We start from the raw sequence: 114,642 nt of genomic DNA on the forward strand, positions 1-114,642 counted from the left end.
ACGTCGCGCTCGGGATCCGGGACACGTACATGTGCAGTGCCCGGCATCATGACGGCGCAGGACCCGGGGCACGGTGGCTGCTACGGGACCAGCCGGTAGAAGCGCCAGAAGCCGAAGTCCTCGATCGGCAGCACGTCCACAGAGGAGAAGCCGGCGCGGGTCGCCTGGTCGCGCACCGTGGACGCGCGGATCACGGTGCCGGTCGCCGCCGACGGCTGGTGCGACATCGAGTCGGGCAGGCACAGCAGCGTGCTGAAGCCGTAGAGCAGCCGCTCGACGTCGCCGGCCGGGGCGGTGAAGGTGTCCTCGGCGGCCTCGTCCATGACGATCACGACGCCGTCCGGGCGCAGCGCCCGCCGGGCCGCGGTGAGGAACTCGACCGGGTGCGGCAGGTCGTGCAGGCACTCGAAGGCGAACACAGCGTCGGCGCCGCGCTCGGGCAGGGTCACCGCGGCGTCGCCGGTGGTGAACGCGACCCGGCCGGACAGTCCGGCCGCCGCGGCGTGCTCGGTGGCGGCCGCGGTGGACGGCGGGTCGACGTCGTAGCCGTGCACGACGGCACCGGGATAGGCGCGGGCCAGCGCGATCGTCGACCAGCCCTCACCGCAGCCGAGATCGGCGATCGCCGCGCCCTCCCGGCCGAGGTGGCGGTGCAGGTCGGGTACGCCGGCGAGGGCACCGGCCAGTTCCCGCTCGTACCAGGGCCGGTTCATATCCGCCTGGCCGGTGCGCGCGTCCGGGCCGAACCGGGCCCAGCTCACCCCGCCGCCGGAGGCGTAGGCCTCGGCCAGCGCCGGCAGTTGCCCGGCGGCCGCGCCGACGAACCGGGCCAGCGGGGCCAGGAAGTTCAGGCTGGCCGTGTCGGTGAGCACCTCGGCCTCGGCCGACCCGATCCGGAACCGGCGCGGAGCGTCCGGACCGTCCGACTCGACCGTGGTGAGGATGCCCGAGGCGGCCTGCTGTTCCAACCACTCCCGGGCGTAGCGGGGGTCGGTGCCGGTGCGCCCGGCGAGCTCGTGCGGGGCCAGAGGGCCCGCGTCGGCAAGCGCGCGGTACCAGCCGAGCCTGTCACCGAGATAGACGTTGAGCACGTCGAACGCACCCAACGCCGCGGTGAGGACCCGTTCGGCGACGGCGTCCGCGCCCGTGCCTGTCTCTGCTACCTCCGCCGGTGCACCCATTCGTCACGCCTCCTGACCACCGGTCCCCGCCGCTTCCGGGCGGGGCCGCAATGGGACCGGACCGTCGAGCGCCGGCGCATCGTCAATCGAGGCGAGACCCGGCTCGGCTACTCGATCGGGCGCCGCATCTCGACGCCGGCGAGCACGGTCCCGTCCGGCAGGAGCACCGGCACCCGGTCGACGGCGGTGAAGCCGAAGGCCGCGTACAGCGGCTCACCGGGCAACGTCGCCATCAGGACCAGGTCGCGGAACCCCTCGGCGCGGGCCGCGGCCCCGCAGGCCACCACCCCACCGCCCGCCTCGTGCACGAAGTACGTGCCGTCGTCGATCAGCAGCGGATCGAGGTCGGCGATGTGGATCGCGGCGCTCGCGGTCTGCTCCGCCGTGTAGAAGCGTGGGAACAGTTCGAGCACCGATGCTCGCATGAGGGCGGCGATCGCGTCCGTGTCCCCCGGCATCGCCGGTCGCAGCAGTGGTGAGTCCATCGTCGTCGTACCCCCTGTCGTCGTGCGGTGTGCCTCCCGGCGGCGCCTCCCGCCGATGCATGACGTGGTGCACGAACGGGAACCCGGTGCGCGGAAAGACGTGGCCGTCGGCCGACATCATCGCCCCCGCAACGACGCGATCCGTACGTCGGCGAGGCGGCGCGCTCCCCGAGCACGAGAGGAGACCACGTGAGCACCGTCAAGCTCGCCGTCATCTACTACTCCGCCACCGGGACCGTCGACGCCATGGCCCGGCACGCCGCCGAGGCGGGCGAGAAGGCCGGGGCCGAGGTGCGCCTGCGCCAGGTCGCCCGCCAGGCGACCGGCGGGGAACGGGAGGCGACCGAGGCACAGGCCGCGCACGCCGAGGTCGCCCCCGCGACCGAGGCCGCCTCCGCCGACGACGTCGTCTGGGCCGACGCCGTGCTGTTCGGCTCGCCCACCCGTTACGGCAACATCGCCGGCCAGCTCAAGACCTTCCTGGACTCGCTCGGCCCGCAGTGGGGCCAGGGCCTGCTCGCCGACAAGGTCTACGCCGGCTTCACCGCCAGCCAGACCCTGCACGGCGGTCAGGAGTCCACGCTGCTCGCGCTCTACAACACGATCCACCACTTCGGCGGCATCATCGTGGCCCCCGGCTACACCGACCCGCTGAAGTTCGTCGACGGCAACCCCTACGGCGCCTCGCACGTGACCGGGGCGAACAACGACGAGCCGCTCGGCGACGCCGACATCGACGCGCTGCGTCACCTCGCGTCCCGGGTCGTGACCGTCTCGGAGCGGCTCGCGAGCTGACCGTCGCGCCGCCCGGGCATGGCGGGTGCCCGGGCGGGTAGACCACCGGCCATGACCGAGCCGAACGACTTCCCCGACGACGATCCGCGCCACCACACGACCCGGCTGCGGGGCCTGCTCGGCGAGCTGGCCGAGCACGCGCGCACCGACGTGGACAAGGTCACCGATCCGGGCGCGCAGGCCCTGTTCGCGACGGTGGCAGAGGTGTGCCGGGGCCTGGCGACCGCGGTGCAGCAGTACGAGGACCGGTCCGGGAACCGCGACGCCTGACGGGCCGCCCTGTCTCCCGGGAGCGCGGTGGGGCACCCTGGGGCCCATGAACCCCCTCTGCCCCGCGGGCCCTCTGACGTGACATCCACCGGCGGGAGCGGGGACGTCGTCTGGCGCCCCGCCACCCGTGATCCCGAGCGCGAGGCCCGCGAGCTCGAAACCGCCATCCGATCGGTGCTCGCCCGCAACCGTCGGCTGGTGGATGGCCGCATCACCGTGGTGGCCGGCGCCGAGGGGGCCGTCCGGCTCACCGGCTGGGTGCCCACGCAGGAACTGCGCCGGGAGGTCGAGCTGGCGTGCTGGACCGTGGACGGGGTGCGGACCGTGCACGACGACCTGGTCGTCGGGCGCGGTGTGACCGGCACCCGTCGTCGTTCCTGACCTGCCGCGTTCCCGACCTGCCGCGTTCCCGACCTGCCGCGTTCCTGACCTGCCGCGCCGGGTACGGCTCGCGACCAGGGCTGCGTAGCTACCCGCGCTCCCCCATGTTCGGGTCGATCGACCCGAGGCCTGCTCCCGGCGAGTGGCGGTCGATGGGCGTCTCTTCCGTGGCGGCGCCGCGGGCGTCCTGGACGGCCCGCCACACCCGCTGCGGGGTGCAGGGCATCTCGACGTCGGTGACGCCGAGGTGGCGCAGGGCATCGAGCACGCCGTTGACGATGGCCGGGGTGGAGGCGATCGTGCCCGCCTCCCCGACACCCTTGACACCCAGCGGGTTCGATGTGGCCGGGGTGACGACGGTGCCGGTGTCGAAGCCGGGCAGATCGGTGGCCGCCGGGATGGTGTAGTCGACGAACGTGCCGGTGACCAGCGTTCCCTGCTCGTCGTGGACGGCTTCCTCGAACAGGGCCTGGGCGATGCCCTGTGCCAGACCGCCGTGCACCTGCCCCTCCACGAGCAGCGGGTTGACGATGGTACCGACGTCGTCCACGCAGACGTAGCGGCGCAGCGTCACCCGCCCGGTCTCCGTGTCGACCTCCATCGCGGCCAGGTGCGTGCCGTGCGGGAAGGAGAAGTTCTCCGGGTCGAACACCGCGTCGGAGTCGAGGGAGGGCTCCATGTCGTCGGGGTAGTCGTGTGCGGTGAACGCCGCGAACGCCAGCTCCTGGATGGTCCTGCCCTTGCCGGTGCCCCGGACGGTGAACCGGCCGGCCGCGAACTCGATGTCGTCCTCGGAGGCCTCGAGCAGGTGTGCGGCCAGCTTGGTGGCCTTGGCGATCACCTTCTCCCCCGCCTTGACGACGGCGACCCCGCCGACGCTGAGCGAGCGCGACCCGTAGGTGTCGAGGCCCTTCGGTGAGATCTGGGTGTCGCCGTGCAGGATCTCGATGTCGTCGAACGGCACCCCGAGCTGGTCGGCGACGATCTGGCTGAACCCCGTCTCGTGGCCCTGCCCGTGCGGGGAGATGCCGGTGATCACCTCGACCTTTCCGGTGGGCAGCATCCGGATGGCTGCGGCCTCCCATCCGCCGGCGCCGTAGTTCAGCGAGCCGAGCAGCCGGGACGGCGCCAGCCCGCACATCTCGGTGAAGGTCGAGATGCCGATGCCGAGCTGGACCGCGTCGCCCGAACGGCGGCGCTCCTCCTGCTCGCGACGCAGGCCTGCGTAGTCGAACTGCCGCATCGCCTCGGCCGTGGCCTGTTCGTAGTTCCCCGTGTCGTAGGTCAGGCCCGCGACCGTGGTGAACGGGAACTCCTCATGGGTGATCCAGTTCTGCTGTCGCAGCTCCATCGGGTCGCGCCCGAGCTCGACGGCGAGTTCGTCGATGATCCGTTCGGCCCCGAACGTGGCCTCCGGACGGCCGGCGCCGCGGTAGGCGTCGGTGGGCACCTTGGTCGTGTAGATGTTGCGGCAGGTGAAGCGGTAGGCCGGGTACTTGTAGATCGCGTTGAACATGAACGCGCCGAGGATCGGGATGCCCGACCCGATCAGGCTGAGGTAGGCGCCCATGTCGGCGAGCAGGTGCACCTCCAGGCCGGTGACCGTGCCGTCGCGCCGGGCGGTGATCGTGATGTCCTGGATCTGGTCGCGGCCGTGGTGCGCCGCGAGCAGCGACTCCGAGCGGGTCTCGGTCCACTTGATGGGCCTGCCGAGCTTCTGCGAGACCACGATGGCGAGCATCTCCTCCGGGATGATGGAGATCTTGCCGCCGAAACCACCACCCACGTCCGGGGCGATGACGCGCAGCTTGCTCTCCGGGATACCGAGGGTGGCCGCGGTCATCGTGCGCAGGATGTGCGGGATCTGGGTCGCCGACCACATGGTGATCTGCTCGCCGCTCGTGTCGACCACGACCGAGCGCGGTTCCATGAAGGCCGGGATCACGCGTTGCTGGACGAACCGTCGCCGCACCACGATCTGCTCGGGATCGGCCTCGGCCGCGGCGATGGCATCGTCCACGCTCGTACCCGTACCGGCTGTGGCGGAGTCGAACACCCAGGTGGCGCTGACGTTCGTGCCCAGGTCCGGGTGGACCAGCACGGCACCGTCGGCCGCGGCGGCCTCCTTGTCCAGGACCGGTTCGAGCGCGTCGTAGTCGACCTCCACCAGGTCCGCGGCGTCCCGGGCGACAGCCGCCGAGCGGGCCACCACGACCACGACGCCCTCGCCGGCGAAGTGCACCGTGCCGACGGCCAGCGGTGGGCGTTGCGGCGCCTTCTGGTCCGGGGTGACCGACCACGCACAGGGCAGGCCGACCGACTCGGTGCCGAGGTCCGCCGCGGTGTAGACGCCGACGACCCCGGGTAGCGCCCTGGCCTGCGAGGCATCGATGCCGGTGATGGTGGCGTGCGCGATCGGCGATCGGACCACGTGGAGATACAGCGTGCCCCGAGGGGTGATCGAGTCGGTGTAGCGGCTGCGGCCGGTGATCAGCCGGGCGTCCTCCTTGCGGGGGCGTGCCCGTCCGACTTCGGGTCCGGCCGGTTCGGCGAACGTGGTCATGTCCGGTTACCTCCTCGAGCCACGGGACACCGTGGCGCGGTCTTCGCGGGCGACATCGAGCACCGGGTCGACCATCGGTGGGTCCACCACGGGCGGTGTCGGATCGCCGGCTGTGGCGGGTGTGGCGGGTGTGGCGCGTTCGAGGAACCGCAGCAGCTCCACCGGGAAGGGCAGCACCAGCGTCGAGTTCTTCTCCGCCGCGACTTCGACCACGGTCTGCAGCAGCCGCAGCTGCAGCGCGGCCGGGTGCTCGGCCATCACCTCGGCGGCCGCGGTCAGCTGCTGAGAGGCCTGGAGCTCGCCTTCGGCGATGATCACCCGGGAGCGGCGTTCCCGCTCGGCCTCGGCCTGGCGCGACATCGAGCGCTTCATCGACTCGGGCAACGCGACGTCCTTGATCTCCACCCGGTCGATGTGGACGCCCCAGTCCAGCGCCGGGTTGTCGATCATCAGTTCCAGGCCCTGGTTGAGGCGTTCCCGGTTCGACAGCAGGTCGTCCAGATCGCTCTTGCCGATGATCGAGCGCAACGAGGCCTGGGCGACCTGACCGATGGCGTGGACGTAGTTCTGCACCTCCACGACGACCTTCACCGGGTCGACGACCCGGAAGTAGACGACGGCGTCGACCTCGACGGTGACGTTGTCGCGGGTGATGCCGTCCTGGGCCGGAACCGGCATCGTCACGATCTGCATGTTCACCTTGTTCAACCGGTCGGCGACCGGTACCAGCACGGCCAGGCCCGGGCTCCGCGTCCTGGGCAGCACCCGGCCGAAGCGCAGCACGACACCACGCTCGTACTCGGTGATGACCCGGACCGTGGATCCGGCCAGAACCAGGACCGCGATCACAACAATCAACGCGATGATCATGTCGCCCTCCGGCGCTCCGTGCGACTACGTCGATCGAGACTCCGGTCCACGGACGAAGACCAGTTCCGCCACCGGCCGGGACACTGCGTCCCTTTCACGACACTGTGCACGCTACCACTTATATCGTGTCACGATATAAATTTAAGACATTCCAAGCGGGAAGGATCTTGCGTTTCCTGCACCTCCGACCGGAGAACTCGACCGGCCCGACCGGCGTACACTGGACGGCGCCGACGACCCCCGTCGGGCACGTCTCCATTTCTCACGCCGGTGCCCTGTTCGACCGATCACCGGCGTTCTCCGATTTCTGCTGCGGTACGGCAGTACCGCTGCGCACGACATCGTCCGCGACGAGCCACCGGCCTGCACCCAGCGGCTCCACCGCGGAGGAAGAACGGAGCGGGACCATGAACCACGCACACCAGGCCGCCCCCGCCCGGGCACCTGCAGCCGCCCCGGCACTCGGCTGTGACCAGCCGCATCGCGCGGGGGACACCGCCGGCGCCCCCGGCGCCGCCGAGACCGTGGCGAGCTCCCGGACTCCGACGCCGGACAACGGCGGGACCGTCGCCTCCGAGCGCTGGGAGACGGACGGCGGGGCGGTGTGGACCGGCTGACGCCCCCGGGTGCGACACGTCGCACCGAGCAACTATATCGTGTTACGATATAGTTTGAGGCCCGGCCCGCGAGGCACTCACGCCGGAATTCGATTCGGCCACGAGATCCCCTGACGCCTCAGCGCTTTCCGATGCCGGTGGCTCGCGAGATCGAGGAGCTGATCACCTGTGGCCACCCCCAATCCCGTTTTCGCCATCGTCGGCGCGGGTCTGGCCGGCGCCACCGCCGCACAGGCACTCCGCGCCGAGGGTTTCGACGGACGCATCGTGCTCCTCGGCGCCGAAGCGCACGCGCCCTACGAGCGCCCACCGCTGTCCAAGGGCTACCTGGACGGCAGCGCCGCCCGGGAGACGGTGTTCGTGCACCCACCGGACTGGTACTCCCGGTACCAGGTCGAGCTCCGGCCCGGTGACCCGGTGACCGAGCTCGACCGCCGCGCCCACGAGATCGTCACCCTCGGCGGAGCCCGGCTGCGCTACGACAAGCTGCTGCTGGCCACCGGAGCCCGCCCGCGCCGGCTCCACATTCCCGGAGCCGACCTGGCCGGCGTGCACTACCTGCGCACCCTCGACGACAGCGACCACATCCGGTCCGCCCTGCGCCCGGACGCCCGGGTCGTGATCATCGGCGCGGGCTGGATCGGGCTGGAGACCGCGGCCGCCGCCCGGAGCGCCGGAGCCCGCGTGAGCGTGCTCGAGCACGCCGACCTACCGCTGCTCGGTGTCCTCGGGCCCCGGATGGCCCGGGTGTTCGCCGGCCTGCACACCGACCACGGCGTCGATCTGCGCTGCGGGGTCACCGTCGCCACCATCCTGGCCCGCGCCGACGACCCGGCCTGCGCCGGCAGCGTCCTGCTCGCCGACCGTACCGAGATACCCGCCGACGTGATCATCGTCGGTGTCGGTGCCACCCCGGACGTCGAGCTCGCCCACACGGCCCGTCTCAACATCGACAACGGGATCCTGGTCGGCGCCGATCTCGGCACCTCCGATCCCGACATCACCGCCGCCGGAGACGTCGCCAACGCCTACCACCCACTGCTGTGCCGCCAGCTGCGCGTCGAGCACTGGGCCAACGCGCTCCATCAAGCACCCGTCGCGGCCAGGACGATGCTCGGAGTGGCCGCCACCTACGACCGGCTGCCCTACTTCTTCACCGACCAGTACGACCTGGGCATGGAGTACACCGGCTACACCGACCACGGCGGCGACGACCAGCTCGTGGTCCGCGGCGACCTCGACGACCGGACGTTCATCGCGTTCTGGCTCGACCGCGGCCGGCTGGTCGCCGCGATGAACGTCAACATCTGGGATGTCGCCGACCCGATCCGCGACCTGATCCGCTCCGGTGCCCAGCTCGACCCCGTCGAGCTGGCCGACCCCGACGTCGACCTGGCCCGGCTGGCCCGGCATGTGGTGGTGAACGGATGCGACGCGACGACAGGGTGTTCATGACGGTGGAAACCCCGCGCCCCGGAGTGCGGTTGCTGTGCGTGGCCGGGCGGCTCGACCGCCCGGCCGCAGCGCGTGTCCTGCGACTGGTCGGCATCCAGCTCGAGCTGATCACCGCCTCCCGCCACTCCCCCGCGTGCCTGGTGATCGATCTGGGTGAGGTGAGCAGCTTCGAGCCCGGCGGGCTGGAGTCACTGCGCCACGCCCCCTACAGCGCCGCGTGCCGCGGGGTCGCCGTGCACCTCTCCGGCTGCGTGGGCCGCACGAACCTGCTTCCCCGCCGCACCCGCGAGCTGCTGCGTGAGTTCAGTACGTTCCCGACCGCGGAGCAGGCGGTGCGGACCCTCGCCGGTGCGGCACCGTGATCCGGACGCCGGCTCAGACCGACTTCGGGTCGTCGTCGGGCTGGGACTCCTCGCCGACCCGCTGAGCCGCGACCTCCGCCACCTGCGCTCGGCGCCCCACGTGCCCCTCCGCCCGGGCGCGCTCCACGAGATGCGGGTAGTGCAGGTCGAACGCCGGGCGCTCGGACCGGATCCGGGGCAGCTCGGTGAAGTTGTGCCGCGGCGGCGGGCAGGTGGTCGCCCATTCCAACGAGTTCCCGAAGCCCCAGGGGTCGTCGTGTTCGGCGATCCGACCGAACCGGTAGCTCGCGAAGACGTTGTAGAGGAACGGCAGTGTCGAGGCGCCCAGCACGAACGCGCCGATCGAGGAGAGCATGTTCAGCGTGGTGAACCCGTCGCTGGGCAGGTAGTCGGCGTAGCGGCGCGGCATGCCCTCGTTACCGAGCCAGTGCTGGATCAGGAACGTGAGATGGAACCCGACGAAGGTCAGCCAGAAATGGACCTTGCCGAGGGTCTCGTCGAGGAACCGGCCGGTCATCTTCGGGAACCAGAAGTAGATGCCGCCGTAGGTGGCGAACACGATCGTGCCGAACAGTACGTAGTGGAAGTGCGCGACCACGAAGTAGGTGTCGGTGACGTGGTAGTCGATCGTGGGGAGTGCGAGCAGGACCCCGGTCATCCCGCCGAACAGGAAGGTGGCCACGAACCCGCAGGCGAACATCATGGGGGTCTCGAAGGTGAGCCTGCCGCGCCACATGGTGCCGATCCAGTTCACGAACTTGATCCCGGTCGGCACCGCGATCATCAAGCTGGTGGCGGCGAAGAACGCGACCAGGACCGCACCGGTGGCGTACATGTGGTGGGCCCAGACCGACGCGGACAGCACCGCGATCGCGACCGTCGCGAAGACCATTCCCTTGTAGCCGAACAACGGTTTGCGGGAGAACACCGGGATGATCTCGGAGACGATCCCGAAGAAGGGCAGCGCGACGATGTAGACCTCGGGATGGCCGAAGAACCAGAACAGGTGCTGCCAGAGGATCGCGCCGCCGTGGGCCGGGTCGAACACGTGCGCGCCGAGATGCCGGTCGGCGAGCAGACCGAACAACGCGGCGGTCAGCGGCGGGAAGGCGATGAGCACCAGGATCGAGGTGACCAGGATCGTCCAGGTGAACAGCGACATCCGGAACATCGTCATACCCGGTGCACGGAGGCAGACGATCGTGGTGATGAAGTTGACCCCACCCAGGATCGTGCCCAGCCCGGACACGATCAGGCCCGCGGCCCACAGGTCGCCGCCGACGCCGGGGGAATGGATCGCACTGGACAGCGGGGTGTAGGCGAACCAGCCGAAGTCCGCCGCGCCGCCCGGTGTGAGGAACCCCGCGACCACGATCAGCCCACCGAACAGGAACAGCCAGTAGGAGAAGGCGTTGAGCCGCGGGAAGGCGACGTCCGGCGCACCGATCTGCAGCGGGATGATGTAGTTGGCGAAGCCGAACAGCGTCGGCGTCGCGTAGAGCAGCAGCATGAGTGTGCCGTGCATGGTGAACAGCTGGTTGTACTGCTCGGTCGAGAGGAACTGCAGCTCCGGTCGCGCCAGCTCGCCGCGGATGAGCATCGCCATCGCGCCGGCGGCCATGAAGAAGGCGAACGACGTGATCAGGTAGAGGATCGCGATGTCCTTCGGATCCGTGGTGCGGAGCATTCGCAGGAAGAGCGATCCCTTGCCGGTCCGCCGCGCGTGCGGTCGCGCAGTGATCGGCTTCGGCTTCGCTGTGGTCATCCTGGCCCGCCTTCCGACCCGCGATCAGATGCTCCGCGCCGAGATGACCGTGGCTCACCGCCGCGGTGCGTGTGTCGGCCCCTCGACGCCCATCGTCGCGCAGACCGGCAGTAGAAACAACGGCGCTTGTGAAAAAGCTCGTCGCGTTGTCAGTCGTCGGCGGACGGCCGGGTCGTCGCACCCTCCGGCGGGCCGAGCCGCAGCTGTGCCACGCACAGGCCGGGCGCGACCAGCGGGTCGAGCGACACGACCTCGACCGGGGCCCGCTGTTCGGCCAGCGCGCCCTGCAGCAGCCCCAGGTGCAACCGGCACACCACGTCGGTGTGACGGGCCGCGACCTCGCCGAACGGGCAGTGCCGGAGCCGGATCTGCGGACCCTCGGCGCTCTCGGCCGGCTCGGGCCGGAAACCCCCGGAGTCGAGCATCCGCTCGAGCCGGGCGATCGCATCCGTGGCGCCGACCCGCTCGTACGGCATCGAGCGCTCGACCAGGTGACGCCCCCACGCGCGTCCGGCCTCGGTGACGGCCTGGCCCGCGTCGTCCAGGGCGGACACGAGGCCGGTGAGCATCTCGGCGAGCCAGCGGTAACCGCGGGTCTCCGGATGCGCGGCCAGGGCCCGGTAGAGCAGGCGCGGACGACCGGGCGAGCGTCGCTGCTCGGCGTCACGCTCGGCCAGGCCCTCCCGCACCAGGATGTCCAGGTGGAAGCGCGCGGTGTTGACGTGCAGGCCGGTCTGCTCGGCGACCTGCGCCGCACCGAGGGGCTCCGCCGACTCCCGCAGCCGGTCCAGCACCTCGGCGCGCCGGTCCTGGACCGGGGGCGCGGGCGCCGGGTCGATCAGGTCGTCGGTCATACCCCGAAGTGTCCTCGGCGGACGGTCGTTGAAACAAGCAGAGTCGAGGATTCTCCTGTTCTCCACAGGTTGATCGTGTTAAATGAGGCCGACCGGCTCGGACCGGTACGCGCCGCGACCGCCGGATGTGCCGGCCGGAGACCAGGAGGCCAGACGTGTCCACCCCAGCATCTCCCGATTCCACCGACGTGGAGGACGAGCTCGACGTCCGGCCGCTCCGGAAGCCGGACAAGCACCCGACGATCTTCACCACGTTCGGCGCGCTGCCGGTCGGTGGATCGTTCGTGCTGGTCAACGACCACGACCCGCGGCACCTGCGGAACGAGTTCGAGGCCGACCTCCCCGGTGGCTACGGATGGGAGTACCTGAACCGTGAGCCGCGGGACTGGCGGATCCGGATCACCAAGCTCGCATCGACCCCGCTGCCGCGGGTCCTCGCCCGCACCGACGTGCTCGGGGACGACACCGACGCCCCGGACGCGACCGGTGCGCTCTGGAAGCTCGACGTGTCCGAGCGAGACCTGGACTCGAACGTCATCGCGCTGCCCCCCGGAAAGGGCATCGCCGCGCACACCGGTCCGGACCTCGACGTCCTGGTCCACGTGCTGGCCGGTTCCGGGCAGCTGACCACCGAGCTCGGGGACCTCGAACTCGTCGCCGGTGCGCTGCTCTGGCTGCCCCGCGGGTCCCGCCGCGCGTTCACGGCCGGGCCGGACGGGCTCCGTTACCTCACCGTGCACCGGCGCCGCCAGGCGCTCGTCCTGGAGGCACCCGAGAGCAGGCCCCGCGGCTGACGGCCGGCAAACCCCCTGGCTCAGGGCCTCCCCGGCCGGGAGTCCGTGGTCCCCCGCCCCGGCCTCCCGTCACCGGGCGCGACCGATGCGCGTCAGAAGAACCCTTCGCGGGCGGCCCCGAACCGCGCGTCCGGCGGCCGTCCCAGGTCCCGGCTCACCCGCTCGGCGGCGGCGAGCACGTGCGGCAGGGCGGTCTCGACCAGACGTTCCGGGGTGGACCGGCCGGTACTGGTGGCGGAGGCGATCGCGGCGACGACGGCTCCCGAGTGGTCACGGACCGGGGCCGCCACCGCCACCAGCTCCGGGTCGAGCTCCCCGACCGACAGTGCCCAGCCGCGGGCATGGACGTCGCGCAGGATGCCGCGCAGCACCTTCGGGTCGGTGACGGTGGCGGGGGCGCAGGCGGGCAGACCGGCGCCGAGGACCTGCTCGATCGTCTCCTCCTCCGCCCAGGCCAGCAGCACGCGGCCCAGCGCGGTCGCGGTCGCCGGCACCCGGGTCCCCGGGGAGATCTCGATCCGCATGATCCGGCGCACGGACACCCGGGCGACGTAGACGGCGTCGTTGCCGTCCAGCACGGCCATCGACGCGGACTCGTCGGTCTTCTCGGCGAGCTCGGTCAGGTACGGCCGGGCGTCCTCGACGATCGAGTGGGTGGCGGTGAACCGCTGCCCGAGCGACAGCACCCGTGGGGTGAGCCGCCAGCGGTTGCCGACCGGCTCGACGTAGCCGAGGTGCTGCAGCGTCAACAGGATCCGGCGTACCGCAGGCCGGGAGAGCCCGGTCGCCGCGGCCACGTCGGAGCTGGTGGGGCGGGGATCGTCGGCGTCGAAGGCGAGCAGGACGGCGAACCCGCGCTCGATGCTCTGGATGCGGTCGCGGTCGCCGGCAGCGCCCGTCGGTTCGCTCATTGTGACGTCCTTCCTCTTGATTCTTCGCGACTCGGTCCTGACGGCACCCGTTTTCGCGGGTCCGCGGCGTTGACCTCCGCGCACACGGCCGCCACAGTGTCCGTGAACGCAGAGCGAACGCTGAGTACGCATAGCGTACAGAAGGGAGTCGATCGATGGCGATCGACCCGCGAGAGCTGCGACGGTGCCTCGGGCACTTCGCCACCGGCGTCACGGTGATCACCTGCCAGGGCGCCGACGGCGAACCGCACGGTGCGACGGTGAACGCCTTCACCGCCGTGTCGCTCGACCCGCCGCTGGTGCTGGTGTCCCTGGACCGCCGCTCGCGGCTGTGCTCGCTGGTCGAGTCCGAGCAGCGCCCGTTCACCGTCAACGTGCTCGAGGCCGCGCAGAAGGACCTCGCCCTGCACTTCGCCGGCCGCCCCGACCAGGAGATCGCGTGGCTGCCCGACAGCGCGTGCGGGGCGCCCCGTCTCGACGGGGCCCTGGCACACATCTCCTGCACCCCGTGGCAGGCCTACGACGGCGGCGACCACGTGCTCTACCTCGGTGAGGTCCAGGAGTTCCTGATCCACGAGGGCGCGCCGCTGCTGTTCCACACCGGCAGGTTCCACCACCTCGGCGACGACCACGAACCACTGCTCTGGGGCGACTGCGCCGACGGCCCCGACGGTCAGGCCTGGCTCACCCGGGCCGCTGCCACCCACTGAATCCCGAACCCCTGATCATCCGATCCCGCGCACCGTGCGGGACCCGACCCGGCACGCCCGGACGACGAAGGAGTCGACGATGACCCTGCAACAGGATTCCGTGTCCATCCCCCTCGACGACGACGGCCGCGCCACGCGGCCCATGACCGGTGACGAGTACGTCGAGAGCCTGCGCGACGGCCGGGAGGTGTTCCTCTACGGCGAGAAGGTCGACGACGTCACCACCCACCCCGCGTTCCGCAACGCGGTCCGGATGACCGCCCGGCTCTACGACTCCCTGCACGACCCGGACAAGCAGGACACGCTCACCGTCCCCACCGACACCGGCAGCAAGGGTGTCACGCACCCGTTCTTCCGGACCCCGCACTCGTCCGACGACCTGCTCAAGGACCGGGACGCGATCGCCGAGTGGGCCCGGATGACCTACGGCTTCATGGGCCGCAGCCCCGACTACAAGGCCAGCTTCCTCGGCACGCTGGGCGCCAACTCCGACTTCTACGACCCCTACGCCGCCAACGCCAAGCGCTGGTACCAGGAGTCCCAGGAGAAGGTCCTCTACTGGAACCACGCGATCATCAACCCGCCGGTCGACCGGCACCGCCCGCCGGACGAGGTCGCCGACGTGTTCATGCACGTCGAGGAGGAGAACGACAACGGCGTCGTCGTCTCCGGCGCCAAGGTCGTGGCCACCGGCTCGGCGATCACCCACTTCAACTTCCTGGCCCACTACGGCCTGCCGATCAAGAAGCGCGAGTACTCCCTGGTCTGCACCGTCCCGATGGGCGCACCGGGCATGAAGCTGATCTGCCGGCCCTCCTACGCCCAGCAGGCCAACACCATGGGCAGCCCGTTCGACTACCCGCTCTCGTCCCGGATGGACGAGAACGACACGATCTTCGTCCTGGACAAGGTGCTCATCCCCTGGGAGAACGTCTTCATCTACGGCGATGCGGAGAAGGCGTCGACGTTCTTCCCGGGCTCGGGGTTCCTGCACCGCTTCACCTTCCACGGCGTCACCCGCCTCGCGGTCAAGCTCGACTTCATCGCCGGCCTGCTGATGAAGGGCCTGGAGGTCACCGGCACCAAGGACTTCCGCGGCGTGCAGACCCGCGTCGGCGAGGTCATCGCCTGGCGCAACATGTTCTGGGCACTCTCGGACGCGATGTGTGCCAACCCCGACGAGTGGGTCGGCGGCGCGAAGCTGCCCAAGCTGGACTACGGCCTGGCCTACCGCTGGTTCATGACCATCGGCTACCCGCGGGTGCGGGAGATCATCATGCAGGACCTGGGCGCGTCGCTGATCTACCTGCCCTCGCATGCCGCGGACTTCCTGTCCCCGGAGGTGCGCCCGTACCTGGACAAGTACGTGCGGGGATCCAACGGCTACGACGCCGTGGACCGGGTCAAGCTGATGAAGTTGATCTGGGACTCGATCGGCTCGGAGTTCGGTGGGCGCCACGAGCTCTACGAGCGCAACTACTCCGGCAACCACGAGGGTGTGCGCGCCGAGCTGCTGTTCAACGCCGAGCAGTCGGGTACTGCCGGAGCGATGAAGGGCTTCGCCGAGCAGTGCCTGTCCGAGTACGACCTCAACGGCTGGACGGTTCCGGACCTGTTCAACCCGGGCGACGTGTCGGTCATCGGCCGCCGCTGACACCCGGCGGGACCTGATCGGCCCGCGGTCCCGGGGGCGCCGTCGTCACGGCGCCCCCGGGCCGCTCCCGCCCCACCTTCTCCGGGACACCACCGACCTCCGAGACCCACCGATCTCCGAGACCCCACCGACCTCCGAGACCCACCGACCTCCGAGACCCACCGATCTCCGGGACCCACCGATCGGAGCGCCACGATGACCGCGACGCTGCCCGCCGCCCCACGCCCGCGCACCGTGCCCGTCCATCGCGACACCGCGGAGGCCGGTGCCGCGACCGGCCCGTGCGTCGTCACCGTCGGGGTCTTCGACGGCATGCACCGCGGTCACCGCCGCCTGGTGGGCCAGGCCCGGGCGGTCGCCGACCGGCTCGGTCTCCCCCTGGTGCTGGTCACCTTCGATCCCCACCCCGCGCGGGTGCTCGGCATCCCCCGCGACACCGCGACGCTGAGCACCGTCGGACACCGCGCCGAGCTCGCCGCCGACGCCGGGGCCGACGCCGTCTGCGTACTGCGCTTCACCCGCGACGTCGCGCGCCGCCGGCCCGAGGAGTTCGCCCGCGAGGTGCTGGCCCGCGACCTCCGTGCCCGGGCCGTGGTGGTCGGCGCGAACTTCACCTTCGGCGCGCGGGGCGGCGGCACCGTCGACACCCTCGCCGAGCTCGGCCCCGGCCTCGGGTTCACCGCGCACGGTGTCCCGCTGCTGCAGGCCGTCGATACGCCGTGCTCGTCCACCCACGTCCGCGCGTGCCTGCGCGCCGGTGACCTGGCCGCGGCCGCACGTGCACTGGGCCGCCCGCACCGCGTCGACGGCCGGCGCTCCGGCCGCGTCGTCGCGCTCGAACCGGACACCGCGCTGCCACCGGCCGGGGACTACGCCGGGCTGGTCGACGGGCGGTCCGCCACCGTCACGCTCGACACCGCGGGAGGGCTCACGATCGACGACGCGGCGGGCCCCGACGGGCCGGTCACCGTCACCTTCCTCGACCGTCGTCACCGCACGTGATCGTCACGGCCGACGGTGCCCCGTCGTTCGTGCCGGCGGCCGTCGGATCGAGCGCGGCGCCGGGTTACGGTCGTGGCCAGGCCGGTTCGGACCGGTCACTGTGAGGGTCGTATGAGCACCGAGGTACCCGTCCCCGAACTCGCCGCCCGGCTGGCCGGGGCCGTCGCGGACCGCACCGCGATCGGCAGGCTGACCGACGAGTTCCCGGCACTCGACCTGCCCACCGCCTACCGCGTCCAACGCCATCTGCGCAGCTCGGCGGGCCCCTTGGCGGGCTGGAAACTGGGCCTCACCTCGCGGGCGAAGCAGCTCCAGGTCGACGTCGACGAGCCGATCTACGGGTTCCTGCCCGCCGGAGCCACCCTCGACCCCGGCGAGCCGCTGGACACCGGCACGCAGATCCAGCCCCGCTGCGAGCCCGAGATCGTGTTCACCCTCGGCCACGACCTCTCCGGACCGGACGTCACCGCCGCCGACGTGCTCGCGGCGACCTCCGCCGTCGCGGTCGGCATCGAGGTCCTCGACTCCCGCTACACCGGCTACCGGTTCACCACCGCGGACGTCGTGGCGGACAACACCTCGGCGTCCCGCTTCGTCATCGGTGCCCCGGTCGACCCGGCCGGAGTCGAGCTGAGGCTGGTCGGGGTCGTGCTGGAGAAGAACGGCGACGTCGTCTCGACCGCCGCCGGCGCCGCCTCGCTGGGCGATCCGGCCGCCGCGGTGGCCTGGCTGGTCCGCACGCTCGCCGCCGACGGCGAGGGCTTGGCCGCGGGGGAGATCGTGCTGTCCGGTGGGTTGACCGCCGCGGTGCCGGTCGGCCCGGGCGACGTCGTGGTGGCGACGATCGACCGGCTCGGCTCGCTCCGCCTGGACTGTCGCTAGGTCCGCGTCGCGAGCGTCACCTGGATCAACGGCATCAGTTCGTCTCCCTGCTCATCGGTGGTCGGCGGTCCGCGGTGCTGTACCCCTCCCGGCCCGACCGGCCGACGCGAGTGACACGGCGAGCACCGCGACGAGGATCAGCATGCCGCTCGGCGCCAGGACCGCCCAGGGTGCGCGTTCGACGTAGGGCAGTCCGTCGGCGAGCAGGCGCCCCCACTCGGGGCTCGGCGGCTGCGGGCCGAGGCCGAGGAAACCGAGCGAGGCGAGCGCGAGCGCCGTGCCGGGCAGCCGGAGCATCGCGTGCCGGACCAGCGGACCGGCCGCGGCCGGCAGGACGTGCACGGCGGTCGCCCGGACCGGGCCGACGCCGAGCACCGGCAGGATCCGCACGTGCGGCTGCGCCCGGATCTCCGACACCAGCGCCGCGGTGTGCGCGGCCAGCGGCGCCCAGCTGACCAGGGCGACGCCGATCGCGGCCCCGATCGCCGAGGGCCCCAGGACGGCGGCGACGACCAGCCCGGCCAGCACCGGCGGGGCGGCGTTGGCGACCTCCGCGGCCCCGGTGGACAGCCGCGGCGCCAGCCCGATCAGCACGCCCAGCACGAGCGAGAACGCGACGACCGCCAGCGCGGTTCCGGCGGTGAGCAGTGCGCCGTGCCCGACCCGGGCCAGCACGTCCCGGCCCACGGCGTCGCTACCCAGCGGCAGCGCGAGCGACGGGGCGGCGAGCCGCGGATGCGCCGAGGTGTACGGGTCGCGCAGCAACCCGGTCGCGGTGACCAGGAGCAGCAGGGCGCCGGCGGTGCCGGGCAGGACCCAGCGGTACCGGCGCACCGTCGTGAGGGCCGAGGCCACCGGGACGTCGCCGGTGCGGGCCGCGCGCCCCAGGATCAGCGTCCGGGCCAGCTGTGCGAGCGCACCGGCGACCGCGGCGACCAGCAGCAGCGCCAGCACCCCGGCCTGCAGCAGCGTCAGGTCCAGCGATGCGGCGGCGCCCAGTGTCGTGCGGCCCAGGCCGGGGATGGCGAAGACCTCCTCGACCGCGACCGCTCCCCCGGTCATGCCGACCAGCACGAGCCCGATCTGCGGGAGCACCGAGGGCAGGGCGCGCCGGAGGACCGCGGCGCCGACCCGCGGGCGGGACAGCCCCGCCGTCTGCCACGTCCCGACCCACGGCTCGCTGAACGCCGAGGCGACGGACTCGGCCAGCAACCGGCCGACCAGCCCACCGGCCGGGAGACCGAGTGCCAGCGCGGGCAGGACCGCGTACTGCGGTCCCGCCCAGCCGTAGGGCGGGAACCAGCCGAGGCCGACCGCGACGGTGACCAGCAGGACCGCGGCGAGCAGGAACTCGGGCAGCGCCGTGAGGGCGGCGGCGAGCCCGCCGCCGTTCCCGACCGTGCCCGCTCCCGCGCCGGCCAGGCCGCGCCGCAGGGCAGGGGCGAGCAGCGCCGCGGTGACGAGGACCGCCACCACCAGGGCGAACCCCATCAACGTCAGCGAGACGCCGAGCCCGGCCAGCACCGTCGGGAGAACGGGCTCCCCCGACACCCACGACGTGCCGAGGTCGCCGGTCAGCACGCCCTGCAGCCAGCGCCCGAACACGCCCCACGGCCCGGCATCGAGACCGAGGTCGGACCGGATCGACGCGAGCGCCTCCGGGGTCGCCTCCCGCTCGGCCGAGCGGGCCCGCAGGACCGCCAGCTCCGGGGACCGCTGCGACAGCCACGGCAGGATCCCGATCAGGAACACCACGCCCGCACCGGCGACCACCCGGGACACCGCACCGACCCACGCGTCCCGGGCGCGGGCGGAGCCGTCCCGGACAGGCGGCGGCGCGTCCTGGCCGGTCACCGGCCGGGCGGTGGTCACGGGGTCGCCCCCACCGTGGTGCCGCTCGTGATCAGGTCCCGCTCCCGCGGGTCGCGCGCGACCCCGTCGACCCGGGCCGACTCGCCCTGGATGACCCGCTCGTGCAGCAGCGGGATCGCCGCGTCGGTGGCGAGCACCGCCGCCTCGGCCTGCATCGTGGCCGCGCGGCGCGCGGGTCCGGTGTCGGTCCCCGCGGCCCGTTCGAGGGCCTGCTGGACTCCGGGTGCGCAGAGCTGGGAGATGTTGAACCCGCCCGCGCAGCCGAAGTCGCTGGTCATGTAGGCGACCGGGTCCCCGGAGTCGAGGACCGTGGCGCGGGAGAGCAGGAAGGCGTCGAACGCGCCGTCGAGGGCGTCGGCCTCGATGAACGCGTACTCGCGCACGTCCTGGGTCACGACGAACCCGGCGGCCTCGAGCTGCTGCTCCAGCAGCACGGCGGTCTCGGGCAGCTCGCTGCGGTCGGTGAAGGTGCCCAGCGTGATCGGCACCCCCTGCACCCGCGCCGGGGCGGGCCGGGCGGCGAGCGCCCGGGCGTAGGCGGGATCGCTCCGCAGGTCGGCGGCCCAGGGCAGCGCCGGGCCCAGCAACCCGGACGCGCTGTCCGCGCGCCCCTCGTAGGCGCCGGCGACGAGCGCGGCGCGGTCGATCGCCTCGCGCGCCGCCGCCCGGACCGCCGGGTCCGCGAACGGTCCGCGGTCGGTGTTCAGGTACAGCGTGTTCGTCCGCGGCATCGGGACCTCGTGCACCAGCTCCGGGTCCAGCAGCGGGACCTGGCCCGGCGGGATCGCCTCGACGACGTCGGCGGTCCCGGTCCGCAGCGCGGCGGCACGGGCGGTGCCGTCCGGAACGTAGGTGACGTCGATGCCCGCGACCCGGGCCGGCTCGCCCCAGTAGCCGTCGTACCGGTCCAGCGTCGCCCCGGACGTGCCCTGGACGGCCGTCAGCCGGAACGGGCCGCTGCCGTGACCGGCCGGGTCCACCCGTCCGTCGGGCCCGTACGCGGCCGGCGCCAGTAGCGACAGCTGCGGGCTGGACAGCCGCTGCGGGACCAGTGGGTCCGCCGTCGCCGTGGACACCAGCACGGCGTTGTCGCCGTCGGCCCGGGCGGTCAGCTCGACGCCGTCCAGGATGCGGGGCGGCGGGGACGCGACCGTCGCCCGGTTGAGGACGTCGGCGGCGTGCGTCGCGGTCAGCTCGGTGCCGTCGTGGAACGTCACGCCGTCGCGCAGGGTGAACCGCCAGGTCCGGGGATCCACCCGGGACCACTCGGTGGCCAGCATCGGCCGGGCGTCACCGGCCTCGTCGAGCTGGACCAGGGTCTCGGCGGTACGCCACCGCGACAGCTTGAACGCGTCGTCGCTGAACGGGGACAGGCCCGAACGCGGCGGCAGCAGCATCGCCACGCTCACCCGGTCGGTACCGCCACCGGGGCCGTTCGCCGGTGCGGCGAAGCAGCCGGTCAGCATCAGAGCGGACGCACTCAGCGCCAGTGCCGCGAGAGGTCGGCGAAATCGGGACGGGGGCACGGGTCTCCTCGGTTCGGTGGGCGGGCGGGTTCGGGTTCGGGTTGGCCCGTCAGATGTCGCCGGCGGGCACTCGTGGGTCGAGGCCGGCGGCCCGGACGAGCTCAGCGGTCACCGGGTGAACGGGACGGGACAGGACCTCGGCGGTGGGCCCGTCCTCGACGACGCGGCCGGCATCGAGGACGACCAGCCGGGAGCACAGCGAGCCGACGACGTCGAGGTCGTGCGCGACCAGCAGCAGCCCGGCCCCGGTCGCGGTGCAGGCCTCGTCCAGCAGGTGGACGACCTGGTCACGCAGCGCCGGGTCGAGCCCGCCGACGGGTTCGTCGGCGAGCAGCAGGCGCGGCCGGACCACCAGCGCGCGGGCGAGCGCGGCGCGTTGCGCCTGACCACCGGACAGCTCGCCGGGGCGGCGATCGGCCAGCTCACCCGTCAGACCGACCCGGTCGAGCGCGGCCCGGACCGCGTCGGCGTGGTCGCCCGGGACGCCGAGCCGGCGCAGCGGTTCGGCCACGAGTGCGCGGATCGTCATCCGCGGGTTCAGCGAGCCCGCGGGATCCTGCGGGATGTACTGCACGGCGCGGCGGAACCATCGCCGGTCCCGGGCGCGGCCACCGCTGATCTCCCGGCCGTCGACCGTGACCGTGCCCCGGTCCGGGCGGTCGAGTCCCAGCAGGATGCGCAGCAACGAGGACTTGCCGGCGCCCGACGGCCCGGCGAGACCGACCCGCTCGCCGCACCCCAGGTCGAGCTCGACGCCCCGCAGCGCCCGGATCGGCTCACCGGCCCGCCGCCACGGCCGCCACGGCCGCGGGTCCGGGTGCACCCGGTGCAGGTCGCACGCCCGCAGCAGCGGTTCCCGCTCCGCCGGGTCGTCCGGGGGCCGGACCGCTGCTCTCGCGTGGCGTGTCTCCCGGGCCGGCGGCGCGCTCCTCGAGCGTCCCTCGGCGAGGTGCACCGACCGCGAGCACAGCTCCTGGGCCGCCGGCACGTCGTGGCTGATGAACAGCAGCGCCGTCGACGAGTCCGTGAGCCGCGCCGCCAGGACGTCCAGGACCCGGCGCCGGTTGACCGGATCGAGCGCGCTGGTCGGCTCGTCGGCGATCAGCAGGTCCGGACGGCCGGCCAGCGCCATCGCCAGCTGCACCCGCTGACGCTGCCCGCCGGACAGCTCGCCGGGCAGCGCGGCCAGCACGTGCCCGGGATCGGCCAGCCCGGTGGCCGACAGCTCCCCCGCGAGATCCACGCCGGAGGGATCGAGCCCGGCGGCACGGACCGCGGCCCGCAGCTGCACACCGACCGGCACCAGGGGGTTCAGCGCCACCCGCGAGTCCTGACCCACGGCCGTGATCCGCACCCGCCGCGACCGGCGGGCGGCCGGGACGGCCAGGACGTCCTCTCCCGCCAGCTCGACGCCGCCGCGCCCGGCTGCGACGGCGGGGAGGCGTCCCAGCACCGCGGCCGCCGTCAGTGACTTCCCGGCTCCCGACGCCCCCAGCAGCGCGACCCGTTCGCCGCGCCGCACCTCCAGGTCCACAGCACGGAGCACGTCTCGTGTGCCGATCGAGACGGTGAGATCGCGGACCGAGAGCAGCGGTTCCCCGGCTACGATCTCACGGGCGTCGGACAGCATCGTCGAAACGATAACGGACACAGTTGTCGTTTATGGTGATCGTGACGGACGCCGCAGCGCCTGATCGGCCCGCTCCCGGCCGGGACCTCAGCGCACGTAGCAGTGCTCCACCTCGATGCCCAGCGCCCGGGGCGGGGCGGCCGGGGCGGCGCCGAGCAGCTGCCGCAGCCCGGGCCCGAGCCGGGTGGTCATGAACGCCTCGGCGTGTTCGCGGGAGTCCCAGATCGCCACCAGGCAGAGCTTGCCGTCCACCATCCCGGCGTACCGGGCCGCGAGGCCGTCGGGCTCGGCGAGGATGTCACTCATCAGCTTGTCGAGGTTCTCGATGCTGCCGGCCGGTGAGTCGTCGACCACGGTCACATAGGTCATGTCGTCCTCCTCGGTTCGCGGCCGCGCCGGCCGCCCTGCGGGACGCTAGGGAGATCCGGCCCGCCGGGCATGGGCCGGATCGCTCATCGTCGTACTCATCCAGGCCGCGATCTGGCTGCGCGAGGTGAACCCGAGCTTGGTGAGGATGTGCGCGATGTGGTTGCCCGCCGTGCGCTCGGAGATCACCAGGCGGGCGGCGATCTGACGGTTGGTGAGCCCCTCGGCGACCAGCGCTGCCACCTCCACCTCCCGCGGCGACAGCCCCTCCCGGCCGGGTCCGAGGCGGCGGAGCAGCTCCGCGCTCGGCTCACGGAGGACGGTCATCCCGAGTGCGTGGATCAGCCCGTCACCGGCGACGGCGAGCTCCCGGGCCCGGGCCCGGTCACCGGGGTGCGAGCGCGCGGCGAGCGCCGTGGCGAGATGGTGGGTGGCCTCGGCGAGGAACCCCGGGGCGCCGGCCCGGTCGCACCGTCGCACCGCGGTCTCCAGATCGGCGACGGCGTCGTCGAGACGGCCCTGGGCGAGCGCGCCGATCCCGAGCGTGAGCTCGGCCGGCCCGCTGTAGCTGACACCGCTGCCGACGATGTGCTCCCCGCGGAACGGCTCCAGGGTCTCCAGCGCCGCGGCGAGCTCGTCCGGCCTGCCGAGCCCGGTCGCGACGAGCACCGCCAGCACCGAGCCCGTCGCGGTGAAGAACACCGGCCACGACCACGCCGGGGGCGGACCCGCCTGCCGGAACTGCGCGTCGGCCTCGTCCGCGCACCCCGCGCGGAGCAGCAGGTAGGCGCGCGACACCCGGCCCATCGTCCGGAACCGGGGTGGCGGCTCGACCCACGTGCGGGCCATCGCCAGGGCCTCGTCCGAGGTCCCGACATGCCGGGCCAGCACCCAGTGGGTGCCCAGGAGCATGCCGGTCGCGGACGCCGGCTCGATCAGCCGCATCCGCTCGTACCCGCGGGCCGCCGCTGCCCGCGCGTCGTCGAAACGGCCCCTGGCCTGCGCGATGCAGGCCCGGACCCGATCACCGTGCCACGCGCTCGCCGGTCCCCCGACCCGCTCCACCGCTACCGTCAGCGGTGCCAACTCGTCCCCGGCGGCGGTCAGCTCACCGCTCTCCACCAGCGCGTCGATCCGCCAGAGCCTGCCCCACATCGCGGTGCGCGCGTCGCCGGTTCGCTCGGCGAGCACCAGCATCTCGCCGGCCAGCGCCAAGCGCGTCCCCTGGCCCGCCGGGCCCGGGCAGGCGTCGTGCCGGGCACGCAGCGAGGCCACCAGCGCCGGGGCGTCGGTACCCGCCCGGGCCAGCGTCAGCGCCGCCTCGCTGGTCGCCCGGGTCAGATCGTGCTCACCGGCGTAGAACGCGAGATGGCTGCGCAGGGCCAGCAGCCGTGCCCGGAGCACGTCCTCGGTGACCGCGGCCAGTGCCTGTTCGCACAGCTCGGTGAGGACCACCGCGATCGCCGGGTCGGGCACCGGCTCCAGAACGAGCGCGGCCTGCGCGAGCAGCTCCGGCCGCCCCGCGGCCCGGGCGTGGCCGGCCGCCGCCACCGCTCCCGCCAGGGCCGTGTCGAGGTCTCCGGCGAGGAAGGCGGCGCGGCCGAGGGCGAGGTGCGCGCGGCACGCCTGCGCGTCGCCGGGCCACGGGACCGCGACATCGAGCGCCGCCCGGTACAACCGCACCCCCTCCTCGAACGCGAGTCGCCGCACCGCCTCCGCGCCGGCGCGCAGCGCCCATTCGCGGGCCTGCACCGCACCCCCGTAGGGCGCGAGCGCGAGGTGGTGGCGGGCCAGCTCGCCGAGATGGTCGTCGATGTCACCGGCCCAGTGCGTCGCCAGCGCCGAGGCGGCGGCCCGGTGCAGGGCGACCCGCTCCGCGGTCGGGATCGACGTGCGGACGGCGTCCCGGACCAGCGCGTGGGCGAAGCGCAGCTCACCGCTGCCGACCTGTGCGAGCAGTCCGGAGGCGACGGCCGCGTCCGCCGTGCCGAGGAGCCGCGGCACCGGAGCGTCGAGCATGCTCGCGACCACCGCGAGCGGGAACTGCCGGCCGATCACCGCACCCGCACGGACGAGCCGCCGGGTCCCGGCGCCGAGCCGTTGCACCCGGGCGCCGATCGCGTCCCGCACGCTCCCCGGCGCGTGGCCGGGCGACCACGTCCCCTCCGCCACCGCTCGTGCCACCTCCCGGACGAAGAACGGGTTGCCGCCGGTCACCTCGTGCACCTGAGCGGCGTCGGCACCGCCGGCGCCGCCGGCGCCGCCGGCGCCGAGGGTGTCGAGCTGCCGCGCCACGTCGCCCGGGCTCAGGCCCGCCAAGCGCAACGACTCCGCGCCCGGCGCCCGGCCCACGTCGGCCAGCACCCCACCGAGCACGTCGGAGGGCCCGGCCACCCGCACCGTCGCCAGCACCAGCAACGCCGAGTCCGCCGCCCGTTCCGCGACGTGGCGCAGCACCAGCAGCGACGCCTCGTCGGCCCACTGCACGTCGTCCAGGACGATCACCAGCGGACGTCGTGCCGACGCGCCCAGTACCGCCCCCGCCACCGCGTCGACGACCCGGAACCGGTCCTGGGGCGACCGGACGTCGCCGGGCGGCGGACCGGCGAGATCCAGCGCGCGCAACACCTCGTGCCACGGCCAGAACGGCGGCGCGCCCTCGGTCTCGGCACACCGACCCCACACGACGGGACCGTCGGCGAGCGCGGCGACCTCCTGCCCGAGCCGCGTCTTGCCGATCCCGGCCTCCCCCGTGACCAGCACGACCCGGCCCCGTCGCGCGCCGGCGTCGGCCAGCCAGGTGCGGAGGGCGTCCAGCTCACGGTGCCGGCCGAGCAGCGTGCCGGCCGACGTCGGGCGACCCGGCATGACGGCTACGGGAAGGGCACCCCGTCGGGCGCGCAGACCGTGCCCGGCGGTGGGGTGGCCAGGTCGACGAGGTAGCGCGTGCGCGCCTGCTCGAGGCACGCGCTCGGGTCCTGGTAGCTCGGGTGGCCGTAACCGTCCATGGTGAGCAGGACCGCGTTCCCGAGCCGCTGCTCGACGGCCCGGGCGTTGCCGTAGCCGGTGGCCGGGTCGTACCGGGCGTTGACCAGCAGGATCGGGTTCTCGGTCGTGGCGTCCCACGGGCCGGTGTAGCGGTCGGTGCTCTGGGCGGGCCAGCCCGACGCGCACGGCGCCCAGAGCCACCAGCCCAGTACCGGCCCCCAGAGCATGCTCGAGCCGCTCAGGTCGTCGATCACCGCCGGCCAGTCGGCCACCGGCCGCTGCGCGGGACCGTCGAGGCAGGAGATCGCCGACGACGTGGTGGACGCGGCGAAGGCCTCGGGGGTGCTCATCTGCCGGGCCGCGGTCTCCAGGGCCGAGGCGTCACCGTTGGCCGCCGCCTCGAGATCCGCGGCGAACTGCGGCCAGGTCTCCGGCAGCCGCAGCGGGGTGAACGTGCTGAGCAGCAGGTCGCCGTGGCTGAGCTCGCCGGGCGGGTCCGCGTCCGGTGCCGGGATCGGTGCCCGCTGCGCCTCGGCGAACACCCGCGCGGCGCGCTGGTCGACGGGTTCGTCGTGCCCGGCCAGCGCGCACCGGGCCGGGCCGGCGGCCGCGCAGAGCTCGAGGAACTTGCCGAAGACCTCGTCGGCGTAGGCGACGTCGTTGGCGGTCCGTTCCTCGGCACCCGCGGTGGTCCGGACCGGGTCGATGATGCCGTCGAGCATCATCGCCCGCACCCGGTCGGGGAACATGCTCGCGTAGGTCTGGCCGATCATCGTTCCGTAGGACAGGCCGACGTAGGTGAGCTTCTCGTCCCCGACGGCCTGGCGCAGTACGTCGAGATCGCGGGCGGTGTCCGCGGTCGAGATGTGCGGCAGGAGGTTCCCGCTCACCTCGCCGCACCGGCGCGCCAGCTCGACCGTCCGGCGTTCGTAGGCCTGCGACTGCTCCGTCGTCGAGGGGATGGACACGCCGTCCCAGAACTGCGCCCGCTCCTGCTCCGTGGGGAAGCACTCGACCGGCGAGCTGGCGTTCGTGCCCCGCGGATCCCAGCCGATCACGTCGAACCGGCCGCCGCCCCACACGTCGAAGCCGTCGGCCCCGTCCCGCACCACCTGCACGCCGCTCTGACCGGGCCCGCCCGGGTTGAGGAACATCGACCCGATCCGCTCCTGCGGCCGGCTCGCGAGATGGCGCAGGACGGCCAGGTCGATGCGCTCACCATCCGGGCGGTTCCAGTCCAGCGGGACCGAGAGGGTGCCGCACTCCAACCCGGCCGCCGGGGGATCGCAGCTCGTCCACGCGATCCCGGGCGCGGGCGCGGATGCCGCCGCCTGCTGCGGTCCGACCGCACAGGACGCCGACAGCATCACACACAGGACGGCGACGACCGCACGCTCGATCACCCGGTGTCCGGCCATCGCGAACCACCCCGTCCGGTGGAGAGAGGACGCGGACCGTACAGCACCGCGGGCGCACCGGACCGGGATCGTCCGTCGAGTTACGACGGTCGGCGGCATGCGCGCCGCGCGATTTCGTCAGAGTGGGGTAGAGCGGTTGACGGCTGTGCCCGTCGTCCGCGTCGCCGCGCTCAGCGGAGCGGGTCGAAGCTGCGCAGCACGTCACCGGTCTCGCCGCGGAGGATCTGCCCGGCGAGCAGCCGCCCGGTCAGCGGGCCCAGCGCGATGCCCCACATCCCGTGTCCACCTGCGACGTAGACGCCCTGGGTCCGGGTGCGCCCCACCAGCGGAAGACCGTCGGTGGTGCAGGGGCGCGAGCCCACCCACTCGTCGCGACGCGCGGCGAAGTCCACCCCGGTGAACATCTGTCCGGCCGCTTCGACGATCGCATCGATCCGGCGGGGGTCGAGCCGGTCGTCGGGGTCGCGGAACTCCATCATCCCGGCCACGCGCAGCCCGTCCGACGACCCGCCGAGCGGCGTGCACGCCACCCGCTGGGTGGGCAGGTAGATCGGGTTGCGCGGCGGCGAGTCGGGCTGCACGGTGAAGCTGTAGCCCCGGCCGGCCTGGACCAGCCGCCGCACGCCGTGCCTGCGGGCGAGCCGGCCCAGCCAGGCGCCGTTGGCCACGACGACCGCGTCGGCCTCGATCGGGTCGCCGTCGGTGAACCGCACCCGGGGCCTGGTGCCGTCCCGGCCCTCGATCTCCGCGACCTCGCGACCGGTGACGATCTCGCCGCCCGCCGCCTTCACCGCATCCGCGAGCGCGTGCACGAACCGACCGGGGTTGATGAAGCGCTGCCCCTCGATGCTGATCCCGCAGCGAGCGCCGGGCCCGAGCGCGGGTTCGAGCTCGTGCACGGCCGCGTCGTCGAGGAGCGAGTAGTCGGTCCGCCCGCCGTCCTCGTTGACCCGGCGGAACTCCTCGAGCAACGCCTCGCGGTCCGTCTCGTTCGCGAAGGCGGCGAGGAACGGGGTGGCCCGGGAGATGCGCTCGTCGACCGCCTCCCCCGTCGCCTCGGTCAGCTCGTCGTAGGCGTCGAGCGCGTGGGCGTTCGCGGCGATGAACACCTGCAGCGCCCTGCGCCACCGCCGATCGGTGCAGTGCCGGGCGAAGCCGGCCAGGAAGCCCAGCAGCCGCGGATCGGCGCGGGGCGGGACGTAGACCGGCGACTTCGGGCTCAGCAGGGCCCGGATGCCGGTCGCGAGGATCGCGGGTTCGGGCAGCGGGAGGGTCAGGGCGGGGGCGAGCCAGCCCGCGTTGCCCCAGGACGATCCGGCCGCGACATCCCGCCGCTCCACGACGGTCACCTCCGCCCCGCCGCGCTGCAGGTGCCAGGCGGTGGAGAGGCCGACGATGCCGGCGCCCACGACGACTATCCGCTGCTCAGCCATACAGCGAGTGTGTCCCGGGCACGCCGCGCGCGGTGTGGTGCTTCGGCCACGCGGCGGGCCGCCGGGTTGTGAGATCCCACAACCTCAGTCGGATCGCCGGGCGGCCAGATGGACCGTCAGCGCGAGCCGGGTGGCCGGCGCGTCCGGATCGACCCCGCACGCCTCGCGGGCCCGGCGCAGCCGGTTCCGGATGGTGTTGGGGTGCACGCGGAGTGCCTCGGCCGCCCGGGCCACGTTCCCCGCGGAGGTGAGGTAGGCGTCGACCGCATCGACCAGCCCGGCGTGGTGCTCGACGTCGTAGCGCTCCAGCGCCACCAGCGGGCTCGCCTCGGCGTGCGCCGTCAGGAATCCGCGCACCCGGTCGACGAGCATGTCGGCGAAGACCTCGCGCAGCTCGGCCACCCGGGGCCCGGTGTCGCGGCCGAGCAAAACCTCGACGATGCTCTCGGCGGTCGCCGCCGACCGTGGCAGCTCCAGCGCCGGCACCGACTCCCCGATGCCGGCGACGACCTCCGCCCGTCCGGAGACGCGCTCCAGGAAGTCGGCGACGATCCGTCGCCCCGAGGATGCGGCGAGGAGCGCGAACAGCGTGTCGTCACGCATCGCGCACACCGAGCGGGGCGCCACGGCGTCCAGGTGCAGCGCCAGGGCGCCCGCCACCCGCTCGAGGCTCCGGCCGCGTACCGCGACCGCCACGAGCCGATCGGGCAACCCCGACTCGGCCGCCTCCCGGACCGCGACCTCCCCGCCGGTCAGCAGGCGCGCGAGCTGCTCGGTCCGCGCCCGGCCTGCGTCGTCCGCGGCGCGGCGCACGGCCCGCAGATGGCGTGCGACGACCGGTCCGGCCGCGCGCAACGCGGCCTCCTGAGCCGCCGACGGGGCGCCCCCGGTCGCCGCCCAGATCGATCCGAGCAGCTCGCCCTCGTCCCGGACGGCGATCACCGCACGCGGACTCATCTGCAGCTCGGACAGTTCGGCGACGACGACGTCGTCGGACGTGCGGAGCCGGTCGAACACCCCGGCACGGTCCAGCGCCCGCCGGACGTCCGGCGGCACCTGACGGTTGAGGATCGTCTCCACCCGCGTCCGGTCGACGCCGGCGTGGTTGCCCCCGTAGGCGACGACGACGGTGTCCGGGTCCTCGATCGTGATCGGACAGCCGATCAGCCCGGCGAGGTCGTTCGCCAGCCCGAACAGATCGGCGTCACCGGACACGGCACCCCCCTGTACGGCACACCCCGTACGTCCCGGACCCTAGGCCGCCGCCACCGGGCGGACCACGTCGACCCCGGCGGGCCCGCCGGTGGTCATCTGTCGAAGTCGACGCCGACGGTCGGGCTGGTCGGGCGGGACTGGCAGGTCAGGACGGCCCCGGCCCGGACCTCGTCCGCCGACAGCGCGTAGTTCTGCTGCATGTCCACGGTGCCGTCGACGACGACGGCGCGGCAGGTCCCGCAGATCCCACCGGCGCAGAGATACGGCACGTCGACCCCGCCGTCGAGCGCGGCCTCCAGAATGGACGCGGTCCCCGCGGTACGGACCTCGGTCCGCTCACCGCGCCGGGTGAGGGTGACGATGGCGGGCACGACGTCGGCGAGGGCGGCGTCGTCGAGCTGCTGGTCGGGGGCGACGAACAGCTCGCGACGGACCTGCCCGGCCGGGACGGCGTGCTCGCCGAGAACCGTCTCCGCGACGTCGAGCATCGCCGGCGGCCCGCACAGGAACCACTCGGCATCCTGCAGGCGGGGCTCGCCGAGGTGCTCCCGGAGCCGCTCGGCGTCGAGCCGGCCGTACCGGATTTCCTCGTGCTCGGTGGCCGTCGCGGCAGCGTCGGAGGTGGCCCGGGAGTGGTAGTGGACGACCGTCAGGCGGCCCTCGAACCGGCGGGTGAGCATGGCCAGCTCGTCGGCGAACATCGTCGACCCCGCGTCGCGGTTGGCGTAGAGCAGCGTCGCCCGGCTACCGGGCTCGGCGTCGAGGGCGCTGGCGAGGATGGAGATCACCGGGGTGATCCCGCTGCCGGCGGCGACGGCGGCGATGTGCCGGCGGGCACCGGGGTCGGGAGTGAGCGTGAACTGCCCGCTCGGGGGCGTGACCACCAGCTCGTCACCAGGTGCGAGGGTGGTGCCGGCGTAGGTCGAGAAGCGACCGCCCTCGGTGAGGCGGACCGCGACCCGCAGCACGCCGGAACCGGCGGTGGTGCAGATCGAGTAGTTCCGGCGGACGGTCTCACCGTCGATCTCGGCGGCCACGACCACGTTCTGCCCGGGCGCGAACCGGAAGGTCTCGCGCAGGTCGTCCGGCACGTCGAAGGTGATCGAGACCGAGTCGGGGGTGAGCCGGCGGATCTCGGCGACACGCAACCGGTGCGGCCGGTGGGACAGGCCGGCGTCACGGGCGTGGTCGGCGGTGATCCGGCGCCAGGCGCGGTACTCGGCGGGCGAGAGCTCGGTGCCCCACGCCGTCGCGATCGGGACGTCGCGGTCGAGGAAGTCGGACTCGGTGCGCCGCCACACCTGGACGTAGCGGTAGAACGGGATGGTCGGGTGGATGTGATGCACCAGGTGGTAGTTCTGGTAGAGCATCAGCGGGTTCATCAACTACTCCCAGCCGACCCGGATCCGGGTGGCCCGGAACCGGTTCGACTTCGCGGTGGCATCGAGCTCGTGATGCGGCAGCCAGTCGAACCACCACGCGAGGACGACGAGGCCGATGCGCTGCGGGATCACGTAGATCACCAGCAGCTCCCAGCCGTGACCGCCGACCACCAGCGCCGTGAACGCGGCCACGACGGCGAGGATCACACCGACCTGCTCGAGCACCTCCGCCCGGGGGCGGCGGGGCATCAGCGGGATGTAGAAGCGGAAGTACCACAGGTCCTGGGTCATCCACCGCAGCGGCAGCTGCCACGGCGGGCCGGCCTCGGACCAGGCATCCGGATCGGTGTAGTAGTCCTCATTGGTGTTGCGGTGGTGCTCGATGTGGACGAAGCGGAACGTCGGGAACGCCGCCCACACGGCGACGAACAGGACCGAGAGCCGGCCGAGGACCTCGTTGACCCACCGGAGCCTGCCCGCGGCGAGGTGGGCCGCCTCGTGCAGCACCGTGAACATCAGGAAGGTCACCGCGGCGTGCACCGGGATCGTCAGCAGCAGCCACCACGGACCCAGGTCGGCGAGCACCAGCCAGGTCGCTCCGCCCCAGATCACCAGGGACACCACGAACAGCGCGAGGGTCGGCGACGCGACCGTCGGCATCGGCACCCGGGGATGGGGAACGCCCCGCCGGATCGCTCGGGACTCCGCCTCGCTGAGCACTCGCCGCTCGTCGGCGGACTCCGCTGTCGTCGTCATCGACGCCTCCAGAAAACATTGGACCGGATGCGACCGCCATGGTTGACAAATGAGCCTCGATTGTCAACGACGGCGACGTGTGCGGCCTTCCTGTAACCTCGTGGCGTGCCGCCCGGGTCGTTCCGTCAGGACATGCGTGCGCTGCTGCGCGACCGGGTGCTCGACGCCGCCCGGGAGATCACGACCGCGCGGGGCTGGTCGGCGCTGACGATGGGCGCCGTCGCGTCCCGGGTCGGGGTCAGCCGCCAGCACCTCTACAAGGAGATCGGCACCAAGGAGACTCTCGGCGCCGCCCTGGTCAGCCGGGAGACCGAGCGCTTCCTGGACGGCATCGTCGCGCAGGTCCGCGCGCATCCCGCCGACCCGGTCGCGGGCCTCGTCGCGGCGGTCGGCCACGCACTCGACGAAGGCTCCACCAACACGTTGCTCAAGGCGATCCTGACCGCCGACGACGCCCGCGGCGAGAGCCTGCTCCCCCTGCTCACGGCGCGCCCGGACGCCGTGCTCGGCTGGGCCACCGAGCGGGTCGCGGCGGTCATGACCTCGCTGTACACCGGTTACGCGCGCTCACCCGCCGAGCTCGGCACGTGTGCCGACGGGATCGTGCGTCTGGTCCTCAGCCATCTCACCCAGCCCTCGGGCCCACCCGAGCCGGCGATCACGCAGGTCCGGTGGCTCATCGGTGGGGTCCTCGACCCGTCGCGCCACACGGGCTCCGGCGGTCCGCCGGCCGAACAGGAGCAGTAGTCCGGGCCGGCGCCCTACCCCGAACCACGCGAGGGCAGCCGGTGAATCACTGCGCGGCGTGCGTCACGGCGTGCCCCGAAGACTGGTGACTCACCCGTTCAGGTGCTAATACATACGACAATCATGTTCATCAGAAGCGTTCTCGGGCTGACCGCAGCACTCGTGGTGTCCACCGTCCTCGCGATCGGGCTGGGCCCGGCCCCCGTTCCCCCTGCGGACACGCTGCGCTACCTCGGTGCGGCCCTGACCGGCGGCACGATCCGGCTCGACGAGCTGCCGACCTACGAGATCGTCTGGCAGCTGCGCACGCCGCGTGTGCTGCTCGCCGCCGTCGTCGGGGCCGGGCTGTCCGCCGTCGGGGCCGGTGTGCAGGCGTTGGTGCGCAATCCCCTCGCCGATCCGTTCGTCCTCGGCATCTCCTCGGGCGCCGCGGTCGGGGCGGTGACGGTGATGGTGACCGGAGTGCTGGCGTTCGCGGGCATCTACGCGCTCTCGGTGGGGGCCTTCGCCGGAGCGCTGATCGCCGCGGGGGCGGTACACCTCGCCGCCCGGCGGCGCGGGCCCGGCGGGACGAGCCCGCTGCGGCTGGTGCTGACCGGCGTCGCGATGGCGTACGCGTTCCAGGCCGCGATGGCACTGCTGATCTACCTGGTCCCGCAGGGCGAGGCGACGGCCACCGTGCTGTTCTGGACGCTCGGGGGGTTCGGCGGCGCCACCTGGGGATCGCTGCCGTTGGTCGCGGTGGTGGTACTGGCCGGGATCGTGCTGCTGCGTCTGCGCGCACGAGACATGGACGTGCTGGCCCTCGGCGACGAGACCGCGGCGAGCTCCGGGGTGGACACCGCCCGGCTGCGTCGCGACCTGTTCGTGCTGACCTCGGTGATGACCGGCGCGACGGTGGCGGTCAGCGGGGCGATCGGGTTCGTCGGGCTGATCGTGCCCCACCTGGTGCGGATGGTCACCGGCGCCGTGCACGCCCGGGTCCTGGTGCTGGCCCCGCTCGTCGGAGCCGTACTCGCCGTCTGGGTCGACCTGCTCTCGCGCACCGTCGTCGCCCCGCGGGAGCTGCCGCTGGGTGTGGTGACCGCGCTGGTCGGCGTCCCGGTGTTCGTGGTGTTGCTGCGTCGTCGCGGCTACGTCTTCGGAGGTGTGTAGATGACCCGCCTCGAGCTCGCCGGGATCACCGTCGCGGCCGGCGGCCGGGAGATCGTCCGGGAGCTGTCGCTCGACATCGCGTCCGGCTCGGTGGTCGGCCTGGTCGGCCCGAACGGCAGCGGGAAGTCCACCGCACTGCGCTGCGTCTACCGCACGCTGCGCCCGCTGCGCGGCACGGTGCTGCTCGACGGCGACGACCTCACCGCCGCCACGCTGCGGACCGGTGCCCGCAGGCTCGCAGCGATGACCCAGGACCACTCGTCGGATCTGGACTTCACCGTCGACGAGCTGGTGGCGCTCGGCCGCGCGCCGCACCTGTCCGGCCACCGCGGCCCGGGCGGCGACGACGCGCGGATCTGCCGGGAGGCGATGGAGCGGGTCGGTGTCGCCCATCTCGCCGGGCGCGGGGTGCTGACGCTGTCCGGCGGCGAGCGCCAGCGGGTACTCGCTGCCCGCGCGCTCGCCCAGACCCCCGAGGTGCTGGTGCTCGACGAGCCCACCAACCACCTCGACATCGCCCACCAGCTCGGTCTGCTCGCGGTGCTGCGCGACGCCGGCACGACGGTGCTGGTGGTGCTGCACGACCTCAATCTCGCGGCGACGGTGTGCGACCGGATCGGCGTGCTGCACGAGGGCCGCCTGGTCGCCGCGGGACCGCCCGCCGACGTCCTCACGACCGCACTGGTCGCCGACGTGTTCGGCGTGCACGCCGACGTCGTCACCCATCCCGTCACCGGCGGGACCCGGCTGCTCTACGCGCTGCCGGGCGCTCCGGTAATCCCGTCCTGATCCTCCGACCTCCCGGGAGACCGTCGTGCGCACCACCCGAGCCGTGCCGTTGCTGCTCGCCACCCTGCTCGCCGCCACCGCCACCGCCTGCGGCGCGCAGGTGGAGCAGTCCACGGCCGAGACCGTCACCGTCGCCCGCTGCGGCGAGCAGGTGCCCTACCGCGCGCCGGAGCACGCCGTGGCCTACGAGGGCGGCAGCGCCGACAAGCTGTTCGCCCTCGGCCTCGCCGACCGGGTACGCGGCTACGTGATGCCACCGGCGAACCCGCCGGTGACCGAGTCACCGTGGGCCGCCGACTACGCCCGCGTCGAGAAGCTCTCCGAGGACCTGCTCAACCGCGAGCTCGTGGTCGACGCCGGTGCCGATCTCGTCGTCGCAGGCTGGCGGTCGGGCTTCTCCGACGAGCGCGGCATCACCCCCGAGCTGCTCGACCGGCTGGGCGTCCAGAGCTTCATGCACACCGAGACCTGCTGGAACTATCCCGGTTTCCCGCAGCGGGTCACCCCGCTGGAAGGCCTCTACGAGGACATGCGCCGGCTCGGCGCGATCTTCCGGGTGCCCGACCGCGCCGAGGAGGTGGTCGCCGGGATGCAGGCCCGGGTGGCCGCGGTGCGGGACGCCGCGCCGCGGACGGCCTCGCCGCCGTCGGTGTTCCTCTACGACTCGGGGACCGACCGGCCGAACAGCGCCGCCAACCAGGTGCCGCCGAACGACATCATCCGGCTGGCCGGCGGCCGGAACATCCTCGACGACGTCGACGGGCGCTGGACCGACGTCGGCTGGGAGACCGTCGTCGAGCGCCGGCCGGAGATCATCATGATCCTCGACTACGGTGACCGGTCCGCCGAGCAGAAGATCGACTTCTTGACCTCGCTGCCGCAGCTGCGCAGCGTCCCCGCGATCGCGAACCGGAACTTCTTCGTGCTCGACTACAACGAGGGCATCAGCGGCCCCCGCAACATCGACGGCCTGGAGCGCTTCGGCGCGTACATCCGGGAGTTCCGCCGGTGAGTGCGGCCCGGACCGTCCTGCGTGATCCCGGGTTCCTGCGGCTCTGGACGGGCACGACCGCGTCCGGCCTCGCGACCTGGGCGCTGCCGTTCGTACTCGGCCTCGGCGTCGTGCAGGGCACGCTGCCGGCGGTCGAGCTCGGGCTGGCCCTCGGGGTCCGGACGGCGGGCTTCCTCGCCGCGATGCCGGCCGGTGGGGTGCTCGCCGACCGCTACCCGCGCCGGGCGACGGTCGGCTGGTCCGGTGCGGTGGCCGCAGCCGGTTCGGCCGGTACGGCGATCGCCCTGACCGACGCCGGCGGGCTCGTGCTGCTGCTCGCCGGCTGCGCGATGGCCGGGATCGGCCAGGGTGCGTGCCGGCCGGCGTTCCAGGCGCTGGTCGCCGAGATCGTCGTCGACGACGGGCGGCGCCAGGAGGCCAACGCAGCGGTGACGTTCGCGGTGCGCGGCACCACGCTGTTCGCTCCCGTGCTGACCGCACTGGCCGCCACCGTGGTGCCGGTCTCCGGGATCTGCTGGGGCATCGCGGGACTGTGGGCTCTCGTCGCTGTCGCTGTCGCCGTCGTCGGGACCGGAGCCGGGGCCGGGGCCCACCGACCGGTCGCGACGGAGGCCCGTCCCGGATTCGTCGCCGAGTTCGTCGAGGGCCTCGCCGAAGCCCGCCGGCACCCGTGGTTCCTCGCCGGGCTCGGCGCGCTGACCGCCGTCATCGCCACCGGCTACTCCGCGACCGGGGTGGCTCTGCCGCTGGTCAGCAGCGAGACCTACGGCGGCTCGACGGTGCTGGCCGCCGCGCTCACCGGCTACACGGCCGGAGCATTGGCAGGCGCGGTGATCGTCGCCCGGTGGCGCCCGGTGGCCCGCGGCCGGGTCGCGCTCGCCGGGCTCGCGCTCTACGCGGTCGCGCCGCTGTCACTGCTGACCCCGCTGCCGGTGTGGGTCGTGGTCGGTGCCTACGTGGTGTGCGGTGTCGGGATCGAGCTGTTCAACGTCCCGTGGTTCACCGCGGTGCAGCGGGAGGTCGACCCGGCGAAGCTGGCCCGGGTCTCCTCGCTGGACTTCCTGCTCTCCTACGGACTCGCCCCGCTCGGCCTCGCCCTGATCGCCCCGGCGATCGAGGTGTTCGGGTTGCAGCCGGTACTGCTGGTGTGCGCGGCGGTGTGCCTGGCCGGCCCGGCTCTCGCGGCGCTCGCTCCGGGAGCGCGGCGGTTCACGGCGTCGACCCCACCTCGACGGGAGTCGTGACGGCCGCGCCCGGGCGGAGGGTGAGCGGCACGAGCGCGTGCACCTCGGAGCGGAGGTCGTCGAGCGCCTCGCGTTCCTGCCCGCACACGTAGCGCAGCAGGGCCTGCTGGAAGACGCCGTCGAACATGCCGTAGACGGCGTGGGAGGTCAGTGCCAGGTCGGTCCCGGCCAGTTCGGCGAAGCGGGTGACGACCCGCCAGACCATGTCCTCGAGGGTGTGGTCGATCTGCTGGACCGCCTCGCGCAGGGTCTCCTCGAACATGCTCTGCGCACGCAGGTCGTACCAGAGCCGGTGCATCGGCGCCTCGTCGACGATCGTCTCGCACAGCTTGTCGGCGAACGCCGACACCAGGCCGTCCGCCGTCGTCGCGCCGGCGACGACGCCGTCGTAGCGGGTGACGCACACGGCCTTGTACTGCCGGACGCCGTAGACGATGAGCTCGAGCTTGTCGCTGAAGTAGTAGTGGACGACCCCGTGGCTGAACGGCGAGTTGTTCGCGATCTCGCGCAGCGACGAGCGGGCGTAGCCGAGCTCGCCGAGAGTGCGCAGCGCCGAGTCCGCGAGGGCACGCCGGCGCTCGTCATGTTTGTCGATCGGGTTGGCCCGCGCCATGCCACATCCCTTCCTCCGCCGGCAGCCAGACCTCACCGTAACCCATTCTCGTGACAGTCGGTCACGGAATCCTTGACACCTGTCCAGGAAAATCTTGACAGTCGGTCAGGGACCCGCAATGGTGTGCCGACCATCACCGCCGATGAAGGAGTGCCAGTGACTCAGATCGACCTGACCGGACGCACCGCGCTCATCACCGGGGGCGCGCAGGGGCTCGGTGAAGGGATGGCCCGCGCGCTGGCCGACGCGGGCGCACGGGTCGTCGTCGCGGACATCCAGGACGATCTCGGGGCCAAGCTCGCCGAGACGCTCGGTGAGCAGCACGGATTCGTCCACCTCGACGTCACCGACGACGCGTCGTGGGAGGCCGCCGTCGCCTCCACCGTCGAGCGGTTCGGCGGCCTGGACGTCGTCGTCAACAACGCCGGGCTCGAGGTCACGCAGCTGCTGGCCGACACCGAGCCCGACGACGTGCGCGGGATGCTGGACGTGAACGTGGTGGGCACCATGCTGGGTATCAAGCACGCCTTCCGGACCATGCGCCCGGGCGGGGCGGCCGGGCAGGGCGGGACGGTCATCAACGTCGCTTCCGTCGCCGCGACCATCGCCTTCCCGGCGATCGGCGGGTACTCGGCCACCAAGTCGGCCATCGACCGGCTCACCCGGGTCGCGGCGATGGAGTCGGGCAAGCTCGGCTACGGCGTCCGGGTCAACTGCCTCTACCCCGGGCTGATCCCGACGGCGATGGGCCAGAAGCTCGCGGTGGAGACCGCAGGCCTCGGCCTGTTCGAGAGCCCGGAGGCCGCCGTCGGCGCCGTGGTGGAGCTGACCCCGTCCGGCCGGCTCGGCGAGGTCTCCGACATCGCGGACGCGGTGGCCTTCCTCGCCTCCGACGCATCCCGCTTCGTCAACGGCGCCGGGCTACCCGTCGACGGCGGAATGGGAATGTGATGCGCCTGACCGACTACCTCGACAAGGGGGCCTCGCTGGACCCCGGCGCGCCGAGCCTGGTCTGTGCCGGTGAGGTGGCGACCTACGCCGAGGTGCAGGACCTCGGCGGCCGGGTCGCCTCCGCGCTGGCCGCGAACGGCGTCGAACCGGGTGACCGGGTCGCGATCCTCTCGGCGAACGACCCGACGGCGTTCACCTGCGTCTTCGGGATCAGCCGGGCCGGCGCCGTGTGGTGCCCGATCAACCCGCGGAACGAGGCGGCGGAGAACCGCGAGCTGCTCGAGCTGTTCGGCTGCTCGGTCCTGATCTTTCAGGCGTCGTTCGCTCCGCTGGTGGACGCGATCCACACCGCGCTGCCGCAGCTGCGGACCCTGGTCTGTCTCGATGCCGACGTGCCCTGGGCCACCGGGTGGGAGGCCTTCCTCGCCACCGGGACCGAGCCGGTCGACCGGCACTGCCCGGACGACGTCGCCATGGTCGTCGGCACCGGCGGCACCACCGGCCGTCCCAAGGGCGTGGTGCTGACCGGGACGAACATCGAGACGATGACGGCGACCACGCTCATGAGCTACCCGTGGCCGTCGGACGGCGGGCGGCCGGTCTATCTCGCGCTGGCCCCGCTCACCCACGCCGCCGGGGTCCTGTGCTTCCCGGTGCTGTGCCGCGGCGGCTCGATCGTGGTCATGCGGGCGCCCGACGTCGGCGGCTTCCTGGACCACGTCGAGCAGCACCGGGTCACCCACACGTTCCTGCCGCCGACGCTCATCTACATGGTGCTCGACCACCCGTCGCTCGACGGGCGCGACCTGTCGTCGCTGCAGTGCTTCTGGTACGGCGCCGCACCGATGTCGGTGACCCGGCTGGAGGAGGCGCTCACCCGGATCGGGCCGGTGATGGCGCAGCTCTTCGGGCAGACCGAGGCACCCATGATGATCTCGACGATGGCCCCGTCCGACCACTTCGGTCCCGACGGGTCCATCGCCCGCGGGCGGCTCTCCTCGGCCGGGAGACCCTCGCCGCTGGTGCGGCTCGCCATCATGGCCGACGACGGCCGGCTGCTCGGCCGCGGCGAGCGCGGGGAGATCGTCGTGCGTGGCTCCCTGGTCATGCGCGGCTACCTCGACAACGAGGCGGCCACCGCGGAGGTCTCCGCGCACGGGTGGCACCACACCGGCGACATCGGCTACCTCGATGACGACGGCTTCCTCTTCATCGTCGACCGGGCGAAGGACATGATCATCACCGGTGGGTTCAACGTCTACTCCTCCGAGGTGGAGCAGGCGTTGATGGCGCACCCCGCCGTCGCCGACTGCGCCGTGGTCGGCCTGCCCGACGACAAGTGGGGCGAGCGGCTGACGGCCGTCGTCCAGCTCCGTCGGGGCAGCGAGCTCGATCCGGCCGAGCTGACCTCGTTCGTCAAGGCCCGCATCGGCAGCGTGAAGACGCCCAAGCAGGTCGCGGTCTGGGCGGACCTTCCGCGATCGAAGATCGGCAAGGTCCTCAAGACCGAGATCCGGGAACAGCTCCTGGACGTTCCGGTCTGACCCAACCTTCGTACTCATCAGACACCGGGCGGCGCGACCGCTCGTCGACACGGCTGGGAGGCCGCGTACATGAAGCTTTCCCTCTACCTTCCGAACTTCCGGGACAAGGTGACCGTCTCCGAGCTCGAGGACCTCACCGCGCTCGCCGAGGACCTCGACTTCGACTCGGTCTGGACGCTCGACCGGATCGTCGTCCCGGAGGCGTCGGACCGCGGGGAGCTGCAGTACTCGTTCGGCATGATCCCCGAGATGCCCAAGGGGCTCCCGGTGTCCTCGCGGGGCCAGTGGCTCCAGGGGATGCCGCTGATCCCGTGGCTGGCGGCGAAGACGTCGAAGGTCCGGATCGGCATGAGCATCATCGACACGCCGTTCCGCGCGCCCGGTGTCCTGGCCGCCGAGATGGCCACCATCGACCACCTGTCCGGGGGCCGGCTCAACGTCGGCGTCGGGGCCGGGTGGATGCCCGAGGAGTTCGCGGCCTCGAGTGCCTCGCACATCTTCCCCAAGCGCAACAAGCACGTGCGCGAGACGATCGAGATCATGCAGGGCATCTGGACCAACGATGTCTTCGAGTACCACGGCGAGTTCGCCGACTTCGACCGGTGCGGGTTCGGCGCGAAGCCCGTGCAGCAGCCCGGCCCGCCGATCTTCTTCAGCGGCCTGAAGGACCCGAAGCGGGCGGCGACCCGCATCAGCCGCTACAACCTCGCCGGCTGGATCGGCATCCAGGACTCCCCCGAGGACATCGCCCGGTGGCGCGGTGAGATCGGGCGCGAGCTCGGCGAGATCGGCAGCGACCGCACGGTCGACGACCTCGAGATCAGCAGCATGCTCTGGACCGTGATCACCGACCAGGAGGTCGACCAGTCGCCGCAGGGCAAGCTCACCAACCTCCTGGTGGGCACCGCGGAGCAGATCACCGACCGGCTGAAGGCCTACAAGGAGGCCGGCATGACGATGCCGATGTTCTGGCCGCCGTTCCAGGACGTGCCGGTCGCGAAGACGCTCGACGACCTCAAGCGCCTCAAGGAGGAGATCCTGCCGAAGGTCGAGGCCGCGTAGTCGCGTCCTCCGATCCACGCGGGTTCGGCCGTGGCCGGGATGGCCACGGCCGAACCCGCACGTGTGGATGACCGTGATTCCGACGGAGTGAAGGTGCTCCCCGGTGCTCGACGGGCCGTCCCGATGCCTCCCGGCGGTGTAATCGAGGCGCTACGTTCGGCGAGTACCGGCAAGGGCGTCGGGAGGAGCGGGCCGTGGCCGAGGACCAGGTCGATGCCTTGACCGTGGCCGAGCAGGCGGCGCGGCTGAACGACCTCGCCGTCCACCGGAGTGCGCAGGGTCAGCGGGACGAAGCCCTGGCAGCAGCGGAGGAAGCCGCAAGGCTGTACCACGCACTCACCGAGCGCTTCCCGGTGCTGTTCGGCACCGACGCCGAGCGCGCCGACGCGCTGGCCACCGCCCTGCGCGAGGACCGGCCCGGGGTCTCGTCGCTGGCGCCCACTCCGGCCGGGTCCGGGCCCACCGGCCCCGGCGCCTCTACGCTCGGCACCGTACGCATACCGGACGAACCCGGAGCCGGAGCGACGCCCGGGCCGGAACCGCCGGCACGTCCGGCCCCCGCAGCAGGTCGTCCCTGCCGGTCACGGCGGCGCACCGTGCTGTCCGCCGCGCTGATGGCGGCGGCGATGACCGTCCTGATCGGGACCGTGGGATCCGCAGACCAGGCGCTGCCGCAGGTACGCACGCCGGCACCGGTGCGGGAAGATCCGCCGCCTGCCCCCGTCCCGCCGCCTGTCCCTGTCCTGTCGTGGACCGCCACCGCCCGCCCCGACGTCGCCCCGACAGGCGTCACGCTGCGTTCCACACCCTCCACCGCCGGAGACCCGGTCGGGCGGCTACCCGCCGGCGCCGACGCCCCGATCCAGTGCGGCGAGATCGGCCGCACGACCTCCACCGAGACCGGCGAGAGCAGCTCCAGCTGGCTACGCACCACCGCCGGGGGCTACCTCTCCGCAGTCAACGTCGAGGTCCGTGGGCCCGACCCCGTGCGGAACTGCACACCCGGACAGCCCCCGGTGCCTCTCCCCCACCACCGGTGACCGCGCAGGGCCGTCGTCGCCCCGGCCTGCCGTTCCGGTGAACGTCGGTGGCGAGGTCCGTACCGGCGGAGCAGAGTGGGAACATGAACACCGCGCCCAAAACTCTCCAGAGCCTGGCCGGTGACATCGGCCTGATGCAGCGCGAGTCGGGGATGGCGATGGCCACCATCACCAGCCTCGACGCCGACGAACTCGGCAAGCCGACCGGGTGCGAGGGATGGACCCGGGCGCACGTGATCGCCCACCTGGCCCGCGACGCGGATGCCATGACGAACCTGGCCACCTGGGCCGTCACCGGCCAGGAGACTCCGGGATACGAGTCGCGGGAGCAGCGGGACGCCGACATCGAGGCGACCGCGACGCTGCCCGCCACCGAACTGGTCGCCGCCCTGGAGCAGGCCAACGCCCGCCTGCTGACGGCGTTCGAGTCGCTGCGGAACGGGGTGCAGGCGGAGACACTGCCGACCTTGTTCTCCGGCGAGATCAACGCGTTCTCGCTGCCGGCCCGGCGCACCACCGAGGTGATCGTCCACCACAACGACCTCGACACCACCTGGGAGTGGCACGAAGCCGACCCCGACGCGATCCTGAACGCGATCGATACCTGCGTGCACCGGCTGCAGGTCAGCCCCGACAGTCCCGGCCTGCAGATCGTCGCCCGCGAGGGCGAGGAGTGGACCGTCGGTGACGGTTCGTTCAGGATCGAGGGCTACTACGAGACGCTGCTGCCGTTTCTGGCGCGTGAGCAGGTGGAAGAAGGTCTGCGGTACGAGGGTGAGTTGCCGAAACTGCCGCCGTGGTGAGGCCTGATTTCGACGAGGTGTTGCCGCGACACCGGCTCAGCACGGCGAAGTGGGAGATGGAGATCGCCCGTACCGGCGATCCCGGAATACTGTGTTTCGGCACCGCCGACATGGACTTCCGATCACCTCCCGCCGTGCGGCGCGCCATTCGCGACGTCGCGGACACCGGCCATTTCGGCTACCCGTTCACACCGCAGTCGTACTACGACGCGATCGTGCAGCACTACGCGCGGCGCGGCTGGACCGTCCCGGAGGAATGGCTCAGCTCGCACGTCGGGATATACGCCTCGATGCAACCGCTCATCGAGATCCTCACCCGCCCCGGCGACGGGGTGGTGTTCCAGAGTCCGGCTCACCACATCTTCGAGGAGCTGATCCGGGCCAACGGCCGCGTTCCCCGGATCAACCCTCTCGCCGCAGCCGGTGACACCTACACCATGGACCTCGACCACCTCGCGTCCGTGGTCGACGATCGGACCCGACTGCTCCTGCTGTGCAATCCGCACAATCCCGTCGGACGGGTCTGGACGCACAGCGAACTACTCGCACTGCACGAGTTCTGCGCGTCGCGCGACATCCGCATCCTCGCCGACGAGGTCTACTACGGACTCCTCTATCCCGGCGTGTCGTTCACCCCGATGGCTTCCATCTCGCATTCGGCGTCGATGAACACCGTGACCGTCACCTCGGCCAGCAAGTCGTTCAACCTGACCGGGCTCACACATTCGCTCGTCATCTGCGAGAACCGCAAGATCCTGGACGCTTATCACGACGAACTGAAGAAGACCAACGTCTACTTCGGTGGTTCGATGATGGGAATCGTGGCGACCGAGGCCGCCCTGCGCCACGGCGACGACTGGCTCCGATCCCTGATGGCCTACGTCGGAGGCAATCTGGACCTGCTTCGTTCCTGGGCGGCCGAGCACGCACCGGGTGTGCGAGTGCATCGGCCCGAGGGCACCTACTTCGCCTGGCTCGACTGCGCAGCATGGGGACTCGACGACGAGGCCGTGGTCGAGTTCCTGGAGTCGGCCGCCCGGATCGTGGTCTCCCCCGGTCATCGTCTCGGCCCCGGCGGCACCGGGCACATCCGGCTGAACCTGGCATGCCCGCGGTCGACCCTCGTGGCCGGGCTCGAACGACTCGGCGCTGCTCTCGCCCACCGGTGAACGGGACTCGCCGAGCCACGAAAGCCTGCCTAGACTCGGTCCGCAAACGTTTTCGCAAGGAGTGACCATGTGTGCACAGTGCCGCGCCCCGAACGCACGTGAGGACTGGTTCGCAGCCGGCGCCCCGGACTCGCTCGCGGGACGCCGCCGGGCCCGCAGCGACCTTGCGCGCGCGGCCACGACACTTCTGGCGGGCCACGGACTGCGGGTCGACGCGCCGCCGGGGGCGATGGCACTGCATTTACGCACTCCGACCGGGCGCAGCGCCATCGTCCATCGCCTCGACGAGGTCGTCGAGGCGGCTCGTCGCCTGACAGTGAGGATGATGTAGGTGAGCCCCGCAGCGGTCGGTCTGACCCACCGCCTGACTGACTCCTGGTCCTCAACCGGATCTGTCGGCCGGTCCGCTGCGGGGCTCGCTTGCACTCACCAGACGGCGGTTGTGACCTCATAGGAGCCTGTGCCAGCAGGCACCCATCACTGTCTTGTCCGCTCGCCCCGGCTGGTGCGTGCCGCCCTGCCCGGTCGAACGAGTACAGGACGGTCATGCCCACGATGACACACCCCCACCCCGCTGACACCGCCGTCCCCGGCGAGCCCCGCCAGGTCACCGGCGGGGTCGACACCCACAAAGACACCCACACCGCCGCCGCCCTCGACCAGGCCACCGGCCAGCTACTGGGACACGCCCAGTTCCCGGCCACCGCAGCCGGCTACGCCGCGCTGGTGTCCTGGCTGCAGACCTTCGGGCTGCTGGTCCGGGTCGGGGTCGAGGGCACCGGCGTCTACGGCGCCGGCCTGGCCCGCCACCTACACACCGCCGCGATCACCGTGGTCGAGGTCGACCGCCCGGACCGCAAGACCCGCCGCTGGCAAGGCAAGTCCGACCCGGTCGACGCCGAGGCCGCCGCCCGCGCCGCCCTGGCCGGACGCGCCACCGGTGTCCCCAAGCAGCGCGACGGACGAGTCGAAGCCCTGCGGGCGCTGCGCGTGGCTCGCCGCTCCGCGGTCGCCGCCCGCGCCGAGGCCCAGACCCAGATCCGATCACTGCTGATCACTGCCCCCGACGAGCTGCGCACCCATCTCGCGCCCATGAGGCTGCGGGAGCTGCTGACCCACTGCGCCACCCGACGCCCCGACCCCGCCCACGCCGACCAGCCCGAGACCGCGACTCTGATCGCGCTGCGCAGCCTGGCCCGCCGCCACCGCGAGCTGACCACCGAGATCGACGACATCGAGTCGTTGATCGCGCCGCTGGTGACCGCGATCAACCCGAGCCTGGCTGCGATGCACGGGGTTGGTCCCGACGTCGCCGGACAGCTCCTGGTCACCGCGGGCGAGAACCCGCACCGACTGCGGTCCGAGGCCGCGTTCGCGATGCTCTGCGGGGCCGCACCACTGCCCGCGTCGTCCGGGCGCACCCACCGCCACCGACTCAACCGCGGCGGGGACCGACAAGCCAACGCCGCGCTCTACCGGATCGTGCTCTGCCGACTGCGCTGGGACCCACGCACCCGCGACTACGCCGACCGCCGCACCGCCGAAGGCATGAGCAAGAAAGAGATCATCCGCTGCCTCAAGCGCTACATCGCCCGAGACATCTACCGCGCCCTACTCACCACCCACGACCTCGAACCCGCCGCTTGACATCCATAGGAGCATCCGGCCGCTCGGTCGACCCGCTCGACCCGCGGCTGCTCGACGAGATCGGCGGAGCGACCGGACAATGATCGAGATGACGCTCGTCAGCGGGTTCCTCGGAGCGGGCAAGACCACGTGGCTCGGTCATCGCCTGCGCCATGATCGCGACGCGGCCGACCTGCTGGTGGTCAACGACTTCTCGAGTACCGGTGTCGACGACCTGACACTGAGCGACGCGAGCATCGCCGGAGGACCACCGGTCGAGTCCGTCGTCGGTGGCTGCCTGTGCTGCGAGAAGCTCGACGACTTCACCGGCCTGCTGCACGAGGCGGTCGGTCGTCGGCACCGGGACTCCGCGGGCGGGCGCGAGGTCCGTCACCTGGTCGTCGAGACGTCCGGCGTGGCCGAGCCCCGGCGGATCGTGGACGCGCTGGATGCCGACCCGGTCCTCCGCGCGAACCTCGTGCTGCGTTCGCTGGTCGTGGTCCTCGACGGAGTCGCCGGTCACCGGCTCCTCCGGCATCGGCCGGCCGTCCGATCACAGGTCGCCGTCGCTGACCGTGTCGTCCTCACCCGGACCGATCTCGCGACGGCGCAGGAAGTCGGCGACCTCGCCGGGGTGGTCCGCCGGCTCAATGCGACAGCGGAGATCATCGGCGCGGCGCACGGGTGCGAGCACGCCCTCGCCGAGGTCCGGCCCGCCGAGAGCGAGGTCTTCGACGACGCCGATGAGGTGTCGGACGTCCGCTCGTGGGCTCTGGACCTCGCCCCCGGCACCAACTGGGCCGAGTACGCACTGTGGCTCGACGCGACCTCGCGCGCCCACCCGGATCGACTGCTCCGCACCAAGGGGCTGGTGCCGACCGCCGACGGTCCGCTGCTGGTGCAGTCGCTGGGGGCCCAGGTGGCCCGCCCGACCCGCGCTCCGGACACGACGGGCACGAGCATGGTCTTCATCGTCGACCAGCTCGACCTCGACGTCCTGGAACGGTCCTTGCGCACCTTCGTCCCCTCCGCCTTCGACGACCCGGCGGGTGTCCGCTCAGCGTGACCCGTGGGGCGGAACGCAATGGTTTGCCTTCAGCTCGAGTGAGCGAGTCGACGTGGCTCGCCAGGCCCGACACTCGCACTGTTGACCAGGCGAGACGGGTCGCATAGATTCTACGCAATCGTTCGTGTTGCCTGAGTCGCAGCAGTCGACCCGCGGCTCCGCGGACGTCACGACCCTGCGAGGCAAGGAGGCCCCATGGCGAAAGAGATCAAGGTCTGCGTCGGCGCCGATATCGACGCGGTGGCCGGCTGGCTGGGTTCGTACGGGGGCGAGGACTCCCCGGCCGACATCCAGCGCGGCATGTTCGCCGGCGAGGTGGGTGTGCCCCGGCTGCTGAACCTCTACCGCAAGTACGGCCTGACGACGACGTTCTTCGCCCCGGGGCATTCGATCGAGACCTTCCCGCATCGCATCGAGCAGATCGTCGAGGCCGGGCACGAGCTGGCGGCGCACGGGTACTCGCACGAGAATCCGATCGCCATGAGCCCCCAGCAGGAGGAGGACGTCCTCAACAAGTCGATCGAGCTGATCGAGAAGTTCTCGGGCAAGAAGCCGCGTGGCTACATCGCCCCCTGGTGTGAGCTCTCCGAGGTCACGGCCGACCTGCTGATGAAGAACGGCTTCCGTTACGACCACAGCCAGGCGTTCCACGACTTCCAGCCGTTCTACGCCCGCACCGGGGACAGCTGGACGAAGATCGACCTGTCGGGCCCCGCAGCGAACTGGATGAAGCCGCTGGTCCGGGGTAAGGAGATCGACCTCGTCGAGATCAACTTCTCGTGGTACGTCGATGACCTGCCCCCGATGATGTTCATCAAGGGCAGCCCGAACAGCCACGGCTTCGTCAATCCGCGCGATGTCGAGGACCTGTGGCGGGATCAGTTCGACTGGGTCTACCGCGAGTACGACTACGCGATCTTCCCGATCACGATCCACCCCGACGTCTCGGGCCGCCCCCAGGTCCTGATGATGCTCGAGCGCTTCTTCGAGCACATCCTGCGGCACCCGGGAGTCTCGTTCGAGAGCTTCGAGACGATCGCGGAGGACTTCCGGCAGCGGTTCCCGTTCGAGCAGAACGCGAAGTACCCGTTCGGCCGAGAACTGCCCTGATCTCCGTCGCACCGTTCTCGCGGACCCGGCCGGTGTCGTGCGCCCCGGCCGGGTCCGTTCCCACCGTCCTCGGAGGAAACCAGTGAGTGACCGGCTGCCGCGCGTCCTCGTCGTCACGCTCGGGGGCACGATCGCGTCGGTGCCCGACCGGGCCGGTCATGACGCGGTCCCCCGGCTCGGCCCGGACGAACTGATCGCCTCGGTCCCGGGCGCGGAGCACGTGGCGACGCTGCGGACCGAGTCGTTCCGCCAGTTCCCGTCGGGCGACCTCTCGGTCGCCGACGTCGTCGCTCTGGCCCAGCTGATCCACCGACGCGGCCCGGACCTCGACGGTGTGGTGGTCACCCAGGGCACCGATACGTTGGAGGAGACCTCCTACCTGCTCGAGCTGCTCCTCGACCGGGACGCCCCGCCGGTCGTCCTGACCGGAGCGATGCGCAACGCCGGGCTCGCCGGTGCCGACGGGCCGGGCAATCTGCTCGCCGCCCTACGGGTCGCGGCGTCGCCCGAGGCTCGTGGGGCCGGGCCGCTGGTCGTGTTCGCCGACGAGATCCACCTGCCCCGATTCGTGCGCAAACAGCACAGCTCACGCGTCCACGGCTTCGGCTCGGTGAACGCCGGGCCCGTCGGCTGGGTCGTCGAGGAGCGGGTACGCATCCCGCTCCTCCCCCGCCGACGCGGGCCGGTCTGTTCGCCCGACTCCCTGCCGGCCGAGCTCCCCGCCGTCGGGGTCATCCGGGTCGGTCTGGGCTCCGGGCCGATCCTCCCCGAGCACGTCACCGGCTTCGCAGGGCTCGTCGTCGATGCCTTCGGCGGAGGCCACGTGCCCAGCCCGATCGTCGCCTCCCTGGCCGCCGTCGCCGAGCGCATCCCGGTCGTCATGGCCAGCCGCACCGGGGCGGGGGAGGTCTACGAGTCGACCTACGCCTTCCCCGGGTCCGAACGCGACCTGCTGGAACGCGGCCTGATCAGCGCGGTCGCCCTCGACGGGATCAAGGCGCGTCTGCAGCTGATCCTCCTGCTGGCATCCGGCGCGGACCGCGACGAGATCCGCGCTCGGTACGAGTCGGCGGTCTAGAGCTCCCGACCGACGTCCTGGCGTCGCCCGCGTGGACCGGCCGGTAAACTCCGCGGCGACGACGAACCCGAGGCTGGAGGGCCCGTGACCGTGTCCGAACCGGTCACCCTGGCCGAGATCGCCAAGCGCGCGGGCGTGCACATCTCCACCGTGTCCCGGGCACTGGCCGGCTCGAGCGGCGTGGGCCGGGGGACGGTCACCCGGATCCGGACGATCGCCGACGAGTTGGGCTATCGTCCCGACCCCGCAGCAGCCACCCTGCGAACCCGCCGCAGCGGCACGCTCGGGATCATCGTGCCCCGGCTCACCGACTACGTACTCGCCCGCATCTACGAAGGCGCCGACGAGGCCGCGCACGACCTCGGCTTCACCACTCTGGTCGCGAACTCCAACGACGATCCCGCCCTGAGGCTGGAACGTATGGAGAAGATGCTGGCACGGCGGGTGGAAGGATTCCTCGTCGGTGACGCCCGCCTGGACGGAGACGATCTGATCAGCGCGCTGCAGCGGCGCCATGTCCCGTACGTGCTGGTCAACCGGCGTCTGCGTGGCCATCCGTCGGTCACCACCGACGACGTGCGCGGCGGACGGCTCGCCGGCGAGCACCTGCTCGCCCTCGGGCACCGGAACGTCGGGGTCGTCGCCGGGCCGACCTACGTCAGTACGTGTGTCGAGCGCACGCACGGGTTCGTCGAGCGCTTCCTGACCGCCGGCGTACCGGTGCCCGACACCCGGATCGAGCCGTCGACCCCCGATGCCGAGGGCGGCCATGCGGCCGCCGACCGCCTGCTGACCCGGCATCCGGACATCACCGCACTGTTCGCCATCAACGACTTCGCCGCGATCGGTGCGATCGGCGCGGCCCGAGAACACGGCCGGACGGTCGGGCGGGACATCGCGGTCATCGGCTACAACGACATTCCGCTCGATGCGTGGCTACCGGTTCCGATGACCTCGGTCCGTTCCCCCATGCTCGAGATGGGCCAGGCCGGAGCGCGGGCACTTCACCGCATCCTCGGTGGTGAGACCGTCGAACCGGTACTGCTCGAACCGACACTCAGCGTCCGGGACTCCACTGCCGGCGTGACCACCGGGTGAGGCTTCCGCCCGATCAGACCTCGCGCACCAGAAGGTGACACCACGAGTCGGTGAGTGTCTGCAGGCAGACCTCCCGCTCGACCGCCCAGCCGACGCGCAGCCACCGCTTGGCCAGGTACTCCAGCTGGCCGAACGCCAGCACCGCGCGGATCCGGCGCGTCCCGGCGTCGAAGCGACCGGCCAGGTCGAGGCCCTCCTGGATCGACCCGGCCACATCCTCGAACCACGCGTCCAGGCCCGCCTGGATCTCGGGCTCGACCGCCGCCACCTGATAGGCAGCCACCAGCTGCGGCCGGACATCGGCCCACTGGTCGAACTTGCGGGACAGCCACGCCTCGACCAGCGCCCGTTCCCCGCGCTCGACGACGGTCGAGAGCGGCGGGTCGTCGGCACCGGTGAAGACGTCGTCGATGTCGCGGATCGCGGCCTGCATCAGCTGCGCTTTCGAGGAGAAGTGCAGGTAGAAGGTCGTCCGGGTGGTGCCGGCGTCGCCTGCGATGTCGTCGATCGTGGTCGCCGCGTAGCCCTTCGCCTGGAAGCACTCCAACGCCGTGTCGAGGAGCAGGCGCCGGGTCCGGAGCTTCTGGGTCTCACGCAGGCTCGCCACCCCGACAGCCTAACGGCACAACACAGAAGACTCTGAGCTTGCATGACGACAGTTCACTTGACAGCTTGTCGTGTGAGGTGCCAACGTGAACACCGTCGTCGCCGACGTCGTCCGAGCGGCGCGATCCCACCGACCGACGACAGTCACGACGTCCAGTCCCGAGGTGTCACATGTCCCTGGCGACGTCCGAGTCGGACCTCTTCGCCGATGAGGTCCTGCTCGACCCCTATCCGGCCTACGCCCGGCTCCGTGAGCTCGGCGGGGTCGTCCATCTGCCACAGAACGACGTCTACGCCCTGACCCGGTACGACGTCATCCGCGATGCCCTCGCCGATCCGGCGACCTTCTCGTCGCGGTCGATCGGGTTCAACCCGGCGGTCAACGAGGCCCTCACCGGGACCTCGCTCGCCTCGGACCCGCCGGATCACGCCCGGCTCCGCACGGCGCTGACCGAGAACCTCTCGCCGCGGGCCCTGCGCGGTCTGAAGCCCCGGATCCAGGCCAAGGCCGACGCCCTGGTCCAGGATCTGGTCGCGCAGGGCTCGTTCGACGCGGTCGACGCCCTCGCCCGCGCGTTCCCGCTCGAGATCGTCGCCGACCTGATCGGTTTCACCGGCCACGTCCGGGACAACATGCTCCGCTGGGGCCAGGCCGCGATGCAGGTCATCGGCCCGATGAACCAGCGGACCGCGGAGAGCTTCCCGATCGCGGGCGAGCTCTACGGCTGGTGCTCCGGAGTCACCGCCGACGACCTCGCCCCCGGCTCGGTGGGCCGCGGCATCTTCGACGCCGAGGCCCGTGGCGACATCCCCGCCGGCACCGCCGGGCACATCATCCACCAGTACCTCGGAGCCGGGGTCGACACGACGATCGCCGCGATCGGCAACGTCGTCGCCCTCTTCGCGGCGAACCCCGGCCAGTTCGACCTGGTCCGCAAGGACGCGTCGCTCGCCCCGGCCGCCTTCGCCGAGGTGCTCCGTTTCTGGGCGCCGATCCACGCGTGGGGACGACTGGTCACCCGGGACGTGGAGATCGACGGCGTCGTGCTGCCCGCCGGCGCCCAGGTCGCGATCCTGTTCGGCGCCGGCAACCGCGACCCGCGTCACTACGACGACCCGGACACGTTCCTGGTGGCGCGCAACCCGGTCGACCATCTGTCCTTCGGCTACGGCCCGCACGGCTGCGCAGGTCAGGGCCTCGCGCGACTCGAGGCCCACGCCGTCATCGAAGCGCTCGTGAACCGGGTCGGACGCCTGGTCGTCGGCGACGAGGTCCGCGTACCGAACAACATCACCCGGAGCATCGAGCAGCTCCCCGTCCTCGAGGTGGTGCCCGCATGAGGATCGACGCCGACCGGGACCGGTGCGAGGGCCACGGCCTGTGCGCCGACGTGGCCCCGGAGGTCTACGACCTCGACGACGACGCCGTCGTGGTCGTCCGGCACGAGACCGTGCCGCCCGAGCTGGAACGCAAGGCCGACGCGGGCGCCCGGGTGTGCCCGGTCGCCGCCCTACGGGTCACGTCGTGAGCGTGCTCAAGATCGTCGTCGCCCTCGACCACCCCACCCGCCCGCGCGGCTGAAACGACTGCTTACTCCGAAAGGACGTGCCGCATGACCGCCGCCACAACGTCGGTCCCCACCCCCTCCGTCCACACGGTCCTCGGACCCGTCCCCGCCGACGAGCTCGGCGTCGTCGCGGTCCACGAGGCGCTGCTCTCCGTCCTGCCCGGCGCCGAGCACGCCTTCGACATCACGATCGACCGCGCGGAGGTCTTCGAGATCCTCGCCCGGAAGCTCACCGAGTTCCGGGAGCAGGGTGGCGGCACGGTCGTCGACAGCACGGGCATGTTCGGCGGGCGTGACCTGCGGCTCTACGAGTCACTGTCCCGCACGACCGGTGTGCACATCGTCGCGTCGACGGGCATGGGGCCCGAGGAGCTGCTCGGCGGTTACTTCCTGACCCCGCAGACGAACCCGCCGACGCCGTGGCCGGCCGAGAAGTTCGCCGGGCTGTTCACCAAGGAGGTCACCGAAGGCATGGTGATCCCGCGCCTGGAGCGGCACAGGGCGGCGGGCATGGTGACCACCGCCGCCGACCGGGCCGGTATGACGCCGACCGAGGAGAGCCTGTTCCGCGGTGCCGCCCGCACCGCGCTGGCCACCGGCGTGCCGGTGTCGATCCGCTACGGCGCCGACGCCGCGGGTGACCTCGGCGTCGTCCTCGACGAGGGCCTCCCGGCCGACCGGGTCGTCGTCGGCGGGCTCGACCGCCGGGACGCCGTCGCCGCCGGGGCGCCGGCGGAGGTCGCCCGCCGCGGCGCCTACGTCGCGCTGGACCACGTCGGCTCGTCCGACGACGACCACCTCACCGACGCCGAGCGCGCCGCCCTGGTGGTCGAGCTCGTCCGGGCCGGTCACGCCGGGAAGATCCTGCTGTCGGCGGGTGCGATCGGCGTGGCGAAGGGCCTGCCGGGCAACGAGCTCCCCTACGGCTACGTCCGGTCGTCCTTCCTTCCCCTGGCCGCCGCGCAGGGCCTGAGCGAGGACGACGCCCACCGGATCCTCGTCGACAACCCGCGCGCGCTGCTGACCGTGCGCTCCGTCCCCGACCACACGAGGTGAGGCAGATGTCCAGAGTGAACACCGTCCTGGGGCCGATCCCGACCGAGGAGCTGGGATTCGTCGCCGTCCACGAGCACATCGGGTACGGCATGCCCGGATCCGAACTGGACTCGGTGTGGTGGCGCACGCCCGAGGAGCGCTACGCGGCGACCGTGCCGAAGCTGCGCCGCTTCCACGAGAACGGCGGCGGCACCTTCGTCGACGTCACCGGCATCTGCAACGGCCGCGACGTCGACCACTACAGGTCCCTGTCCGCCAAGACCGGCGTGCACATCGTCGCCTGCACCGGTTTCGTGGGCGGCGACACCGCGCTGCCGCACTTCGCCCGGGCGGGCGTGGAGTACCTGACCGAGCAGTTCGTCCACGAGATCACCGTGGGCATCGGCGACACCGGCAGCCTGGCGGGCGTCATCAAGGTCGGTGTCAGCCGCGGCGGTCGGATGACCGAACTGGACAAGCGGATCTACCGGGCCGCCGCCCGGGCCGCGCTGCGTACCGGTGTCCCGATCCTGACCCACCTGGCCATCGACGCCGAGAACGCGATCGCGATCTTCAACGAGGAGGGCCTTCCACTGCACCGGGTGCTGTTCGGGCACGTCGACGACGGCGTCAACGCGGAGAAGACCCGCGACCTGTGGATCGCCGAGCAGGGCGGCCGGGTCGGCTTCGACACCTTCGGCTACGAGACCGAGCTCCCGGACCCGCCGTTCTGGGCCCGCCCGCGCAAGGAGCGCCTCGACCACTTCCTCCGCTTCATCGACAAGCACCTGGACGCCGCGCTCGCCTCGGCCGACGCCAACTGCAGCCCGCTCGGCTGGCCCGGGGTGGAGGGCCACACCGTCAACTACCTCTTCGACGACCTCATCCCCGACCTGCGTGACGCCGGGGTCGCGGAGGCCACGATCACGACGATCTTCGTCGACAACCCCGCCGGCTTCCTGACCATCACGAAGGACTGAGGACGACCACGATGGACACCACGGACCTGAGGATCGCCGTCGTCGGCGGAGGGTACGGCGGCGCCGCCGCGGCCAAGGCCCTGAGCCTGCTCGGCGCCGACGTCACCGTCTACGAGCAGGCCCCCCGCATCAGCGAGGTCGGGGCCGGGATCGGCCTACGTCCCTCCACGATGGATCTGTTCCGCCGGATCGGTGTGTTCGACGCGATCGACGCGGTGAGCTCCCGCAGCGACTACTTCGAGATCCTCACCGGCACCTGCGAGCCGATCATGAAGGAGGCCTGGCCGGGCATCGACGAGTTCGAGATCCCGACCCGGACCAACCTGATCCACCGCGGGGACTTCATCGACGCCCTGCTGGGCGTGCTTCCCGACGGCATGGTGCACCTCGGCCGCAAGCTCGAGACCGTCGAGGACCGGGGTGCGACGTCCGTGCTCACCTTCGCCGACGGCGGCACCGTCGAGGCCGACCTCGTCGTCGGGGCCGACGGCATCAAGTCCACGGTCCGCAGGAAGCTGTTCACCGACGCCGAGCCGGTCTTCTCCGGCGAGCACGCCTACCGCGCGGTGATCCCGATCTCCGACGCGCACGGGATGGTCGTCGACGACAACCTGCGGATGTACATCGGCCGGGGCACGAAGATCTACCTGCTCCCGCTGCGCCACCGGGGCCAGGTCTCGTTCGACATCACCTTCCTGAACCCGGACGGCACCTGGGCACCGACCGTCACCCAGGACCAGCTCGTCGCGTCGGTCGAGGGCTTCGACGAGCGTCTCGTCGCCATCGCGCGCGGCCTGGACATGAACGTCGTGAACCTGCGCGCCGTCTACGACATCGACCCGGTCGAGACCTGGCACACCGACTCGGTCACGCTTCTCGGCGACGCGGCGCACTCGATGCTGCACCACCAGGGGCAAGGTGCGAACTCGGCGATCATGGACGCCGGCGCGCTCGCGGACGCCCTGGCCGCCGCGGACTCCGTGCCCGACGCGCTGGCCCGTTTCCAGGCGGTCCGCAAGCCCGTGACCGACGAGCTGCAGCGGATCTCCCGTCAGGGATGGTCCTCCGACGAGATCGACGACGTGTTCCCCGGCCAGAAGACCGCAAGGACGTGACCACATGACACTGCACCCCGAGATCGCCGAGGTCCTCGCGTCGCTGCCCGAGCCGCCGCCCGGTCCGCTCGACCCGGTGGCCATGCGTGCCGGCGAGGAGGCGCAGGTCGCGCCGCTCGACGAGCGCGTCGGGCTGCACGCGGTCGAGGACGCCACCGCGCACGCGGAGACCGGGGACGTGCCGGTGCGGGTCTACACCCCCTCACCCGACGCGTCCGGGTTGCTCGTCTACTTCCACGGCGGTGCCTTCTTCCTCGGCAGCCTCGAGACCCACGACCACGTCGCGCGGGCCCTGGCGAAGGAGACCGGGCTCGTCGTGGTGTCCGTCGGCTACCGCAGGGCTCCCGAGTCGGCGTTCCCGGCCGGCCTGCAGGACTGCTACGCCGCCGTCCGCTGGGCCGCCGAGCGATACGGGTCCGGCGGCGGGACGCTCGCGATCGCCGGCGACAGCTCCGGCGCCGGGTTCGTCGCCGCCGTCGCCGCGATGGCCCATGACGACGCCGTCACCGGTGGACACAGTGACCGGATCACCCACCAGATCATGTTCTACCCGTCGCTGGACCTGGATTTCGACATCGACCGCTACCCGTCGATGCGGGAGAACGCCGAGGGCTACGGCCTCGAGACGGCGGGGCTGGCGCCGTTCAACGCCTTCTACCTCGACAGCGGCGCCGACCCGGCGGACCCGCGGGTCTCGCCGATCAAGCGCGAGGACCTCACTGGGCTGCCGCAGGCACTGATCATCACCGCGCAGTACGACCCGATGCGCGACGAGGGCGAGCGCTACGGCGCCCGGCTGTCCGACGCCGGGGTCGAGACGACGGTGCGCCGCTACTCGTTCGCCAATCACGGGTTCGTCCAGAACTTCTCCTGGATCCCCGAGTGCTACCAGGCGTTCGTGGAGACCGCCGAGTTCCTGGCGGGCAGGCACGCCCGATGACGAAACAGCCGGGGCAGACGGTGCCGATCCATCCGCTCGTCTCGCCGTGGGGGCGGTTCGGGCTCTACAGCTTCTTCATCGACGCCCCCGAGCCGGCGATCGTCGACACCGGGGTCGCGTCCTCCCCGGCCGACGGCATGGCCTCCGAGCTGCAGAAACTCGGACGGCGTATCGAGGACGTCCGCTGGATCCTGCTGACCCACGGGCACATCGACCACATCGGCGGCGCGCACGCACTGTGGGAGATGACCGGGCGCCGGGCGAAGGTCGTCATCAGCGAGAAGGACGCGCACATGCTGCGCGCGCGGCGCGGGCACGTCGAGGAGTACCGGAACGGACGGGCGCGCTACCTCGGCGACCCGGACGGCGAGGCCACGCAGACCGCGACGGCCCGCCACGCCATCTCGGGTGAGCTGGAGCCCGACGTCCTGGTGACCGGCGGCGAGACGCTCGAGCTCGGCGGCGGCGTCACGATGTCGGTGCACAGCATCCCGGGACACACCGCCGGATCGGTCGCCTACGTCGTGGACGGCCAGGCGTCGGTGTTCGTCGGCGACGCCGTCCAGGTCTGCGGGGCGGCCAACGGCTTCCCCGGGTACGCCGACCCGACGGCGTACCGGCGGAGCCTCGAGCACCTGCGCGACGAGGTCGAGCCGCGCCACCTCTACGTCGGGCATCCGTACCGTGGCGCGGACGGCGTCCCGCTCGGCGTCGAGCTCGACCGCGACCAGGCCCGCACGGCGCTGGACGAGAGCCTCGAGATGGAGGCCCGCATCGACGCCGTCACTCGCCACGATCGTCCACAGCAGACGGATTCGGTCTACTCCCCGTTCGCCCGCGCCGCCGAGGAGCTCGGCTACGACCGCGACCCGCGACTCGAGCCGGCCCCCTTCTTCACCACGCTGCACGGCTACGCCGAGAGGAACGGACACACCCATGCCTGACCCCACAGTGCTCGACGCCGGCGGGCAGAAGATCGCCGTGCGCAAGGACCTGCGGGTCCCGATGCGCGACGGCGTCGAACTCGCCGCGGACGCCTACAGCCGGCCGTCCGACGAGCCCCGTCCGGCGCTGATCGCGATGAGCGCCTACGGCAAGGAGCTGCAGGCGCTCGCGCTGACCCTGCCGCCGCAGCGCCGCCCCAGCCCGATGTGGGACGGCTGCATCGAGGCCGGCGACATCGCCCGCGTCGTCGGTGAGGGCTACGTCCACGTCATCGGCGACATGCGCGGCACCGGATACTCCGGCGGCGAGATGATCGGCAACTACAACTTCGGCGGCGTCTCCCAGGGCCAGGACCTGTACGATCTCATCGAGTGGGTCGCCGCGCAGCCGTGGTGCGACGGCAACATCGGCATGATCGGCATCTCGTACTTCGGCTCCATGCAGGTGCTGGCCGCGGCAGAGCGCCCGCCGCACCTCAAGGCGATCTTCGTCAGCGGCGGTCACTTCGACTTCTACGAGACGACCTACCACGGCGGGATCATGTGGTTCATGCCGCGCGCCGCCCGCGAGGGACGCGGCGGCGACTCCGGCATCGCGCACACCGATGTGAAGTCACGCATGATCGAGAGGCACTCCCCCGAGGAGCTGGCCGCCCTCGTCGAGCAGCGGCTGCAGGACCCGGACGTCGTTGCCTGGCCGAATCTCGTCCACGTGCTGAAGTACCCGAAGAACCGCGAGATGTGGTTCGACATCGTGATGAACGAATTCGACGGGGAATGGTACGAGGAACGCAACCCGATCACGCTCGCCGAGAACATCGACATACCGGTCCACCTACAGATCGACCAGGGCCGCGGCTGGACCGTCGACGGCCACATCGAGCTGTTCGAGACTCTGAAGGGCCCGAAGAAGCTGGACATCGGCTCCTACCCGCCGATGCGGTCGCGGCCCTGGGTCGAGGAGCACGACCGGATGTTCCGCTGGTACGAGTACTGGCTCAAAGGCATCGACAACGGGATCATGGACGAACCCGCCGTGCAGGTCTTCGTGGAGGGTTCGCGCGAGGCCGTCACCGCCGCGCAGTGGCCGCCGCGCGAGATCGAGTACCGGTCGCTCTACCTGCGCCCGCGGCACAAGATCTCCGCCGAGCCCGAGCTGATGGGCCCCGAGCACGCCGCACCCGACGGGTTCTTCCAGGCCCCGCTGACGGTGACCGACACGGTGCAGATCCTCAGCTGGAGCACCGCACCGTTCGACGAGGCCACCGAGCTGATCGGCACCGGCGCCGCGCACCTGTTCGCCGAGATCGACCAGCCGGACACCAACTTCATCATGCGGCTCTGGGACGCCGCCCCGGACGGAAGCCGGCAGCTGATCACCACCGGCTTCCTCAAGGCGTCGCACCGCGAGCTGGACGCGCGGACCACCGAGGGCAACCCGTACCACCCGCACACCCGTGCCGTCCCGGTCGAGCCGGGCCGGGTCGAGGAGTACGTGCTGCGCCTCTATCCCTTCGCGAGCACCTTCCTCCCGGGACATCGCCTGGTGGCGGAGCTGTCCAACAATGAGCCGCTCGCCGACGCGCACAACGCGCTGCTGCCCCCGGACGCCTTCCACCTGCCCGTCGGCCGGCCCGTCACCCACAAGATCTACCGCGACGCCCTGCACCACTCCCGGCTCGTGCTGCCGTTCACCACCGGTCGGGCAACGGCGACGTAGCGGGCGGGACGTTCGGGTCGGTCAGCGGTCGAGGACCGGGAGCACCAGTCGGCTCGGTCGCGTTCCGCCGTGGTGGACGGTGGTGTCGGCGACGACCATGTCCTCCAGCGCCTCGGAGGAGATGACGCCGCCGGTGTTGGAGTTGCGGTCGTAGTGCGGGAAGTTGCTGCCCGACACGTCCAACCGGATGCGGTGCCCGGGCAGGAACACGTTCGAGGTGACCGACATGGGCACGGTGACCTCGTAGACCTCCCCCGGGGTCATCATCTCCGGCTCGGACAGGCTGTTGCGATAGCGCAGCCGCAGGATGCCGTCGCACAGGTTGATCGCCCGACCGTCAGGGAACACGTCGACGAGCTTGGCGGTGATGTCGGTGTCCACCGTGGATGACGAAACGAACACCTTCAGCTCCACGAACCCGGTGACCTCCACCGGCTCGGTCAGCACCGGGCCGGTGTAGCAGAGCACGTCGGGGCGGCCGTCGACCACACGCTGGTCGACCGGGCCGACGAGACCGGGCAGGGCCGGCAGCAGCGCACCGCCTGCGGTGGGCAGTGGGTCACGCGGGTCGTAACGGAATCCGTCACCGGCTTCAGTGACGGGGACGTCCCGCTGCAGGGTCCCGTCGCCGTCGCGGGTAGTGGCCGCCCCGCCGCCGGCCAGGTGGAAATCGGTGTACTGCGTGTCGGGCAACGGCCAGTCGGCCTCCTCGCGCCACTGGTCGACGCCCATCACGAAGATCCGCACCCGCGGGGCGGGGGTCGCCGGCGGCAGGTCCCTGAGGTGCTGGTCGAAGAACTCGACGTGCGAGGGACCCAGATCCTCAGCAGCCAGCACCCCGAAGAATCGGTCGGGGTACTGACCGGTGAGGTTGATGTGGTCCCACGGTCCGATCACCAGCCGGGACTGCTCCCGGGCCTCCTCCGAGCCCCCGTGGGTGCGGAGACGGACGAAGTCGGCGACCTGCTCGTGCACCTTCAGGTCGTACCAGCCGCCGATCTCCAGCACCGGTACGGTGACCTCGCTGATCCGCGCCGACCAGTCCTGGGCCTTCCAGTACTCGTCGAAGTCGGGGTGGGCCAGCCAGCCGTCGAACCAGCGGCCCTTCCCGAGCAGCTCCAGGTCGGCGACGGGCGTGGCGTCGTTGAGGGCCAGCGGGTCCAGCAACGTCCCGCCGAGCCGCACCAACGCCGAGGGGTCGGACGTCTCACCGCGCTGCAGGGCCCGCTGCTCCTCGGCGGCGTACATCATGGCGTTCCAGTACGTGACCAGGCTCAGGCACAGGGCACCGCCCTGGGAGTACCAGAGGCCGGAGTACCAGTTCGCCGATGTCTCGGTGGGCGCGATCGCCTTGAGGCCGCGGGAGTCGCCGAGGGCCAGGGCCCACTGCGTCATGCCCAGGTAGGACGCGCCGTAGGCGCCGACGGTGCCGTCGTACCAGTCCTGCTCGGCGATCCACGCCATGGTGTCCTCGCCGTCGGCGATCTCGTTGACCTTGGGTTCGAAGACGCCGTCGGACTCGTATGCCCCGCGGACGTCCTGCCAGACCATGGCGTAGCCGGCATTGAGGAAGGACAGCAGTGGGGGGATCGAGTTGGTGGGCCCTCCGGCGAACGGGCTGGCTTCCTTGTTGTACGGGTGACGCACGAGCAGGGTGGGTGCCTGCCCCTCCAGCGGCCGCCACACGTTGGCCCGCAGGGTCACCCCGTCGCGGGTGGTCATCGGGACGTTGCGCTCGTAGACGTGCTTCATCAGGTCTCTCCTCGTCGAGATCACCGCGGGTGCAACGGCCGACGGTGTGCCGGGACCGCTGTCGTGCAAGGTGGAGCTAGGACGGTGCAGGGGTCCGCTGGTCCGGACACGTGGAGATCAGCGGATGGAGGAGCCGATGGAGATGCCGCCGTCGACGTCCAGGACGACGCCGGTGATGTAGCCGGCGGCCTCCGACGCCAGGAACGCGGCGGCCTCGGCGATGTCGGTGGGCCGGCCGGTGTGCCGCATGGGGACCTTGGCGGTGAGCTTGTCCCGGGCCGGGCCGTTCATCGAGGCCAGCATCGGGGTCTCGATGAGGCCGGGGGCGATGACGTTGGCGGTGATGCCGTACCGCGCGCCCTCCAGGGCCAGGGTGCGGGTGAGCCCCACGATCCCGGCCTTGGCGGCGACGTAGTTGGACTGCCCGAAGTTCCCCCGCCAGGACATGGAGGAGAAGCTGACGATCCGGCCGTAGCCGCGCTCCTTCATGCCGGGGAAGACGGCGCGGGCGCAGTAGAAGGAGCCGCCGAGACTGACGTCGAGGACCGCGCGCCAGTCCTCGTCGGTGATGTCCTCGATGCGGTTGTCCCGGATGATGCCGGCGTTGTTGATCAGCACGTCGATGCCGCCGGTGTCGGTCCGGACGGCGGCGACCCAGTCGTCGATCTCGGCGGAGGCAGTCACGTCGACGACGTCGGTGCGGACCACGGCATCGCTCTGCTCCCGGATGCCGTCCCCGGCTGCGGTGAGGGCCTGCTCGGAGACGTCGGCCAGGACCAGGTTCGCGCCCTCGGCGGCGAACCGTCGGGCCATGGCCAGGCCCAGGCCCTGGGCGGCGCCGGTGACGGCGACGACCCGGCCTTCGTAGCGAGCCATCAGGTGGTGCCTCCAGGGGTGCGAGGGGTCAGGAACGCCTCCAGGGCGGCGGCGACCGGTCGGGTGGTCCAGTTCTCGGCGAAGGCGTCGAGCTCGGCCCGCAGCGCAGGCTCGGGTTCGGTGCCGGCGATGCGGTGGAGCAGGCCCTTGAGGGCGGACTGGGCGGGGCCGGCGGCGTCGGCGAGCTGCCGGCACACCTGCATCGCGGTGTCCTCCAGCTCGGCCTCGGGGACGACGCGGTCGAGCCAGCCGCCGGCCGCGAAGGCGGGAGCCGGGAGCAGCTCCCCGGTCAGCAGCAGCCTGCGGGCCAGGCCGTGGCCGACGGCGGCGGGCAGCCGCACGCTGGACCCACCGGCGGGCAGCAGGCCGTGGCGCAGGTGCCCGTCGCCGATGAGCGTGGTGTCGGCGGCGACGACCAGGTCGCAGGCCAGTGCGAGCTCCAGTCCGCCGGCGACGGCGTGCCCGTGCAGGACGGCGACCCACGGGGTGGTGGCGGCGGCGATGCGGGTGAAGCACGCCGACACGTCCTCCAGGAACCGGACCGGGTGGGTGCCCTCGCGGTCCAGGGCGAGGAACTGGTGGAAGTCCCCGCCGGCGCAGAAGCTCGGTCCGGCACCGGCGACCGCCACGACGGCGGTGCCGGGGTCGGCGTCGGCAGCGGTGATCTGCTCGTCGAGGGCGGCGACGAGCGCGATGTCCAGGGCGTTGCGCCGGTCGGGCCGGTTGAGGGTCAGCCACCGCACGTCGCCACGCTGCTCGACCAGCACCGGGGGTCCGGTCACGAGGCGCTGCCCGGGCGGTTGCGCAGCAGGTAGCGCTGGATCTTCCCGCTGGGGGTCTTGGGCAGCGCGTCGCGGAAGTGCACGGTGCGCGGGTAGGCGTGCGCGGCGTAGCGGGTCTTGACCAGCTGCTGCAGCTCGACGGCGAGCTCGGGGGTGCCGGTAGTGCCCTCGCGGAGCACCACGTGGGCCTCGATGACCTCCCCGCGGACCTCGTCGGGGGCGGCGACGACGCTGCACTCGGCGACGGCGGGGTGCTGCGCCAGCACGGACTCGATCTCGAAGGGGCCGATCCGGTACCCGGCCATGATGATCACGTCGTCGTCCCGGGAGGAGAAGAAGAAGTCCCCGTCGGCGTCGACCCGGCTGGAGTCCCCGGTGAGGTACCAGCGCCGGTCGGCGCTGAACTTCGAGTCCGCCTGTCCCGGCGTCCGGTACCCGGTGAACGTCATGGCCGGGCTGGCCGGGACGTCGACCGCGACCCGTCCCAGCACGCCGGGTCCGGCGGGCACGTCGGCGTCCTCGGCCAGCACGGTGAGCTCCCAGCCCGGGATCGCCCGGCCCATCGAGCCGGGCTTGAGCGGGCGGGCGAGGTCGGGGTGGTGGCAGTTGGACAGCACCATGCCGACCTCGGTCTGCCCGAAGTGGTCGTGCACCTGCAGCCCCAGGGCGCCCGACGCCCACTCGTTGACCTCGGGGGTCAACGGCTCCCCCGCGCTGGACAACCGCTGCAGCGCCAGCTCCGGCGGCACCGGGACCGAGGAGGAGCGCAGACCGCGGTACACCGTCGGGGCGGCGGTGAAGTCGGTGACCCGGTGGTCGGCCAGCACCCGCCAGGTGCCCGCCACCGAGAACCCGCCCGGCACCAGCACCGTCGAGAGCCCCGCGGACAGCGGTGCGGCGATCGCCGCGTAGAGGCCGTAGGCCCAGCCGGGATCCGCGGCACACCAGTAGGTGCTCTCGCGTGGGACACCGAGCGCGAACTCCAGGTATCCCTGCCAGCCGGCCAGGTAGGCGACCGGGTGCACGACGCCCTTGGGCTTGCCCGTCGTCCCCGAGGTGAACATGTGCACCAGCGGTCCGTCACCGCCCACTGCCACCCGGGGCAGCGGTTCCGCCGAGGCGACCGCGACGACGTCGGCCAGCAGCAGGTCCCCGTCGTGCTCGGGTGCCTGTGTCCCGGTGACCAGGACGCGACGGTCCGGGTCCTCGGCCAGGTCGGGGCCGGGCACGAGCTCGGCCCGCTGTCCGGGGTCGACGACGACGAGCCGGCACCCGGAGCCCTCCAGGCGCATCGCGATCGCCTGCGGGGCGAAGGCGGTGAACAGCGGGACGTACACCGCGCCCAGCCGCCAGACCGCCACGATCAGCACGACGAGGTCGGTGCTCTTGTCCATCAGCGTCGCCACGCGGTCACCGCGGCCGACCCCGAGGCCGGCCAGGGCCCGGGCACAGCGGGTGGAGCGCTCGGCCAGCTCACCGTAGGTGAGTACCTCGGCGGTGCCCGTGGGGTCGGCGACGGTGACCGCGACCGCGTCGGCGGGGTGGTCGTCGCAGAGCAGCGCGGCGACGTCGGCGGCCGGGTCGGTGAACCGGTCCCGGAGCTCGAGCACGCGCGCCTCGACGGCGGTGCCGGTGACAGGCGACGGGGAAGACGGCACGGGGAGCTCCTCGGTGGACGTTCGGTCGACGGCGACGCGAGTCATGGTGGGTACGATACGCAGAACTCCAGTACCCAAGTCAATACCCGACGTGGGAGGCTGCGCGGCATGCCGGTCCAGCTGCCCTCGTTACGGTGGGCCGGTGATGCAGCGATGAGCGACGAGCCCACGCAGACGGCCGGCGTGGCCCGGGTGCGCTCGTCCGTGGCGGTACCGGGGAGCTCGGTGCGCCGCCGGCGGGTCGACCAGGAACGCCGCCTGGAGCTGCTGACCGCCTTGGAGGAACTGCTGCTGCGCGAGGGGTTCACCGCCCTCACCGTCGACGACATGGCCAGGCGGCTGCACTGCTCGAAGGCGACGCTCTACAGCGTCGCCGGCAGCAAGGAGCAGCTGGTCATCGCCCTGACCAAGCACTTCTTCCGGAAGGCGACCGCGGAGATCGAGCAGGCCGTCGCCGCCGTCGAGGACCCTCGGCGCCGGATTCCCACGTACCTCGCCGGCGTGGGGACGGCGATGAGCCGCTGCTCACCGGTCTTCTACGCCGACATGGTCGGCTACGCCCCCACCGCCGCCGTGTACGCCGCCAACTCCGACGCCGCGGCCCGCCGGGTCCGCGAGCTCATCGACTCCGGCGTGCGGGCCGGGACGCTGCGGGCGGTGGACGGCACCTTTGCCGGCCAGCTCGTCGCACTGGCCATCGAGGGCATCCAGTCCGGCGCCCTGCTCAGCCCGACCGGGCTCAGCGCAGGCCAGGCCTACACGGAGATGGCCGACCTGCTGCTGCACGGCCTCACCGCGACCCCGGGCGCCTCGAGCGACTGAACGGCCCGTCCGACCATCCCACCGGCCCGCGCCGCTGCTCGGTTCATGTGGTGTGGTCGTGCCGGTCGGAGCCGTGGACGAGCACGCAGCAGCGCCCGGGGCGGGGATGCAGGGCAGCGCGCTGGGGCGCCTGCCCCGCTGCCTCGAGCAGCCCGGCGATCAGCTCCAGGTTCAGCCCGCACACGAGCTCGGTGTGTTCACGGGCGAGCCGATGGAACGGGCAGTTGCGCAGCTCGATACCCCCGTCAGGGTCCGTGGCCGGCTCGTATCCGTGCGCACGCAGGGCATCCATCAGATCGGTAGTGCCCGCCGCCTGCCCGGCCGCACGCGCGGCCGCGTCGACCGCAGCACGCACGGTGCCCGTGGTGTCGGCGGCGACCGCCGTGGTCACGAGCGTCGCCAGCAGCGCATAGTTGCGGGGCGGAATGGTGACTGCCATCTCCTGCTGCGTACGCGTGTAACGCTTGGCCGGCCGTCCCGCTCCAGGACCGCCGCGGCCGGGCGGCCGCGCATAGTCGACGGTCAGCAGCCCGGCCTCGGCCAGCTTGTCCAGGTGGTACGCGGCCAGGCTGCGACCGATGCCGGTCGCAGCTGCGGCGTCGTCGCGGGTGATCGCCTCGTCGCGAGCAGCCACGCAGTCGTACAGCCGGCGCCGCACGGGATCGCCCAGGCTGCTCAGTCCCGCCACGGAGTCGCGATCAACATCGTCGCCGATATCCACCGCCGCACTCTAACACCAAAATTTCTTGACAAAGATGGTAGCGAGGGCAACTCTTGAACCAAGATGACTTGGCGCTAGAAGGAGGATGCGATGACCCACTCGACTCTCGGATCGCACGGACCGGCCGAACTCTGGCAACGAGCTCGGAGGGACCCGGCCTACGGTGCGTTCGTGCTCCTGCGCATCGGCTACGTCGTACTGCCCGTGTGGATGGGCATCGACAAGTTCATCAACTCGATGACCGACTGGCCGGGCTATCTGGCCCCGTGGGTCGTGGCGTTGCTGCCGTTCTCGGCCCAGACCGCGATGTATGTCGTGGGGGCTGTCGAGATCGCCGCTGGAGTGGCGGTCGCGCTCGCCCCCCGCTACGCCGCCTATGTCGTCACGCTCTGGCTGGCCGGCATCATCATCAACTTGCTGACCTACTCCGGGTTCTACGACGTCGCCCTGCGCGATTTCGGCCTCTTGGTCGGCGCCCTGGCCCTGGCGTGGCTGGCAGCCGCCTACGGCCGAGGACGGTCCAGCTCGTCGGCCGGGGTGGACGGCGACAACGCGCTCACCTGATTGTGGCCGTGCTCGTCTCGCCCGCGGTCTCTGACGGTGCGAGGCGATGAACCGTGATGGCCTTCGGTCCGGGTGGGCGCACCAGGAACCCCACCCGGCCTGCAGTGGGTACGTTCTGGTCCCGCGACGTGGACTCCGGCGTAGAACAGCAGATCGCCGTCTGCGGACGAGATTCGCGGGACTCGGCGCTGTGCCGCAGCATGAGCAATGCGGAGAATCCGTCGAATCGCGACACTGTGCACTCGTGGAGTCGCCACTGCCCGATCGCCGACAGGATCACCGACCGCATGCGCTGCCGGTACAGGTCCGCGGTCGTCACAACGCGGGCGCCATCGGCGACCTGCGCGCCGAGCTTCACCAGCCACAACTCGGCCGCACGCTCAAACGTATGCTCCGGCCGCAGCGGCGCGACAGCGACACCGCGAGTCCGAGCGCATCTCATCTTGGACCGCCCGTGACGCCGCCGCCTTCGTCGAGCCGGCACGCTCGATCCAGCGGGTGACGCCGTCGAAGTCCCGAAATCTGCAGCGCGCGACGTCGCTTCCACCCCACGGATAGCTTCCGGGCACCGTGCTGACCGGTGGCGCTCCGGCGGTGCTCAGCGAGCTGGTCGTGGCGGCAGGCATCGCGACCCGCGCCCTCGTCGAGGTCCCGACAGACGGCGTCGACCTGATCCTCCGTCCGGTCTGGCCTGCGACGGTGCGGCGGTGCGGGCCTGCGGCGAGCCTGCTCGGGCGCACTGAGATCATAGGTCCGCGGTGCGTCGCTTGCTGTCGATGGCGTCGGCGATGTCGAGGGTCGACGACATCGAGACAGGACTTCCCCCGAGACCGGCACGCTCCTGCGCCTGGTCGTCGGCGCGGTCCTCTGCTCACGATGTGCCCGGACAGCACGCCTCGCGGGCTCGTCGCCGGCCACGGCGGAACCGGGTCGGACGAACGGCGGCGCACCGACGACGAACGGCGCTTGCGGTGTCACGAGAGGGAACGCGGGTCCCGTCGCCACTGCCTGATTCCGGCACCGGCCCGTAGGTGAGCTGCCGCACACCGTTCGTGCGCGTGCGGCGTGCGTTCGTCTGCCGCGGCTTGACCACGCATACCGCAGTGCCCAATCTCGCTGCGTACCGCGAGTCGTAGGCCAGCACGAGAGGATGAAACCAATGGTGCTCCCATCCAAGATGCCTCAGCTTGCCGACCTCGATTTGCTGCTGTCGGTCGAGAGTCACGGCAGCGTAGGAAAAGCAGCCCAGGCGCACAGCCTTTCCCAGCCGGCCGCCAGTATCCGGATCAGCGCGATGGAACGCAGGCTCGGCCTTCGGCTGCTGGAACGCTCTCCCGTCGGTTCGAAGCTCACCGAGGACGGGGAGATTCTCGCGAAGTACGCCCGCAACGTGATGCAGGCGGCGCGGGAGCTGCTGGAATTCGGCTCCGGTGCCCGGCCCTCCGAGGCGAAACGGCTTCGGGTCGCGGGCAGCCCGGCGATCTCCGAGCACCTGCTTCCCGAGTGGCTGAACCGTTCCCGGTTCTCGTTCGGCGAGGTGCGGGTCGAGGTGCAGACCGGGAGCGTCGACGCGCTGCGCCAGTTGATCCTGGCGAGCCACGTCGATCTCGCGTTCATCGACGGCTGGTGTCAGGCGGGCGACCACGGGCAGCAGCTGGATCGCGACGACCTGGTGACCCGGTACATCTGTGACGACGAGCTGGCCGTCGTGGTCGGCTCGAGCCATCCGTGGGCCGCGCGCACCACTCCGTTGACGGTGCCCGAGCTGGCGGCCGCGCCCCTGGTGCTGCGTGAGCGCGGCTCCGGGCTCCGGGAGTTCACCGATGAGCTGCTGGGAGCCGCGCGCGGCCCACAGAGCTACGTCGAGCTGCCGTCCAGCGCCGCGATCAAGCAGGCGGTCGCGACCAGCCGGCGGGTGACGGTGCTGAACGTCTCCACCGTGCGGGCCGAGCTCGCGGAAGGGCGACTGCACCTGGTGGCCGTCGACCAGGAGATGCCCGCGAAACCCATTTACGCGGTCTGGAGCGAGCGCCGGGGCCTTCCGGAGTATGCGGGAGACCTGGTGGAGGTCGCCGCGTCGAAAGGCTCTCCGGTACCCGTCATCGGGGCGGGACAGAAATCGAGAAATACCGGTTCGCGATCGCGGCCGCGCCCGCGGCCTTCCTTGCCGATCGACGTCCACGAAGCGATCGCCTGATCGCCGCACCCGTAGCAAATACAGGAGGATCGACGACAGTGTCTGCTCTGAACAAGATCGCACGGACCCTGGTGTCCAACAGGCGCGGCATTCTTGCTGCCGACGAGAGCATCGGGACGATGTCCGCCAGGCTGGAGAAGGTCGGCGTCGAGCCGACGGCGGAGAACCGCCGGGTGTACCGGGAGCTGATCGTCACCACTCCGCGGCTCGCCGAGTCGATCAGCGGTGTCATCCTCGCGGACGAGACGTTCCACCAGAAACTGAGCAACGGGCGCACGTTCCCGGAGCATCTCGAGGACATCGGGATCCTCGCCGGGATCAAGGTCGACACCGGCGCGAAGCCGCTCGCGGGAGCACCGGACGAGAAGATCACCGAGGGCCTCGACGGGCTGCGGGAACGGGTCGCGGAGTACGTGCGGCTCGGCGCGACGTTCGCGAAGTGGCGCGCAGTGATCACGATCGGCGACAACACCCCGTCGCCTCGCGCGGTGCGCGCGAACCTGCACGCGTTGGCGCGCTACGCCGGCCTCTGCCAGGAGGGCGGCCTGGTGCCCATCGTGGAGCCCGAGGTGCTGATGGACGGCGCGCACTCGCTGGAGCGCTGCCGGCAGGTGTCGACCGCCGTGCTGACGTCGCTGTTCGAGGAGCTCGACCTGATGCAGGTGGAACTCGACGGGATCGTCCTCAAGCCCAACATGGTGGTTGCCGGGACCGGCGGCGCCGAGCAGCCCACGGTGGCGGACGTCGCCCGGGCCACGGTGGAGACGCTGCGGGAGACCGTCCCCGCGTCCGTGCCGGGAATCGCCTTCCTCTCCGGTGGGCAGCACCCGGAGGTGGCGACGCAGCACCTCGGGGCGATGCAGAACCTCGACCCGCTGCCCTGGGAGCTCACGTACTCGTTCGGCCGGGCACTGGTCGGGCCGGCGCTGGAGGCGTGGCGGGGTGACGAGAGCAAGTGGGGCGCCGCGCAGGATGCGCTGTCCGAGCATGCCGTCGCGAACGCCGCCGCACGGTGAGTTCCTGAACTGTGGAGGGCGGCCGGAGCTGCTGGGCGGCCGTCCGCCCTCCACATCCGCCGGTGCTCGTGCCGGCCGAGTGAATCGAGGGTGATGAGTATTCAGGAGTGGTCCACCACCGAGGTCTTCCCGGGATCTGATCAGGCTCTCGAGCTGGAACTCGTGCGGGCGACCGAAGCCGCCGCGATCGCGGCCGGCCGGGGGGTCGGCAGCGATCGGTGGAGCAGCGACAGGGCCGCCGCCACCGTCGCGATGCACGAACACCTCATGTCCGTTCCCATGCGCGGCACCGTGGTCGTCGGTGCGGGCGAGAACGACGCCGACACATCCGTCCTGTGCACGGGTGACAGCGTCGGGCGCGGTGACGGGGCGCTCTACGACCTCGGCGTCGGTGTGGGCGACGGCGCCCTGTCACCGGCCGAGGACGTACCGAACTCGGTGGCAGCGATCGTCCTGGCCGAACGCGGCGCGCTGTACGCGCCGCCGCCGTCCGTCGCGATGAAGAAGCTGGCCGTCGGCGCCGACTGCGCCGACGTCGTCGACATCACGCAACCGGTGGCGACGAACCTGCGTGCGGTGGCCGCGGTCAAGGGCGTACGTGTGGCAGACCTGGTGGTCGCCGTGCTCAACCGGTCGTGGCACCGGGAGCTCGTGAACCAGATCCGCGCCGCCGGTGCGCGGGTCCACATGCTGGAGGGAGGCGACATCGCGGGAGCGATCGCGACGGCGTGTCCCGAGAGCTCGATCGACATGCTGATGGGCACCGGAGGAGCGGCGGAGGGGGTCATCGCTGCCGCCGCCCTGTCCTGCCTGGGTGGGTCCCTCCAGGTCCGGCTGCGGTCCGAAGGCCCCAGCACGATCCTCCACACCGGCGATCTGGTGCGCGGTGGACGCGTCCTGTTCTGCGCCACCGGGGTGACCACCAGCGAGTTCCTGCGGGGCGTCCAGCGCATCTCGGGACTCACCATCACGCAGTCGATGGTGCTGTGCTCGCAGCCGGACACGGCGCGGTTGATCAGGTCCGAGCACCGGTTCGCCTGACCTCCGTCCTGAGGGACGATCGTCGGATACGGCCCACCGGGGGTGGTCGACCCACCCCCGGTGGTGATCTCCTGGTGTCACTTCCCCGAAGGAGCGCGATGACGGTGCATTCCGGCGGTGGCGTCCGGTCGCTTCTCACCGGAGCGCCGCTGATCGACGGCCACAACGACATGATCTCGAAGATCCGCGACGTGGCGGGAATGGACTTCGGCGAGCTCGACATCGGTGTCGCGCAGCCCCACACCCTGCAGACGGATCTGGCTCGGCTCAGCGCAGGCGGGGTGGGTGCCCAGTTCTGGTCGGTCTGGATGCCGTGCTCGACGACCGGTGCAGCGCTGGCAGCGGGCACGCTGGAGCAGTTCGAGGGGATCCACCGCATCCAGGCGTTGTACCCGGACCGGACTGCCCTCGCGCTCACTGCCGACGACATCGAGAAGATCAACGGCGAGGGACGGATCGCCTCGTTGATCGGGGTGGAGGGCGGGCACCAGATCCTCGGCTCGCTCGACGTCCTCCGCCTGTTCCACCGGCTCGGTGCCCGGTACCTGACGTTGACGCACACGAAGAACACCGGCTGGGCCGACAGCTGCACCGATGTCGTCGACACCGGCGGCCTGAGCGATTTCGGGCGCGCGGTCGTGACCGAGCTCAACGACCTCGGGATGCTCGTCGACCTGTCCCACACCGCACACACCACCATGGACGCGGCGCTCGACGTGTCGCGTGCACCGGCGTTCTTCTCCCATTCCGGGGCCTACACCGTGTGCCGGCACGCCCGGAACGTCCCGGACTCCGTACTCGAACGCGTCAGATCGACCGACGGCATCGTCATGGCCGTGTTCCTGCCCACCTTCCTCAGCGAGGACCTCCGGCAGTGGGAGCTCGCCAGGAGGGAGATCCGCGCCGACGCGACGGGCGCGGAGGGCGCGGCGGGCGACCAGGCCGTCGCCGAGTGGGAGCGGACCCGTTCACGCCCCGCGGTCGGGATCCCGGACATCGTGCGGCACCTCGACCACCTCCGCGAACTCATGGGAGTGGACCACGTCGGGATCGGCAGCGACTTCGACGGCATGACGCCCCCACCCGACATTCCGAGCGTCGAGTACTACCCACGCCTGTTCGAGGCCCTCGAAGCCGGCGGCTGGAGCTACGGCGACCTGCGGAAACTCGCCCGGGACAACGCCCTTCGCGTGCTGCGCGACACCGGGGACGCCGCACGCTCCTGACCCGCCGGGGTCATCGCGTTCGTGCCGGCACCGTCGGCCGGCGGTGGACGAGCTGCTCCCCGCCCGCTCCGACGTCCTTCTGGTTGGCCCGGTCCAGCGCGTCCTGCACCAGGTGGTGGTCCGGCGAGTGCTGGCACACCGGGTCGGTGCGTCCCGCGTCGCCGGTCAGCGCGAAGGCCTGGCAGCGGCAGCCGCCGAAGTCCAGCTCCTTGCGCGAGCAGCTGCGGCACGGGTCGGGCATCCACTCCGTGCCCCGGAACGCCTCGAAAGCGGCGGACTTCGTCCAGATCCATTCGAGGTCGTGGTCACGCACCGAGTCGAACTCCATGGTCGTGATCTCCGCGGCCACCGGGCAGGGGTACACGACACCGTCCGGGGCGACGGTCAGCGCCGTCTGCGCCCAGCCTCCCATGCACGGCTTCGGGTAGGGCTCGTAGTAGTCCGGGAGGATCCAGAGCAGCTCCGTCCGCCCGGCCAGCTCCGCCTTCCGACGTCGGTAGACCTCGACCGCCTCGTCCAGCTGGGCCTTGCCGGGCATCAGCAGTTCGCGGTTGCGCAACGCCCAGCCGTAGTACTGGGTGTTGGCGAGCTCGAGCCGTTCGGCACCCCACTGCACGCAGACGTCGATGATCGCGTCCAGCCGGTCCAGGTTCAGCCGGTGCAGGACGACGTTCATGTTCAACGGCAGCCCGGCGGCGCGGATGATGCGCGCGGCGGCTTCCTTCTTGTCGAACCGCTTGCTCGCCGCGACCAGGTTCGTCGACTCGGCGGCGTCGCCCTGGATGCTCAGCTGAGCGCTGTTGAGCCCCGCGGCGACCAGCGAATCCGCCCTGCTCTCCGTGAGCCCGAGGCCGCTGGTGATCAGGTTTGTGTACAGGCCGAGACGGCGGCACTCGGCGACCAGCATCTCCAGATCGCCGCGGACGAGGGGCTCCCCGCCCGACAGGTGGACCTGCACGACACCGAGCTCGGCCGCCTGGTTGATCACCCGCAGCCAGTCGTCGGCGGCGAGCTCGTCCTGGCGCTCGAGCAGCGCCAACGGGTTCGAGCAGTAGACGCAGTGCAACGGACACCGGTGGGTGACCTCGGCCAGCAGGCCGTAGGGCCGGGACGTCCCGTTCACGTGACCACCACCCAGCCCTGCCCACTGGCGTCGTCGAGGAACGACATGACGTCGTTCACGAGGTCGGTCGCATCGAACTCGTGCTCGAGCTGGTCGACCAGCTGCCGCACGGTCCGGCTGCCGTCGCACAGGCCCAGGATCGCCGCACCGGACTTGTTGAGGAGCACGACCCGCTCGGGCAGCAGCAACAGCTCCACTCCCCGGACGCCGTCGTGCTTGAGCATCGCCTTGGTCGCCAGCCGGGGGGTGGCGGTCAGATCGTCGCCGGCCATCATGTGCTCCTCCCGTACGCGAGTTCCACGGCGTCGAGCAGGCTCCAGAGCACGTCGCACTTGAACTCCAGCGCCCGCGCGCACGCGTCCTGTTGCTCCCGGGTCCTCGCATGGTCGAGCACCAGCTCGAGCAGGTGCTCGATGTCCTTGGGCTGCTGGGTGAGCCGTGCCCGGAAGTACTCGAGGCCGTCCGTCGCGATCCACGGATAGTGGTGCTGGACGTCGGTGATCCGCCGGCTGAGCAGATCCGGCGCGAACAGCTCGGTCAGCGCCGACGCCACCGACTCCAGCCACGGCTGCCGGCGGCAGAAGCCCACGTAGGCGTCCACCGCGAACCGTGCGCCCGGCAGTACCGTGTCGTTGTCGAACAGTTGCTCACGGGTCAGGCCGACGGCTTCGCCGAGGCGGATCCACTTCTCGATGCCGCCCTCGTCGCCGGTGCGCCCGTCGTGGTCGATGATGCGCTGGATCCACCGGCGCCGGTCGTCCCGGCCGGGGAGCTTGGTCAGGATGAACGCGTCCTTCACCGGCAGGTTCACCTGGTAGTAGAAGCGGTTCCGCACCCACCCCCGGAACTCCTCCTCGGTCAGCGAGCCCGCGTGCATCCGCTCGTTGAACGGGTGCAGATGGTGATACCGCTTCTCCCCGATGGACCGCAGCCGCGCTTCGAACTCTTCCGCAGACCAGGCGTCCATACCTCCCCCTCCACACCGGCTCGGCCGAACTTCTTCGCTCACCGTGATCGCCCACTCCCGTACCTGACAACCGAGTACGAACGACCGGTGCCGGACCACGGACGAACGGTGACGAGCCCGCCACGAGCGGCCCGGGAGCACTGCCCGGACGCAGGGTGGCTATTCGTGACGGGTATCCGGGGATTGTTTTTTCGCATGTGCTGGGGCGTTGCCGGTGTATGGGGGTGCGCGTGATGGTTGTGCGGACATCGTGGAACTCGTGATCGTGAGGGGATTGTCGTGCAGCTACAGGTGGCGTTGGATGTTCTGGACCTTCCGTCGGCGTTGGCTCTGGCGAACCAGGTGGCCGAGCACGTGGACATTCTGGAGTTGGGGACGCCGTTGGTGAAGTCGGCGGGTATCGCGGCGGTGACGGCGATCAAGGCTGCGCATCCGGACAAGCTGGTGTTCGCCGATCTGAAGACCGCGGATGCGGGTGCGCTGGAGGCGGAGCTGGCGTTCGAGGCGGGCGCGGATCTGGTGACGGTGATGGGTGCGGTGGACGACGACACGGTGCGTGGTGCTGTCGCGGCCGGGGAGAAGTACGGCAAGCAGGTGGTGGCGGACATGATCAGTGTGGTGGACGGGCGGGTGGCCCGGATCCGTGAGGTGGCGAAGCTGGGTGTGTCGTTCGTGGAGATCCATGCGGGTCTCGACGAGCAGGCCCGTCCGGGGTACTCGATCGCGCAGCTGTTGACCGATGGTCGGGAGGCCGGGGTGGCGTTCTCGATCGCCGGTGGGGTCAAGGCCGACACGATCGCGTCGGTGCGTGAGGCCGGTGCGGTGGTCGCGGTCGCCGGCGGAGCGATCTACGGCGCCGCCGATCCGGGCGCCGCCGCGGCCGAACTCAAGAAGCGCGCCACCCGCTGAGATGGGAGCCGGCGTGGAAGAACACCGACCGCGGCAGCTGACGCACGCGAACGCCTACGGCGCCTTGATGCTGCAGGCCGCCGGTGTGCTCCGGTTGCGCTACGTGCACTGCCGCCGGGACGACGGCCTGTCCCCCGCCGCGGCGAACGAACTCGCGGACGTCTTCGAGAGCCTCTCCTACGGGGACCCCGCGTTCGACCAGATCGATCCGAACGAGGCGATCGCGCTGGCGCATCGCCTGCTCGACGACGACCACCCCGAGCTGTCGAGGCTGTGGCCCCGGACCTCGTGAGCGGCCGCACCGTGCGGCCACCGGGTGGGCGCGCTCATCGCCGCCCACCCGGTGCGGAGGGACGCACATACGTCCCACAGTGGCACTGATCGGGCACCGGCCCGGCACAATTGACGCTTTCGGGCGCACCGGGGCCGGTTCTGTCAACTCCCTCTTCGAACAGCTCCGATAGCTGTCACGGCGGTCTACCATCGGCGCGGCGACGGCGACGAATTCCGGCCCCGGTGTCTCCGTTCACGAGGAGTCTCCGACCGCTTTTTCGGCTGCCGTAGAACGCGTGACATCTGTTTCCCCGTCGGCGTTCGTCAACGGTCCAGGCCGCTGTACGGGCCGACGTCTGCGCGAGGAGGAGTACCAGAACCATGGACCCGATAACGTCGCTCATCGTCTTCGCCGCCGGGGCGGCGGTACTCGTCTACAGCGCCGAGAAACTGATCACCTATCTGGTCGGTGCCGCGCGCGGTCTCGCGGTGTCGCTGTTCCTGCTGGCGATTCTGTTCACCGGTATCGAGTTCGACGACCTCGCGTTCGGCATCGTGCTCAACCTCGAAGGCCTGGAGGACGTCGCGATCGGCGTCATCTTCGGGACGGTCCTGTCGATGACCGGCCTGGTCCTGGGGCTCGCCGCGCTGATCGCGCCCTGCCGGGTGGAGATACCCCGGGACTACATCGCGATCTTCGCGGTCGCCCCGCTGATCCTGATCCCGATCGCGCTGATGGGCGAGCTGGGGACCCTGGCCGCGATCGTGCTCATCCTTCTGTTCGTCGCCTTCGTCGCCTACGTCGCCTACCGCGAGTACCACCGGGCGATGCCGACGTTCCGCAGCGCCGAGGTGCTCGAGTCGCTGGACAACGAGGAGACCCGGGCGGTCACCGGCAACCGCGTCGACGCCACCGACGGCGGTTCCGGAGGCGGCACCGGTGACGCGGGCGCGGGCGACCTCTACGACACCGGCGGCCTCGCGGTCGCGAAGGAGAACCGCCGTCCCGGCGGGGTGCTGCTGCTCCTGGCGGTCCTGTCGCTGCTCGGCCTCGTCATCGGCGCATGGGCGATGTCCGAGGGCACCGAGGGGATCCTGGAGAACTTCGAGATCAGCGGCACCGTCTTCGGCGCGACGATCGCGACCCTGGTGCTCTCCCTGGAGGACATCTTCCTGACCGTCGAACCGGCCCGGCGGGGGGCGCCCGCGATCGGCGTCGGGAACGTCGTCGGCAGCGTGGTGTTCTCGGTGACGGCCAAGCTCGGGATCGTCGTGCTGGCCGGCGGCGCGATCGTGATCACCTCCGACGTGTTCACCTGGCACCTGCCTGCGTTGATCGTGATCAACGGGTTCGCGGCGTACGCCCTGTTCACCGGGCGGCTACGCCGTTGGCACGGGGCCGCGCTGCTGATCGGCTACATCGCCTACTGGGCCATCAGCTTCACCGTGTTCGGACTGGTCCCCGTGGACGACGCCGGCGGTGAGGACGACGACGCCGCGTCCCCTCCGGGAGTCGAAGCCCCGGCCGTCCCGGGTGCACCGGACGATGACTGACGACGACGGTGCGGCCCGTGAGATCGGGCAGCACCGCCGATGTCCGCACCATGGTGTCGCTCCTGCTCACGAGGTTCCGCCCTGGGGGGCCAGCGCCGCCTGGAAGATGCCGAAGTTCCCGGTCATCCACAGCGCGGTCAGCTTGAGTGCCGCGATCCGCCAGCCGTCCGGGGTCCGCCGGAACAGGTTCGTGTAGTAGCCGTAGACGATCTGGTCACTGTCACCGGTGCCGTTCGGGAGATGGTGGCTCGCCCGGACGTAGGCCACGCAGGTGGCCCGGTCGTCCCCGTCGAAGGTGATCACGAGGTTCGTGATCATGTGCTGGGTCGCGGTGAAGGACTCCATCCTCGGCGCCGTCAGCCGCACCCAGTCATCGGCACTCAGACGGACCGAGGGTTGGCCGAACCCGTCGCTGAAGTCCACCTCGAGCTCGTCGGCGAAGCAGCTGCGGAAGAGCTCCCAGTCGCGAAAGTCGGTACCCATGGCGTAACGGAGCTGGACGTCGCTGATCGAGGCACGGTCCTGCAGACGGCGCAGACGCGTGTCCCCACCAGCCTGCTCACATGACATTGTCATGCGAGCAGGCTGGTCCATCTGACCTGACATTGTCAACTAGACTCGTCGCCGTGACCACACGCGCCGAAACCGCGGCAACGACACGGGCAACCCTGATCCGCGCCGCGGGGCAGCTGCTCGACGAGGGTGGCCCCGCCGCGGTGACCCTCCGCGCGGTGGGAACCCGAGCCGGCGTCTCCCGCGGCGCCCCCTACGGTCACTTCGAGAACAAGGACCACCTGCTGACCCACCTGGCCGTCGACGCGTGGAGCTCGCTGGCCGACGAGGTGCAGCAGCTCCACGCGGACCTCGACGCCACGTCGAGCGCACGGCTCGAGCGGGCGATCGTCGCGCTCATCAACCTCGCCCGCCGACAACCGCACGTCTACGCGCTGATGTTCAGCACCCCGGCGAGCACGCCGGCCGCCGCCGAGGCCGCGACCCGCCTCGAGAACGAGTTCCTCACCCTGGTCGCCGACGTGGTCGGCGAATCCGGGGCACCCCGATACGGGGCCCTTCTGATGTGCAGTGCCCACGGCATCGCGGGGATGGAGATCAACGGCCACCTGGCCAAGGACACCTGGCAGGTCGGCGTCGAGCAGCTCGTACGGATGCTCGTCGCCGCGCTCCGAACCGAGGCCGGCGAACGCGACTGAAGGCCACTACCTGCACCTGCCTGGTCGGGGCGTGGGTCGCCGAGCTCGCCGGGCCCCCGCTGCGAAGATCGGCTCCGAGCCTCGCCGCCGCGGGGTCGTCCACCGGCTCCGATGACAGCGGGTCGTCCACCGGCTCCGATGACAGGGGTCGGCCGCCGGCGCCGGGTCGTGCCGGCACCGGCGGCGGGAACTCCGCGAAGGCGCGGTCAGCAGAAGTCCGCGGGGACCTTGTCGCGCTTGCGCACCGGGCCGAACTCGGCCGGCTGGCAGGTCGTCTCGAGCACCGACATCCACATGTCGCCGTCGGGGTCGACCTGGTTGCGGTGGCTCGTCATCAACGGCAGCGGGACGTGCACGATGCGCCGGCGCCACCGCGCGACGGCGGCTTCCGTGCGACCGGCCATGGCCGCGTGCACCGCGGCATGGGCCAGCCGCAGGCAGTACACGCTGTCGTAGGCGTTCGCGGCGATGCTGCGGACCGCGTAGCTCGGGTCGATGTACCGCATCGTGGGCGCCAGGCCGACCATGGTCAGGTGGGCGGAGATGCGCTCCTTGAGCAGCTCCCCGATGTTGCCGAGCTTGATGTTGCCCGACGCGTCGGTGCCGTTCCCGTTGTGCTGCGGTAGGCCGTGGTCGGCCAGGAGGTCCTGCCCGGCCCCCTCGGCGAGGACGATCACCACGTGGCCCTTCGTCCGCACGTGCTGCTCGACGTGGGCCAGCAATCCACCCTCGCCCCCGAGCGCGAACGGGATCTCCGGGATCAGGACGATGTCCGCGGCGCTGGCGGCCAGCGCGGCGTAGCTGGCGATGAACCCCGAGTGGCGGCCCATCAGCTTGACGATCCCGACGCCGTTCGGGCTGGCCGCGGCTTCGACCGAGACGGCGGAGATGAACTCGGTGGCTCGCGCGAACGCGCTCTGGAACCCGAACGACTGGTCGGTGAAAGGCAGGTCGTTGTCGATGGTCTTCGGAACCCCGATGACCGCGATGTCGAGACCGCGCGCCCGGATCGCCTCACTGAGGTAGGTCGCGGCGCGCATCCCGCCGTCGCCACCGACGACGAACAGCATGGTGACCCCGCGCAACACGAGGCTGTCGACCATCTCGTCGGCGTTCTGCCCGCCGCGTGAGCTGCCCAGGACGGTGCCGCCGGCATGGTGGATGTCGCGGACGCCTTCCACCGTCAGCTCGATGGTGTCGTCGCGGTGCTCGGCCGTCAGTCCCCGGAGGCCGTTGCGGAAGCCCAGGATCTGCTTGACCCCGTAGTGCACGGCGAGTGCCTTGACGAGCCCGCGGATGACGTTGTTCAGGCCGGGGCACAACCCCCCGCAGGTGACGACGCCCGCGGTCACCTCGGCGGGGTCGAAGTAGATCTTGCGGCGCGGGCCGGCAGCTTCGAAACTCGGCGCCTGTACGGACGGGAGGCTGTGCCCGGCGAGCATCGAGACGGTGTCCTCGAGCAGCACCCGGTCGCCTTCCGCAACGTAGTGCGGCGAGGTCTGCTTGGTGGAGAGCAGCTCGGACAACGGCGAGTCGTAACGGCACTCGCCGAGGTCTCGGACACGGAGGTCGTTCAGGTGCAGCGTCACCGAATCTCCTTGGTCGCCGGAGGTGGAGTCAGTCGAACGTGGTGTGCGTGATGTGGCGGATCTGCCCTCGTGAGATCAGCAGTGACTCGGTGATGGTCGTGCCGTCCGCGGTGCGCGGCCGGCCGAGCAGGGGTCCGCCGTTGACCCCGGTGGCGACGAAGAAGGCGTCGCCCGCCACGAGCTCGTCACAGGCGTAGACGCGGTCGAGGGACATGCCCGCCGCGCGGATGGCGTCCGCTTCGTCGTCGCGTTGCGGAGCCAGGCGGCCCAGCATGCCACCGCCGAGCGCCCGGACCGCCGCAGCCGTCATCACCCCTTCCGGCGTGCCGCCGACCCCGAGGAGGAGGTCGATGTCGTGGGTCGGCATCAGCACCGCCAGGCTCCCGCCGACGTCGCCACCCGCCGGTGTCTGCACTGCCGCACCCGCCTGCAGCACGCGAGCGATCAGCTCCTTGTGCCGCGGCTTGTCCATGATGACGACGCGCAGGTCGGCGACATCCTTGCCGAGTGCTTCGGCGACCTTGGCCAGGGTGCGCTCGGGAGGGTCGTCGAGATCGACGACGTCCTTCGCACGCGGGGGGACGACGATCTTGTCCATGTAGAACCCGGGGCCGGGCGACCACAGCGTGCCGGGCTCGCCGAACGCGATCGTGGCCAGGGAGCCGGGCAGGTCCCGCGCGCAGAACGAGGTCCCCTCGAGGGGGTCGACGGCGATGTCGAAGTCGGGTCCGTGGCCGTTGCCGACCACTTCGCCGTTGAATAGCATCGGGGCGTCGTCCTTCTCGCCCTCCCCGATGACGACGGTTCCCCGGCCCGGTGCCTCGGCCAGGGCCGCGCGCATGGCCGAGGTCGCCGCCGCGTCGGCGGAGTTCTGGTCGTTCCGGCCGACCCAGGCGTGGCCGGCCACGGCGGCACTGCGGGTGGCGGCCAGCGCCACCGCTTCCAACGTGCTGATGTCGGCGGCCTGCATCTCGGGCTCCTCGGGGTGGAAGTGTCGTCGGGACAGGGAGGGCGCGGCGGTCACTCGAGGTTCGCGTGCAGGCGCCACAGCTCGCGGGCCTGGCTACCGCCGCTCTTCCACAGCGTGTGGAACAGAGCGTCCGTCACCACCAGCACGGACTGCTCGAACAGGCTGCCGGCGTACTGGACCGACGTGCTGCCATCGAAGTCCTGCTTGTCGGCGGCCGGGACGACGAGCACCTCGGTCGCGATCTCGGCCAGCGGCGAGTCGACCGACGTGGTCAGCGCGATCACGTCCGCGCCCTGGTCACGAGCCGTCTGCGCGGCCCGCACCACGCGCGCCGTCTTGCCCGAGCCCGATGCCGCCACCAGGATGTCGCCGTGGCCGATCGCCGGGGCGGTCACCTCGCCGACGACGTGGGTGGGCAGCCCGAGGTGCATCAGCCGCATCGCTGCCATCTGCAGGGCGAGCCCACTGCGCCCGGTCCCGAGGGTGAACACCTTCGGCGCCTTGAGCAGCAACGCCCCGGCCCGCGTCCACGCCTCGGGCTGGATCGCGGCGATGACCTTGTCCATCTCGCCCACCACGGCGCGGGTGGCGTCCGAGAACAGACCGGGGTCGAGCTGCGTCGATGTCTGAGTCAACGGAATCTCCTTCTCGTGAGTATCAAGTGGTTCATCTCAGCTGCGTGGATTTCACGCTGCGCCGGGCCGCGTCGACCACGGCCTCGGTGGTGATACCGAACTCCCTGAACAGGGTCGTGAAGTCCGCCGAGGCACCGAAGTGCTCCAGCGACACGATCTCGCCGGCGTCGCCGGCAAACCGGTGCCACGGCTGCGCCACACCCGCTTCGACGACCACCCGTGCCCGCGCTGCGGGCGGCAGCACCTCGTCCCGGTAGCTCCGGTCCTGCCGGTCGAACCACTCCACGCACGGCATCGACACCACGCGGGTCGCGATCCCGTCGGCCTCGAGGACCTCCCGGGCCGCCACGGCCAGCTGGACCTCGGAACCGGTGCCGACCAGTACCACCTCCGGAGAACCGGAGGATGCCTCGGCGAGCACGTACCCGCCGCGAGCGACCCCCTCGGCGGACGTGCCCTCCAGCGTCGGGACGTTCTGGCGGGTGAGCGCCAGCCCGGCCGGACCACCGGTGTCCTCCAGCACCGCCTTCCACGCGTGCGCGGTCTCGTTCGCGTCGGCCGGGCGCACCACGGACAGGCCGGGGATCGCGCGCAGCGACGCCAGTTGCTCGACGGGCTGGTGGGTCGGGCCGTCCTCGCCGAGGCCGATCGAGTCGTGCGTCCACACGTAGACGACCGGCAGTCGCATCAGCGCGGCCAGGCGCACCGCCGGGCGCATGTAGTCGCTGAAGATGAGGAAGGTGCCGCCGTACGGCCGGGTGCCACCGTGCAGCGCGATGCCGTTGAGGATCGACGCCATCGCGTGCTCGCGGATGCCGAAGTGCAGCGTGCGGCCGTACGGCTGGGCCGTCCAGGCTTCGGTGGAGATCTCGGCCGGGCCGAAGGAGTCCGCGCCCTTGATCGTGGTGTTGTTGCTCTCGGCCAGATCCGCGGACCCGCCCCACAGCTCGGGCAGCACATCGCCGAGCTCGGCCAGCACCGCGGCCGATGCCTTGCGCGTGGCGACCCCTCCGCCGCCGACCTCCCAGCTGGGCAGGCCGTCGGCCCACGCGGCCGGCAGCTCACGGTCGCCGATGCGGTCCAGCAGCGCCTTGCGCGCCGGGTTGGCCTGCGCCCAGGCGTCGAACTCGACCTGCCACTTCTCGTGGTCGGCCCGGCCGCGCTCGGCCGCTGCGCGGGTGTGGCGCAGGACGTCGTCGTCGACCTGGAACCTCCTCCCGGGGGCGAAGCCGACAGCGCGCTTGACCGCGGCGAGCTCCTCGGCCCCCAGCGCGGCGCCGTGCACCTTGCCGGTGTTCATCGCGGTCGGTGCCGGGTAGCCGATCACGGTACGCAGCACGATCAGCGTCGGGCGGGCGGTCTCGGACCTGGCCTGCTCGATCGCCGCCAGAAACCCGGTGACGTTCTCACCGCCGTCGACCGTGAGGACGTGCCAGCCGTAGGCCTCGTAGCGCTTGGCGGTGTCCTCGGACAGGGCGATGCGCGTGTCGTCCTCGATCGAGATCTCGTTGCTGTCGTAGATCACCGTCAGGTTGCCCAGCTGCTGGGTGCCTGCCAGGGACGAGGCCTCGGAGGTGACGCCCTCCTCGATGTCGCCGTCGGAGGCGATCACGTAGACCTGGTGGTCGAACACGCTCGTTCCCGGCTCGGCGTCCGGGTCGAACAGCCCCCGCTCGCGGCGGGCCGCCATCGCCATCCCGACGGCGTTGGCCAGTCCCTGGCCGAGCGGTCCGGTGGTGGTCTCCACGCCCTCGGTGTGCCCGTACTCCGGGTGGCCCGGTGTCCGGGAACCCCACGTCCGCAGGGCCTTCAGATCGTCGAGTTCCAGGCCGTAGCCGGCGAGGAACAGCTGGACGTACAGGGTGAGGCTCGAATGCCCGGCGGACAGCACGAACCGGTCCCGCCCGAGCCACTGTGCATCTGCGGGGTCGTGCCGCATGACGCGCTGGAACAGCGCGTAGGCGACGGGCGCGAGGCTCATGGCCGTGCCGGGGTGACCGCTCCCGCACTGCTCGACCGCGTCCGCGGCCAGCACGCGGGCGGTGTCGACCGAGCGCTGGTCCACATCGGACCAGTCTTCGGGGGCTCGCCAGGTCGTCAGGCGAACGAGCTCGTCAGCGGATTGGTGTGGTGACATGGACGGGACTCCCTGAGTTCGCCGGGTGGGTCGGTCAGCCGGTGGCGCGCTTCTTGAGCTCGGCCGCGGCAGCGCCGGGGTCGGCGGCGCCGTAGATCGCTCCGCCGGCGACCGCGACCACCGCACCGGCCTCACGCACCGACGCGATCGTGTCGGCCTTGACCCCACCGGCGATCGAGAACGCCACCCCGGCCTCCCGACCATCGGTCAACAGCTGCGCGATCGAGTACCCCGGACGGGCCTGCTCGTCGAGACCCGCATGGATCTCCACGAACGACACACCCAGCTTCGCCACCTCACGGATCCGGGCCACCCGCCCGTCCACCACACTGATCATGTCCGCCACGACCTGCTTGCCGTACTTCTCCCCGGCCGCGACAGCACCACGCACGGTGTCGTCGTCCACCGCACCCATCACCGTCACCAGATCCGCGCCCGCCTCGAACGCCAGCTCCGCCTCCAGCGCACCCGCATCCGCGGTCTTCAGATCGGCGAACACCAGCTTGTCCGGATGCGCAGCCTTGATCGCCGTCACCGCCGCGATACCCGCCGACTTCACCAACGGCGTCCCCAACTCCAGAATGTCCACGTGCTCGGCCACCTGGTTCGCCAGAGCCAACGCCGACGGAAGATCCAGAACATCCAACGCCACCTGTAGCTGCACGACAATCCCCTCACGATCACGAGTTCCACGATGTCCGCACAACCATCACGCGCACCCCCATACACCGGCAACGCCCCAGCACATGCGAAAAACCAATCCCCGGATACACACCGCAAATAGCCACACACCGGCCCCCGCTCCTACGCTCGAGGCCGTGTCGAATCAGCCGTTGATTGCGCCGTCCATTCTTTCCGCCGACTTCTCCCGGCTCGCCGACGAAGTGGCCGCTGTGCGCGGTGAGCCGGGCCGCGGCGCGGACTGGCTGCATGTGGACGTCATGGACGCGCACTTCGTGCCGAACCTCACCCTGGGCCTACCGGTCGTGAAGTCGCTGCTGGCCACCACGGACCTGCCGGTGGACTGCCACCTCATGATCGAGAGGCCGGATCACTGGGCGATCGGCTACGCGGAAGCGGGTTCCCACAACGTCACGGTGCACGTCGAGGCCGCCGAGGATCCGGTCATGCTCGCGAAGGACCTGCGCGCCGCGGGCGCGAAGGCGGGGCTGGCGATCAAGCCGAACACACCGCTGGAGCCGTACCTCGACGTGCTCGCGCACTACGACACCCTGCTCGTGATGTCCGTGGAGCCCGGCTTCGGCGGCCAGACGTTCATCGCCGACGTCCTGGGCAAGGTGCGCACGGCGCGGAGGCTGGTCGACACCGGCCACCTGAACCTGATGGTGGAGATCGACGGCGGCATCAACGCCGACACCATCGAACAGGCGGCCGAGGCCGGCGTCGACTGCTTCGTCGCCGGCTCCGCCGTCTACGCGGCCACGGATCCCGCGCACGCGGTCGAAGCGCTGCGCAGCCAGGTCGAAGCGGTCTCCGAGCGATCGACCTGATCAGATACCGACCTGATCAGATGCCGAGCATGCGCCGCAGATCCGGGGCGTGGCGCCGGGAGACGGGCACGAGCTCCTGGGGCCCCCGAGAGTCCATGATCAGAAACAGCTCGCCCTTGATGCCCCGCTCGACCTCCAGGACCCGGCGCAGGTTGACCAGGTAACGCCGGTGCACCCGGCGGATCCCGTAGGGCGCCAGCGACCGCTCGACGTTGTCCAGGCCACGGGTCGCGGCCTGGATCCGGCCGCGCTCCGTGACCAGCCAGACGATGTTCCGGTCGGCCTCGGCATAGCGGATCTCCGACGGAGCCAGCAGAACCAGCCGGTCATCGCGCATCCCGATGATGCACCGGGGCAGCGGGCCGACCGCCGTGTCCTCATCCTGCTCGTAGGCTTCGCCGTCCTGTGCCCCGAACTCGCACAGCATGCCCACCACATGGTTCGCGTCGACGACGGACCGCATCGTCAGCGGCACGGCCTGTTCGCCGGGACACACCGGCAGCCGCGCGTAGCCGCTCCATTCCGCGCTTCCCTGCGCCCGCCCCATGGCCCACCGCACCACGTCGGGCAGCCCGGGGATGTCCGGGCTCCAGCGCTCCGCCGGCTCGGTCGCCCCCGCCACGATGGGCGTTTCGCCGGCCAGCCCGAGCAGCGCGACTGCCGCGTCGTTCGCGGCGATCACGTTCCCACCTCGGTCCATCGCCATGAACGCACCACGGGCCTGCGCGCACCTCCTGGTGAACGCGGTGATCACCTTGTCGGCTTCGTAGATGGCGCGCCGGTAGATCTCCTGTTCCACGCACGCGACCGCTTTCGTCAGCCACGGCGGCACGAGCTTGGGCAACGACGCGTTCCACCGCGAGATGTTGATCGACGCGACCGACGCGCCGGTCACCACGTCACGGACGGAGATGCCCGCGCACGCCCACTGGTGGAACGCCTGGCACCAGTGTTCCGGCCCCGTCACGGTCACCGGGCCGGGCACCTCGAGAGAGGTGCCCATCCCGTTCGTGCCGGTGCACGCCTCCGACCACGACGACCAGGGCGCGAGATTGTGCAGCTCGGCGCGCCGCTGCGCGGAAGGGTCGCCCCAGGCCCCGAGGACGCGCCCCACCCCGTCCGTCACGGTGACGACGGCGCCGTCGCGCTCGACCTCCTTGCCCGCCAGCGCACCCACCCCGCCGAGCGCGGTGAAGATCACGCCGTTGTCGACCCCCTGGACCTCGTCGGCCCGGGCTCCCGGAGCGACGTCCAGCGTGCGGTCGACGTCGTACCGATCCCGGCACCGGTACCACGAAGCCAGGATCTCGGGCCGCACGCCCGTCTCGATGTCCTCGCCCGCGGCGAAGTCCTCCCACGCGCGAGCCACTTCCCTGGCCGACGAGGTGGCCACCAGAGAGCCGTCGGGTCCGCGATCACGTCCGCTGGGCCGACTCGGTGCGATCACCAGTGGCGGGACTCTCCCGGTCAATGCGACCTCCTTGGCGCCCGGTGCACCGGAGATCCTGGGACCGCCGGGCACTGATAGAATTGGTAAAAGTATCTCGCCGCGGCCAGACACTTCAAGACCTGTCCCCGCCGCTCGACCATATCTCCGGGGAGCTAACCGAACGGATAGGGTCGCGGTAGTACTAGCCGATCGGATAGGTCGACCGGAAACCGCGTAGATCCGGTGGAACTGCGACATACGCGTTCGAGCGGGCTCAGCCGCCGCCGCTCGTGGACGAATCACCGCTGTTTATCACTGATTCACCACCGTTCGGCAACCGTCTGCCCACGCTGGTTGCCCTCGATTCGAGGCGACGGTTAGCGTGCTCGGAAGACCATATCGCCGTGCGCCGGCCCGACGGACCAAAGGCGGTCTCCCATGGCACAGGTACGACGGCTCGAGCCGAGCTCTCGCAGCCGAGGCGACGCGACGATGCATCAGGCGTGGGAGCGGTTCGCGGGGGGCGAGGACGAACTCAGCGGCGTGCGGCCCGAAATTGCGATCTCCTGGCATCGGTGCCGGGACCAGTATCGGGTGGACCCCCGCCTCACCAAGGCTCCGTCGGCGGTCGCCGAGGTCGACCACGGGTTGGAACACGACGTCGTGATCGCCGAACTCGGTTTCCGCGCCGCCGCGATGGCGCACGAGGTCGGCACCGTCGGCGGCATCGTGACCATCGCCGACGGCACCGGCCGGGTTCTGGCCCAGTGGGGAGACGAGGGCACGCGCGCGGTCGCCGCCGAGGCCAACCTGGCGCGCTGGTTCTGCTGGTCCGAGGCCGCCACCGGGACGAACGGCATGGGTACCGCGCTGATGTCCCACACTCCCGTGCTGGTCCGGGGAGCCGAGCACTGGTGTCAGGCCTTCCACGACTGGACATGCGCCGGTGTGGCGATCCGGGACGTGATCACCAGGAAACCGATCGCGGTGCTCAACGTCTCCTGCTGGCGCAGCGAGCTCCCCGGAACCGTGGCCACCTGGCTCGGCAACGCCGCAACGATGACCCAGCGCATCCTGCGCCGGCGCGCCAAGGACGACGGCGGCGAGCTGATGGCCGCCTTCAACCACTCCAGATCGGGCTCGAGCGCACCGCTCGCGGCCGTGGACCCCGCGGGGCGGGTCGTCCTCGCCGACGACATCGCGGGCGTGCTCCTCGGCATCCCGGGCTCCACGCCCGCACCCGATCCCGCGGTGCGCTGGAAACCGGAGCTACCCGAATTCATCCAGGCCGCCAAGTACGCCGCCGATCAGGCGGCGCGCAATCCCGACTGGGCCGGCTCGACGCAGATCTACACCCGGCTCACCAACGAACCGACGCCGATCAGCTTCCGGCCGGTGTTCCTGTCCGGGCACCTGGTCGGCAACGTCGTCTCGTTCGGCGTATCGGATGGGGACCCACTGCCCCGCGCGGGAGAGGACGTCCCGTCTCGCGCGCAGCCGCGTCGGATCGTCGCGGCACGCGAGAATCGTACGGTCCTGCTCAGGACCCCTGAGGTCTCCTTCGCCCAGTCGGACGGCAACGACGTGTGGCTGTCCACCGACGAAGGACTGTTGCGCTCCGCATCACTCGGCCTCGACCGGCTCGAAGCCGAGCTGACCGAATCCGGCTTCCTGCGGGTGCACCGCCAGTACGTCGTGAACCTCAGCCGGGTCCGCGGGGTGGAGCGCCGGGACAAGGGCGAGCTGGTCCTGGTCATGGACGGCCCGGCCGAGACGATGGTGCCGGTCTCCCGGCGGAACGCACCGACGGTGCGCCGGGCGCTGGAGATCTGACCCGGCGGACCGCGGGATTCTCAGCCCCGGTACCTGTGCACGTCGCAGACGCAGTACATGAGACGGCAGCTGAAGCATGCGGGCTTGTCGACGCACGTGATGCAGCGGCCGCAGTGCACCGGGTCGGTGTGCAGCGCGAACTCGTCCGGCCCGTAGCGCTCCCCGCAGTACAGGCACGGCAGATGCTCCTGGTGCTGGGGCACCGAAGATCGGGTCATCACATCACCGTTTGTTTCCGTCGTCGGCGGCTGAAACACCGAACCGGTGGTCGAGCCGTTCGCCGGAACGGCTCGACCACCGGTCGGTACACATCAGCGGGACCTACCTGTCACAGGTCACAGGGAGAACACGATCAGCGCGGCACCGTGTCCCTGCCCGGACAGGCCCGGGACGATGCCTTCCAGCCAGCCACCCCAGCCGACCGGTACCGCGATGTACTGCTTGCCATCGACCGTGTAGGTGCTCGGGCTGCTGTGGTGACCGCTGCCGCACTGGAAGCTCCAGAGCTTCTCGCCCGTCTCGGCGTGCAGCGCCAGGAACTCACCCGCCGGGGTGCCGGCGAACACCACGTTCCCCGCGGTGCTCATCGTCGACGCGGCCATCGGCATGCCGTCGAGCCGATACCGCCACTTCTCCTCACCGTGGGAGTCGAACGCGCTGACCGACCCGGCCATGTTGTCGATGTCGACCTCGACGGCGGCACCCCAGTAGGGCATGCCTTCCTTGAACTCGCGGCGCCGCCGGGTGGCCGTGGCACCCACGTCGGCCACCGGAACGTAAAACAGGTCGTGCTCAGGGTTGTACGAGGCGTGTGTCCACTCCTTCGCGCCGGCGGGGCCGGGGAAGAAGTGGCAGGGCTCGCCCTCCTTGTCCGGGTACTTCCGCGGCATGAACTTGCCGTCACGGGTGATGACGCCCCAGTCGATCCGGTCGACGAACGGGGTGACGTGCTGCAGCTCGCCGTTGGTCCGGTCGAGGACGAACATGTACCCGTTCTTGTCGAAGTGAGCGAGCAGCTTCTTGCCGTCCCGCTCGAACAGGGTCATCTCCATCGTGGAGTCGTAGTCCCAGAGGTCGTGCGGGGTGAACTGGTAGTGCCACTTGATCTCGCCCGTGTCCACGTCCAGGGCGACCACGCTGTCGGTGTAGAGGTTGTCCCCCGGCCGGACCTCGCCGTCGAAGTCGGGAGCCGGGTTCCCGGTGCCCGCGTAGTAGAGGTTCAGCTCCGGGTCGTAGGTGCCGGTGACCCAGTGGTTCCCACCGCCGCGCTGCCAGGCCTCGCCGTCGTCCGGCCAGGTCTCCGAGCCGGGCTCACCCGGCTTCGGCACGGTGTAGGTGCGCCAGCGCTGCTCGCCGGTCTCCAGGTCCCAGGCGTCGATGTGGCCGCGCACGCCGTACTCGCCACCGGCGGAACCGGTGATGAGGAAGTCCTTGATGACGAGCGGAGCGATCGACGCGCTCTCGCCGGCCCGCACGTCACCGATCGTCTTCTGCCAGACCTTCTGACCGTTGGTGGCGTCGAGCGCGACCAGCTGGGCGTTCTGGGTCACCATGTAGACCTTGCCGTTCGCCACCGCACAGCCGCGGTTCACGTTGGCACAGCAGAGCGTCACGTCGATCGGGACCGCATGCTTGTAGCGCCACAGCTGCTCGCCGGTCTTCGCGTCGAGCGCCCAGAGCCAGCCGTCCCAGCCGGTGACGAACATGATGCCGTCGACGACCAGCGGGCAGGCCTCGAACGCGTAGGTCGAGGTCGAGGCGATCATCCCGGTCGCGCTCGCCTGGAAGATCCAGGCGACCCTCAGGTCCTTGGCGTTCCCCGCATTGACCTGGTCGAGCAGGCTGTGCCGCTTGCCGTCGTAGTCGCCGTAGTAGGTGATCCAGTTATGGGACTCGCTGCGCGCCTCGAGGATGCGCTCGTAGTTGATCCCGCGCGTCACGTCCGGCGCGCTGTGCGGCAGCTTGGAGAGATTGCCGTGGTTGAACGCCTTGCCGGCGTCGACGTACTCGATGGTCATAGTGGTTCCTGCCCTTCTACGGCCGCGGCTGGGCGGGTCGGTCGAGCTTGGCCTCCGGCGGCACCTCGCCGGTCACGACGATGGCGGCGGTCAGCCCCCGGCCCTCGTCGTTGCCGGCGGGCGAGCCGTACCAGTAGCAGCCGGGACCATCCAGTTCGAGCGTCGCGCTGCCCTTGGAATGGTTCAGCAGGCCGATGAACTGCTTGTCGCCGTTGCTGGGCAGCAGGCAGGCGTGGGTGTTCTTGTCGTCGTTGATGATCGTCAGCTCGAGGATGCCGCCGTGCGGCATGATCAGGACCCCCGGCTCCCACACCATCGCGTCCTCCGGGATCCTGATGGTCGCCTCCATCGTCCCGTCGGGACGCTCGACCGCCTTGGCGATCGAGCCGGTCCCGAGCACGGCGCCGATGGTCGCCTTGTTCTGTCCGCTGATTTCGGACAGGAGATCCTCTCGTTCCTGGGCGATCGTCATCGAACTCCACCTCCTCTTCATCGAGAAATGAGCACATCGGCTGGTTCGCGGAATTGCCTGCGAGTGAACGCTGCGCCACGCTCCAGCTTGATGCGGCACGCCGGTTACAGACGCGGATTCTGTTCTCTGCCGCAGAACCTGTAACTGATCAGTACGCTACCCCGGGATGAGCCATTCCGGAATCCCGCACCGCTACCCGGGCCGAATCCACCGTTCGCCCGGAAGTACATACCGTTCGTACCGGCCGCGTCGGCGGGCCGGAACGGACCCGGGAATCACCCGGAACAATCAGATGTCCCATACAGCTCAGGCCAGATCGAACCGGTCGAGTTCCATGACCTTCACCCATGCCGCGACGAAGTCCCGGACGAACTTGCCCCCCGCGTCGTCGCTCGCGTACACCTCCGAGAGCGCCCGCAGCTCGGAGCTCGAACCGAAGACGAGGTCGACGCGGCTCGCGGTCCACGTGACGTCGCCGGTGCCCGCGTCGCGGCCCTCGTAGATCGCCTCGGGGCCGTCCCCGTGCCGCCTCGGCGCCCACTGCGTCCCCCCGTCCAGCAGGTTGACGAAGAAGTCGTTCGTCAACGATCCCGGCGTCGAGGTCAACACCCCCACCGGGGAACCCCGGTGGTTGGCGCCGAGCACCCGCAGCCCGCCGATCAACACCGTCATCTCGGGCGCGCTCAGTGTCAGCAGACTCGCCCGCTCCACCAGCAGATGCTCCGACGGCACGCCACAGTCGGCGCCCAGGTAGTTCCGGAAGCCGTCCGCCCTGGGCCGCAACGCCCCGAACGACTCGACGTCGGTCCACTCCTGGGTCGCGTCGGTGCGTCCCGCGCGGAACGGAACCTCGATCTCGTGGCCACCGGCCCCGGCGGCGTGTTCCACCGCGGCACACCCACCGAGCACGATCAGATCGGCCATCGAGATCCGCTTGCCTCCCGGAGCAGAGGCGTTGAACCGCTCCTGGATCGCTTCCAGCACGGGCAGGACGGCATCCAGCTGCTCGGGCTCGTTGACCTCCCAGCCGCGCTGCGGATCGAGCCGGATCCGTGCCCCGTTCGCCCCGCCCCGCTTGTCGCTGTCGCGATACGTCGACGCCGACGCCCACGCCGTGGCGACGAGCTGGGCCACTGTCAGGCCGGATCCGAGGATCTCGAGTGCGAGGGCGGCGACGTCGTCGGCGTCCACCACGTCGTGGTCCGCCACCGGCACCGGGTCCTGCCAGATCAGCCGTTCGGCCGGGACGAGCGCGCCCAGGTACCGGTCGATCGGGCCCATGTCGAGGTGCGTCAGCTTGAACCAGGCCCGTGCGAACGCGTCCTCGAACTGGTCCGGATGCTCCAGGAAGCGCCGTGAGATCGCCTCGAAGGTCGGGTCCTCCCGAAGGGCGAGGTCCGTGGTGAGCATGACCGGACGGTGTGTCGTGTCCGGGTCGAAGGGGTCCGGCACGGTGCCCTCGCCCTGACCGTCGCTCGGGATCCACTGCCACTGGCCGGCCGGGCTGAGCTCGATGTCCCACGCGGACATGAAGAGCGTCTCGAAGAACGTGTGGTCCCACTGGACGGGCGTGCGCGTCCACATGCCTTCCTGCCCGCTGGAGACCGTGTCCGCCCCGATGCCGCAGCCGTGCCCGCCGAGCCAGCCCAGGCCCTGCGCGGCCAGCGGTGCGGCCGCCGGCTCGGGGCCCCCGGTCACGTTCGGGTCCGCCGGGCCGTGTGTCTTGCCGACGGTGTGCCCGCCCGCGATGAGCGCCACCGTCTCGTCGTCGTTCAGCCCCATCCGGCTGAAGGTCTGGCGGATGTCGCGGGCCGAGAGCACCGGATCCGGATTGGTGGCCGGTCCCTGCGGATCGACGTAGACGAGCCCCATCGCGGTGGCCGCGAGCGGATCGTCGAGCTCGTGCAGGCCGCGGTACCGCTCCTCGGCCAGCCACTTGCGTTCCGGCCCCCAGTACGTCTCGTCGGGCTCCCACACCTCCGGGCGACCGCCGCCGAACCCGAAGGTCGTGAAGCCCATCGACTCCAGTGCCCGGTTGCCGGCGAAGACCATCAGGTCCGGCCAGGAGATCCGGCGCCCGTACTTCTGTTTCACCGGCCACAACAACCGGCGCGCCTTGTCCAGGTTGCGGTTGTCCGGCCAGCTGTTGAGCGGGGCGAAGCACAACATCCCGGCGCCTGCACCGCCTCTGCCGTCACCGACGCGGTAGGTACCGGCGGAATGCCAGGCCATGCGCAGTACGAGCGGACCGTAGTGTCCGAAATCGGCAGGCCACCAGTCCTGCGACGTCGTCAGCACCTCGTCGATGTCCCGGGCCAGCTCGTCGAGATCCAGCGATTTGAATCGATCGGCGTATCCGGCGTCCGCGGGCCGGTGCCTGCGCAACGGGGTCAGGTCGACACGGTGTGGCCACCATCCGCAGGCACGGCCGCTCTCCGCCTGCTCGCGGGTGCTGTCCAGGATCCGGTCGTAGGTGCGGTAGACGTACGTGTCGGGATGCTCGGGCATCGTTGTCCTCCCCGATCGGCCGACGGCGACATCGCCATTGCCGGCCACCCTGAACCGCTCGAACCGCCACGAGAGAGTCGACGCAAGGCAGGCGCCTTGCGTCGACTCAGCCGAACAGAACGAGCCCTGGAGCTCCTGCCGTCAGCCCCGGTGGAAGTACCCGGTGACCTCAGCGCACACCTCGAGGACCGTGTACTCCGGAGTTTCCCACTTCATTTTCTTCCTCCTCGCTGTCGAGATCCGCGCGAACCCGAGAAATACGCCACGATTTCCGCGGTCCCGAACGACCTTCCTCGACCGCACGGAGCCGCCGCAACAGACCTCGAATCAATGGCCTGCAATCGGTGCCGAACGGCGGCTCGGGGCCCACGAGTGGAGGGGACGCCGGCATCGGCGGCCCGCGGCACGTACCGGAAGTCCACACCGGCCTCGTTTCCCCTCGGGCGGCCTCGGGCGGCCTCGTCGCCGCAAGCTGCTCGACGAGCCATAAAGACTTCCACTGCAGCTATAAAGACTTTCCATGTCGGCCCCACCGAGCCCGCGCATAGACTGCCGCTGTGCGCATCTACCTCGGTTCCGACCACGCAGGGTTCGAACTCAAGAACCATTTCGTCGGGCACCTCACCGCCCTCGGCCACGATGTGGTCGATGTCGGCCCCCACGCGTACGACGCCGACGACGACTACCCGACGTTCTGTGTCGAAGCGGCGCGGCGGGTCGTCGCCGACGGGGGCAGTCTCGGCCTCGTCATCGGCGGTTCCGGCAACGGGGAGCAGATCGCCGCGAACAAGGTGCCCGGCGCCCGTGCCGCACTGACGTGGAACGTCGACACCGCCCGGCTCGCCCGCCGGCACAACAACGCGCTGCTCGCCGGGATCGGCGCCCGGATGCACCCGGTCGAGGAGGTCGAGCGCATCGTGGACGCCTTCCTCACCACGGAGTTCGAGGGCGGTCGCCACCAGCGCCGGATCGCGCTGTTGACGGAGTACGAGCGCACCGGCGAACCGCCCACGCTGCCCGGAGAATGATCACTGCCGCGGAGGCGGCCTTGGAAGTACTGAACTGTAACCCTCACATTCCGTACTGGGTTGGGGGTCCGCCCCTGGCCGGATCGCTCCCACCGCCTCAGGAGGCTGTCCATGTCGCACGCACCCGACTCCGCTGACATCATCGTCGTCGGCGGGACCGGTGACCTGGCGATGCGCAAGCTGCTCCCCGCTCTGCACCACCGTGACCGAGCCGGTCAGCTCGCCGACGACACCCGAATCTTCGCGGTCTCCCGCGCAGGGCTCGATCACGCCGGCTACCGCGACAAGGTCACCGCGGAGCTGCGGGCCGTGGCTGGGGGTTGGTCCAACGACCCGGCCTCCCCCGATCACCGATTCCTGACTCGGTTACACCACATCACTCTCGATGTCACCGACCCGGAGGGATGGGGCGACCTCGTCGACCTGCTCGGACCGCCCGATCACCGGATTCGGGTGCTGTACCTGGCCTGCGCGCCGCGACTGTTCGGCCCGGTCTCGGTCCGCGCGCGAGACAACGGCCTGGTCGACGAGCGGTCCCGGGTCGTCCTGGAGAAACCGCTCGGTCACGATCTGACCTCCGCGCGCCGGATCAACGACGAGGTCGGGGCCGTGTTCACCGAGGACCAGATCTTTCGCATCGATCACTACCTGGGCAAAGAGACGGTGCAGAACCTGCTGGTGCTGCGGTTCGCCAACAGCCTGTTCGAACCGCTCTGGAACGCCACCGGCATCGACCATGTGCAGATCTCGGTGGCCGAGTCGGTCGGGGCCGGCAACCGCGCCGACTACTACGACGGCTCCGGTGCGCTGCGCGACATGGTGCAGAACCACCTGTTGCAGCTGCTGTGTCTGGTCGCGATGGAACCGCCGGCAGGCCTGGACCGCGACGACGTCCGCGACGAGAAGCTCAAGGTGCTCCGCGCGCTCGCCCCGATCTCCGGCGAGGACGTGCACCGCCACACCGTCCGTGGCCAGTACGGGCCCGGTCTCGTCGACGGCACCGCGGTGCCCGGCTACCGGGCTGAGCTCGAGCAGGCTGGCGCCGAGCCCTCCGGCCCCAGCGGCACCGAGACCTTCGTGGCACTGCGCGCCGAGGTGCAGAACTGGCGCTGGGCCGGAGTGCCGTTCTATCTGCGCACCGGTAAGCGGATGGACCGACGGGCCTCGGAGATCGTGGTCCAGTTCCGTCCGGTCCCGCACTCGGTGTTCCCTCAGCTCGACGGCGCCACCGCTCCGCCCAACCGACTGGTGCTTCGGCTGCAACCAGACGAGGGCGTCCGGCTGCATCTGGCCGCCAAGCACCCGGGACCAGGCGGTATTCGGCTGCACCCGGCGGCGCTCGACCTCAGCTTTGCCGATACCTTCAACCAGCGTCTGCCCGACGCCTACGAGCGGCTGCTCATGGACGTCCTGCGCGGCAACCCGACCCTGTTCATGCGCCGCGACGAGATCGAGGCCGCCTGGACCTGGGTCGAACCCATCCTCGATGCCTGGCGCGGAACCCCCCGTGGCCCCCGCCCGTACCCGGCCGGCACCTCCGGCCCCGTCGCCGCCACCGCACTGATCGAGCGCGACGGCCGCACCTGGCACGGCGACGAAGGCGAGTGACCCGAACCGGCCACCTCCACTTCTCCGGCCGGTCGACCGGTGCATCTGGTGCACGTGCTGCCCGTCATCCGTCCCCACGAGAGGACCGACGGGACATGACCAGCTTCTTTCCCCAACTTCCGACGGCCCGATCTGCACCCGACGGTGTGCGCGGTGATCGCCCGTCTCCGCGCCCGTAACGTCCCGGCGCTCGGCCTACCTGCACCAGGTCCGCGAGGCGGCGGCCTGCCGCGAGCAGGGCCGGTCCGGTCCGGCCTGGGCTGCGCTCATCTCGCCCACGGCGTGGGGGCCTGCGGAGGTCACGATCGATCGCGCTTGCTCGTCCTCGGCCGGGACGGGGCCCCTGCGCGCGTCGCGGTCGTGACCTCCTACAACAACATGCTCTCCGCGCACCAGCCCTTCGCCGATCACCCAGAGATGATCAAGATGGCGGCGCGCGATGCCGGCGGGGTTGTGCAGGTCGCCGGCGGTGTGCCGCCATGTGCGACGGCACCACCCAGGGCCGGGCCGGTATGGAGCTGTCGTTGTTCAGCCGCGATGTCATCGCACAGGCCGGGCGCGGCGACCGGGCCTGCACGGTGCGCTGCTGGCCACACGAGCGGCCGGGCACACCCACGTCCATCTCGACGGCACCCTGATCCGCACCGATCGCTCCAGGGCCCTCGGGCCCAACGCCGGGATCGATCTGTGGTGGTCGGGCGAACACCACCGCCACGGCGCGAACATCCAGCTCCTCACCGCATCTGACGGGTGGCCGCTGTGGACCTCGCCGGTCCGTCCCGGCCGGGAGCACGACACCACCTGCGCCCGCACCCACCACGGACTCCTCGACACCCTCGACGACTGGACCGACCAAACCCACGTCGTGCTCGCCGACCTCGGCTACGAGGGCGAGAGCACCTTCGAAGGCCCCGCCGGCACCTTCCGGCAACGCACCGAGCTGTCCGCCGCCCAACGCGACATCCTCACCAAGCTGGGCGTCGACACACCGAAGAAGATCATCGAACTCGGGCGACCTGCAACGCCCTGACCAGCACGAACACCACCGCCTGGACAACACCTGTCCAGGCAGTTTCTCGCGTTCCCCCGGGTCACACCCTAGATTCCGTGTCCAGGGTCAACATCAGCTGCGGAACCCGAGACCAGTACCCGCCGGCCCGGGCGGCATCGGTCAATGGCAGCGGCAGCGGCAGCCGGGCCCACTAGCGCTCGCAGAACACCCGGATCGCGCCCGGCCCGAGGCTCTCGCAGATGCGTTGCAGCCCGGCCGGGTCGTCGCTGGTGGTGAACCCCCGTTGTCCAGCTCGGTGAACCCGATCCGCGCCGCCGCGGCGGCGCGCTTGGCGTACTCGTGCCCGTTCAGCCAGATTTGACCGGGTACGGGAAGTACGCGCAGACCTTGACGAACGCCGGCCCGAATGCATCGTCGACCAGGTAGAAGTAGTACGCGGTGCCCGGCGGTCGGCCTTGTGATAGCCGAACCGGGGCAGCCCGCCACCGTCGGCATCCGGGTGATAGGTGCTCCCGGTGAACACTCGCTGGAGCTCCTGGGCCAGCCCGATCGGGGCTACCCCGGTCCGGCCTTCGCGGACGAGCCGGTCCAGGTGCGGGCGCATCACGTCGAGTTGCGTTCGCTCTTGGCGAAGCGGATCACCGGGACATCGGCGGTCGCGGCGAACTCGGTGACCGTTTTGCGGAACCGCAGCCCGATCTTTCCAGAGTCGCCGGGGACGGGATCGGGAACCCCAGATGGTGGTCAAGAAGTTGACCACCTGGCCGGACACCTGCAGGTTGTGCGCCCACCCGTTGAGATAGATCCGGTCGAAGCACTCCAGATCCAGGCCGACGTGCCCGTCGAGGACGTCGTCCACGGTCACGACACGGGTCGTCATGACACACCTCCGACGGCGTCAGCTCAGCCTCCACTGAACTCAGGGTGCTTCATCCACACAGGTCAGAGCCCCAATCCAAGCCATTCGGGTTGGGGCTCAGCCGTTACTCGGGAGAAGAACACCTAAGGACGATTCGGCGAAGCCATTACGCCCACCGCCATGACAGGGGCGACGCGCGGTCAATGGCCGTCCTCGGCCAGATAGACTTGGTCGGCGAAGCCGTCGAGCGCTGCGACGCAGTTCTGCAGCGCCTCCTCGGCCGCAGCCCGTCGGCGGGCCCCGAGCGAGTCCCGGAGGCGGACCTTGTCGAACCAGCCCCGGAGCTTGGTGAGGTCCTCGTCGTTCTCCTCCAGCTCCGCGTAGGTGAACTTCTCGGCGGCGGCCTCCTTGTCGATCTCGGCCCGAAACCCGCGGCAGCGGTCAACGATCTCCTCGTACTCCTCGTCGCGCGCGGTGTTGTAGGTCGCGACGACCTCGCCCGCACCGGCCAGGACCTCGCACCGCATCAGGTGTGCCGTGCCGCCCAGCTCGGTGATGTCCTTGCGCAGCGAGCGGAGCACACGCTCGTGGACCGTCGACTCGGGCAGCACCGCGACCGAGTTCTGCAGGTAGACCGCGCCGATGCTCTTCAGTCTCCGCCACACGCCCGCGCGCAGCCGACTCGGTTCGCGCGGGATCCGGTAGACGAGCAGCAGCCAGCCCGAGGGGCAGGTCTCGTCGTCGGAGGCGTCTTCGATCACCTGCTGCACCTTGCCACCCCGTAACCGGTCACGTCATCGACCACCGAAGTCCGGCGGCGTCCATCGCCGAGCGGCCCCACGAGGTCCATGCCCCAGACCGAATGGGTGCCCCGGACGAGAAACCGGAAATGCGCGCGGTGTGACGTACAGAAACTAACCACGGTTAGTACTAATTGATGACCGGCGAACGATTGCCGGCACCCCCGCCCGCGGGTTCACCCATTCGTATCGACGCGGTAACGGATCCCCGCCCGTTTACCGGAGTCGCCCGGTGGTCACGGATCGACCCTCGTTCGTCCTCGGGGCGTTGATGGGGCCGAAAATTTCGATCAACATCTCAGCGACAGAAAGATGACGGTTCCATCCGGGAGAGGGGTGCATGGTCGCGTCCACCGGGCGAACGTCCGTCGACGCGGTGATGACCACTGCACGGCGCCGAAGTCGATCCGATCCTGAACCACGAATCATCCAGATCGGCACAGCAGGTTCGTGCCAACGATTCCTCATCCATTTCGATCCGTTCCGGGCATACCGAAACATGCTCTCATCCGATTCCGCACCATCCACAACCGGGAGGCGACGTTGATACGTGTCGGTAGTTCGGAGAGGGAACGGGGCTGTGCTGCCATCATCGCTGTGCTCGGCACTCCACCGTCCCGCGGTGGAGTCGAACTGGGCGCGCTGCGGAACGCGGCGGACCTGGTCGAGGTCCGGGCAGACGTTCTGGGGGAGATCGACCCGTCCTGGCTGCGGTGCCGTTTCGGCGGCCGTCTCGTGTACTGCCTGCGCAGCCGTGACCGCGGTGGCAGGTTCGAGGGCCCGACGGACGTGCGGCATGCCCGCCTGCTCGCCGCGGCCGAGCGCTACGACGTGGTCGACCTGGAAGCCGACCACGATCTGGTCCCCGAGCTGCTCACCCGCATCCCGGCGCACCGGCGTCGCATCTCCTGGCACGGATCCGCCGCCGAGCACGGCACGCTCCATCAGCGGTTCGGCCGCATGGCCGACGCGGGAGCCGCGCTCTACCTGCTCACCACCGCCGTCTCCCGGGCCGAGCAGGCGTTGGCGCCGCTGCGGTTCCTCCACGCCCTCGGGCGGTCGGACGTCACGGCGTTCGGTACCGGCGCGGCCGGGTTCTGGAGCCGTCTGCTGGCCCCCTGGCTCGGTGCCCCCGTCGTGTTCGGCGGGCTGGACGGCGACGACCCCGAGGTGCCCACCGTCGACCAGCTGGTGGGCGACTACGGCTTCCCCCGTCTGCGTCCGCTCGACACCGTGAACGGCATCGTCGGCCGCTCGGTACTGGCATCGAAGTCGCCGCGCGCACACAACGCCGGCTACCGCGCGCTCGGCATCCCCGCTCTATACCTGCCCTTCCAGGTGGAGGATTTCGCGGCCTTCTGGAACGAGGTGGCCGAGTCCGGCCTGACCGCACTCGGCACCCCGATGCGCGCGGCCACCGTGGTGTCCCCGCACAAGGAGGCGGCCCTGGCCACCGCCGGTACGGCGAGTCCGGCGGCACGCGGTTGCGGGGCCGCGAACTCCCTCGTGCGACGGGGGAGTTCCTGGCGGGCCGACACGTCCAACAGCCCCGCGATCAGCACGGCGCTGGCCGGTGTCGACGAGCCCGTCTCCGGCCGCAGGGCCGCGGTGATCGGCTGCGGCGGTGCCGGCCGCGCCGCCGCCCTCGCGCTCGCCGGGTGCGGCGCCGAGCCGGTGCTGGTCAACCGCGACCGCGGCCGCGGACGGTCGGTCGCCGAGATGCTCGGCCTCAGATTCATTCCCCTCGACGAGTTCCGCGCGGACCGATACTCGCTCCTCGTACACGCGACGCCGATGACTGACCGGGCACCCTTCCGGCCGGCCGAGCTGCCCGACGACGCGGTCGTCGTGGACATGGTCTACGCCCCTGACGAGACCGCGGTCAGCAGCGAGGCTCGCGAGCGCGGACTCGCCGTCGTCGACGGGTGGGACGTGCTGCTCGCCGACGCCGGCTGCCAGTTCCACCTCATGACCGGACGGCACATCCCGACCGAGCAGACCCGAGCGTTGCTGCAGGCCGGGCGAACCCCCCGGGGCGGCGATGTCCGATCTCACTGACAGGCCCGGGTCACCTACGGCTGGAAAGGATCATCGAGTGGGCATCGACCGTACCTCGGAGGCGACGTGGCTGGAGACCCTCGCCCCTCGGCACCGGGAACTGCTCGCACGCGTCGGCGACATCGCCGACGCGTGCGCCGAACGAGCGGACGAGTACGACCGCGCGGCGGCGTTCCCGAGCAAGGACTTCGACGACCTGGCGGCCGCCGGGCTGAACGCGGCCACCGTCCCCGTCGAGCACGGCGGTCTGGGGCTCGGCCCGCTCCATGGCGACACGCTCCCGCTGTGGCTGATGACCAAGCAGCTGGCCAAGGCCGACCTCTCCCTCGGCCGGTGCTGGGAGGGGCACACCAACTCGCTCGTGCTCCTCGACGCGCTGGCCTCCGAACGGCAGCGGGCCCGCTGGTTCGAAGGCATCGTGCACGGCGGAGAGAAGTGGGTCGCCTGGAGCGGTGAGCCGCAGGCGCGCAAGCCGGGCGAGCGCACCGCGTTCGGCACGATCATCACCGAGGCCGACGGGGGCTGGGTCCTGGAGGGCACCAAGGCCTTCGCTACCAGCGCGACCGGCGCGGACCGGGCCATCCTCCTGGTCAACACCGCGGGGCCCGGCGGCGCCCGGCACGCGGACGGCCCGGCCGAGGGGTTGCTCCTGCTGGCGTGCGACCTCTCCGATCCCTCGGTCACCGTCGACGAGTCGTGGTGGGACCCGATCGGCATGCGCGCCACCGCGAGCCATGTGGTGACGTTCGACGGGACCTTCCTGCCCGACGCGGACGTGATCGGGGAACCGGGCGCCTACCTGCACCAGGGCTGGCAGAGCGCCTTCACCCCGCACTACGCGGCCAGCTTCCTCGGCGCCGCCGAGGGCGCCTTCGACTACGCGCTCGAGTACCTGCTCCGGCAGGACAAGACCGCGGACCCCTACGTCCAGCAGCGCGTCGGGAGCATGGCGGTCAACATCGACACCGCACACCTCTGGCTGGCCCACGTGGCCCGGCTCTGGGACAGCGGGCACCGGCGCGAGGCCCGGAGCGCCGGCAACCGCGCCCGCCACCTCGTCGAACACCTCGCGCTGGAGACCGTCGACCACTGCGTCCGCGCCTGTGGGGCCCGCAGCCTGGTGCGGCCCAGCCCCGTGGAACGGCTCCTGCGCGATCTGACCTTCTACGCGCGCCACGACAACGACGACCACGTCCTGGCGACGATCGGGCGGGCAGCGCTCGGGTACACCCACGACTCCTCGTTCTTCAAACCCTGACCGGGTCCGCCACGCCCTGACCGAACACCGCGCGTGCCCGAGAGAACGACCGCACGTCGACCCTGACAGGAGATCTCGTGTCGATCGCCTCCGGTCCGTCCACCCCGGCAGGTACGGGAGACGGGCCCGGGAACGCCCCCCGTGGCTATCGCAGGCGGGTGATCAGCTCCGCGTCGGTGGCCCTCGCCATGACCGCACCGGGACAGACCGCCGCCGTCTCGGTGTTCGTCGACCCGCTGATCGCATCCCTCGAGGTGCCCCGATGGTCGGTGGCCACGGCCTATGCGATCGGCTCGCTGGCAGGGGCGCTGGCGATGCCGTGGCTGGGGAGGATGCTCGACCGCTTCGGGCCACGCCGCGTCATGGCCGTCATCGGATGCTGTTTCGGGGCGATCCTGCTGGCGGCCGCCACCGTCACCGAGATCGTCGGGTTGACGGCGGCCTTTGTCGGCATCCGCATCGGTGGGCAGGGCGCTCTGAGCCTCGCGGCCACCACCGCGGTCGCGGTCTACATGCAGCGACGCAGGGGACTCGCGATCGGCATCGTCACCGCAGTGGGCACGTCGGTGATCTCGCTGGCTCCGCTGGGGCTCGAGCACCTCATCAGTGATCTCGGGTGGCGCACGGTGTGGCAGCTGCAGGGGTGGGCCGTCCTCGCCGTGACCGTGCCCGCTGCGCTGTTGGTCCTGCCACGGCGGGTGCGCACCAGCGGCGACCTCGCGGTGGGCACAGGCCCCCCTGGAGACCTGACACCCAGTGGGCCGGAGCCCGGGACGCCGGCCGGAGCCATCAGCTCCGCCGCCGACCGGACCCTACGGCAAGCCGGGCGGACCTCGGTCTTCTGGATCGTCATCGCGGGGACCGGCGTGTGCAGCCTGGTCACCACCGCCCTGACTTTCCACCAGGTGTCACTGCTGGGGGAGCGTGGTCTGAGCGTCGCCGAGGCGGCGGCCAACTTCGTGCCGCAGCTGTTCGCCGGGCTGTTCGTCAGCTTTCTGTTCGGCTGGCTGGCCGACCACGTCGGCGACCGCGCACTGATCGTCGCCGTGATGGTGATGCTCGCCCTCGCCACCGTCGGCGCCGGAGGCGTGCGCCCGGGTTGGACTGCCGTCGTCTACGGCCTGGCACTCGGCGCCAGCATCGGCGGGATCCGCACCCTGAAGGGGGTCGTGTTCAACGAGGGCTTCGGTTCCGGTCACCTCGCTACCCTGCGCGGCACGGTGCACGCGGTGATCATCGGCGCCTCCGCGCTGGGCCCGCTCGTCCTCGCACTGGGAAGGGTGTGGTCGAGCTCGTACCAGCCGACGCTCCTGGTCCTGTGCCTGCTGCCCGCACTGGTGGTCGTGGCGGTGTACCTGACCAGGCCGGTCGGGCCCGCCTCCCGGCGCCAGACCGCGCCGAGGTCGGCCGCCCCGAGAAGAGCAGCGCGCCGCGGCCCCGCTGGGCGGCTACGACTCGGACGATCGTGACCAGGGTGCGGCCCGTCGACGGCGTCCCAGCGGCATCGGCCGGCCTGGGAGAACTCGGCCGCCATCGCACCAGACCGTTGCAAAATTGCGATCGCGTCAGCGAAGATCGTTACGGGCATAGATCACAACCAGCCGTCCCGGGGCCGTCCCGTAGCGCCCGGAAACCATGGGGGGCGTCATCGGGTCGCAGAACACAATGCTTGACCTGGCGGTCACCGGCCACAGGTCGGCTCTGTTCCCACGGGCTCCGGGCCGCTCCTCGGTGCATTCGTAGCCCGCGGGATCACCCGGTGACGCCTCGGGCGTCACGCCGGAGAAAATCGGTCCGACCCTGTTGGTCGGCCCTGCGGGACCGTTCGCCTCCTGATCACCGGATCCGGCGCACTGTGGCCCGGTCCGGCGCCAGACGACAACGTAAACGATCATGTTCAGGATGGAGCTTGCTCAACGATGAGTAGTCGAATCGGAAACCGTGGGAGACGTGGAATCGGAACGGTCTCCTTACTGGCCGCCGTTCTCTTGTTGGTCACGGCGTGCGCAGGGGGAGGCGGCGGCGACACGGCCGGGGCCACCCGGCCCATCGCGCACGACATGGGAGAGACCATGGTGCCCGACCGGCCCCAGCGGGTCGTGGCGCTCGAGTTCCCCTACGTGGACATGCTGGCTTCTCTGGACGTGAGCCCGGTCGGCGTGGTCGACGACGGAGATCCGGAGAACCTGATCCCGCAAGTGCGGGAGAGGATCGGCGAGTGGCAGTCGGTCGGGACCCGGGCGGAGCCCGACCTGGAGCAGATCGCGCACCTCCAACCCGATTTGATCATCGCCGACAACGATCGTCACGCGGGGATCTACGAGGAACTGAGTGCGATCGCACCCACAGTCGTGTTCACGGTCCGGTACTCCGGGTACCAGGAGACCCTGGACGTGACCCGGAAGGTCGCGGAGGCCCTCAACAGGACAGACGAGGCGAACGCAGAGATAGACCGCCTTGACGGAAGACTGGACGCGTTCGCCCGGACGGTTCCCGAAGGCGACAACCGCCAGGCCCTTGCCATCATCCCCCGGGAACGCGGTACCGCACAGATCCAGGGGAAAGGGTCCTACGTGGCCGACGTCCTCGAACGGGTGGGGGTGCCGTATGCACCGGAAGCGGCAGCGTTCCCCGCGGACTCGGACTCCTCCTCGGTCGGATTAGAAGGCCTGGCAGAAATCGACCCCGACGTTCTGTTCGTCATGACCGACGCAGAGACCACGATGGACGACTGGGAGGGATCAGAGGTCTGGCAGAGTCTGCGCGCTGTGCGAACCGGGGACGTCTATCCGGTCGACCGCGCGTTGTGGACCCGTTCCAGGGGCCTGGTCTCGATGGAACTGATCGCAGAAGAGGGCACCGGAATGCTGTACGGCCGAGCTCCGGAGGGAGGCGGTGCGGCGGGCGTCGATCCGGGAACCGGTGGTCCGTCGAACTGACCGATCTGAATCAGGCAGGCTCATCTCAGTGTTGCGATCGCGGTACGCGCTGCTTCTCGGGCTGGTGGTCTGCACGGCGGTGCTGGTCGTGGGCTTGGTCGCCAGCATCCACTTCGGGGCGGCCCGGATCGGCGTGATGGACGTGGTGCGGGCATTCGCCGACTACGACGGTTCGCGGGACGACCTCATCATCCGCACGATCCGGGTTCCACGTGCACTCGGTGCGGCGCTGGTCGGAGCCAGCCTGGCTGTGGCCGGTGCGATCATGCAGGGGCTCACGCGCAACCCGTTGGCGGATCCGGGCATCCTCGGAATCAACGCCGGAGCGGCTTTCGCTGTGGTGACGGCGGTGTTCGTGTTCGGGACGACGTCGTTGTCGACGTACGCGCTGGTCGCCTTCGTCGGAGCGGCGGTCGCGGCCACGCTGGTGTACGGGATCGGTTCGGGGGGGCGCGGCGAGATGGGCCCGATGCGGCTGGCCGTCGTCGGGGCAGCGGTGGCGGCACTGCTGTCGTCGTTCACGACGGCGATGCTGATACTCAGCGAGCAGACCCTGGACACGATTCGGTTCTGGCTGGCCGGGTCGCTGCTCGGCCGCGACCTGGCGTTGCTGCAGCAGATATCGCCGTACGTCTGCGTCGGACTCCTGCTCTCGCTGGCGCTGAGCCGTCGGATCACGGCACTGATGCTCGGTGACGAGGTGGCCACCGGGCTGGGGCAGACGACCGGGCTCACGAAGTCTCTTGCCGCGCTCTCGGTGGTGCTGCTCGCGGGCAGCGCCGTCGCCGTGGCAGGTCCGGTGGGCTTCATCGGGCTCGTCGTGCCACACGCCGTGCGCTTCTTCGTCGGTCTGGACTATCGCTGGATCCTGCCCTACTCCGCAGTCGTCGGAGGGATCGTGCTCCTGGGTGCCGACATCGTCTCGCGTATTGCACTACGGCCGCAGGAGATCCCGGTCGGCGTAACGACCGCCCTCATCGGCGCGCCGTTCTTCATCTATCTGGCGCGATCCAAGGCACGGCGGTAGATGGGTCGCCTGATGTCGATCGTCTCCCGTCTGACCACCGGTGAGGCCACACTCCGAGCCGGACCGGTCTCACTGAAGCTGGACCTGCGCGCGACCCTGATCTTCGTCGTGCTGTGTCTGATCGTGTTCGCCGGGGTGGTGGTGAATGTCGGCTACGGCGCTTATCCGGTGCCGCCGTCGGCGGTCGTGCGCACGGTTCTCGGTCTCGGGGACGACGACGGTCAAGCCTTCATCATCAACACCGTCCGGCTGCCACGTGCACTGGTCGCCGTGGCCGTGGGGGCCGCACTGGCTGTGAGCGGGGCGATACTGCAGGGACTAACGCGCAACGGCCTCGCCGCGCCCGATATCGTCGGTGTCAACGCCGGGGCGTCGTTGGCGGCGGTGAGCCTGATCGTGGCCGTGCCGTCGGCCTCCGCGGCATATCTGCAGCCGGCGGCATTGGGCGGCGCCTTCATCGTGGCTGCGTTGCTGTACGTGCTGGCTTGGAGGGGAGACAGCTCGCCGGTCAGACTCGTGCTCGTCGGTATCGGGCTCGGCGCGACCGCCGGCGCCGGCACGACATTCATGATCACCTTCGGTGAGGTGCAACAGGTCTCTCTCGCCCTGATCTGGCTCACCGGAAGCATCTACGGCCGCGGCTGGGACGAGCTGTACTCGTTCCTGCCGTGGTTGCTACTCTTTCTCTCGCTGGCGTTGTTCCTCGCCCGCCACCTCAACGCCTTGAACCTCGGCGACGATGTCGCACACGTCATAGGCGTGCCCGTCAGGAGGACGCGTGCGCTACTCCTGCTGACGAGCGTGGTGCTGGCCGGCACCGCGGTGGCCACAGCCGGGACGATCGGGTTCGTCGCGTTGATGGCCCCACACATCGCCCGCCAGATGGTCGGCTCGTCCCACGGCAGCCTCATCCCTGTGGCCGCGGCGACCGGAGCAGCGATCGTCGTCGGCGCGGACCTCGTCGGTCGAGCCGTCCTCCCGCAGGTGGAGATCCCGGCCGGAATCGTCACCGCGATGCTCGGTGCGCCCTTTTTCATCTACCTGCTCTACAGGAGCAGGAACACATAGACCTCGAGACCCGATCGTCGAGAGAACGCCGGAGGACATGTGTACCTGAGAGGGAGTCGAGAGCCGTGAGCAAGCTCAGGACCGAGCGAATCTGGCTCGCCTACGAGGAGAGGACCGTACTGGCCGATCTCTCGGTGGACGTGCCGCAGGGTCGGATCACCTCGATCGTCGGTCCGAACGGCTGCGGGAAGTCGACTCTGCTGCGTGCGATGGCTCGCCTGCTGAAGCCCCGCACCGGCACCGTCTACCTCGACGGCGAGGCCATAGCCAACCTCGCCACCCGCGATGTCGCGAAGAGATTGGGCGTGCTACCCCAGGACCCACGGGCCCCGGAGGGACTCACCGTCCGCGAGCTGGCCTCCCAGGGTCGTTACCCGCACCAGAGTTTCCTCCGGCAGTGGTCGAAGTCCGACGAGCGGGCCGTCGCCCACGCACTGGAGATCACGGGCGTGGACGAGTTCGCCGACCGGCCGTTGGACACGTTGTCCGGTGGCCAGCGTCAGCGTGCCTGGATCTCCATGGCCCTGGCCCAGGAGACCGACACGCTGTTGCTGGACGAGCCCACCACCTTTCTGGACATGGCCCATCAGCTCGAGGTACTCGAACTGCTCGCCCGTCTGAACCGCGAGGAGAAACAGACTTCCGTCATGGTGCTGCACGACCTGAACAGCGCCGCGCGCTACTCGCACCACATGATCGCCCTCTGCGAGGGCGCGGTCCACGCCGCCGGACCGCCGCACGAGGTCGTCACCTCGCGCGTGATCAGGGACATCTTCGGCGTCGAGGCCGACATCATCTACGACCCGCGGAACGGCAGCCCGCAGTGTCTGCCCTACCGGCTGCTCAGGGCTGCCGAGGACTGACGTCGTGCGGTGGGCCGCAGGAACCTCGACGCCGATGACCTGTGGGACGGTGGCCGCCGTCGGTGCGTGGCTTCCCACCGCAGTCCCGAGCCGGCACGTCCCGGCCCGAGTGACGGCCATGCACCTGCGGCACCGGCCGGGACGGTCTGATCCGCGTGCACTCATCGGGACTCACGCTTGGCCACCGGATTTTCGGCGTCCCGGTGTGGCAGCGGCTCGGTCCGCTCGACGTCGAGACCTTGACACGAGAGGACACCGCGCGAGGCAAGACGGACTGGTACGTCGGCACCGTCGTCGCTACGTGCCGCTGGCTCGCACGCTCACGAGCGGCCCGGTCGCCCGCCACCTGGCGTCCTCGCGTCCGAGGAGTTGGTCGCCGAGGAAGTACGCGCCGCTGAGCTACTCACATCACGTCGGCCTCGGCTCACGGCGCAACCAGGCTGATACGAGGGGATCGTCGCCACGCTCCGGTGGGCGTGGCATCAAATCCGCCCCTCCATCGCTACCGAGGCCGGGCACGTCGGAAGGTCACGACATCACCGCTTCGCCGTCCTCGTAGTCCGCGGACGCCTCGGCCTTGGCGATGTCGTCGCCGTGCCATCGACTCACCTCGCTTTCCCGGTGTTCGGCGGCTTCCCACTCGTCCACCGCCTGTCGGGCCTCGATCTCGGCGAGCGCGCCGCGCGTCGCCGACCGAGTCCACGACCTCTGCCGCCTCCGGCACTCGGACCGCGTCGACCTGCAACCCGGCCGGCTCCTCCGCCGCAACCGCTCGGACGTCGTCGACCTGGTCCTCGCCGCGATCGTCATCCATGATCGCGACGTCCTCGTGCACGTCATCGCTGAGATCGTGCTCGGAGATCTCCCGGTGTCGCTCGTCCTCGGCGACGGCGGCGCGGTGCGCCTCCGTCCACTCAGCGGCCGTGACCTCTGGATCCCTCGTCGACCTCGCGGGTGGCAAGTTCTGCGGCGGCCGGCTCCGCCTCGGCCCGGGCCGCGGCGGTATGCGCGAGCCACCGGGCGCGAGCGTCATCGACCTCCTGCAACTGCTCGCTCTGTCGCTCCAGGACCCCGGCCAGGGATCGGCCTCGTGCCCGTCGGCGAGCGTCCGTTTCCGGTGTTCGTCGGGCACGGTCTCCGCCTCGGCACGTCGCAGCGCAGCGTCACGGCGGTGCGCTGCTGCAGCCTGGCGAGTCCCGGCCAGCTCGTCGACGACGTAGCACGGCGCCCACGCTTCCTCCCGCTCCGCGGCCCGGACCCGCGTGCGGAGCTGCTCGTTGGACATCTCCTGGTGCTCCCGGTCGATCTCGGGGTGCCCCAGGGCCCGCCACGCGGCCCGGCAGGCGGCGAACTCCTCGACCTGTCCTGGCTTCGGAGCGGGCCCGAGCACCCGGTCCGTGTCGTCGTGGTCGCGCAGCTCGCGGTAGCGGCGATCGTCCCGGCCTTGTACCGCCAGCCCTGCTGCTCGATCGCGTCGACCGGCAACAGTTCGCGTGCCTCGACCGTCCACGCGGGCGGGTCGGCGAGGGCGTCGAGCCCGAGCTTCTCCGCCTTCTGATCAGCAGCCTCGGCGAGCGCGGCGAGGTAATCGTGCCACTCGTGGTTGTCGACTTTCGGGATCCAGTCCGCCCAGGCCTCCCCCATCGGATCGAACCGGTGGTCCTCACGGATGCGGCTGTAGAGCACGTTCGTGAGGTTTCGGGATCCGGTGAGCGCGCGCTCGATCGCCTGGTCAAGCGCCGCCCGCGGGTCCCGGACGGCGACCTCGGCGTGGCGCAGGATCCGGGTCAGGGTCGCGGTGCCGTCCTCGGCGCGATGCGAGACCGCTGTTCCAGCGTCAGCGTGCCGTCGAGCGTGGGCTGGTCCAGCCACGACGCGGTCGCTCGGTCGCGGCGAGCTGGGCGGCGCCGGCGAGCATCTCGGCGGCGGTGCGGACGCTGTCCGCCCGCTCGACGGCCGCGGTCGCCGCCGCCAGTGCCGACGGCGGTGCCGCGTTCCGACCGATGGCCAGGATCCCGCGATCACCGAGAGCGGGTCGCGGTGCAGGGCTGCCGTGTGCGCTCGTTGGAGTCGACGAGCAACAGCGTCCGGCGTCCGGCGTCCGGCATCCGGCATCCGGCATCCGGCATCCGGCATCCGGCATCCGGCATCCGGCGAGAGTGTCAGCCAGCCACGCCCGTGCACCCGACGCCTCGGCCTCCTCGCGGGTGCCGGCGTCGAGAATCCGGCCCTGCCGGCGGTAGGTGCGCAACACGTCCTCGTCGCCGCACGCAGGCGCAGCGACGCCTCCCGCTACCACGGCGCGTCGAACCAGCGGGCGTCGGCCAGCTCGTCGCGCGACCCGGCTGCCGCGAGCAGCTCCATCCCGCCGCCGGCGCCCACGGCAGCGAGCTGGGCGGTGGTCACCGACGAGCAGGAGATTGGCTCCGGCACGCTCGGCATGGTCGTGGATCGCCGACAGCGACGCCGTGTCCGTCATCGCAGACTCGTCGACGACGACCAGGTCCCTTCCCGCAGCCGCCATCCTTCCACACACGCGCTACTCGCCGTCGCTCGACATGCTCGCAAGCCCGTGAGCTGCAGTGTTGTGCGGCGGGCCGGGCTCGAACCGGCAACCTGACGGGTTATGAGTCCGCTGCTCTGACCAATTGAGCTACCGCCGCTGGGAGCTCGCAGATTACCGGAGCACGCCCGCCGGTCCAGCCCGGCCCGAACGCCCTTGCGTGACCCGATCACCCGTCCGGGACGGGGCCCGCACGACCTACGCTCCCGGCATGCGTCTGGGCTACCTCACCCATGTCACGGGCGACGATCCCGCGCGGGCCTACCGCGAGACCGTCGAGCTCGCCGTACATGCCGAGGAGCTCGGCTACGACTCGTTCTGGGTGGCCCAGCATCACGACGGCCACCTGGGCGGGCGGCTGGCGTCCCCGCTGGTGCTGCTGGCGGCCGCGGCCGAGCGGACCCGGTTGATCCGCCTGGGGACCGCCGCCGTGGCGCTGCCCCTGGAGGACCCGCGCCGCCTCGCCGAGGACGCCGCGGCGCTCGACGCGTTGTCCGGTGGGCGGCTCGAGCTGGGCATCGGCGTCGGGGCGGATCCCACGGCGTCGCAGCGGTTCGGGCGCCGCCACGACGACCGGCGCGCCGACACCCTCGCGACGCTGGACGTCCTGCTGGAGCTTCTGCCCACCGCGCTCGCCGAGCAGCGGACGTGGTGGGCTACCGCGTCCTCTTCGGACGCCGCAGCGGACCGTGGACTGGGGCTCCTGTCCGGGAAGCCCGCGGTCGACGGCTCCGGGGGCGTCCCCGACCTCGCCCGGTACTGGACCTACGCGCGCGGCGTGCCCCGGGTCGCGCTCTCCCGTCCCCTGCCGGCCGGTCACTCCACCGGCCGGATCATCGACGACCTGCTCGCCGACGCCGCGCTGCCCTGGGCCGGCGAGGTCGTCGTGCAGGCGCAGCCGGCGACGGCGACCGCCGACGTGCACCGGGAGGTCATGGAGCGGACCGCGCGGTACGTGCGCCCGTTCCTCGGCGTGGCCGGGCCGGCCCACCCGCCACCGGTGCCGCAGGCCGATGACGAACCCGACGACGACGTCCCGCTGCTGCGGCCGCGACCGGTGCTGCGCACGGCGCGATAACGAGCGGACCGATAGCCCGGCTCGTGCGAACGGCCGGCACAGCGCACCGCGCCGGTCCGCCGACCCTACCCGTCGAGCACGTACGGTGATCCTCTGCGGACCGCCGGGCACCGGGTCACTCCGACATTGCCTCCACACCCGCACGCCGATGACGCGTGCCCTGCGGAGGTTCCCCCGTGGCCCTGGTCCGCCACAACGCTGCCACCCTGCGTGCCAAGGCTCAGGCCCGTGAGCTGGACGAACTCCTCGTGCGAGAGGCCCGGATCGCGTTCGACAGCGCGGTCGGTGCCGGGGAGGTCCGTTCCTGGCGGGAGAGCCTGCCCGCGCTGCTCGCCGACGTCCACGACGCCGGTCTCGACCACGTCGAGGTCCTGATTGAGCACAAGCTGCCGTTCTCCCCGAAACGGGTCGACGCGATCCTCTGCGGCGTCCACCCGTCCACGAGGCGACCCAGCTACGTCGTCGTCGAGCTCAAGCAGTGGACGAACGCGGTGCAGCGCGCGGACGGCCTCGTCGACGTCCCGCAGTACGGCCGGCCCGTCCTGCACCCCGTCGACCAGGTCCGCGGCTACTGCGACTATCTCGTCGACTTCGTGCCCGCGCTCGCGCCCGAGCACAGCGACGTCCACGGCATCGCCTACCTGCACAACGCCGCCGCGGCCGGGTGGACGCTGAGCAACTACGAGGTCGACGAGCAGGGCAGACTCTTCCGCGGTGACCAGCGCGGCAAGCTGGTGCAGGAGCTGCGGGGGCTGCTCGACGCCGATCCGGCCACCGCGCACGCGTGCCGAAACGCAGCCGATCATCTCCTGGACGCGGCACCGCGGCCGTCGAAGCCGCTTCTCAGAGCGTGTTTGAGAAGCGTCGGCGTGTCTGCGGGACGCGAGGGTGGATTGAGTCCACGGTGGATGGGTGGCTCGACGGAGGAAGCGGTATCCCTCGGACACCAGCGATGAGCAGTGGGCGCTGATCGAGACCCTGCTGCCCGCGCCTGGGTCGGGCGGGCGGCCGGAGAAGCACCCGCGCCGGGACGTGGTCGACGCGATCCTCTACGTGGTACGCGCTGGCTGCTCCTGGCGCGCCCTACCAGCTGATTTCCCGCCGTGGCAGACCGTGTACTGGTACTTCAACCGGTGGGAGCAGCAGCGGGTCACCGAGAAGATCCTCCCGATCGTGCGTAGACAGCTCCGAGCAGCCGAGCCTGCGTTCCGCAGCTGATGGTGGATTCTGGGACACGTCTGGGCGGTGTGGGCAGGTCAGCGGTTCGCGCCTAGTGTTCGACCGCGTGAACGCCTAGTACACGAATCGTCCCGTGTAGGTTGATTGACGTGGCTGGATGTCGATAGTGTCTGGGACATGTTCTTGCGGGAGGTGAAGCGGCAGAACCGCAACGGGACCCGGGTGTCCTACCTGCAGCTGGTCCACAACGACTGGGACCCTGCTGCCCGCGCCGCTCGCACCAAGATCCTCTACAGCTTCGGGCGGACCGATCAGGTCGACACCGCGGCGATCGAGCGGCTGATCGTGTCGCTGTCACGGCTGCTCGACCCGGCAGCGGCGCTCAAGGCCACCGCCGGTTCGGATCTGAGCTTGCTCGGCTCGCGCCCGCTGGGCGGCACGGATGTCCTCGACGGGCTGTGGCGCCGGCTGGGCATCGACACGGTGCTCAACAGGTTGCTGGCCAAGCGGCGGGGCAGCGCGCCGTTCGAGCGGGTGCTGTTCGGGCTGGTCGCCAATCGGGCCCTGGCGCCGTCGTCGAAGCTGGCCGCCGCGGACTGGATCTCGAACGATGTGCACATCGACGGCCTGCCCGAGACCTCCGACGATGTCTGCTACCGGGCGATGGACTGGCTCCACGACGTGCGCGAACACCTGGAGCGCGAGGTGTTTGCCCAGGTCGCGAACCTGCTCAACCTCGAGGTCGACCTGCTGTTCTTCGATACCACCTCCACCTACTTCGAGCTGGAGGATCCCGACACACCGGTGGACCGCGACGAACACGGGCAGGTCGTGGCCGGCCGGGACGGCAAGGACGGTCAGGACGGTCAGGACGGCACCGACGACGAGCAGAGCGCGGCCGGGTTCCGGACTTACGGCAAGTCGAAGGACTCCCGCGACGACCTGCCCCAGATCGTGATCGGGATGGCGGTGACCCGCGAGGGGATCCCGGTGCGGGTGTGGTGCTGGCCGGGCAACACCGCCGACTCGAAACTGATCCGCCAGGTCCGCGACGACATGCGGGACTGGACCCTGTCGAAGATCGTGTGGGTCGCCGACCGCGGCTTCTCCTCACAAGCCAACCGCCGCTACCTACGTCGCGGCGAGCACACCTACATCATCGGCGAGAAGCTCCGCTCGGACAGCCCGGAGATCAAGACCGCCCTGTCGCGGCAGGGCCGCTACACCACCATCGGCGAGAACCTGCGGGTCAAGGAAGTGCAGGTCTCCGACAGCGAGCGGTTCGTGATCTGCCACAACCCCGAGGCCGCCGAGCGCGACGCCCACATCCGCGACCGGCTCGTCGCCCAACTCGACGAGCTCATCGCCGGATCCGACAAGCTCCCGACGATGAAACGCGGCGAGCTGCGCGGGAAGATCTCGACCAAGCCCGGCCTGAACCGCTACCTGCGCCTCACCCCCGGCGGGCTGCTGCGCATCGACAAGGCGAAGATCAAGACCGAGGCCAACCTGGACGGCAAGTACCTGCTGCGCTGCTCGGACCCGCACCTGAGCGCCACCGACATCGCGCTGGGCTACAAGCAACTCCTCGAAGTCGAGCGCGGCTGGCGCGACATGAAACAGATCCTCGACCTGCGCCCGGTCTATCACCGCCTCGAAGAACGCATCCGCGCCCACGTCATGCTCTGCTGGCTCGCGCTACTGCTCATCCGCATCGCCGAGACCACCACCGGCCAGACCTGGCACCACATCCGCCGCGACCTCGACCGGCTCCACGCCGTCACCTTCACCGGCCCCACCGGGACATTCCGCCAGCGCACCGACCCCACCAAGCCCCAGACCGACCTCTACGCCCGACTCGACCTCCCCCTCCCCAAGAAGATCATCGAGATCACCCCCGCAGGTCGCTGACCAGGCACAACGCCACCGCCTAGTAACACACGCACTGCGCGTGCTCACCCTCATTTCCGCAGGTCAACATCGCAATCCGCGTCCTAGACGCTCACCTCGGCTGCGGAACGCAGGCCGAGGGGCGTGACCCTGAGCCGAGCGCGGGGATCATCGACTCCCAGAGCGTGCGTGGCGCCGATACCGTCGGCCGCGACTCCCGCGGCTACGACGCCGGGAAGAAGGTCAACGGTCGCAAACGATTCATCGTCACCGACACCCTCGGGCTGCTGCTCACGGTGATGGTCTGCTCTGCCGGGCGTCAGGACCGCGACGGCGCCAAGACCGCCCTGCTCGGCGCCTACTTGGCCACCACGGTGCGATTCGTGTTCGCCGACGCCGGGTTCGCCGGACGCCTGGTCGACTGGGCGCAGACCATCGTGGGCACCACGATCGAGATCGTGCGCAA

Annotated in this window: 103 protein-coding genes, 1 tRNA gene and 4 pseudogenes (1 of these 108 cut by a window edge); 63 read left to right on the plus strand and 45 right to left on the minus strand. The window is 71.0% G+C overall.

Translation table 11 applies throughout. The features are described from left to right. Positions 1-80: 80 nt before the first annotated feature. Together JOF36_RS25890 and JOF36_RS25895 are read right to left on the minus strand one after the other, a co-directional pair. Complete coding sequence (locus JOF36_RS25890; RefSeq protein WP_210031697.1) at positions 81-1,181, minus strand: class I SAM-dependent methyltransferase; 1,101 nt, start codon at positions 1,179-1,181, stop codon at positions 81-83. A gap of 107 nt (positions 1,182-1,288) precedes the next feature. Further along, complete coding sequence (locus JOF36_RS25895; RefSeq protein WP_210031699.1) at positions 1,289-1,666, minus strand: GNAT family N-acetyltransferase; 378 nt, start codon at positions 1,664-1,666, stop codon at positions 1,289-1,291. Between the two features lie 189 nt (positions 1,667-1,855). On the opposite strand from JOF36_RS25895, the gene JOF36_RS25900 reads away from it, so the two are divergent. The 3 genes from JOF36_RS25900 to JOF36_RS40345 all read left to right on the plus strand — a co-directional run bounded on the left by JOF36_RS25900 (position 1,856) and on the right by JOF36_RS40345 (position 3,112). Continuing rightward, positions 1,856-2,461, plus strand: a complete 606-nt coding sequence (locus JOF36_RS25900; RefSeq protein ID WP_210031701.1) for an NAD(P)H-dependent oxidoreductase — start codon at positions 1,856-1,858, stop codon at positions 2,459-2,461. A gap of 51 nt (positions 2,462-2,512) precedes the next feature. Next, positions 2,513-2,731 carry a hypothetical protein gene (locus JOF36_RS25905; protein WP_210031703.1) on the plus strand — a complete coding sequence of 73 codons (219 nt, stop codon included), beginning with the start codon at positions 2,513-2,515 and terminating at the stop codon, positions 2,729-2,731. A gap of 78 nt (positions 2,732-2,809) precedes the next feature. Further along, the gene (locus JOF36_RS40345) at positions 2,810-3,112 is read left to right on the plus strand and encodes a BON domain-containing protein (protein WP_210031705.1); all 303 of its coding nucleotides are present in this window, start codon (positions 2,810-2,812) and stop codon (positions 3,110-3,112) included. A gap of 88 nt (positions 3,113-3,200) precedes the next feature. On the opposite strand, the gene JOF36_RS25915 is transcribed toward JOF36_RS40345, so the two are convergent. Both JOF36_RS25915 and JOF36_RS25920 read right to left on the minus strand, forming a co-directional pair. After that, positions 3,201-5,675, minus strand: a complete 2,475-nt coding sequence (locus tag JOF36_RS25915; RefSeq protein ID WP_210031707.1) for a xanthine dehydrogenase family protein molybdopterin-binding subunit — start codon at positions 5,673-5,675, stop codon at positions 3,201-3,203. Positions 5,676-5,681: 6 nt separating this feature from the next. Beyond that, positions 5,682-6,545 carry a slipin family protein gene (locus tag JOF36_RS25920; protein ID WP_210031710.1) on the minus strand — a complete coding sequence of 288 codons (864 nt, stop codon included), beginning with the start codon at positions 6,543-6,545 and terminating at the stop codon, positions 5,682-5,684. Positions 6,546-6,952: 407 nt separating this feature from the next. Here JOF36_RS25920 and JOF36_RS25925 point away from each other — a divergent pair, with 407 nt between their 5' ends. The 3 genes from JOF36_RS25925 (at position 6,953) to JOF36_RS25935 (ending at position 8,979) form a co-directional block, all read left to right on the plus strand. Further along, entirely contained in the window at positions 6,953-7,162 is a 210-nt protein-coding gene (locus JOF36_RS25925) for a hypothetical protein (RefSeq protein WP_210031712.1), read from the plus strand. Positions 7,163-7,330: 168 nt separating this feature from the next. After that, positions 7,331-8,617, plus strand: coding sequence for an NAD(P)/FAD-dependent oxidoreductase (locus tag JOF36_RS25930; protein WP_210031714.1), 1,287 nt, complete (start codon positions 7,331-7,333; stop codon positions 8,615-8,617). Then, a complete protein-coding gene (locus tag JOF36_RS25935) occupies positions 8,614-8,979 on the plus strand; it encodes a hypothetical protein (protein ID WP_210031722.1) in 366 nt (121 codons plus the stop codon). Before JOF36_RS25930 ends, JOF36_RS25935 begins: the two co-directional genes overlap by 4 nt. Positions 8,980-8,992: 13 nt before the next feature. Here JOF36_RS25935 and ctaD read toward each other — a convergent pair whose 3' ends face one another. Together ctaD and JOF36_RS25945 are read right to left on the minus strand one after the other, a co-directional pair. Next, positions 8,993-10,744, minus strand: a complete 1,752-nt coding sequence (gene ctaD, locus JOF36_RS25940) for an aa3-type cytochrome oxidase subunit I (protein WP_210031724.1) — start codon at positions 10,742-10,744, stop codon at positions 8,993-8,995. A 149-nt stretch (positions 10,745-10,893) separates the two neighbouring features. Continuing rightward, on the minus strand, positions 10,894-11,598 hold the full coding sequence (locus JOF36_RS25945; protein ID WP_210031726.1) for a helix-turn-helix transcriptional regulator: 705 nt from the start codon (positions 11,596-11,598) through the stop codon (positions 10,894-10,896). Between the two features lie 155 nt (positions 11,599-11,753). Here JOF36_RS25945 and JOF36_RS25950 point away from each other — a divergent pair, with 155 nt between their 5' ends. Further along, positions 11,754-12,392, plus strand: coding sequence for a DUF2249 domain-containing protein (locus tag JOF36_RS25950; RefSeq protein ID WP_307862600.1), 639 nt, complete (start codon positions 11,754-11,756; stop codon positions 12,390-12,392). 92 nt (positions 12,393-12,484) lie between these two features. On the opposite strand, the gene JOF36_RS25955 is transcribed toward JOF36_RS25950, so the two are convergent. Continuing rightward, complete coding sequence (locus JOF36_RS25955) at positions 12,485-13,303, minus strand: IclR family transcriptional regulator domain-containing protein (protein ID WP_210031730.1); 819 nt, start codon at positions 13,301-13,303, stop codon at positions 12,485-12,487. Between the two features lie 155 nt (positions 13,304-13,458). Here JOF36_RS25955 and JOF36_RS25960 point away from each other — a divergent pair, with 155 nt between their 5' ends. The 4 genes from JOF36_RS25960 to JOF36_RS25975 all read left to right on the plus strand — a co-directional run bounded on the left by JOF36_RS25960 (position 13,459) and on the right by JOF36_RS25975 (position 17,551). Then, complete coding sequence (locus tag JOF36_RS25960; RefSeq protein WP_210031732.1) at positions 13,459-14,013, plus strand: flavin reductase family protein; 555 nt, start codon at positions 13,459-13,461, stop codon at positions 14,011-14,013. 79 nt (positions 14,014-14,092) lie between these two features. Continuing rightward, positions 14,093-15,667: a 4-hydroxyphenylacetate 3-hydroxylase family protein gene (locus JOF36_RS25965; protein WP_210031735.1), complete on the plus strand. Its 1,575-nt coding sequence runs from the start codon at positions 14,093-14,095 to the stop codon at positions 15,665-15,667. A gap of 195 nt (positions 15,668-15,862) precedes the next feature. Further along, positions 15,863-16,669: an adenylyltransferase/cytidyltransferase family protein gene (locus JOF36_RS25970; protein ID WP_210031738.1), complete on the plus strand. Its 807-nt coding sequence runs from the start codon at positions 15,863-15,865 to the stop codon at positions 16,667-16,669. A 111-nt stretch (positions 16,670-16,780) separates the two neighbouring features. Continuing rightward, on the plus strand, positions 16,781-17,551 hold the full coding sequence (locus JOF36_RS25975) for a 2-keto-4-pentenoate hydratase (RefSeq protein ID WP_210031751.1): 771 nt from the start codon (positions 16,781-16,783) through the stop codon (positions 17,549-17,551). Between the two features lie 51 nt (positions 17,552-17,602). Here JOF36_RS25975 and JOF36_RS25980 read toward each other — a convergent pair whose 3' ends face one another. The 10 genes and pseudogenes from JOF36_RS25980 to JOF36_RS26020 all read right to left on the minus strand — a co-directional run. Then, positions 17,603-19,423, minus strand: a complete 1,821-nt coding sequence (locus JOF36_RS25980) for an ABC transporter permease subunit (RefSeq protein ID WP_307862601.1) — start codon at positions 19,421-19,423, stop codon at positions 17,603-17,605. Beyond that, positions 19,420-20,949: an ABC transporter substrate-binding protein gene (locus tag JOF36_RS25985; protein ID WP_307862602.1), complete on the minus strand. Its 1,530-nt coding sequence runs from the start codon at positions 20,947-20,949 to the stop codon at positions 19,420-19,422. The genes JOF36_RS25980 and JOF36_RS25985 overlap by 4 nt, the downstream gene beginning before the upstream one ends. A gap of 49 nt (positions 20,950-20,998) precedes the next feature. Further along, positions 20,999-22,579 (minus strand): ABC transporter ATP-binding protein, encoded by a 1,581-nt coding sequence (locus JOF36_RS25990; protein ID WP_210031758.1) that lies wholly within the window; start codon positions 22,577-22,579, stop codon positions 20,999-21,001. Positions 22,580-22,666: 87 nt separating this feature from the next. Beyond that, positions 22,667-22,948 carry a hypothetical protein gene (locus JOF36_RS25995; RefSeq protein ID WP_210031760.1) on the minus strand — a complete coding sequence of 94 codons (282 nt, stop codon included), beginning with the start codon at positions 22,946-22,948 and terminating at the stop codon, positions 22,667-22,669. 45 nt (positions 22,949-22,993) lie between these two features. Further along, positions 22,994-25,813, minus strand: coding sequence for an ATP-binding protein (locus JOF36_RS26000; protein WP_210031762.1), 2,820 nt, complete (start codon positions 25,811-25,813; stop codon positions 22,994-22,996). Between the two features lie 5 nt (positions 25,814-25,818). Further along, a complete protein-coding gene (locus JOF36_RS26005; protein ID WP_210031764.1) occupies positions 25,819-27,351 on the minus strand; it encodes an alpha/beta fold hydrolase in 1,533 nt (510 codons plus the stop codon). Between the two features lie 170 nt (positions 27,352-27,521). After that, complete coding sequence (locus JOF36_RS26010) at positions 27,522-28,784, minus strand: NAD(P)/FAD-dependent oxidoreductase (RefSeq protein ID WP_210031765.1); 1,263 nt, start codon at positions 28,782-28,784, stop codon at positions 27,522-27,524. An 84-nt stretch (positions 28,785-28,868) separates the two neighbouring features. Next, positions 28,869-29,999: a PucR family transcriptional regulator gene (locus JOF36_RS41065; protein ID WP_210031767.1), complete on the minus strand. Its 1,131-nt coding sequence runs from the start codon at positions 29,997-29,999 to the stop codon at positions 28,869-28,871. A gap of 92 nt (positions 30,000-30,091) precedes the next feature. Further along, a complete protein-coding gene (locus JOF36_RS39425) occupies positions 30,092-30,487 on the minus strand; it encodes a 2Fe-2S iron-sulfur cluster-binding protein (protein ID WP_245352606.1) in 396 nt (131 codons plus the stop codon). Then, positions 30,485-32,137: pseudogene (locus tag JOF36_RS26020) on the minus strand (fatty acid desaturase); the annotation flags it as partial. The pseudogene JOF36_RS26020 and the gene JOF36_RS39425, both read right to left, overlap by 3 nt. A 105-nt stretch (positions 32,138-32,242) precedes the next feature. On the opposite strand from JOF36_RS26020, the gene JOF36_RS26025 reads away from it, so the two are divergent. The 5 genes from JOF36_RS26025 to JOF36_RS26045 all read left to right on the plus strand — a co-directional run bounded on the left by JOF36_RS26025 (position 32,243) and on the right by JOF36_RS26045 (position 37,084). Continuing rightward, positions 32,243-32,884 (plus strand): TetR/AcrR family transcriptional regulator, encoded by a 642-nt coding sequence (locus JOF36_RS26025; protein WP_210031769.1) that lies wholly within the window; start codon positions 32,243-32,245, stop codon positions 32,882-32,884. Between the two features lie 123 nt (positions 32,885-33,007). After that, on the plus strand, positions 33,008-34,039 hold the full coding sequence (locus JOF36_RS26030; RefSeq protein ID WP_210031771.1) for a FecCD family ABC transporter permease: 1,032 nt from the start codon (positions 33,008-33,010) through the stop codon (positions 34,037-34,039). Then, complete coding sequence (locus JOF36_RS26035) at positions 34,040-34,828, plus strand: ABC transporter ATP-binding protein (protein ID WP_210031773.1); 789 nt, start codon at positions 34,040-34,042, stop codon at positions 34,826-34,828. A 25-nt stretch (positions 34,829-34,853) separates the two neighbouring features. After that, positions 34,854-35,840, plus strand: coding sequence for an ABC transporter substrate-binding protein (locus JOF36_RS26040; protein ID WP_210031774.1), 987 nt, complete (start codon positions 34,854-34,856; stop codon positions 35,838-35,840). Then, positions 35,837-37,084 (plus strand): MFS transporter, encoded by a 1,248-nt coding sequence (locus JOF36_RS26045; RefSeq protein ID WP_210031776.1) that lies wholly within the window; start codon positions 35,837-35,839, stop codon positions 37,082-37,084. Before JOF36_RS26040 ends, JOF36_RS26045 begins: the two co-directional genes overlap by 4 nt. Here the strand turns inward: JOF36_RS26045 and JOF36_RS26050 are convergent. Continuing rightward, positions 37,050-37,697, minus strand: coding sequence for a TetR/AcrR family transcriptional regulator (locus tag JOF36_RS26050; RefSeq protein ID WP_210031778.1), 648 nt, complete (start codon positions 37,695-37,697; stop codon positions 37,050-37,052). The genes JOF36_RS26045 and JOF36_RS26050 overlap by 35 nt on opposite strands. Before the next feature lie 156 nt (positions 37,698-37,853). Between JOF36_RS26050 and JOF36_RS26055 the strand changes: the two genes are divergently transcribed. The 11 genes from JOF36_RS26055 (at position 37,854) to JOF36_RS26105 (ending at position 50,244) form a co-directional block, all read left to right on the plus strand. After that, a complete protein-coding gene (locus JOF36_RS26055; RefSeq protein WP_210031780.1) occupies positions 37,854-38,648 on the plus strand; it encodes an SDR family NAD(P)-dependent oxidoreductase in 795 nt (264 codons plus the stop codon). Further along, positions 38,648-40,192, plus strand: coding sequence for an acyl-CoA synthetase (locus JOF36_RS26060; protein WP_210031783.1), 1,545 nt, complete (start codon positions 38,648-38,650; stop codon positions 40,190-40,192). The genes JOF36_RS26055 and JOF36_RS26060 overlap by 1 nt, the downstream gene beginning before the upstream one ends. Before the next feature lie 69 nt (positions 40,193-40,261). Beyond that, on the plus strand, positions 40,262-41,254 hold the full coding sequence (locus tag JOF36_RS26065) for an LLM class flavin-dependent oxidoreductase (protein ID WP_210031785.1): 993 nt from the start codon (positions 40,262-40,264) through the stop codon (positions 41,252-41,254). A gap of 194 nt (positions 41,255-41,448) precedes the next feature. Further along, positions 41,449-42,294 carry a hypothetical protein gene (locus JOF36_RS26070; RefSeq protein WP_210031787.1) on the plus strand — a complete coding sequence of 282 codons (846 nt, stop codon included), beginning with the start codon at positions 41,449-41,451 and terminating at the stop codon, positions 42,292-42,294. 83 nt (positions 42,295-42,377) lie between these two features. Continuing rightward, positions 42,378-43,097 (plus strand): maleylpyruvate isomerase family mycothiol-dependent enzyme, encoded by a 720-nt coding sequence (locus JOF36_RS26075; protein WP_210031789.1) that lies wholly within the window; start codon positions 42,378-42,380, stop codon positions 43,095-43,097. Beyond that, the gene (locus JOF36_RS26080) at positions 43,091-44,266 is read left to right on the plus strand and encodes a MalY/PatB family protein (RefSeq protein ID WP_210031791.1); all 1,176 of its coding nucleotides are present in this window, start codon (positions 43,091-43,093) and stop codon (positions 44,264-44,266) included. The genes JOF36_RS26075 and JOF36_RS26080 overlap by 7 nt, the downstream gene beginning before the upstream one ends. Before the next feature lie 555 nt (positions 44,267-44,821). Then, a complete protein-coding gene (locus tag JOF36_RS26085; RefSeq protein WP_210035210.1) occupies positions 44,822-45,913 on the plus strand; it encodes an IS110 family RNA-guided transposase in 1,092 nt (363 codons plus the stop codon). A gap of 88 nt (positions 45,914-46,001) precedes the next feature. Beyond that, positions 46,002-46,958, plus strand: coding sequence for a CobW family GTP-binding protein (locus JOF36_RS26090; RefSeq protein ID WP_210031802.1), 957 nt, complete (start codon positions 46,002-46,004; stop codon positions 46,956-46,958). Positions 46,959-47,153: 195 nt separating this feature from the next. After that, complete coding sequence (locus JOF36_RS26095; protein ID WP_210031804.1) at positions 47,154-48,068, plus strand: polysaccharide deacetylase family protein; 915 nt, start codon at positions 47,154-47,156, stop codon at positions 48,066-48,068. 82 nt (positions 48,069-48,150) lie between these two features. Continuing rightward, positions 48,151-49,146: an asparaginase gene (locus JOF36_RS26100; RefSeq protein WP_307862603.1), complete on the plus strand. Its 996-nt coding sequence runs from the start codon at positions 48,151-48,153 to the stop codon at positions 49,144-49,146. Positions 49,147-49,230: 84 nt separating this feature from the next. Then, a complete protein-coding gene (locus JOF36_RS26105; RefSeq protein ID WP_210031806.1) occupies positions 49,231-50,244 on the plus strand; it encodes a LacI family DNA-binding transcriptional regulator in 1,014 nt (337 codons plus the stop codon). Positions 50,245-50,257: 13 nt separating this feature from the next. On the opposite strand, the gene JOF36_RS26110 is transcribed toward JOF36_RS26105, so the two are convergent. Then, the gene (locus tag JOF36_RS26110; RefSeq protein ID WP_210031808.1) at positions 50,258-50,851 is read right to left on the minus strand and encodes a TetR/AcrR family transcriptional regulator; all 594 of its coding nucleotides are present in this window, start codon (positions 50,849-50,851) and stop codon (positions 50,258-50,260) included. Between the two features lie 170 nt (positions 50,852-51,021). Here JOF36_RS26110 and JOF36_RS26115 point away from each other — a divergent pair, with 170 nt between their 5' ends. The 8 genes from JOF36_RS26115 (at position 51,022) to JOF36_RS26150 (ending at position 59,152) form a co-directional block, all read left to right on the plus strand. Beyond that, positions 51,022-52,191, plus strand: coding sequence for a cytochrome P450 (locus JOF36_RS26115; RefSeq protein WP_210031817.1), 1,170 nt, complete (start codon positions 51,022-51,024; stop codon positions 52,189-52,191). After that, positions 52,188-52,379 carry a ferredoxin gene (locus JOF36_RS26120; protein WP_210031818.1) on the plus strand — a complete coding sequence of 64 codons (192 nt, stop codon included), beginning with the start codon at positions 52,188-52,190 and terminating at the stop codon, positions 52,377-52,379. The genes JOF36_RS26115 and JOF36_RS26120 overlap by 4 nt, the downstream gene beginning before the upstream one ends. Before the next feature lie 84 nt (positions 52,380-52,463). Then, complete coding sequence (locus JOF36_RS26125) at positions 52,464-53,474, plus strand: phosphotriesterase family protein (RefSeq protein ID WP_210031820.1); 1,011 nt, start codon at positions 52,464-52,466, stop codon at positions 53,472-53,474. Positions 53,475-53,479: 5 nt separating this feature from the next. Then, on the plus strand, positions 53,480-54,433 hold the full coding sequence (locus JOF36_RS26130; protein WP_210031822.1) for a phosphotriesterase family protein: 954 nt from the start codon (positions 53,480-53,482) through the stop codon (positions 54,431-54,433). 11 nt (positions 54,434-54,444) lie between these two features. Beyond that, positions 54,445-55,548 (plus strand): FAD-dependent oxidoreductase, encoded by a 1,104-nt coding sequence (locus tag JOF36_RS26135; protein WP_245350980.1) that lies wholly within the window; start codon positions 54,445-54,447, stop codon positions 55,546-55,548. Between the two features lie 4 nt (positions 55,549-55,552). Beyond that, positions 55,553-56,488: an alpha/beta hydrolase gene (locus tag JOF36_RS26140; RefSeq protein ID WP_210031824.1), complete on the plus strand. Its 936-nt coding sequence runs from the start codon at positions 55,553-55,555 to the stop codon at positions 56,486-56,488. Further along, the gene (locus tag JOF36_RS26145; protein ID WP_210031826.1) at positions 56,485-57,432 is read left to right on the plus strand and encodes an MBL fold metallo-hydrolase; all 948 of its coding nucleotides are present in this window, start codon (positions 56,485-56,487) and stop codon (positions 57,430-57,432) included. The genes JOF36_RS26140 and JOF36_RS26145 overlap by 4 nt, the downstream gene beginning before the upstream one ends. Further along, positions 57,425-59,152, plus strand: coding sequence for a CocE/NonD family hydrolase (locus tag JOF36_RS26150; RefSeq protein WP_210031828.1), 1,728 nt, complete (start codon positions 57,425-57,427; stop codon positions 59,150-59,152). The genes JOF36_RS26145 and JOF36_RS26150 overlap by 8 nt, the downstream gene beginning before the upstream one ends. 21 nt (positions 59,153-59,173) lie before the next feature. On the opposite strand, the gene JOF36_RS26155 is transcribed toward JOF36_RS26150, so the two are convergent. The 4 genes from JOF36_RS26155 to JOF36_RS26170 form a co-directional block, all read right to left on the minus strand. Continuing rightward, positions 59,174-60,904, minus strand: coding sequence for a CocE/NonD family hydrolase (locus JOF36_RS26155; protein ID WP_210031829.1), 1,731 nt, complete (start codon positions 60,902-60,904; stop codon positions 59,174-59,176). A 117-nt stretch (positions 60,905-61,021) separates the two neighbouring features. Then, positions 61,022-61,780 (minus strand): SDR family NAD(P)-dependent oxidoreductase, encoded by a 759-nt coding sequence (locus JOF36_RS26160; protein ID WP_210031831.1) that lies wholly within the window; start codon positions 61,778-61,780, stop codon positions 61,022-61,024. Next, positions 61,780-62,562 (minus strand): enoyl-CoA hydratase/isomerase family protein, encoded by a 783-nt coding sequence (locus JOF36_RS26165; protein ID WP_210031833.1) that lies wholly within the window; start codon positions 62,560-62,562, stop codon positions 61,780-61,782. The genes JOF36_RS26160 and JOF36_RS26165 overlap by 1 nt, the downstream gene beginning before the upstream one ends. Further along, complete coding sequence (locus JOF36_RS26170) at positions 62,559-64,265, minus strand: AMP-binding protein (protein WP_210031836.1); 1,707 nt, start codon at positions 64,263-64,265, stop codon at positions 62,559-62,561. The genes JOF36_RS26165 and JOF36_RS26170 overlap by 4 nt, the downstream gene beginning before the upstream one ends. A 108-nt stretch (positions 64,266-64,373) precedes the next feature. On the opposite strand from JOF36_RS26170, the gene JOF36_RS26175 reads away from it, so the two are divergent. Beyond that, a complete protein-coding gene (locus JOF36_RS26175; RefSeq protein ID WP_210031837.1) occupies positions 64,374-65,042 on the plus strand; it encodes a TetR/AcrR family transcriptional regulator in 669 nt (222 codons plus the stop codon). A gap of 43 nt (positions 65,043-65,085) precedes the next feature. On the opposite strand, the gene JOF36_RS26180 is transcribed toward JOF36_RS26175, so the two are convergent. Next, a complete protein-coding gene (locus JOF36_RS26180; RefSeq protein ID WP_307862604.1) occupies positions 65,086-65,763 on the minus strand; it encodes a helix-turn-helix transcriptional regulator in 678 nt (225 codons plus the stop codon). Positions 65,764-65,853: 90 nt separating this feature from the next. Between JOF36_RS26180 and JOF36_RS26185 the strand changes: the two genes are divergently transcribed. After that, complete coding sequence (locus JOF36_RS26185) at positions 65,854-66,327, plus strand: hypothetical protein (protein ID WP_210031839.1); 474 nt, start codon at positions 65,854-65,856, stop codon at positions 66,325-66,327. On the opposite strand, the gene JOF36_RS26190 is transcribed toward JOF36_RS26185, so the two are convergent. Then, positions 66,320-66,685, minus strand: a complete 366-nt coding sequence (locus tag JOF36_RS26190) for a hypothetical protein (RefSeq protein ID WP_210031841.1) — start codon at positions 66,683-66,685, stop codon at positions 66,320-66,322. The two genes, JOF36_RS26185 and JOF36_RS26190, sit on opposite strands and share 8 nt — an antisense overlap. An 801-nt stretch (positions 66,686-67,486) precedes the next feature. Between JOF36_RS26190 and JOF36_RS26195 the strand changes: the two genes are divergently transcribed. The 4 genes from JOF36_RS26195 (at position 67,487) to JOF36_RS26210 (ending at position 71,807) form a co-directional block, all read left to right on the plus strand. Beyond that, positions 67,487-68,524: a LysR substrate-binding domain-containing protein gene (locus JOF36_RS26195; RefSeq protein ID WP_210031843.1), complete on the plus strand. Its 1,038-nt coding sequence runs from the start codon at positions 67,487-67,489 to the stop codon at positions 68,522-68,524. Between the two features lie 38 nt (positions 68,525-68,562). Beyond that, positions 68,563-69,540, plus strand: a complete 978-nt coding sequence (locus JOF36_RS26200) for a class I fructose-bisphosphate aldolase (protein ID WP_210031846.1) — start codon at positions 68,563-68,565, stop codon at positions 69,538-69,540. A 93-nt stretch (positions 69,541-69,633) separates the two neighbouring features. Continuing rightward, positions 69,634-70,581, plus strand: coding sequence for a fructose-bisphosphatase class II (locus tag JOF36_RS26205; protein WP_210031847.1), 948 nt, complete (start codon positions 69,634-69,636; stop codon positions 70,579-70,581). Between the two features lie 98 nt (positions 70,582-70,679). After that, a complete protein-coding gene (locus tag JOF36_RS26210; protein ID WP_210031850.1) occupies positions 70,680-71,807 on the plus strand; it encodes a dipeptidase in 1,128 nt (375 codons plus the stop codon). Positions 71,808-71,817: 10 nt separating this feature from the next. On the opposite strand, the gene pqqE is transcribed toward JOF36_RS26210, so the two are convergent. The 3 genes from pqqE to pqqC are packed head-to-tail and all read right to left on the minus strand — an operon-like array spanning position 71,818 to position 73,897. Beyond that, a complete protein-coding gene (gene pqqE / locus JOF36_RS26215) occupies positions 71,818-72,930 on the minus strand; it encodes a pyrroloquinoline quinone biosynthesis protein PqqE (protein ID WP_210031852.1) in 1,113 nt (370 codons plus the stop codon). Next, on the minus strand, positions 72,927-73,202 hold the full coding sequence (gene pqqD, locus JOF36_RS26220) for a pyrroloquinoline quinone biosynthesis peptide chaperone PqqD (protein ID WP_210031854.1): 276 nt from the start codon (positions 73,200-73,202) through the stop codon (positions 72,927-72,929). Before pqqD ends, pqqE begins: the two co-directional genes overlap by 4 nt. Then, on the minus strand, positions 73,202-73,897 hold the full coding sequence (pqqC, locus tag JOF36_RS26225) for a pyrroloquinoline-quinone synthase PqqC (protein WP_210031856.1): 696 nt from the start codon (positions 73,895-73,897) through the stop codon (positions 73,202-73,204). The genes pqqD and pqqC overlap by 1 nt, the downstream gene beginning before the upstream one ends. A gap of 279 nt (positions 73,898-74,176) precedes the next feature. Here pqqC and hxlA (JOF36_RS26230) point away from each other — a divergent pair, with 279 nt between their 5' ends. The 3 genes from hxlA (JOF36_RS26230) (at position 74,177) to JOF36_RS26240 (ending at position 76,633) form a co-directional block, all read left to right on the plus strand. Further along, on the plus strand, positions 74,177-74,806 hold the full coding sequence (gene hxlA, locus JOF36_RS26230) for a 3-hexulose-6-phosphate synthase (RefSeq protein WP_210031857.1): 630 nt from the start codon (positions 74,177-74,179) through the stop codon (positions 74,804-74,806). 13 nt (positions 74,807-74,819) lie between these two features. Next, the gene (locus JOF36_RS26235) at positions 74,820-75,098 is read left to right on the plus strand and encodes a hypothetical protein (protein ID WP_307862605.1); all 279 of its coding nucleotides are present in this window, start codon (positions 74,820-74,822) and stop codon (positions 75,096-75,098) included. 362 nt (positions 75,099-75,460) lie between these two features. Beyond that, positions 75,461-76,633 carry a sodium:calcium antiporter gene (locus JOF36_RS26240; RefSeq protein WP_210031861.1) on the plus strand — a complete coding sequence of 391 codons (1,173 nt, stop codon included), beginning with the start codon at positions 75,461-75,463 and terminating at the stop codon, positions 76,631-76,633. 66 nt (positions 76,634-76,699) lie between these two features. Here JOF36_RS26240 and JOF36_RS26245 read toward each other — a convergent pair whose 3' ends face one another. After that, entirely contained in the window at positions 76,700-77,209 is a 510-nt protein-coding gene (locus tag JOF36_RS26245) for a nuclear transport factor 2 family protein (RefSeq protein WP_210031863.1), read from the minus strand. 50 nt (positions 77,210-77,259) lie between these two features. Between JOF36_RS26245 and JOF36_RS26250 the strand changes: the two genes are divergently transcribed. Continuing rightward, positions 77,260-77,844 (plus strand): TetR/AcrR family transcriptional regulator, encoded by a 585-nt coding sequence (locus JOF36_RS26250; RefSeq protein WP_307862606.1) that lies wholly within the window; start codon positions 77,260-77,262, stop codon positions 77,842-77,844. 206 nt (positions 77,845-78,050) lie between these two features. On the opposite strand, the gene JOF36_RS26255 is transcribed toward JOF36_RS26250, so the two are convergent. The 5 genes from JOF36_RS26255 to hxlA (JOF36_RS26275) are packed head-to-tail and all read right to left on the minus strand — an operon-like array spanning position 78,051 to position 83,839. Then, on the minus strand, positions 78,051-79,433 hold the full coding sequence (locus JOF36_RS26255) for an ATP-dependent 6-phosphofructokinase (RefSeq protein ID WP_210031867.1): 1,383 nt from the start codon (positions 79,431-79,433) through the stop codon (positions 78,051-78,053). Between the two features lie 28 nt (positions 79,434-79,461). Further along, positions 79,462-80,403 (minus strand): class II fructose-bisphosphatase, encoded by a 942-nt coding sequence (gene glpX / locus JOF36_RS26260; RefSeq protein WP_210031869.1) that lies wholly within the window; start codon positions 80,401-80,403, stop codon positions 79,462-79,464. 50 nt (positions 80,404-80,453) lie between these two features. Next, positions 80,454-81,038, minus strand: a complete 585-nt coding sequence (gene hxlB, locus JOF36_RS26265) for a 6-phospho-3-hexuloisomerase (protein ID WP_245350981.1) — start codon at positions 81,036-81,038, stop codon at positions 80,454-80,456. 31 nt (positions 81,039-81,069) lie between these two features. Next, positions 81,070-83,175 carry a transketolase gene (gene tkt, locus JOF36_RS26270; protein WP_210031870.1) on the minus strand — a complete coding sequence of 702 codons (2,106 nt, stop codon included), beginning with the start codon at positions 83,173-83,175 and terminating at the stop codon, positions 81,070-81,072. Between the two features lie 34 nt (positions 83,176-83,209). Continuing rightward, the gene (gene hxlA / locus JOF36_RS26275; RefSeq protein ID WP_210031872.1) at positions 83,210-83,839 is read right to left on the minus strand and encodes a 3-hexulose-6-phosphate synthase; all 630 of its coding nucleotides are present in this window, start codon (positions 83,837-83,839) and stop codon (positions 83,210-83,212) included. 169 nt (positions 83,840-84,008) lie between these two features. On the opposite strand from hxlA (JOF36_RS26275), the gene rpe reads away from it, so the two are divergent. After that, positions 84,009-84,686 carry a ribulose-phosphate 3-epimerase gene (rpe, locus tag JOF36_RS26280; RefSeq protein WP_210036254.1) on the plus strand — a complete coding sequence of 226 codons (678 nt, stop codon included), beginning with the start codon at positions 84,009-84,011 and terminating at the stop codon, positions 84,684-84,686. A 16-nt stretch (positions 84,687-84,702) separates the two neighbouring features. On the opposite strand, the gene JOF36_RS26285 is transcribed toward rpe, so the two are convergent. Next, on the minus strand, positions 84,703-86,247 hold the full coding sequence (locus tag JOF36_RS26285; RefSeq protein WP_307862607.1) for a DNA-binding protein: 1,545 nt from the start codon (positions 86,245-86,247) through the stop codon (positions 84,703-84,705). A gap of 360 nt (positions 86,248-86,607) precedes the next feature. Between JOF36_RS26285 and JOF36_RS26290 the strand changes: the two genes are divergently transcribed. Continuing rightward, positions 86,608-87,948: a DNA-binding protein gene (locus tag JOF36_RS26290; protein ID WP_245350983.1), complete on the plus strand. Its 1,341-nt coding sequence runs from the start codon at positions 86,608-86,610 to the stop codon at positions 87,946-87,948. A gap of 20 nt (positions 87,949-87,968) precedes the next feature. On the opposite strand, the gene JOF36_RS26295 is transcribed toward JOF36_RS26290, so the two are convergent. From JOF36_RS26295 to katG, 4 genes are all read right to left on the minus strand, one after another. Then, positions 87,969-88,166, minus strand: a complete 198-nt coding sequence (locus JOF36_RS26295; protein WP_210031876.1) for a recombination activating protein 1 — start codon at positions 88,164-88,166, stop codon at positions 87,969-87,971. A 117-nt stretch (positions 88,167-88,283) separates the two neighbouring features. Continuing rightward, entirely contained in the window at positions 88,284-89,966 is a 1,683-nt protein-coding gene (locus JOF36_RS26300; protein WP_210031884.1) for a PQQ-dependent dehydrogenase, methanol/ethanol family, read from the minus strand. Positions 89,967-89,982: 16 nt separating this feature from the next. Continuing rightward, entirely contained in the window at positions 89,983-90,438 is a 456-nt protein-coding gene (locus JOF36_RS26305; RefSeq protein ID WP_210031887.1) for an MSMEG_3727 family PQQ-associated protein, read from the minus strand. A gap of 306 nt (positions 90,439-90,744) precedes the next feature. Next, positions 90,745-92,946: a catalase/peroxidase HPI gene (katG, locus tag JOF36_RS26310; protein ID WP_210031896.1), complete on the minus strand. Its 2,202-nt coding sequence runs from the start codon at positions 92,944-92,946 to the stop codon at positions 90,745-90,747. A 557-nt stretch (positions 92,947-93,503) separates the two neighbouring features. Here katG and JOF36_RS26315 point away from each other — a divergent pair. The 3 genes and pseudogenes from JOF36_RS26315 to JOF36_RS39435 form a co-directional block, all read left to right on the plus strand. Further along, a complete protein-coding gene (locus JOF36_RS26315) occupies positions 93,504-93,974 on the plus strand; it encodes a ribose-5-phosphate isomerase (RefSeq protein WP_210031898.1) in 471 nt (156 codons plus the stop codon). Between the two features lie 111 nt (positions 93,975-94,085). Continuing rightward, positions 94,086-95,582: a glucose-6-phosphate dehydrogenase gene (gene zwf / locus JOF36_RS26320; protein ID WP_210031900.1), complete on the plus strand. Its 1,497-nt coding sequence runs from the start codon at positions 94,086-94,088 to the stop codon at positions 95,580-95,582. Positions 95,583-96,147: 565 nt separating this feature from the next. Further along, positions 96,148-96,612 (plus strand): annotated as a pseudogene (locus tag JOF36_RS39435) (transposase family protein); the annotation flags it as partial. A gap of 172 nt (positions 96,613-96,784) precedes the next feature. On the opposite strand, the gene JOF36_RS26330 reads toward JOF36_RS39435, so the two are convergent. Both JOF36_RS26330 and JOF36_RS26335 read right to left on the minus strand, forming a co-directional pair. Continuing rightward, positions 96,785-97,474 (minus strand): hypothetical protein, encoded by a 690-nt coding sequence (locus tag JOF36_RS26330; protein ID WP_210031916.1) that lies wholly within the window; start codon positions 97,472-97,474, stop codon positions 96,785-96,787. Between the two features lie 179 nt (positions 97,475-97,653). Beyond that, complete coding sequence (locus tag JOF36_RS26335; RefSeq protein WP_210031918.1) at positions 97,654-98,214, minus strand: Chromate resistance protein ChrB; 561 nt, start codon at positions 98,212-98,214, stop codon at positions 97,654-97,656. A 636-nt stretch (positions 98,215-98,850) separates the two neighbouring features. On the opposite strand from JOF36_RS26335, the gene JOF36_RS26340 reads away from it, so the two are divergent. The 8 genes from JOF36_RS26340 (at position 98,851) to JOF36_RS26375 (ending at position 109,024) form a co-directional block, all read left to right on the plus strand. Further along, positions 98,851-100,311 (plus strand): type I 3-dehydroquinate dehydratase, encoded by a 1,461-nt coding sequence (locus JOF36_RS26340; RefSeq protein WP_210031920.1) that lies wholly within the window; start codon positions 98,851-98,853, stop codon positions 100,309-100,311. A 37-nt stretch (positions 100,312-100,348) separates the two neighbouring features. Next, positions 100,349-101,569 (plus strand): acyl-CoA dehydrogenase family protein, encoded by a 1,221-nt coding sequence (locus tag JOF36_RS26345; protein WP_210031922.1) that lies wholly within the window; start codon positions 100,349-100,351, stop codon positions 101,567-101,569. Positions 101,570-101,727: 158 nt separating this feature from the next. Then, positions 101,728-103,038, plus strand: coding sequence for an MFS transporter (locus JOF36_RS26350; protein WP_210031931.1), 1,311 nt, complete (start codon positions 101,728-101,730; stop codon positions 103,036-103,038). A gap of 591 nt (positions 103,039-103,629) precedes the next feature. After that, positions 103,630-104,508, plus strand: coding sequence for an ABC transporter substrate-binding protein (locus tag JOF36_RS26355; RefSeq protein ID WP_210031933.1), 879 nt, complete (start codon positions 103,630-103,632; stop codon positions 104,506-104,508). A gap of 28 nt (positions 104,509-104,536) precedes the next feature. After that, positions 104,537-105,535, plus strand: coding sequence for a FecCD family ABC transporter permease (locus JOF36_RS26360; protein ID WP_210031935.1), 999 nt, complete (start codon positions 104,537-104,539; stop codon positions 105,533-105,535). 12 nt (positions 105,536-105,547) lie between these two features. Beyond that, positions 105,548-106,603, plus strand: a complete 1,056-nt coding sequence (locus JOF36_RS26365; protein ID WP_210031937.1) for a FecCD family ABC transporter permease — start codon at positions 105,548-105,550, stop codon at positions 106,601-106,603. 65 nt (positions 106,604-106,668) lie between these two features. Further along, on the plus strand, positions 106,669-107,466 hold the full coding sequence (locus tag JOF36_RS26370) for an ABC transporter ATP-binding protein (RefSeq protein WP_210031939.1): 798 nt from the start codon (positions 106,669-106,671) through the stop codon (positions 107,464-107,466). 1,090 nt (positions 107,467-108,556) lie between these two features. Next, a complete protein-coding gene (locus tag JOF36_RS26375) occupies positions 108,557-109,024 on the plus strand; it encodes a hypothetical protein (RefSeq protein ID WP_210031941.1) in 468 nt (155 codons plus the stop codon). Positions 109,025-109,303: 279 nt separating this feature from the next. On the opposite strand, the gene JOF36_RS39440 is transcribed toward JOF36_RS26375, so the two are convergent. From JOF36_RS39440 to JOF36_RS26385, 4 genes and pseudogenes are all read right to left on the minus strand, one after another. After that, positions 109,304-109,720, minus strand: a complete 417-nt coding sequence (locus JOF36_RS39440; RefSeq protein ID WP_245350986.1) for a hypothetical protein — start codon at positions 109,718-109,720, stop codon at positions 109,304-109,306. Positions 109,721-109,758: 38 nt separating this feature from the next. Continuing rightward, entirely contained in the window at positions 109,759-109,899 is a 141-nt protein-coding gene (locus JOF36_RS39445) for a hypothetical protein (RefSeq protein WP_245350987.1), read from the minus strand. A 19-nt stretch (positions 109,900-109,918) separates the two neighbouring features. After that, positions 109,919-109,990: pseudogene (locus JOF36_RS41460) on the minus strand (hypothetical protein); the annotation flags it as partial. A 64-nt stretch (positions 109,991-110,054) separates the two neighbouring features. Further along, a tRNA-Ile gene (locus JOF36_RS26385) sits at positions 110,055-110,129 on the minus strand. 111 nt (positions 110,130-110,240) lie between these two features. Between JOF36_RS26385 and JOF36_RS26390 the strand changes: the two genes are divergently transcribed. The 5 genes and pseudogenes from JOF36_RS26390 to JOF36_RS26410 form a co-directional block, all read left to right on the plus strand. After that, complete coding sequence (locus JOF36_RS26390) at positions 110,241-111,107, plus strand: LLM class flavin-dependent oxidoreductase (RefSeq protein ID WP_210031945.1); 867 nt, start codon at positions 110,241-110,243, stop codon at positions 111,105-111,107. A gap of 176 nt (positions 111,108-111,283) precedes the next feature. Then, positions 111,284-112,063: a hypothetical protein gene (locus JOF36_RS26395; protein ID WP_210031947.1), complete on the plus strand. Its 780-nt coding sequence runs from the start codon at positions 111,284-111,286 to the stop codon at positions 112,061-112,063. Next, positions 112,020-112,224 (plus strand): annotated as a pseudogene (locus JOF36_RS39450) (transposase); the annotation flags it as partial. The gene JOF36_RS26395 and the pseudogene JOF36_RS39450, both read left to right, overlap by 44 nt. 239 nt (positions 112,225-112,463) lie before the next feature. Beyond that, positions 112,464-114,197 (plus strand): IS1634 family transposase, encoded by a 1,734-nt coding sequence (locus JOF36_RS26405; RefSeq protein WP_245350988.1) that lies wholly within the window; start codon positions 112,464-112,466, stop codon positions 114,195-114,197. Positions 114,198-114,271: 74 nt separating this feature from the next. Then, on the plus strand, positions 114,272-114,642 hold the 5' portion of the coding sequence (locus tag JOF36_RS26410; protein WP_372447464.1) for a transposase. 226 nt of this gene lie beyond the right edge of the window; the window shows 371 of its 597 coding nt (coding positions 1-371); the start codon lies at positions 114,272-114,274; the stop codon falls past the right edge of the window.

The sequence above is a fragment of the Pseudonocardia parietis genome, from assembly GCF_017876315.1.
Lineage (GTDB): Bacteria > Actinomycetota > Actinomycetes > Mycobacteriales > Pseudonocardiaceae > Pseudonocardia > Pseudonocardia parietis.

Excerpts from the sequence above, each read along its gene's own strand:
- JOF36_RS25890 (WP_210031697.1), bottom strand. The coding sequence starts at position 1,181 with ATGGGTGCACCGGCGGAGGTAGCAGAGACAGGCACGGGCGCGGACGCC.
- JOF36_RS25895 (WP_210031699.1), bottom strand. The coding sequence starts at position 1,666 with ATGGACTCACCACTGCTGCGACCGGCGATGCCGGGGGACACGGACGCG.
- JOF36_RS25905 (WP_210031703.1), top strand. The coding sequence starts at position 2,513 with ATGACCGAGCCGAACGACTTCCCCGACGACGATCCGCGCCACCACACG.
- JOF36_RS25915 (WP_210031707.1), bottom strand. The coding sequence starts at position 5,675 with ATGACCACGTTCGCCGAACCGGCCGGACCCGAAGTCGGACGGGCACGC.
- JOF36_RS25920 (WP_210031710.1), bottom strand. The coding sequence starts at position 6,545 with ATGATCATCGCGTTGATTGTTGTGATCGCGGTCCTGGTTCTGGCCGGA.
- JOF36_RS25925 (WP_210031712.1), top strand. The coding sequence starts at position 6,953 with ATGAACCACGCACACCAGGCCGCCCCCGCCCGGGCACCTGCAGCCGCC.
- JOF36_RS25935 (WP_210031722.1), top strand. The coding sequence starts at position 8,614 with ATGACGGTGGAAACCCCGCGCCCCGGAGTGCGGTTGCTGTGCGTGGCC.
- ctaD (WP_210031724.1), bottom strand. The coding sequence starts at position 10,744 with ATGACCACAGCGAAGCCGAAGCCGATCACTGCGCGACCGCACGCGCGG.
- JOF36_RS25945 (WP_210031726.1), bottom strand. The coding sequence starts at position 11,598 with ATGACCGACGACCTGATCGACCCGGCGCCCGCGCCCCCGGTCCAGGAC.
- JOF36_RS25955 (WP_210031730.1), bottom strand. The coding sequence starts at position 13,303 with ATGAGCGAACCGACGGGCGCTGCCGGCGACCGCGACCGCATCCAGAGC.
- JOF36_RS25960 (WP_210031732.1), top strand. The coding sequence starts at position 13,459 with ATGGCGATCGACCCGCGAGAGCTGCGACGGTGCCTCGGGCACTTCGCC.
- JOF36_RS25965 (WP_210031735.1), top strand. The coding sequence starts at position 14,093 with ATGACCCTGCAACAGGATTCCGTGTCCATCCCCCTCGACGACGACGGC.
- JOF36_RS25970 (WP_210031738.1), top strand. The coding sequence starts at position 15,863 with ATGACCGCGACGCTGCCCGCCGCCCCACGCCCGCGCACCGTGCCCGTC.
- JOF36_RS25975 (WP_210031751.1), top strand. The coding sequence starts at position 16,781 with ATGAGCACCGAGGTACCCGTCCCCGAACTCGCCGCCCGGCTGGCCGGG.
- JOF36_RS25990 (WP_210031758.1), bottom strand. The coding sequence starts at position 22,579 with ATGCTGTCCGACGCCCGTGAGATCGTAGCCGGGGAACCGCTGCTCTCG.
- JOF36_RS25995 (WP_210031760.1), bottom strand. The coding sequence starts at position 22,948 with ATGACCTATGTGACCGTGGTCGACGACTCACCGGCCGGCAGCATCGAG.
- JOF36_RS26000 (WP_210031762.1), bottom strand. The coding sequence starts at position 25,813 with ATGCCGGGTCGCCCGACGTCGGCCGGCACGCTGCTCGGCCGGCACCGT.
- JOF36_RS26005 (WP_210031764.1), bottom strand. The coding sequence starts at position 27,351 with ATGGCCGGACACCGGGTGATCGAGCGTGCGGTCGTCGCCGTCCTGTGT.
- JOF36_RS26010 (WP_210031765.1), bottom strand. The coding sequence starts at position 28,784 with ATGGCTGAGCAGCGGATAGTCGTCGTGGGCGCCGGCATCGTCGGCCTC.
- JOF36_RS39425 (WP_245352606.1), bottom strand. The coding sequence starts at position 30,487 with ATGCTCGACGTCGCGGAGACGGTTCTCGGCGAGCACGCCGTCCCGGCC.
- JOF36_RS26030 (WP_210031771.1), top strand. The coding sequence starts at position 33,008 with ATGTTCATCAGAAGCGTTCTCGGGCTGACCGCAGCACTCGTGGTGTCC.
- JOF36_RS26035 (WP_210031773.1), top strand. The coding sequence starts at position 34,040 with ATGACCCGCCTCGAGCTCGCCGGGATCACCGTCGCGGCCGGCGGCCGG.
- JOF36_RS26050 (WP_210031778.1), bottom strand. The coding sequence starts at position 37,697 with ATGGCGCGGGCCAACCCGATCGACAAACATGACGAGCGCCGGCGTGCC.
- JOF36_RS26060 (WP_210031783.1), top strand. The coding sequence starts at position 38,648 with ATGCGCCTGACCGACTACCTCGACAAGGGGGCCTCGCTGGACCCCGGC.
- JOF36_RS26065 (WP_210031785.1), top strand. The coding sequence starts at position 40,262 with ATGAAGCTTTCCCTCTACCTTCCGAACTTCCGGGACAAGGTGACCGTC.
- JOF36_RS26075 (WP_210031789.1), top strand. The coding sequence starts at position 42,378 with ATGAACACCGCGCCCAAAACTCTCCAGAGCCTGGCCGGTGACATCGGC.
- JOF36_RS26085 (WP_210035210.1), top strand. The coding sequence starts at position 44,822 with ATGACACACCCCCACCCCGCTGACACCGCCGTCCCCGGCGAGCCCCGC.
- JOF36_RS26090 (WP_210031802.1), top strand. The coding sequence starts at position 46,002 with ATGACGCTCGTCAGCGGGTTCCTCGGAGCGGGCAAGACCACGTGGCTC.
- JOF36_RS26095 (WP_210031804.1), top strand. The coding sequence starts at position 47,154 with ATGGCGAAAGAGATCAAGGTCTGCGTCGGCGCCGATATCGACGCGGTG.
- JOF36_RS26115 (WP_210031817.1), top strand. The coding sequence starts at position 51,022 with ATGTCCCTGGCGACGTCCGAGTCGGACCTCTTCGCCGATGAGGTCCTG.
- JOF36_RS26120 (WP_210031818.1), top strand. The coding sequence starts at position 52,188 with ATGAGGATCGACGCCGACCGGGACCGGTGCGAGGGCCACGGCCTGTGC.
- JOF36_RS26125 (WP_210031820.1), top strand. The coding sequence starts at position 52,464 with ATGACCGCCGCCACAACGTCGGTCCCCACCCCCTCCGTCCACACGGTC.
- JOF36_RS26130 (WP_210031822.1), top strand. The coding sequence starts at position 53,480 with ATGTCCAGAGTGAACACCGTCCTGGGGCCGATCCCGACCGAGGAGCTG.
- JOF36_RS26135 (WP_245350980.1), top strand. The coding sequence starts at position 54,445 with ATGGACACCACGGACCTGAGGATCGCCGTCGTCGGCGGAGGGTACGGC.
- JOF36_RS26140 (WP_210031824.1), top strand. The coding sequence starts at position 55,553 with ATGACACTGCACCCCGAGATCGCCGAGGTCCTCGCGTCGCTGCCCGAG.
- JOF36_RS26145 (WP_210031826.1), top strand. The coding sequence starts at position 56,485 with ATGACGAAACAGCCGGGGCAGACGGTGCCGATCCATCCGCTCGTCTCG.
- JOF36_RS26150 (WP_210031828.1), top strand. The coding sequence starts at position 57,425 with ATGCCTGACCCCACAGTGCTCGACGCCGGCGGGCAGAAGATCGCCGTG.
- JOF36_RS26155 (WP_210031829.1), bottom strand. The coding sequence starts at position 60,904 with ATGAAGCACGTCTACGAGCGCAACGTCCCGATGACCACCCGCGACGGG.
- JOF36_RS26160 (WP_210031831.1), bottom strand. The coding sequence starts at position 61,780 with ATGGCTCGCTACGAAGGCCGGGTCGTCGCCGTCACCGGCGCCGCCCAG.
- JOF36_RS26170 (WP_210031836.1), bottom strand. The coding sequence starts at position 64,265 with ATGACTCGCGTCGCCGTCGACCGAACGTCCACCGAGGAGCTCCCCGTG.
- JOF36_RS26175 (WP_210031837.1), top strand. The coding sequence starts at position 64,374 with ATGAGCGACGAGCCCACGCAGACGGCCGGCGTGGCCCGGGTGCGCTCG.
- JOF36_RS26185 (WP_210031839.1), top strand. The coding sequence starts at position 65,854 with ATGACCCACTCGACTCTCGGATCGCACGGACCGGCCGAACTCTGGCAA.
- JOF36_RS26195 (WP_210031843.1), top strand. The coding sequence starts at position 67,487 with ATGGTGCTCCCATCCAAGATGCCTCAGCTTGCCGACCTCGATTTGCTG.
- JOF36_RS26205 (WP_210031847.1), top strand. The coding sequence starts at position 69,634 with ATGAGTATTCAGGAGTGGTCCACCACCGAGGTCTTCCCGGGATCTGAT.
- JOF36_RS26210 (WP_210031850.1), top strand. The coding sequence starts at position 70,680 with ATGACGGTGCATTCCGGCGGTGGCGTCCGGTCGCTTCTCACCGGAGCG.
- pqqD (WP_210031854.1), bottom strand. The coding sequence starts at position 73,202 with ATGGCCGGCGACGATCTGACCGCCACCCCCCGGCTGGCGACCAAGGCG.
- pqqC (WP_210031856.1), bottom strand. The coding sequence starts at position 73,897 with ATGGACGCCTGGTCTGCGGAAGAGTTCGAAGCGCGGCTGCGGTCCATC.
- JOF36_RS26240 (WP_210031861.1), top strand. The coding sequence starts at position 75,461 with ATGGACCCGATAACGTCGCTCATCGTCTTCGCCGCCGGGGCGGCGGTA.
- JOF36_RS26245 (WP_210031863.1), bottom strand. The coding sequence starts at position 77,209 with ATGACAATGTCATGTGAGCAGGCTGGTGGGGACACGCGTCTGCGCCGT.
- glpX (WP_210031869.1), bottom strand. The coding sequence starts at position 80,403 with ATGCAGGCCGCCGACATCAGCACGTTGGAAGCGGTGGCGCTGGCCGCC.
- tkt (WP_210031870.1), bottom strand. The coding sequence starts at position 83,175 with ATGTCACCACACCAATCCGCTGACGAGCTCGTTCGCCTGACGACCTGG.
- JOF36_RS26290 (WP_245350983.1), top strand. The coding sequence starts at position 86,608 with ATGCATCAGGCGTGGGAGCGGTTCGCGGGGGGCGAGGACGAACTCAGC.
- JOF36_RS26295 (WP_210031876.1), bottom strand. The coding sequence starts at position 88,166 with ATGACCCGATCTTCGGTGCCCCAGCACCAGGAGCATCTGCCGTGCCTG.
- JOF36_RS26300 (WP_210031884.1), bottom strand. The coding sequence starts at position 89,966 with ATGACCATCGAGTACGTCGACGCCGGCAAGGCGTTCAACCACGGCAAT.
- JOF36_RS26305 (WP_210031887.1), bottom strand. The coding sequence starts at position 90,438 with ATGACGATCGCCCAGGAACGAGAGGATCTCCTGTCCGAAATCAGCGGA.
- katG (WP_210031896.1), bottom strand. The coding sequence starts at position 92,946 with ATGCCCGAGCATCCCGACACGTACGTCTACCGCACCTACGACCGGATC.
- zwf (WP_210031900.1), top strand. The coding sequence starts at position 94,086 with ATGTCGCACGCACCCGACTCCGCTGACATCATCGTCGTCGGCGGGACC.
- JOF36_RS26330 (WP_210031916.1), bottom strand. The coding sequence starts at position 97,474 with ATGACGACCCGTGTCGTGACCGTGGACGACGTCCTCGACGGGCACGTC.
- JOF36_RS26355 (WP_210031933.1), top strand. The coding sequence starts at position 103,630 with ATGGGAGAGACCATGGTGCCCGACCGGCCCCAGCGGGTCGTGGCGCTC.
- JOF36_RS26365 (WP_210031937.1), top strand. The coding sequence starts at position 105,548 with ATGTCGATCGTCTCCCGTCTGACCACCGGTGAGGCCACACTCCGAGCC.
- JOF36_RS26390 (WP_210031945.1), top strand. The coding sequence starts at position 110,241 with ATGCGTCTGGGCTACCTCACCCATGTCACGGGCGACGATCCCGCGCGG.
- JOF36_RS26405 (WP_245350988.1), top strand. The coding sequence starts at position 112,464 with ATGTTCTTGCGGGAGGTGAAGCGGCAGAACCGCAACGGGACCCGGGTG.